Annotated in this window: 96 protein-coding genes; 36 read left to right on the top strand and 60 right to left on the bottom strand. The window is 56.8% G+C overall.

The features are described from left to right. From VFX97_07070 to hslV, 4 genes are all read right to left on the bottom strand, one after another. The coding region (locus tag VFX97_07070; GenBank protein ID HEX5702943.1) for a transposase at positions 1-348 on the bottom strand (348 nt) is incomplete at its 3' end. Positions 349-658: 310 nt separating this feature from the next. Beyond that, complete coding sequence (locus tag VFX97_07065; protein HEX5702942.1) at positions 659-1,780, bottom strand: hypothetical protein; 1,122 nt, start codon at positions 1,778-1,780, stop codon at positions 659-661. Between the two features lie 18 nt (positions 1,781-1,798). Continuing rightward, positions 1,799-3,235: an ATP-dependent protease ATPase subunit HslU gene (hslU, locus tag VFX97_07060; protein HEX5702941.1), complete on the bottom strand. Its 1,437-nt coding sequence runs from the start codon at positions 3,233-3,235 to the stop codon at positions 1,799-1,801. Between the two features lie 46 nt (positions 3,236-3,281). Continuing rightward, positions 3,282-3,845, bottom strand: a complete 564-nt coding sequence (hslV, locus tag VFX97_07055) for an ATP-dependent protease subunit HslV (GenBank protein ID HEX5702940.1) — start codon at positions 3,843-3,845, stop codon at positions 3,282-3,284. 109 nt (positions 3,846-3,954) lie between these two features. Between hslV and VFX97_07050 the strand changes: the two genes are divergently transcribed. From VFX97_07050 to VFX97_07020, 7 genes are all read left to right on the top strand, one after another. After that, a complete protein-coding gene (locus VFX97_07050) occupies positions 3,955-4,725 on the top strand; it encodes a gamma-glutamyl-gamma-aminobutyrate hydrolase family protein (protein ID HEX5702939.1) in 771 nt (256 codons plus the stop codon). Continuing rightward, positions 4,722-5,486 (top strand): 3-oxoacyl-ACP reductase family protein, encoded by a 765-nt coding sequence (locus VFX97_07045; protein ID HEX5702938.1) that lies wholly within the window; start codon positions 4,722-4,724, stop codon positions 5,484-5,486. Before VFX97_07050 ends, VFX97_07045 begins: the two co-directional genes overlap by 4 nt. Before the next feature lie 15 nt (positions 5,487-5,501). Continuing rightward, a complete protein-coding gene (locus tag VFX97_07040) occupies positions 5,502-6,686 on the top strand; it encodes a DUF1343 domain-containing protein (protein HEX5702937.1) in 1,185 nt (394 codons plus the stop codon). Positions 6,687-6,808: 122 nt separating this feature from the next. Beyond that, complete coding sequence (locus tag VFX97_07035) at positions 6,809-7,219, top strand: DUF6677 family protein (GenBank protein ID HEX5702936.1); 411 nt, start codon at positions 6,809-6,811, stop codon at positions 7,217-7,219. Further along, entirely contained in the window at positions 7,216-7,389 is a 174-nt protein-coding gene (locus tag VFX97_07030) for a hypothetical protein (protein HEX5702935.1), read from the top strand. The genes VFX97_07035 and VFX97_07030 overlap by 4 nt, the downstream gene beginning before the upstream one ends. 21 nt (positions 7,390-7,410) lie before the next feature. After that, positions 7,411-8,157 carry a DNA repair protein RecO gene (recO, locus tag VFX97_07025; protein ID HEX5702934.1) on the top strand — a complete coding sequence of 249 codons (747 nt, stop codon included), beginning with the start codon at positions 7,411-7,413 and terminating at the stop codon, positions 8,155-8,157. Between the two features lie 166 nt (positions 8,158-8,323). Then, on the top strand, positions 8,324-10,618 hold the full coding sequence (locus VFX97_07020; GenBank protein HEX5702933.1) for an LptF/LptG family permease: 2,295 nt from the start codon (positions 8,324-8,326) through the stop codon (positions 10,616-10,618). A 27-nt stretch (positions 10,619-10,645) separates the two neighbouring features. On the opposite strand, the gene VFX97_07015 is transcribed toward VFX97_07020, so the two are convergent. The 3 genes from VFX97_07015 to metK form a co-directional block, all read right to left on the bottom strand. Beyond that, on the bottom strand, positions 10,646-11,521 hold the full coding sequence (locus VFX97_07015; GenBank protein ID HEX5702932.1) for a hypothetical protein: 876 nt from the start codon (positions 11,519-11,521) through the stop codon (positions 10,646-10,648). A 542-nt stretch (positions 11,522-12,063) separates the two neighbouring features. Continuing rightward, entirely contained in the window at positions 12,064-13,344 is a 1,281-nt protein-coding gene (ahcY, locus tag VFX97_07010) for an adenosylhomocysteinase (GenBank protein ID HEX5702931.1), read from the bottom strand. Positions 13,345-13,496: 152 nt separating this feature from the next. Beyond that, the gene (metK, locus tag VFX97_07005; GenBank protein ID HEX5702930.1) at positions 13,497-14,669 is read right to left on the bottom strand and encodes a methionine adenosyltransferase; all 1,173 of its coding nucleotides are present in this window, start codon (positions 14,667-14,669) and stop codon (positions 13,497-13,499) included. Between the two features lie 620 nt (positions 14,670-15,289). On the opposite strand from metK, the gene VFX97_07000 reads away from it, so the two are divergent. Together VFX97_07000 and VFX97_06995 are read left to right on the top strand one after the other, a co-directional pair. Next, complete coding sequence (locus VFX97_07000; GenBank protein HEX5702929.1) at positions 15,290-15,658, top strand: YciI family protein; 369 nt, start codon at positions 15,290-15,292, stop codon at positions 15,656-15,658. A gap of 53 nt (positions 15,659-15,711) precedes the next feature. Beyond that, entirely contained in the window at positions 15,712-16,314 is a 603-nt protein-coding gene (locus VFX97_06995) for a dihydrofolate reductase family protein (protein HEX5702928.1), read from the top strand. A 75-nt stretch (positions 16,315-16,389) separates the two neighbouring features. On the opposite strand, the gene VFX97_06990 is transcribed toward VFX97_06995, so the two are convergent. Next, a complete protein-coding gene (locus VFX97_06990; GenBank protein ID HEX5702927.1) occupies positions 16,390-17,697 on the bottom strand; it encodes a hypothetical protein in 1,308 nt (435 codons plus the stop codon). A 500-nt stretch (positions 17,698-18,197) separates the two neighbouring features. Between VFX97_06990 and VFX97_06985 the strand changes: the two genes are divergently transcribed. Beyond that, the gene (locus VFX97_06985) at positions 18,198-18,740 is read left to right on the top strand and encodes a hypothetical protein (protein HEX5702926.1); all 543 of its coding nucleotides are present in this window, start codon (positions 18,198-18,200) and stop codon (positions 18,738-18,740) included. 78 nt (positions 18,741-18,818) lie between these two features. Here the strand turns inward: VFX97_06985 and VFX97_06980 are convergent, their stop codons facing one another. Genes VFX97_06980 through miaB form a run of 4 tightly spaced genes read right to left on the bottom strand, consistent with a single transcriptional unit; the run spans position 18,819 to position 22,297 of the window. Continuing rightward, positions 18,819-19,646, bottom strand: coding sequence for a ParB/RepB/Spo0J family partition protein (locus VFX97_06980; GenBank protein HEX5702925.1), 828 nt, complete (start codon positions 19,644-19,646; stop codon positions 18,819-18,821). Then, entirely contained in the window at positions 19,639-20,394 is a 756-nt protein-coding gene (locus VFX97_06975; GenBank protein HEX5702924.1) for a ParA family protein, read from the bottom strand. The genes VFX97_06980 and VFX97_06975 overlap by 8 nt, the downstream gene beginning before the upstream one ends. Before the next feature lie 37 nt (positions 20,395-20,431). Continuing rightward, the gene (locus VFX97_06970; GenBank protein ID HEX5702923.1) at positions 20,432-20,923 is read right to left on the bottom strand and encodes a bifunctional nuclease family protein; all 492 of its coding nucleotides are present in this window, start codon (positions 20,921-20,923) and stop codon (positions 20,432-20,434) included. A 33-nt stretch (positions 20,924-20,956) separates the two neighbouring features. After that, positions 20,957-22,297 (bottom strand): tRNA (N6-isopentenyl adenosine(37)-C2)-methylthiotransferase MiaB, encoded by a 1,341-nt coding sequence (gene miaB, locus VFX97_06965; GenBank protein ID HEX5702922.1) that lies wholly within the window; start codon positions 22,295-22,297, stop codon positions 20,957-20,959. A 289-nt stretch (positions 22,298-22,586) separates the two neighbouring features. On the opposite strand from miaB, the gene VFX97_06960 reads away from it, so the two are divergent. Next, positions 22,587-23,021, top strand: a complete 435-nt coding sequence (locus VFX97_06960; protein HEX5702921.1) for a single-stranded DNA-binding protein — start codon at positions 22,587-22,589, stop codon at positions 23,019-23,021. Positions 23,022-23,373: 352 nt separating this feature from the next. Here VFX97_06960 and VFX97_06955 read toward each other — a convergent pair whose 3' ends face one another. The 4 genes from VFX97_06955 to guaA form a co-directional block, all read right to left on the bottom strand. Continuing rightward, positions 23,374-24,213 carry an acetyl-CoA carboxylase carboxyltransferase subunit alpha gene (locus VFX97_06955; protein ID HEX5702920.1) on the bottom strand — a complete coding sequence of 280 codons (840 nt, stop codon included), beginning with the start codon at positions 24,211-24,213 and terminating at the stop codon, positions 23,374-23,376. 3 nt (positions 24,214-24,216) lie between these two features. After that, positions 24,217-27,765: a DNA polymerase III subunit alpha gene (dnaE, locus tag VFX97_06950; GenBank protein HEX5702919.1), complete on the bottom strand. Its 3,549-nt coding sequence runs from the start codon at positions 27,763-27,765 to the stop codon at positions 24,217-24,219. Positions 27,766-27,902: 137 nt separating this feature from the next. Beyond that, positions 27,903-29,582 (bottom strand): AAA family ATPase, encoded by a 1,680-nt coding sequence (locus VFX97_06945; GenBank protein ID HEX5702918.1) that lies wholly within the window; start codon positions 29,580-29,582, stop codon positions 27,903-27,905. 187 nt (positions 29,583-29,769) lie between these two features. Further along, positions 29,770-31,323: a glutamine-hydrolyzing GMP synthase gene (gene guaA / locus VFX97_06940; protein ID HEX5702917.1), complete on the bottom strand. Its 1,554-nt coding sequence runs from the start codon at positions 31,321-31,323 to the stop codon at positions 29,770-29,772. A 292-nt stretch (positions 31,324-31,615) separates the two neighbouring features. Here guaA and VFX97_06935 point away from each other — a divergent pair, with 292 nt between their 5' ends. After that, positions 31,616-32,719: a PQQ-binding-like beta-propeller repeat protein gene (locus VFX97_06935; protein HEX5702916.1), complete on the top strand. Its 1,104-nt coding sequence runs from the start codon at positions 31,616-31,618 to the stop codon at positions 32,717-32,719. Between the two features lie 117 nt (positions 32,720-32,836). Here VFX97_06935 and VFX97_06930 read toward each other — a convergent pair whose 3' ends face one another. From VFX97_06930 to tsaB, 5 genes are all read right to left on the bottom strand, one after another. Beyond that, the gene (locus VFX97_06930) at positions 32,837-33,742 is read right to left on the bottom strand and encodes a phosphatidylcholine/phosphatidylserine synthase (GenBank protein HEX5702915.1); all 906 of its coding nucleotides are present in this window, start codon (positions 33,740-33,742) and stop codon (positions 32,837-32,839) included. After that, positions 33,739-34,353 (bottom strand): phosphatidylserine decarboxylase, encoded by a 615-nt coding sequence (locus VFX97_06925; GenBank protein HEX5702914.1) that lies wholly within the window; start codon positions 34,351-34,353, stop codon positions 33,739-33,741. Before VFX97_06925 ends, VFX97_06930 begins: the two co-directional genes overlap by 4 nt. Positions 34,354-34,595: 242 nt before the next feature. Continuing rightward, positions 34,596-34,838 carry a YdcH family protein gene (locus tag VFX97_06920; protein ID HEX5702913.1) on the bottom strand — a complete coding sequence of 81 codons (243 nt, stop codon included), beginning with the start codon at positions 34,836-34,838 and terminating at the stop codon, positions 34,596-34,598. Positions 34,839-34,943: 105 nt separating this feature from the next. Next, complete coding sequence (gene rimI / locus VFX97_06915) at positions 34,944-35,450, bottom strand: ribosomal protein S18-alanine N-acetyltransferase (GenBank protein HEX5702912.1); 507 nt, start codon at positions 35,448-35,450, stop codon at positions 34,944-34,946. Next, on the bottom strand, positions 35,443-36,102 hold the full coding sequence (tsaB, locus tag VFX97_06910; GenBank protein HEX5702911.1) for a tRNA (adenosine(37)-N6)-threonylcarbamoyltransferase complex dimerization subunit type 1 TsaB: 660 nt from the start codon (positions 36,100-36,102) through the stop codon (positions 35,443-35,445). The genes rimI and tsaB overlap by 8 nt, the downstream gene beginning before the upstream one ends. On the opposite strand from tsaB, the gene VFX97_06905 reads away from it, so the two are divergent. Beyond that, complete coding sequence (locus VFX97_06905; GenBank protein HEX5702910.1) at positions 36,064-36,201, top strand: hypothetical protein; 138 nt, start codon at positions 36,064-36,066, stop codon at positions 36,199-36,201. The genes tsaB and VFX97_06905 overlap by 39 nt on opposite strands. A gap of 80 nt (positions 36,202-36,281) precedes the next feature. After that, a complete protein-coding gene (locus tag VFX97_06900) occupies positions 36,282-37,313 on the top strand; it encodes an ATP-dependent 6-phosphofructokinase (GenBank protein ID HEX5702909.1) in 1,032 nt (343 codons plus the stop codon). 131 nt (positions 37,314-37,444) lie between these two features. Here the strand turns inward: VFX97_06900 and VFX97_06895 are convergent, their stop codons facing one another. Continuing rightward, entirely contained in the window at positions 37,445-49,570 is a 12,126-nt protein-coding gene (locus tag VFX97_06895) for a Calx-beta domain-containing protein (GenBank protein HEX5702908.1), read from the bottom strand. A 426-nt stretch (positions 49,571-49,996) separates the two neighbouring features. Here VFX97_06895 and VFX97_06890 point away from each other — a divergent pair, with 426 nt between their 5' ends. The 3 genes from VFX97_06890 to VFX97_06880 all read left to right on the top strand — a co-directional run bounded on the left by VFX97_06890 (position 49,997) and on the right by VFX97_06880 (position 54,417). Beyond that, complete coding sequence (locus VFX97_06890; GenBank protein ID HEX5702907.1) at positions 49,997-50,542, top strand: transposase; 546 nt, start codon at positions 49,997-49,999, stop codon at positions 50,540-50,542. A gap of 368 nt (positions 50,543-50,910) precedes the next feature. After that, positions 50,911-53,844: a DNA mismatch repair protein MutS gene (gene mutS, locus VFX97_06885; GenBank protein HEX5702906.1), complete on the top strand. Its 2,934-nt coding sequence runs from the start codon at positions 50,911-50,913 to the stop codon at positions 53,842-53,844. 51 nt (positions 53,845-53,895) lie between these two features. Beyond that, positions 53,896-54,417, top strand: coding sequence for a transposase (locus VFX97_06880; protein HEX5702905.1), 522 nt, complete (start codon positions 53,896-53,898; stop codon positions 54,415-54,417). Between the two features lie 46 nt (positions 54,418-54,463). Here the strand turns inward: VFX97_06880 and VFX97_06875 are convergent, their stop codons facing one another. The 9 genes from VFX97_06875 to VFX97_06835 all read right to left on the bottom strand — a co-directional run bounded on the left by VFX97_06875 (position 54,464) and on the right by VFX97_06835 (position 62,453). After that, positions 54,464-55,042 (bottom strand): hypothetical protein, encoded by a 579-nt coding sequence (locus VFX97_06875; protein HEX5702904.1) that lies wholly within the window; start codon positions 55,040-55,042, stop codon positions 54,464-54,466. A gap of 180 nt (positions 55,043-55,222) precedes the next feature. Next, a complete protein-coding gene (locus tag VFX97_06870; protein HEX5702903.1) occupies positions 55,223-56,242 on the bottom strand; it encodes a polyprenyl synthetase family protein in 1,020 nt (339 codons plus the stop codon). A 31-nt stretch (positions 56,243-56,273) separates the two neighbouring features. Next, positions 56,274-56,771: a YajQ family cyclic di-GMP-binding protein gene (locus tag VFX97_06865; GenBank protein ID HEX5702902.1), complete on the bottom strand. Its 498-nt coding sequence runs from the start codon at positions 56,769-56,771 to the stop codon at positions 56,274-56,276. A 184-nt stretch (positions 56,772-56,955) separates the two neighbouring features. Next, complete coding sequence (locus VFX97_06860) at positions 56,956-57,744, bottom strand: TatD family hydrolase (GenBank protein HEX5702901.1); 789 nt, start codon at positions 57,742-57,744, stop codon at positions 56,956-56,958. Position 57,745: 1 nt separating this feature from the next. After that, on the bottom strand, positions 57,746-58,399 hold the full coding sequence (locus tag VFX97_06855) for a hypothetical protein (protein ID HEX5702900.1): 654 nt from the start codon (positions 58,397-58,399) through the stop codon (positions 57,746-57,748). Next, entirely contained in the window at positions 58,396-60,576 is a 2,181-nt protein-coding gene (metG, locus tag VFX97_06850) for a methionine--tRNA ligase (GenBank protein ID HEX5702899.1), read from the bottom strand. The genes VFX97_06855 and metG overlap by 4 nt, the downstream gene beginning before the upstream one ends. A 54-nt stretch (positions 60,577-60,630) precedes the next feature. Continuing rightward, positions 60,631-60,975, bottom strand: coding sequence for a four helix bundle protein (locus tag VFX97_06845; GenBank protein ID HEX5702898.1), 345 nt, complete (start codon positions 60,973-60,975; stop codon positions 60,631-60,633). Between the two features lie 105 nt (positions 60,976-61,080). Next, positions 61,081-61,707 (bottom strand): GTP cyclohydrolase I FolE, encoded by a 627-nt coding sequence (gene folE / locus VFX97_06840; GenBank protein ID HEX5702897.1) that lies wholly within the window; start codon positions 61,705-61,707, stop codon positions 61,081-61,083. A gap of 2 nt (positions 61,708-61,709) precedes the next feature. Next, positions 61,710-62,453, bottom strand: a complete 744-nt coding sequence (locus tag VFX97_06835; GenBank protein ID HEX5702896.1) for an NAD-dependent deacylase — start codon at positions 62,451-62,453, stop codon at positions 61,710-61,712. A 251-nt stretch (positions 62,454-62,704) separates the two neighbouring features. On the opposite strand from VFX97_06835, the gene argS reads away from it, so the two are divergent. Together argS and aroF are read left to right on the top strand one after the other, a co-directional pair. Further along, positions 62,705-64,849: an arginine--tRNA ligase gene (gene argS / locus VFX97_06830; GenBank protein HEX5702895.1), complete on the top strand. Its 2,145-nt coding sequence runs from the start codon at positions 62,705-62,707 to the stop codon at positions 64,847-64,849. Between the two features lie 135 nt (positions 64,850-64,984). Further along, positions 64,985-66,004, top strand: a complete 1,020-nt coding sequence (gene aroF, locus VFX97_06825) for a 3-deoxy-7-phosphoheptulonate synthase (protein ID HEX5702894.1) — start codon at positions 64,985-64,987, stop codon at positions 66,002-66,004. Positions 66,005-66,134: 130 nt separating this feature from the next. Here aroF and VFX97_06820 read toward each other — a convergent pair whose 3' ends face one another. After that, positions 66,135-66,500, bottom strand: a complete 366-nt coding sequence (locus tag VFX97_06820) for a hypothetical protein (protein ID HEX5702893.1) — start codon at positions 66,498-66,500, stop codon at positions 66,135-66,137. Between the two features lie 200 nt (positions 66,501-66,700). Between VFX97_06820 and VFX97_06815 the strand changes: the two genes are divergently transcribed. From VFX97_06815 to VFX97_06775, 9 genes are all read left to right on the top strand, one after another. Beyond that, on the top strand, positions 66,701-67,675 hold the full coding sequence (locus VFX97_06815; protein HEX5702892.1) for an endonuclease/exonuclease/phosphatase family protein: 975 nt from the start codon (positions 66,701-66,703) through the stop codon (positions 67,673-67,675). A 13-nt stretch (positions 67,676-67,688) separates the two neighbouring features. Then, positions 67,689-68,495, top strand: a complete 807-nt coding sequence (locus VFX97_06810; GenBank protein ID HEX5702891.1) for an RNA methyltransferase — start codon at positions 67,689-67,691, stop codon at positions 68,493-68,495. A 62-nt stretch (positions 68,496-68,557) separates the two neighbouring features. Then, on the top strand, positions 68,558-69,391 hold the full coding sequence (locus VFX97_06805; protein HEX5702890.1) for an FHA domain-containing protein: 834 nt from the start codon (positions 68,558-68,560) through the stop codon (positions 69,389-69,391). A 3-nt stretch (positions 69,392-69,394) separates the two neighbouring features. Beyond that, positions 69,395-71,281, top strand: a complete 1,887-nt coding sequence (locus VFX97_06800) for a penicillin-binding transpeptidase domain-containing protein (GenBank protein HEX5702889.1) — start codon at positions 69,395-69,397, stop codon at positions 71,279-71,281. A 110-nt stretch (positions 71,282-71,391) separates the two neighbouring features. After that, positions 71,392-73,074, top strand: a complete 1,683-nt coding sequence (locus VFX97_06795; protein ID HEX5702888.1) for an FtsW/RodA/SpoVE family cell cycle protein — start codon at positions 71,392-71,394, stop codon at positions 73,072-73,074. Continuing rightward, positions 73,071-74,564, top strand: coding sequence for a PP2C family serine/threonine-protein phosphatase (locus VFX97_06790; GenBank protein ID HEX5702887.1), 1,494 nt, complete (start codon positions 73,071-73,073; stop codon positions 74,562-74,564). Before VFX97_06795 ends, VFX97_06790 begins: the two co-directional genes overlap by 4 nt. A gap of 13 nt (positions 74,565-74,577) precedes the next feature. Further along, the gene (locus VFX97_06785; protein ID HEX5702886.1) at positions 74,578-76,131 is read left to right on the top strand and encodes a serine/threonine protein kinase; all 1,554 of its coding nucleotides are present in this window, start codon (positions 74,578-74,580) and stop codon (positions 76,129-76,131) included. Between the two features lie 77 nt (positions 76,132-76,208). Continuing rightward, the gene (locus VFX97_06780) at positions 76,209-77,090 is read left to right on the top strand and encodes an FHA domain-containing protein (GenBank protein HEX5702885.1); all 882 of its coding nucleotides are present in this window, start codon (positions 76,209-76,211) and stop codon (positions 77,088-77,090) included. Positions 77,091-77,092: 2 nt separating this feature from the next. Then, complete coding sequence (locus tag VFX97_06775) at positions 77,093-78,088, top strand: aldo/keto reductase (protein HEX5702884.1); 996 nt, start codon at positions 77,093-77,095, stop codon at positions 78,086-78,088. On the opposite strand, the gene VFX97_06770 is transcribed toward VFX97_06775, so the two are convergent. The 12 genes from VFX97_06770 to VFX97_06715 all read right to left on the bottom strand — a co-directional run bounded on the left by VFX97_06770 (position 78,085) and on the right by VFX97_06715 (position 92,164). Further along, a complete protein-coding gene (locus tag VFX97_06770) occupies positions 78,085-78,321 on the bottom strand; it encodes a hypothetical protein (protein HEX5702883.1) in 237 nt (78 codons plus the stop codon). The genes VFX97_06775 and VFX97_06770 overlap by 4 nt on opposite strands. Before the next feature lie 16 nt (positions 78,322-78,337). Further along, on the bottom strand, positions 78,338-79,597 hold the full coding sequence (locus tag VFX97_06765) for an HD domain-containing phosphohydrolase (protein HEX5702882.1): 1,260 nt from the start codon (positions 79,595-79,597) through the stop codon (positions 78,338-78,340). A 35-nt stretch (positions 79,598-79,632) separates the two neighbouring features. Continuing rightward, on the bottom strand, positions 79,633-80,016 hold the full coding sequence (locus tag VFX97_06760; protein ID HEX5702881.1) for an STAS domain-containing protein: 384 nt from the start codon (positions 80,014-80,016) through the stop codon (positions 79,633-79,635). A gap of 131 nt (positions 80,017-80,147) precedes the next feature. Further along, positions 80,148-82,355, bottom strand: coding sequence for an ATP-binding protein (locus tag VFX97_06755; GenBank protein HEX5702880.1), 2,208 nt, complete (start codon positions 82,353-82,355; stop codon positions 80,148-80,150). An 87-nt stretch (positions 82,356-82,442) separates the two neighbouring features. Beyond that, on the bottom strand, positions 82,443-84,104 hold the full coding sequence (locus tag VFX97_06750) for a diguanylate cyclase (GenBank protein HEX5702879.1): 1,662 nt from the start codon (positions 84,102-84,104) through the stop codon (positions 82,443-82,445). 151 nt (positions 84,105-84,255) lie between these two features. After that, positions 84,256-85,305, bottom strand: coding sequence for an oligopeptide/dipeptide ABC transporter ATP-binding protein (locus VFX97_06745; GenBank protein ID HEX5702878.1), 1,050 nt, complete (start codon positions 85,303-85,305; stop codon positions 84,256-84,258). Further along, complete coding sequence (locus VFX97_06740) at positions 85,305-86,312, bottom strand: ABC transporter ATP-binding protein (GenBank protein ID HEX5702877.1); 1,008 nt, start codon at positions 86,310-86,312, stop codon at positions 85,305-85,307. The genes VFX97_06745 and VFX97_06740 overlap by 1 nt, the downstream gene beginning before the upstream one ends. Positions 86,313-86,397: 85 nt before the next feature. Then, complete coding sequence (locus tag VFX97_06735) at positions 86,398-87,459, bottom strand: ABC transporter permease (GenBank protein HEX5702876.1); 1,062 nt, start codon at positions 87,457-87,459, stop codon at positions 86,398-86,400. A 48-nt stretch (positions 87,460-87,507) separates the two neighbouring features. Next, positions 87,508-88,428, bottom strand: coding sequence for an ABC transporter permease (locus tag VFX97_06730; protein ID HEX5702875.1), 921 nt, complete (start codon positions 88,426-88,428; stop codon positions 87,508-87,510). Between the two features lie 101 nt (positions 88,429-88,529). Continuing rightward, on the bottom strand, positions 88,530-90,491 hold the full coding sequence (locus VFX97_06725) for a peptide ABC transporter substrate-binding protein (GenBank protein HEX5702874.1): 1,962 nt from the start codon (positions 90,489-90,491) through the stop codon (positions 88,530-88,532). A gap of 95 nt (positions 90,492-90,586) precedes the next feature. Beyond that, a complete protein-coding gene (gene coaE, locus VFX97_06720) occupies positions 90,587-91,198 on the bottom strand; it encodes a dephospho-CoA kinase (protein ID HEX5702873.1) in 612 nt (203 codons plus the stop codon). 9 nt (positions 91,199-91,207) lie between these two features. Continuing rightward, on the bottom strand, positions 91,208-92,164 hold the full coding sequence (locus VFX97_06715) for a bifunctional 5,10-methylenetetrahydrofolate dehydrogenase/5,10-methenyltetrahydrofolate cyclohydrolase (protein HEX5702872.1): 957 nt from the start codon (positions 92,162-92,164) through the stop codon (positions 91,208-91,210). A 97-nt stretch (positions 92,165-92,261) separates the two neighbouring features. Here VFX97_06715 and VFX97_06710 point away from each other — a divergent pair, with 97 nt between their 5' ends. After that, positions 92,262-93,152, top strand: coding sequence for an SCO family protein (locus tag VFX97_06710; protein ID HEX5702871.1), 891 nt, complete (start codon positions 92,262-92,264; stop codon positions 93,150-93,152). An 87-nt stretch (positions 93,153-93,239) separates the two neighbouring features. Then, a complete protein-coding gene (locus tag VFX97_06705) occupies positions 93,240-93,548 on the top strand; it encodes a hypothetical protein (GenBank protein ID HEX5702870.1) in 309 nt (102 codons plus the stop codon). Positions 93,549-93,617: 69 nt separating this feature from the next. On the opposite strand, the gene VFX97_06700 is transcribed toward VFX97_06705, so the two are convergent. The 3 genes from VFX97_06700 to VFX97_06690 all read right to left on the bottom strand — a co-directional run bounded on the left by VFX97_06700 (position 93,618) and on the right by VFX97_06690 (position 96,074). Then, complete coding sequence (locus VFX97_06700; GenBank protein HEX5702869.1) at positions 93,618-94,121, bottom strand: hypothetical protein; 504 nt, start codon at positions 94,119-94,121, stop codon at positions 93,618-93,620. A 30-nt stretch (positions 94,122-94,151) separates the two neighbouring features. After that, the gene (locus tag VFX97_06695) at positions 94,152-94,583 is read right to left on the bottom strand and encodes a phage holin family protein (protein HEX5702868.1); all 432 of its coding nucleotides are present in this window, start codon (positions 94,581-94,583) and stop codon (positions 94,152-94,154) included. A gap of 294 nt (positions 94,584-94,877) precedes the next feature. Beyond that, on the bottom strand, positions 94,878-96,074 hold the full coding sequence (locus VFX97_06690; GenBank protein ID HEX5702867.1) for a kelch repeat-containing protein: 1,197 nt from the start codon (positions 96,072-96,074) through the stop codon (positions 94,878-94,880). 228 nt (positions 96,075-96,302) lie between these two features. Between VFX97_06690 and VFX97_06685 the strand changes: the two genes are divergently transcribed. Further along, the gene (locus VFX97_06685) at positions 96,303-96,893 is read left to right on the top strand and encodes a sigma-70 family RNA polymerase sigma factor (GenBank protein HEX5702866.1); all 591 of its coding nucleotides are present in this window, start codon (positions 96,303-96,305) and stop codon (positions 96,891-96,893) included. 72 nt (positions 96,894-96,965) lie between these two features. Beyond that, positions 96,966-99,812, top strand: coding sequence for a protein kinase (locus VFX97_06680; GenBank protein ID HEX5702865.1), 2,847 nt, complete (start codon positions 96,966-96,968; stop codon positions 99,810-99,812). A 475-nt stretch (positions 99,813-100,287) separates the two neighbouring features. Here the strand turns inward: VFX97_06680 and VFX97_06675 are convergent, their stop codons facing one another. The 13 genes from VFX97_06675 to VFX97_06615 all read right to left on the bottom strand — a co-directional run bounded on the left by VFX97_06675 (position 100,288) and on the right by VFX97_06615 (position 110,420). Continuing rightward, positions 100,288-101,256 carry an electron transfer flavoprotein subunit alpha/FixB family protein gene (locus tag VFX97_06675; GenBank protein ID HEX5702864.1) on the bottom strand — a complete coding sequence of 323 codons (969 nt, stop codon included), beginning with the start codon at positions 101,254-101,256 and terminating at the stop codon, positions 100,288-100,290. A gap of 86 nt (positions 101,257-101,342) precedes the next feature. Further along, complete coding sequence (locus tag VFX97_06670) at positions 101,343-102,116, bottom strand: electron transfer flavoprotein subunit beta/FixA family protein (GenBank protein HEX5702863.1); 774 nt, start codon at positions 102,114-102,116, stop codon at positions 101,343-101,345. Positions 102,117-102,309: 193 nt separating this feature from the next. Then, on the bottom strand, positions 102,310-103,551 hold the full coding sequence (gene fabF / locus VFX97_06665; protein ID HEX5702862.1) for a beta-ketoacyl-ACP synthase II: 1,242 nt from the start codon (positions 103,549-103,551) through the stop codon (positions 102,310-102,312). Positions 103,552-103,640: 89 nt separating this feature from the next. Further along, positions 103,641-103,886 carry an acyl carrier protein gene (locus VFX97_06660; protein ID HEX5702861.1) on the bottom strand — a complete coding sequence of 82 codons (246 nt, stop codon included), beginning with the start codon at positions 103,884-103,886 and terminating at the stop codon, positions 103,641-103,643. 39 nt (positions 103,887-103,925) lie between these two features. Beyond that, entirely contained in the window at positions 103,926-104,855 is a 930-nt protein-coding gene (fabD, locus tag VFX97_06655; protein ID HEX5702860.1) for an ACP S-malonyltransferase, read from the bottom strand. Between the two features lie 102 nt (positions 104,856-104,957). Beyond that, on the bottom strand, positions 104,958-105,944 hold the full coding sequence (locus VFX97_06650; GenBank protein HEX5702859.1) for a beta-ketoacyl-ACP synthase III: 987 nt from the start codon (positions 105,942-105,944) through the stop codon (positions 104,958-104,960). A 102-nt stretch (positions 105,945-106,046) separates the two neighbouring features. Next, positions 106,047-106,232, bottom strand: a complete 186-nt coding sequence (gene rpmF / locus VFX97_06645) for a 50S ribosomal protein L32 (protein HEX5702858.1) — start codon at positions 106,230-106,232, stop codon at positions 106,047-106,049. Positions 106,233-106,394: 162 nt separating this feature from the next. Next, positions 106,395-106,907 carry a DUF177 domain-containing protein gene (locus tag VFX97_06640; GenBank protein HEX5702857.1) on the bottom strand — a complete coding sequence of 171 codons (513 nt, stop codon included), beginning with the start codon at positions 106,905-106,907 and terminating at the stop codon, positions 106,395-106,397. Between the two features lie 92 nt (positions 106,908-106,999). Then, entirely contained in the window at positions 107,000-107,446 is a 447-nt protein-coding gene (locus VFX97_06635) for a zinc ribbon domain-containing protein (GenBank protein ID HEX5702856.1), read from the bottom strand. Positions 107,447-107,452: 6 nt separating this feature from the next. Then, on the bottom strand, positions 107,453-107,917 hold the full coding sequence (locus VFX97_06630; protein ID HEX5702855.1) for a hypothetical protein: 465 nt from the start codon (positions 107,915-107,917) through the stop codon (positions 107,453-107,455). Continuing rightward, positions 107,907-108,752, bottom strand: coding sequence for a 3-hydroxybutyryl-CoA dehydrogenase (locus VFX97_06625; protein ID HEX5702854.1), 846 nt, complete (start codon positions 108,750-108,752; stop codon positions 107,907-107,909). The genes VFX97_06630 and VFX97_06625 overlap by 11 nt, the downstream gene beginning before the upstream one ends. A gap of 28 nt (positions 108,753-108,780) precedes the next feature. Beyond that, on the bottom strand, positions 108,781-109,233 hold the full coding sequence (locus tag VFX97_06620) for a hypothetical protein (protein HEX5702853.1): 453 nt from the start codon (positions 109,231-109,233) through the stop codon (positions 108,781-108,783). Further along, positions 109,233-110,420, bottom strand: a complete 1,188-nt coding sequence (locus VFX97_06615) for an acetyl-CoA C-acetyltransferase (GenBank protein ID HEX5702852.1) — start codon at positions 110,418-110,420, stop codon at positions 109,233-109,235. The genes VFX97_06620 and VFX97_06615 overlap by 1 nt, the downstream gene beginning before the upstream one ends. A 195-nt stretch (positions 110,421-110,615) precedes the next feature. Here VFX97_06615 and VFX97_06610 point away from each other — a divergent pair, with 195 nt between their 5' ends. The 4 genes from VFX97_06610 to mutM all read left to right on the top strand — a co-directional run bounded on the left by VFX97_06610 (position 110,616) and on the right by mutM (position 114,440). After that, positions 110,616-111,656 carry an NDP-sugar synthase gene (locus tag VFX97_06610; GenBank protein HEX5702851.1) on the top strand — a complete coding sequence of 347 codons (1,041 nt, stop codon included), beginning with the start codon at positions 110,616-110,618 and terminating at the stop codon, positions 111,654-111,656. 118 nt (positions 111,657-111,774) lie between these two features. Beyond that, positions 111,775-113,136, top strand: a complete 1,362-nt coding sequence (locus VFX97_06605; GenBank protein ID HEX5702850.1) for a phosphomannomutase/phosphoglucomutase — start codon at positions 111,775-111,777, stop codon at positions 113,134-113,136. 182 nt (positions 113,137-113,318) lie between these two features. Continuing rightward, positions 113,319-113,471, top strand: a complete 153-nt coding sequence (locus VFX97_06600; protein HEX5702849.1) for a DUF3309 family protein — start codon at positions 113,319-113,321, stop codon at positions 113,469-113,471. Positions 113,472-113,507: 36 nt separating this feature from the next. Further along, entirely contained in the window at positions 113,508-114,440 is a 933-nt protein-coding gene (gene mutM / locus VFX97_06595; GenBank protein ID HEX5702848.1) for a bifunctional DNA-formamidopyrimidine glycosylase/DNA-(apurinic or apyrimidinic site) lyase, read from the top strand. Positions 114,441-114,722 lie beyond the last annotated feature (282 nt).

Below are 114,722 nucleotides of genomic sequence, written 5' to 3'. Positions count from 1 at the left end.
CTGCGTGGCAATGTAGCGACGAACTGAGTTGGTCGCCGTGGGGCTTACGGTGAACGCCGCATAACCCTCTTGCCAGGTGAATCTGCGATCAAAATTCTCTTTAGCCCACGTGGACGATTCCTTCTTCAAGTCGCGAAGTACTCCGCAATGCAATGCACTGGCCTGAGACTGCCAGGATATGAACATGCTCCTCAACTCCGCCGACAATCTCGGCCACACCGTGCATGCCTTTGATGATTCCGCCGAGGTAAGCATGAAGTCGTGGCTCCATTCCGACTTGAGGAAGGGTCGTCGTTCTTTGGTCGAGAAGACGAGGTGATAGTGCAAGCTGAAGAAGGTTGAACCCATAATCTGAAGTCTAGATTACAAGGTCAATGTAAAAGATCTTTACAGCGAGAGATCTGGCACCCCTCCGGGGTGCGACCAAATTAATCTCGCGTTTCCGGTGGTCTCCGCGGACTCCGACCACCGGCTGCTTTCTTTGCAACCCTTCGGGTTGCCGAAGTGAGTCAACTATCTAATTGCCCTCGCAAAGCCTCGCCCTTGGGCTTAAATTCATCCGCTGCTTCGCAGCTTCGTTAGGGATTGTCAGCCAGCTCTGAGGTGATCAGCGATGAATCAATAGCATTTAGCGTCCTAAGACTTTTGGGCAAGGCAGCTAGGGAACGGTTTCGGAGGCGACTTCCGACGGCTGGCTCCTGTTTCCGGCAGTGTCTACGGCTACGACGTAATAATGGTAAGTCTTACCCGGATCGACATTCTCGTCTCTCAGGGTTGTGCGGGAAACTAAAGCGGGCGTAATCAAAGTCCAGGGCCTGGGCGCGTTAAGATCGGTTGACCGGTAGACGAGATAACCCGCGATGTCGCTTTCCGGATTCGCGGCAAAGAATATCGACAGAAGTCCGGGTGCCGGCCCGATGCTCACGCCTGTGGGCGCAGAAGGTTCAAACGTATCGACTGGGGTGATATCTACGCTGTTGGAGTTCAAGCTTTCAACCGGTTGCGCCAGCGTGCCGAGGGAAACCGAACGCACCACGTAGGTGTATTTCTCACCAAACTTGAAGTTGCGGTCCTGGTATTCAGGCGTGGTAATCAGCGCCTGATTGATCGGAATCTGGCCGGGTTCGTTCTGTGACGCGGTGACGCGATACACGTTGTAACCCAGAAGGTTCACCGGCGTGGAGCCGTCGATGTTCTGCCTGGGTGGCTCCCATTTCAGCGTGACCGCGTTCTGAGAAACCTCAACCTTCACGTCGCCCGGCGTTTCCGCGATCTTCGCGGCCGGCTCGATCAGCAGAAAATTTGAAAACGCGGCGCGCTGGCCGGCGGCGTTCACATAACGAACGGCGTAGCGCAAACGCGAAGGTTCACCGGCCAGTTCCAGGCTGTCGATGTAAGTCAGGTTGTCGGTTGCCTTTTGGATGTCAGCGTAAGGAACCGACCCCATCAACGTCGCCCGCGCGCCGAAATCTTCCTCGGTCATCGGTCGGGGCGCATCCAGCTTTTCCGCGACGCGATACACGTCTATGCGTCGAATACTCTGCACACTCCCGCTGCCGGCGTTCCGGCGTGGAGCCGGCCAACTCAGGATCACCTGATTGCCGCGTTGCACCCCTGACAGGGCTTCGGTGCGTTGCGGAATGCGCTCAATCGGAGGTCGCGGTGGCAGGCGCTTGCCACAGGTCGGCGCCATCGACACGGCGACCAATGCCACCAGCAACATTAAGTGACGGGTGGGCGACTTGCGCGAAACTACTGAAGGTTTGGCGGATTGAGGCACGTTCGGCAGAAGTGTCGTCTAGAGAATGTAGCGGCTGAGGTCCTGATCCTTCACCGTGTCGGCGAGCATCAGTTCCACGTAAGCAGCATCGATCGTTTTATTCTTCGGCTCAAGGTCAGGACCTTCGAAACTGATCTCATCGAGCAGCCGCTCCATAATGGTATGCAGCCGTCGCGCGCCGATGTCTTCCGTATTGCTGTTGACGCGGGCAGAGAAGTTCGCCACCGCATCGATCGCATCCTGAGTAAACTCAAGTTTGACGCCCTCGGTTTCCATCAGCGCCAAATACTGTTTGACCAGAGAGTTCTTCGGCTCAACCAGGATTCGTTTGAAGTCCTCAATTGTCAGGGATTCCAATTCCACGCGGATAGGGAAGCGGCCCTGAAGTTCCGGTATCAGGTCTGACGGCTTGGAAACGTGAAACGCGCCGGCGGCGACGAACAGAATGTGGTCCGTGCGGACCATGCCGTAGCGCGTATTTACGGTGGTGCCCTCGACGATCGGCAGGATATCGCGCTGCACGCCTTCGCGTGAGACGTCCGGCCCGTGACCGGATTCGCGACCGGCGATCTTATCGATCTCATCGAGGAAGATAATCCCTGAGGATTCGACGCGCTCGAGCGCGGCCCGCGCGACCGTGTCCATGTCGATGAGGCGTTCTTCCTCTTCCTGCATCAGGTACTCCATCGCCTCGTCCACGCGCATCTTGCGGTGTTTGGTGCGTCCCTGAAACATGTTGCCCAACATGTCTTTCATGTTGATGCCCATCTCTTCGACGCCCATCGGCCCCGCGAATTCAATCGTCGGAAAGCTCTTTTCGCGTACTTCGATTTCGACCAGCCGGTTATCGAGCTTGCCTGAGCGCAGTTGGGTCCGGAGCTTCTCACGTGTGCGCGCAAAGTTTTCGTCTTTAGGCTCATTGTCCGGAACGAGGACCGGGGCCGTGATTTCTCCTGAGTCAAAGTCGAAGAGGGGAGCGCCCGATCCGGATTTGGGCGGCGGCAGAAGGATATCGAGAATCCGCTCCTCCACATTCAGCTCGGCCTTGTCAGCAATCTCTTCGACTTTTTCCTGACGCGTCATCTCGACCGCGATTTCGGTGAGGTCGCGAATCATGCTTTCAACGTCGCGGCCGACGTAGCCGACTTCCGTGAACTTTGAAGCCTCGACCTTCAGGAAGGGTGAGTTCGACATCCGCGCCAGCCGGCGGGCGATCTCAGTCTTGCCGACACCGGTCGAGCCGATCATGATGATGTTCTTGGGAATGACATCAGCCGCGAGATCCGGCGCGAGCTTCTTGCGACGGACGCGATTGCGAAGGGCGATCGCCACCGCGCGCTTGGCCGCGTTTTGTCCGACGACATGCTTATCGAGTTCCGCGACGATCTGCCGCGGCGTAAGGTCGTCCAGCCGGACGTCCTGTTCTTCCTGCTCACCTGCGAGATAGATAACCATTTCTTAAATCGATACTAACTAAACTTTTCCGTAACTGTCGGCGCGCCTACGCTTGAGCCGCGCTTAACTCTTCCACGATGATGTTTGAGTTGCTGTAGATGCAGATCTCGCCGGCGACGCGCATCGCTTCCACCGCGATCTCTCGCGCAGAGAGTTGGGTGTTCGCCATCAGGGCGCGCGCTGCCGCCAACGCGTAGGACCCGCCTGAGCCAATTGCCAGCACCCCATCGTCTGGCGAAATCACATCGCCGTTGCCGGAGAGAAGAAACGAAGTCTTGTCATCGGCCACGACCAGCAACGCTTCCAGGTGCCGGAGGATCTTGTCCGTGCGCCACTCCTTGCTCAGCTCGATCGCGGCGCGTTCAAGGTTGCCATGGTATTGTTCGAGCTTGCCTTCAAACCGCGTCAGTAGCGAGAACGCATCACCCGTTGCCCCCGCAAAGCCCGCGAGAATCTTATCGTTGTAAAGGCGACGGACTTTTTTCGCGCTGGATTTCATCACCGTTTCGCCCATGGTGACCTGGCCGTCGCCTGCGAGGGCCACCTGGCCATCACGACGCACCAGCAAAACAGTCGTGCTGCGGATTTTCGGGGATTGTTCTTTCGCCATGAAGTGAAACAGCACTATAGGAATGACGGCGAAGTTTAGTCAAGCTAGGCATCTGCGCTATTATGGCCTTTGCGAAGTATTCCGATCGATTGATAGCAGCACCGCGAGAATGACGACACGAACACGGCCGCGCATCGGCATCACGATGCGCCTCGAGCTGGAAACTGACAGGTTCTATCTTTCCCGTCATTACAGCGAAGCAGTTGAAGCCGCCGGCGGTTTGCCGGTGCATATTCCTCTGATTCCTGACGCCGGGTTTCTACGCGAAACCGTTGCGGGACTCGATGGAATTCTGCTGCCCGGTAGTGACTCGGATGTTGATCCCTTGCGGTACGGGCGCGACCCGCATCCGAAGCTTGGCGCGGTTCATCCCCTTAAAGATGAGACGGACTTGCTTGTACTGAATGAAATTGAAGAGCGGGCTCTTCCTTTGTTCGCAATCTGTTTTGGGATGCAGGTGCTGAACGTGTCGCGGGGCGGCACTTTGATTCAGGACATCGGCAGTCAATGGCCTAACCCGATCAAGCACGAACAGGGCGCGCCCCGGGATAGGCATTCGCACAGTGTGCGTTTGCTCCAGGAGAGCTTGCTTCAACAATTGGCAGCTAGCGAGCGCGCGCCTGTGAACAGCCATCATCATCAGGCGCTGGACACACTGGGAAGGGAACTGGTCGCGACGGCATGGGCTCCTGACGGCTTGGTGGAGGCGATAGAAGATCCGCGCAGTGATCGTTTCGTGTTGGGCGTGCAGTGGCATCCCGAACTGGGCTGGGCACGCGATGAATTTGCCCGTGCGATTTTCGATCGATTTGTGGAAGAGGCCGCCACTTTTGCCGCTCGTCGAACAGGTGATCGCGAATCGGCAGGAGTCACCGCGTGATTTCCCTGAACCTTGAAAATAAGGTCGCAGTCGTTACCGGTGGCTCGCGCGGCATAGGGCGCGCGGCCGTTGATTGCCTCGCGAAGCTCGGCGCAAACGTCGTAGTAAATTATTTGAAGGACAAGAAAGCCGCAGACGCGGCCGTCGGATTCGCGGAAGAACAAGGCGGGCAGGCGCTCGCGGTCCAGGCGGATATGTCTTACAAGGGCGATGCACAGCGGCTGATCGATGCGACCACCCACAAGTTTGGGCGCCTGGACTTCCTGGTTTGCAACGCCGGCATCTGGGAAGGCAGCGCCATCGATCAGATGACCGAAGAAGTTTGGGATCGGACAATCGATTTAAATCTAAAGGGGACCTGGGCTGCATGCCGGGCGGCGGTACCGCCAATGAAGCAGAACGGATTCGGCCGCATCGTTATTGTGAGCTCAACCGCCGGTCAGCGGGGCGAGGCAAATGTCTCAAACTATGCGGCGTCGAAAGGTGGTCAGATCTCGTTCACGAAATCGCTGGCAGCCGAGCTTGGGCCATTCGGCATCAATGTAAACTGCGTAGCGCCGGGTTGGGTCGATACTGATATGTGCGCCGATGCCTTTGCGCGACCCGGTTTTCGGACAGCGCTTGAGGAAACGATTCCGGTCGGTCACGTGGCCAGTCCGGAAGACATCGCCTGGCCCATAGCCTTCCTTTGCACGGACTGGGCGCGACACATCAACGGCGAAATTTTGAACGTCAACGGCGGCTCTGTTCTCTGCGGATAGGTTGGTGAAGCTTAAATGTCGAACTGCCGACATCAAATCAAACTTGGTCTTGAGCGACTGCTCGATGAACGTGTCGCGTCGCTGGCGGGTGTGCGCGTCGGGTTAGTTTGCAACCAGGCGTCAGTCGATCATGGCTTTCGACATGCTGCCGATCTCTTTCACGAGCATTCGCAGATCAACCTGACTGCGCTGTTCGGTCCGCAGCATGGCATTCGCGGCGACGTGCAGGACAACATGATCGAGACAGGGCATGCCGTCGATCGTCGCACGCAGGTTCCGATCTATTCGCTCTACAGCGAAACACGCGAGCCGACTGACGAGATGCTGCGCAACGTCGATGTGATCGTTGTCGATCTTCAGGGCGTCGGCTGTCGCATCTACACCTTCGCGTACACGATGGCGAATTGCATGCGAGCCGCGAAACGCCTCGGCAAGAAAGTAATTGTCTGTGATCGCCCGAACCCGATTGGCGGAGAGATGGTGGCGGGCAATGTAACCGAACGAGGACACGAATCCTTCGTTGGACAGTTCTCGCTGCCTACCCGTCACGGCATGACCATGGGCGAACTGGCACGTCTGTTCAACGGGCATTTCGGCATCGGCTGCGAATTGGAAGTCATTGAGTTGGGTGGTTGGTCGCGCGACCTCTGGTATGAAGACACGGATGGCCCCTGGGTTCTCCCGTCGCCGAACATTCCCACCCCGGACAGTTGCAAGGTCTTCCCGGGGACAGTTCATCTGGAAGGCACGCAGATGTCGGAAGGGCGGGGAACTACGCGACCCTTCGAACTGATTGGCGCTCCATATATCGACGCTGACGAGTACGCAGATGCGCTGGCGGGGTTTAACCTGCCGGGCGTCGCTTTCCGGTCATGCGGTTTCATGCCGACCTTTCAGAAGCACGGCGGCAAAGCGTGTGGTGGTGTGCAGATTCAAGTTACGGACCGCGCGATCTTTGAGCCCGTTTCTGCGGGCGTGGCGATTGTGAAGACTGCCCACGATCTGTACCGCAACGACTTTCGTTGGAAGGATCCGCCGTACGAGTACGAGTTCGAACGCAACCCGTTTGACGTGATCTCGGGGACGACCGAGATGCGGGCGCAGATCGAGCGCGGCGATTCGCTCGACGCGATCATCCAATCCTGGCAGCCGGCTTTAGAGGATTTTAAAGCCGTCCGGAAGGCCCACTTACTTTATTGATTTTCTGAGCCGTGGAAGGGCCGACAGCTAAGGAACGGCCTAAAATAAGGGCAATCGACACTTTTGGAGTTAATAAATCACTTCAGGTAAAGACCGAGGAGACGAAAGCTTTGGTAGCTAGAATGGAAAGAGAACGCGACGCATCGACGCCCGGATTCGCGTGGCTGGTTGGGCTCGCCGCGTGGGCGATTCCGGGCGCGGGTCATCTGATGCAGAAGCGTTGGCGCAGAGGCGCTTTGGCGGGCGGCGCGGTGTGGATGATGTTCTTAACCGGACTCTGGCTCGGCGGCCATCTCTACGGCGTCACCGGTCAGGAACAGGGCTTCAGTGTTTTCTTTCAGTTGCTGCCAATGATCGCAAACATCGGTGTGGGTTTGCTTTATATCTTCTGCTGGATTGCGGGAGTTGGGTTTACAGAACACGCGCAACTCGTCACATATGAATACGGAAACACTTTTCTGCTCGTGGCCGGCTTGTTGAATTATCTCGTCATGCTTGACGCATTTGATATCGCCGCGGGGAGAAAGCGATGAGACACGTTCTATGGATGGTTGTCTTCGCGGCCCTGACGGCGGTCGTGTTCGGTATTGCGGCAAAAGGCTCGGAGCGTCAGCGGCTCATCTATGGAGTTAAGGTCTTTGGCGAATTCGTCGCGATCGCCTTTCTCCTCGGCTGGATTCTGTATTTCATTCCTTCTCCATAACCTCTCGGAGCGTGGTTGGTTGTGAACCTGGTCACCACCGATGCCATTGTCCTGCGTAGCTACAACCTCGCTGAGGCTGATCGCATAGTAGTTTGCCTGACGCGCGACGCGGGGCTTGTGCGCGCCGTCGCCAAAGGCGCGCGCCGGATGAAGAGTCGCTTTGGCGCTGCGCTTGAGCCGTTCACGGTCATCCGCCTGGATTTCTACGAAAAGGAAAACCGGGATCTGGTCACGATGTCGCGCGCGGAGATCGTGAAGTCCAACTTTGAACTTGCAGCACAACTTGAAGTCGCGGAAGTTCTCGGCTACATGGCGGAACTAATCGGGGAATTCGCGCCTCCGCATGAAGCCAACGACAAGCTCTTCCGTATGCTTAACGCGTGTGTTGAGGCCCTGGCCGCTGCGCCTGACGCGGCCACCCTCGTGCTGCGTTATTTCGAAATCTGGCTGCTTCGTTTGGCGGGTTCGTTTCCCGACGTGAGTGAGTGTGTAGTTTGCGGCACGGCGCCGACTACGGCGCAATCGCTATACGTGGATTTTGAAAGCGCGGTGCGGTGCGCTTCGTGCAGCCGTGGAATCGGGACGAGGTTGATGCCGGCGATTCAACAAGTTCTGATTAGCAGCCAAAGACTGGGCCCGTCGGAATTCGCAAACACGTATCAGGCGACGTTCTCACAAACCGATGCCGAGCTTGCTGAGTTCACTCACCGCCTGATTGTTCGAGCGCTTGATCGACGTCCACGCACGATGGTCGCTCCCGCGCGATGACGTGTTATCCACGGATTACACAGATAAAGAAGCAAGAGACAGCAGGAGGCAGAGGGCGGGCGGCAGACGACAGGAGCACGAAGGCTCAAATCAAAGTTCAAAGACCAAAGACCAAAGACCAAAGACCAAAGACCAAAGACCAAGAATGTAATCTGTGGTTTAACTCATGGCATCCCGCCGAATAATTGAACGTTACATTCTCCGCACCATACTTCCGTACGCGGCGGCGGCGTTCGTCCTGCTCACCGGCATTCTGTTTGTCCAACAGAGCGGCCGGTACTTTGAAACCATCTTCCGCACCACCGTCCCAGCGCAATTTCTTTACGGTCTCTCGCTCGCGCTGCTTCCCACGGTGCTGGTCTTCACTATCCCGATGGCGATCCTGTCCGGAACGATTATCGGTCTTGGCCGCATGGGTAGTGACAGCGAGTTGATCGCGATGCGTGCGGCGGGGGTGAGCCGCTGGCAGATTGTTCTGCCGGCGTTGGTAGTCGGGCTGATTGCCACCGTGGCCGCTCTGCAACTCAATCTTAGTGAAGCCCCACACGCCCAACAGGACTTGCGCGCTCTGGGGGCGCGCGCCGCGCTTTACAAACTCGACTCGCCGGTTGAGCCGCAAACTTTCACGACGGACATTCCGGGATACGTCATCTACGTCCGCGAAGGCGACAAATCGCGCGGCCAGTGGGGCGGTGTCTTTATTCAAACAAAAGAGGCCGACGGCTCAACGCGGCTGATAACCGCGCGCTCAGGCCGCATCGATTCATCCACCGAGAAATCCGAGCTGGTGCTCGAGGACGCTGTGCAAACAAAGTTGCCCGCGAGCGAAGCGGCCGACCAGCAATATGTGGTTGAACGGCTGGACCAGCTACGCATTCTCTTCAACACCGGGCGCAACGAATTGATTGCGCGGCTCCAAAAGTCCGAGAACAAGCCTGACGAAATGGGATTTCGCGCCTTGCGCCGCTTTATTAATGAAAGCAGCGGGCCGCAGCATCGCGAAGGGGTCTTTCTGCTTCACAAGCGGATCGCGCTCGGCGTGTCGCCGCTGGTCTTCGCATTTTTTGGCGCAGTTCTGGCAATCCGCTTCCGTCGCGGCAGTCGCGGTTTCGGCGCGCTCATGTCGCTCGTCGTCATGGTGACGTATTACCTCTTGGTCGTTGCCGGCGAGCAGTTAACGCGCGGCGGAACCGTCCCGCCGGTTGTAGGCGGATGGCTCGCGACGTCTCTGGTGCTGATCTTCGCGGTGATACTGCTGCTGGTGAACCGGACCTTTAGCTTTTCACTTCGTCGGGCCGGGACGGCCACGAGAGATTCAGCGGCACGTGCTGAAAGGAAGACTCAGAAAGAGCCGGTTCGTCGCCGGTGGACCGTTCGCTTTCCCACCCTGCTCGACACCAGTGTCGTACGCACGATGACGTTGAGTTTTTTGTTTGCCTTCGTGGCGCTCGTCATTGTCTTCAACATTTTTACCGGCTTCGAGCTTTGGCGGTTCCTGGTGACTCGGGGCGGCGGGGTGAAACTTCTTGGTGAGTATCTATTCTTCCTTCTGCCTCTGGTAAGTGTGGAGCTATTTCCCGGAAGCGTGCTGGTCGCGGCCTTGCTGACTTACGCGTTGATCGCGCGGAGAAGGGAAGCCGTCGCCTGGTGGGCCAGTGGACAAAGCGTCTATCGCCTGATGTTGCCCGGTTTTGTTTTCGCCATGGTCATTGCGGGGGGACTGTGGTTGATTCAGGAACGGATCATGCCGGCGGCAAACGTTAAGCAGGACGATCTGCGCGCCCGGATCCGCGGCAACGTGGCGCAGTCCACGCCCGGCGAGCGGCGTTGGCTGGTGAGTAACGACGGCCTGCGGATCTATTCATACGAGTTCGACGATCGCGCTGAAGCGTTGATTAAACCCTCCATTTACGAATTCGACACGTCGCGGCCAAGCGAATTGAAGCGTGTGCTGAATGGTGACTCTGCCCGTTGGGTGGGGCTGAACCGCATCGAGATTACTGGCGCGAAATGGTTTGATTTAGGTCGTTCCCAGGTCTCGACACAGTCAGCCCAGGCGATGACGGTTGACGGCGTGGAAACGCCACGCGTCTTTCGGCCGACCGTTGATCGACCCTCGCAGTTGGACGCGAGCCGTCTGCGCGAATACATCAAGACTTTGAAAGCGCGCGGCACCGACACCGCAGTGCTCGCAGTGGGGTTGCAGCGTAAGTACGCCGCCCCCTTTAGCGTGATCATCATGGCTTTGATTGGAATGCCTCTGGCGATTTCGCTCGGCCGCAAAAGCACCGTGCTGGCGCTTTGCTCGGCGGTCGTCGTGAGTCTTCTGTTCTGGCTTATCTCAAGCGGCTTTACGCAGCTCGGTGAGCACGCGCTGCTGCCTCCGCAGGTCGCCGTCTGGGCGCCGATTGCGATTTTTGCGGGAGGGGCGTTTTATTTTATTTCGCGCGTGCGGACTTAGAAGTCCTGAACAGCGGTACGGAGGTTGTTAGCGGCCGCGTAAATAATCGATTAGTTGCGGGAAAAACGTCGTGATCAAGGGCGCGCTCGTAAGAGCGACCAAGCTCCTCATTCGACCAAAACTCATCGGCCAAACTGGATAAGTCTCTTTCAGTAGTTCGTATGACTTCTTGAGCTCCGCCAGTCTGTCGGTGCTCAACTTAATCGACACCGAGTCCGCGGGTGTCGCCAGATGCCCGTCTCGAATGGATCGCCGGAACTCTTCAGCTAAAATCATCAGCTTGCGATCTCGGAACTTAACCATCGCTTTGTGAGGAACCCAGAGCCAGGCCCATAGAAACAAGGGCAACACTGTGCCCGTCATTAACAGCAGGATGACCTCAGTCCGTCCCATGTGCAGATATCCATAACGCGCGTATGATAAGAATCTTCCCGCTGAGGCGAGTAAAGCAAACGCCACCGTCGCCATTACAAATCTCGAGAGCAGTCGTCCGATCGCACCGAATCCCCCTGCGCCATCCGGGTGCAGCGGATTAACTTGAATGTTGAACAAGCTAAACAAGCGCGTCGTTAAGAAGAGAATCACACAAAACTTGATCAGGGCCACGATGAAGGCATAGTAGGGGATTCCATAAACGATGAGGGCCGCTGCTTCTAACCAAAACGGTCGCTTACTCGAATAAGCAGAATGGCGATAGTAACTAAAAATGCGCCACGCCCAGAACGCAATAATGAACACCAGACCACAAACGGCCCAAACTTTGCGGTCAACTTTGCGTACGACCTTAGCCAGGAAATCCTCATACCTTAAAATCTTGTCTCGACTCTCGCCAATCACGTCTTCGTGTTTAAGAGAATTGAATAATCCTGCGATCCAGCCCGGCAGTCGAAGATAGACGAACAATCCAAGTGAGGTGGTTAGAATCTTTCTCAGCGCGGTTAAGAGTTCAAGCGAGGCTGATGTTGAGGACGCAGTACTCGGAGATTTGAAGAGTAGGGCGCTTTCGCAAAAGTAAACGATGCTAAGGAGCAACACGATAAGGATGATTGACCATTTACAACCGATCTTATCGTGAAGCAGTCTGAATACTGGATCCTGGGTTACAAGCCGCTCGCTCGACACCGGCGAAACAAGATTCTGGTCTGCCGATCGAGCTTCTGGAGCGTCTGATTGGTCACTTGCGCGAGTCATGATTGGGCGACCCGGGATTGCTTCTAATACTTACCTAAGAGAGACAATCCAATAAAACTGCTACGCAACGGTTGGTTAGAGACCCCCCTCAATTTACCGTGAGGTGCACGTAACCGAACCACAGTTCGAGGCACGCTTGTCAGGTTACTGACGGAGCAACGACCAACCACCCACGCCGTATCGACATGAACGATTTCGATTTGCAGACGTATGAAGGTCCAATTCGCGCGACGATTCAGGAGTCGCTCGCGGCTCTAAGTTCCTGTTTCCCAGCTCGACATGTATTCGAGTTGTTCGGCGGTAAGCGTATCGATGGAAATTCCGAGCGCGCGCAGCTTTAGGCTCGCGATTTCCTGATCGACTTCCGGCGGCAGAAGGTGCACGCCCGGATCGAGCTTGCCTTTGTTCTTCACCAGGTACTCAACCGAAAGCGCCTGATTTGCAAAGCTCATGTCCATCACGCTGGCCGGGTGGCCTTCAGCGGCGGCGAGGTTAATTAAACGGCCTTCGCCAAGGACCATGACGCGCCGGCCATCCTTCCTTCGGTATTCCTGAACGAAGGGGCGAACATGCGTTGGTTCGCCTTCGGACTGCTCGCGCAGCGCCACCAGATTCAGTTCGAGATCGAAGTGGCCACTGTTACAGACGATCGCGCCGTCTTTCATCGAAGCAAAATGTTCGCCGTCAATTACGTGGCGATTCCCGGTGACCGTAACAAAGATGTCGCCGACGCTGGCCGCGGCTGAGATCGGCATCACGCGGAAACCATCCATCACTGCTTCGACGGCCTTGATGGGATCGATTTCAGTAACCACGACATTCGAGCCCATGCCGCGGGCGCGCAACGCGACACCTTTTCCGCACCAGCCATAACCAACCACCACCAGCGTGCGGCCGGCCAGCAAAATGTTTGTCGCGCGAATGATGCCGTCGAGCGTCGATTGGCCCGTGCCGTAACGATTGTCGAAGAAGTGCTTGGTCTGTGCGTTATTGACGGCAATCGAAGGAAAGGTCAGCACGCCGGCTTTTGCCATTGCTTCGAGGCGAACGATTCCGGTGGTCGTCTCTTCGGTGGTGCCGACGATCTTGTTCTTAAGCTCAGGCTTTTCCTTGATCATCGTGGCCACTACGTCTGAGCCGTCGTCGATGATGATGTCGGGTTCAAACTCGAGCGCTGTTTGCACGTGACGGCGATAGGTATCGGTGGACTCGCCCTTCATCGCGTAAACCGGAATGCCATAGTCGGCTACCAGCGACGCGGCGACGTCGTCCTGAGTCGAAAGGGGGTTCGACGCGATCAGCATTGATTCGGCGCCGCCGGCTTGCAACGCGCGCGCAAGGTTCGCCGTCTCGGTCGTGATGTGCGCACAAGCAACCAAGCGGACGCCCTTCAAAGGCTGCTCGGCGGCAAAGCGTTCGCGAATCAAGCGCAGTACGGGCATCTCGCGTTCCGCCCAGTCGATGCGGCGTTTGCCGTCGGCCGCGAGCGAAAGATCTTTAACGTCATGTTCCATTGCGGGCATAGCAGTACTCATTATTTGTTCCTTAAGTTCTTTCTGTAGCCAGCCGTTCGCGGCTGGGATCCAATGTTTCAAAAGCCTCCTTCAAAGGAGGCTTTTGGATGAATCTCCCGTTTTGTTACCCCGGCGTAAATTCCTGGGCTACGGAAAATCAAACTACGTAAATCCTAGACCCGAGCGGCAGAGCTTAGAGCATCACCGGCCGTGCGCAGGGCTTCCGCCTTGTCTGTCTCTTCCCACGTGAAGCCATCACCCGAACGCCCGAAGTGGCCATACGCGGCCGTCTGGCGATAAACGGGCCGGCGCAGCTTAAGCTCACTAATAATTTCCTTCGGAGTAAGAGGGAAGTGCTCGCGCACGAGTTTAGCTAGAGCGACTTCGCTAATTCGACCCGTGCCTTGCGTGTCGACGTAAACCGAGACAGGCTCAGCCACGCCGATCGCGTAAGCGAGTTGCACTTGGCATTTATCAGCCAGGCCAGCAGAGACAATATTCTTGGCGATATAGCGAGCCATGTACGCGGCTGAGCGATCGACCTTTGTCGGATCCTTGCCTGAGAAGGCGCCGCCACCATGCGGCGCATAGCCGCCGTAGGTATCGACAATAATCTTGCGACCAGTAAGACCGGAATCGCCATGCGGACCGCCGATGACGAACTTGCCGGTGGGATTAATGTGATATTTCGTGCCGTCATCCATCAAATCGCTCGGCACAGTGTGTCTGATAACGTGTTCGCCAATCTCAGCGCGCAGCTGATCGTTCTCAACCTCAGCCAGGTGCTGCGACGAAATAACGACAGCGTCCACCCGGAACGGGCGTCCGTCGCGGTACTCAACCGTGACCTGAGACTTTCCGTCCGGAAGAAGATAAGGAAGCTGGCCGGACTTGCGCGCGTCGGTCAGCCGTTCAGCCAAGCGGTGTGCCAATTGAATCGGCAGCGGCATCAGCTCAGGCGTCTCATTGCAGGCATACCCGAACATTAAGCCCTGGTCGCCGGCGCCGCCGGTATCCACGCCCATGGCGATGTCGGGCGACTGCTGATGAATCGCGCAAAGGACGCTGCAGGTTTCGTTGTCGAAGCCGTACTTGGAGCTCGTGTAGCCGATCTCGCCGATGACACGGCGGGCGATACCTTGGTAGTCGATTTGGGCTTTAGTGGTGATCTCGCCGGCAATGATGACCAGGCCGGTCGTCAAAAGCGTCTCACACGCAACCCGGGAAGCCGAATCGTCCGTTAAAGCGGCGTCAAGAATGGCGTCAGATATCTGGTCCGCGATCTTGTCGGGGTGGCCCTCAGTGACCGACTCAGAAGTAAACAAAGTTCCGTTATGATTTTCCAAACAAATGCCTCCAGAAACTCTTCTTATTGCACTCAGGCGTGAATAATAGGAATCAAAAGAACGGGAACGATAACAGCCATTTTAAAGGGGTGTCAAGGTGGGGTCGCCCGGATTTAGCCTGTTTTCGCGCTTCGGGGCTCGCTTGACCGGCCCCAATGCCAGAACCCTTTGCTTGTTACAAGATATAATCAGCCGCGGCGAAATGGGAGGTGAATTATGTTAACCAAACTTTTGTCCAGGCCCGACGCATTCCACGTTTCCGCGATTCGCTTTTGGGCGATTCGCTTCGGTCAGCAGTTAGCCGACTGAGGGACCCCAGACGGGCAGGAATTTTGGGGCTTGCGTTCTCGAATGAGAAGGACGTAAGAAGTAGATAGGCCATAGGCTGATTTCCCGCAAAGCTTGGAAGCCCCGTCCACTAATGGGCGGGGCTTCTGCTTACCCGGTCGTCCTCATGCCCGAGCCTTCCCCCCGAACCGATCCACGAGCATAAGACATTTTCTTGAATAGCTGTCGATTTGCCGTCTCACCCAACGACTATAGGACAAAGGACGATGAGCTACGGTTCCTGAGTGGAAACGAGTCATCGCAAAAACCACAGAAACCAAGGAGAAAAACGCATGGCACAGTATCTGGTTTGTAACTACATCCCCGACAACTTCGACCCGTCCACCGTAACTGAAGCGATGATCGAAGAGATCCACGCGCTTAACCGTGAATTGATTGCAGCCGGCGCCAGAAAGTTCGCCTGCGGCATTTCCCCGGCCGCCAACGCGAAGACGGTGCGGAAGCACCGCGACGGCAGGGTGATCGTCACCGACGGACCATACATCGAGACCAAGGAGCACATGGGCGGTTTTTGGATTCTGGAAGCCGCCGATTTGGACGAGGCACTTGCATGGGCGAAAAAGGCTGCCATAGCCTGCGATGTGCCCGGCGAGGTACGCGAACTTCTATTCTTCCCGGACCCGAATGCAGCGGCGGAATAGTCCAGCCAGCCGCAAAGAGAAAAAAATCAGAAGCACTCGAAGGGAACTCAGTCATGAGAAAAATTACCGTACTTGAACACATTACCCTTGATGGTGTTATACAAGCCCCAGGGGGGCCCGAGGAAGATCGGAGCGATGGCTTCGCGTATGGCGGATGGTCAGCGCCCCTTGACGACGACGCGATCGGGGCGGCCGTGAAAAAGATGTTGGACTTGCCGATCGACCTGTTACTGGGGCGCAAGACTTTTGAAATTTGGGCGGCGTTTTGGCCGCAACATGGCGACATTTGGCCCGGCGTCAACACGGCCACTAAATATGTCGCCTCGAACACCATGACTTCTTCCGAATGGCAACCCTCGGTGTTTTTAAACGGCGATGTTGCAAAAAAAATCGCGGAACTTAAGCAAGGAGAAGGACCCGATCTGCACATTTGGGGAAGCGGTAATCTGCTGCAGACGCTTATGAAGCATGATCTGATCGATAATTTCTGGTTGATGATCTATCCGATAACTTTGGGCGAGGGGAAACGTTTGTTTGCTGGGGGCGCGATCCCGGCGGCGTTCAAGGTGACAGAAAGCATTGTAGGCTCGACCGGCGTCATCCTCGTGAATTACGAACGTGCCGGTGCAGTCCAAACCGGAACATTCGCGCAATAACAACTTGAGATCGTGTCGATTTTTCGGAAGTTCTGGCGGAAATCGTTCGAACTCAAAGATTTCTTGACCTCAGTTTCAAAACCGGAACCCCACCCCAGCGCTGAACTGAAATTGATGCTTTCTCCTCGCCGGCATTTCGAATATCGGCGTACGCAGAGTCAGAAACGGCACCTGCGTGCTGCCGTAGAAAATTATGGTGTCGCCACCATCAAACCGCGTCACGATCCGCGGAGTTGGGTAAAACTCCAGCACTCCGCCAACGTCCAGTGAGAAAAACGTCCGTCGCTGGATTTGAGGCGTCGGATTATGCGGAGACGGCACGAAGTTCCACTTTGTCGTCTCGCTAAAGCTAACTGCGCCCGGCCGCACTTTGCCAAACACTCCAAACTTCTCAAACCGTTTGCCGATTTTTGGCCCGGCCTGAGCCTGTATCATGCGGCCTCCGGCACGGCCGTTGGCAAAGTTGGAAAAGGGAAAGGGAGACAAGTCTTTCGGAAAAAAGTCTGTTTGCACTTCTGCCGCGATGTTTCGTGTGAAGTTGTAAGTCAACCGGCCACCAAAACCTGACTGGGCATCCCTTCCATCGAATCCCAAGGCCGGGAGTTGGGTGTCGGCCCACACTCTCAGAAGTAGCGACGTAAATTGAACACCTGCTTCAAACTTTTGCTCGACGTCAGATCTACCCAAATTAGCATCGGCGCTGGGCGGCTCCGGGTCGCGGAAACGAAAGGCGACGCCCGCGCTGAACTGAAAGTTATGCGTTGTTCGTGCCATTGGCGGCGGCGGTATGTCAGTGAAGGAAACTGATCGCACGTCCCCCACATGAACCACAGTATTGCCCGCATCAAACCGCACCAGCATTCGACGAGACGGATAAAACTCAAGCACGCCGCCAACATCCAACGTAAAAAAGTTCTTTCGCCGAGCCTCGAAAACAGGATAAGTAAATGGCGGAAAAGGGAACCCGGTTTCGATCGTCTGAGTGCCGGTTTGGACGAGTATCTCGGGAACACTCAACAGACCGGGCCTGGCTTTTGCAAAAACTCCGAACCGTTCGAAGCGCTTGCCTGCCTTTACACCAAACTGGCCCTGGACGTTATAAGCAGCGCTGTCAAAGCCGAAGGCGAACCCACCGCGAGCGAGCAAATTGCCCTCTGCCTCGAGCGCCACATGTTTAGTCAGGTTATAACTGAATCTCGCACCGAGACCTGATTCCGATTTTATAGAGTGGGGGAAGAAAAATGGCTGAATTTCCTGACCTGTGATAGAGGTGAAGTGAACACCTACTTCGACCTTCGGGGGCTCGTTCGACTGTTGTTGAGCGTAAACACCCGGCTCAGAGAGAAACAGCAGAGCGCCGATGAGGAGCGCAGTGTGTCGCATGAGATTTTTCCTCAGTTGAAGAGGTCCTAGGCACGAGCCCACATGATACCGCACTAAACACCCACGTTCAGAAACCTGTGGATCCGGCTGCGCTCACAACTGCGGTGCAAATCGTAACCATTGAAGCAATTGAGAACGAAAAGACTTTTAAGGGCAGAAAACCTAGTTTTGGGGCAACTAACCGCCTATGACGCAAAGGTCGGGCCACCGGACAACATAATATGTATTATCGGACGCGACCAGTATCGATTGAGTTGCGAGGCCCGGCCCACAAGTCTGGGTCTTTAGGGTGCGCCTTCCCTGATGTGGAGCCTCGGGTTCGTGGTTTGAGATGGAGGCATTCTTGGTTGGCCACAACGCGAACCGCAGTCAGGACTTCACGATGGCGTTTCAACGGAGCTCAGCGACGCTCGTGGTAAGTGGTGACGATCGCCCTGTGGTTGACTGAGACTAATCGCATTGCCTACAGTGCTCTGCTGCAGGTTTCATAGTTCATAAAGATGCCGATAAAAATCGAAAATCAATACGAGGGCAGCCTGCCCCGGAATACGCTGGCAAATGTCGAGAGTGCGCTGGCAAGCGTCCCGCGCGAGCATTTAAGGGGCGTCGAGCGGCTGCGATTAGTCAGTACAGTGACCGAACCACGCGCATTAATGGCGGCCAAGGGCCAGGAACTACCCGGCCTCTATCATCCGAAACAAGGCGTAAAGGGCGCCTGGTTCGAGATCGCGATCAGTCCCCTGACCTCGGCCAACAAACCATTCCACAAGCGGATCATTCCCCGGCTTTCGTTCAAAGGAAACTTAGCGGCAGTTATTTTTTCGCTAGTCGCTCAGCACTATCACCTGACGCTGCGTCACTCAGTTAAGCGTGGCCAGGTGGAACCAGCGGTGCGGGCCTATACAGAAAAGCATTTAAAAGCGTGGAATGAGTCGCAACACAAGTTTCGCGCCAAGATATTCAAACCTCTGCAACCGACACTCGAGCGGTGGAGCAAGTCTCTCGCAAAGAAAGCGGCCGCCGAAAAGAAGAAGAAGGGTTAGGTGGCACAGACTTTAGTCTGTGACCTTCCTGATGAAAGCCGATTCGGGGAGAGCAAGAGACAGACTGAGGTCTGTGCACTACGAAACGGCATCGTCGATGCCTTGCGCCGCGTCATTAAGCGCTTCAAAAAGCTCTTCCGTGGAAACATCTGACTTCTTAAACTTTACCTCGACGCGAAATTCTCTTCCCGGCGCTTCAAACCGGTAAACAAAAGGTTCGGAACTGCCGGTGGGATCGATGTAGGCGCGTCGCGCTTTGCGCGCGCCATCACGAGTCAGACCCTGCTCGGCGATCTGCTGCGCAATCACGCGCATTGAATCATCGTCGGGCTGTCGCACGATCTGAAGCAGGAGGGACTTTGAAGTGATCTCGGCATCCCGGCACATACCCCTGACGTCAGCAGGCATAGTGGCAATCGACAAAGCTTCGGTCACGGTGCTCCGGCTCTTACCAACTTTGCGGGCCACGTCCTCGTGCGTGTAACCGAATCGTTCGCACAGCGCGCGCAGGCCGTCGGCTTCTTCCCATGGGGTCAGATCCTTGCGCTGCATGTTTTCGATTAGCGCGATTTCAGCTACCGCGCTTTCGTCAACATCCATCTCGATGCACGGAACCTCAGTCAGTCCTGCGGCCGTCGCGGCCCGCCAACGCCTTTCGCCGGCGATGATCATCCAGCGACCGAACGTCGGTTTGACCAACAACGGCTCAAGCACGCCCTTTTCTTTAATCGACGCGGTGAGTTCCGTCAGGTCGCCAATCTCCGTGCGTGGTTGGTCCGGATTGGGATCGAGTTTGTCGATCGGAATTACGCGGCCCACATGGCTGACGCGTTCCTGCGTCAACTCTTCCACATAGTGCGCGTCGTGGCGCATGCTTAAACCGGCGGGTAAACCTCTTCTAGACACGGGTCAGTACCTCTTTACAAAGTTTTTCGTACTCTTGGGCGCCCGAAGACTGCGGCGCGAATGTGAAGATTGATTCTTTGTAGGCCGGCGACTCCTCGAGCCGCACGCTCTTCGTGATCACAGTATTGAAAAGCTTCGGCCCAAAGACGCGACGAATTTGCTCGAAGACCTCTTTCCCAAGCGTAGTCCTCTTGTCGTGAAGCGTCACGAGCACGCCCAGCATTTCGAGATTGGGATTTGGCCTGGCCTTTACCTTCTCGATCGTTTCCAGCAGGTCATCCGTGCCTTCCAAAGCGAAATAGGATGACTGAATCGGAATAAGCACGTGACTCGAAGCGACCAGCGCGTTCACCGTGATCAAACCGAGTGTCGGCGGCGTGTCGATCACGATTACCTTATAGACTTTCTTCAGCGGCTCAATCCGGTCTTTCAGACGAAAAGGTGCGTCGAAATCGCCGACCAGCTTCGACTCCAGCTTCGCCAGACTGATTCGCGCCGGAATAATGTCGAGGTCTTTTTCCTTCGATTTGTAAATCGGAAGCTCTTCAGTTCCCTGCCCGTCCATCATCAGATCGTAGGCCGACTTCTCGACCGTCAAAGGATCGAGAAATGAAATTGAACTATTGCCCTGGGGATCGAGATCGAGGAGAAGCGTCTTTGAGCCGCGTCTGGCGAACGCAGCGGCGAGATTGATGGCGGTGGTCGTTTTGCCGACGCCACCTTTCTGGTTCGCGATTGCGATTATCACTCTCTGTCGTTATACCTCATCCGCAATTCGGCCTATCTTACATCGGGAGGTCGCCCGCGTCACCAATTACTTCGGGCCATTCTTCCTCAGCGGGAGCTGATTCTTCGATCGTCTCGTCGTCGGTGGCAATCGAGTTTCGCGACGCCTGAATTACTTCGAGGTCCACGAAGATTGGACAGTCAGCGCGCAACGCCAAGGCAATCGCATCTGAAGGCCGCGAATCCAGGCGCATCGGTTCGCCATTGCCGGAACTCAATTCGATGACGGCGTAGAAGGTGTTGTCGCGCAATGACGTGACGACGACGCGTTCAACTTTCATTCCCAGCTCAATGATCAGGTTGCGCAGCAGATCGTGAGTCATCGGCCGGGGCGGGGCGATTTTCTCAATCTCGAGGGCAATGGCATTTGCCTCGTAAGCGCCGACCCAGATGGGAAGCATCGTCTCGCTGTTTACATCTTTGAGAATAATAATCGGAGTGCCGCTATTCGGATCCATCATCAACGCCCGAATTTTGACCTCGATTTCCATAGCGAATCTCCCGCTTGCTCTTCCTTGCTAAAGTTACGCCGCTGCTAATGCTTCCCCATACAGGCTGTTCTTGTAGACGTTGGTAATTCTAACCTTTGCCACTTCGCCAAGTTGCATCGATTGCCGGGGGAAGTTTACGACCTTGTGACAGGTTGTGTGACCCGAAAAGTCTGCTTTAGATTTCGAACTCACGGCTTCAGCCAGCACGTTTACTTCACGACCAAGGTAACTTTCGTAAATCGTTTTCTGCTGTCGTCTTTGCAGAGCTTCAAGTTCCATGAAGCGCGCCGACTTCTCGTTCCTGGTGACGTCATCATCAAGCTTTGCGGCGGGCGTGTCCGGTCGCTCTGAATACTTGAAGATGTAAAGCGCGTCGTAACCCACGCTTTCCACCAGACCCATCGTATCGCGAAAGTCCTGCTCAGTCTCGCCGGGGAACCCGACGATGATATCACTGGTAATCGCGATCTTCCGTCGCGCCTGCTTGATGACTTCAATCCGTCGCAGATAATCAGCCGCCGTATGACCGCGTCGCATTGCGCGCAGTATGCGATCGCTTCCCGATTGAACCGGCAGGTGCACCCAGTTGCAAAGATTTTCGTGATCTTCGATCGCGGCGACGATGTCGGGATGAAAATCGCGCGGAAACGACGTCGTAAACTTAATCCGCTCGATCCCCGTCGCGGCGACGGCCCGCAGCAGACGCGAAAACAACGTCGCACCTTTGAAGTTTTCCAGCCCCGCTTCCGTCTTCGGCCGGTAGCTGTTGACGTTCTGGCCAATCAGGTGAATCTCGCGATAGCCGTAATCGCGAAGTTGCCTTATCTCGCTGACGATGTCCGTCGCAGAGCGGCTCTTTTCGCGGCCGCGCGAAAAAGGAACGATGCAGTAAGTGCAGAACTTGTTGCAGCCTTCAATGATCGGAACAAACGCGACATAGGGCGAGGTCCGCGCGCTCGCCGGCAAGTCCCACGCTTCGGTCTCCCCGCGCTCGTCCAGATCGATGATGCGGCGCTCTCCGTCGAGCGCGCGATCAATCAGGGCCGGCAGGCGATCCGTTGCACGCGTGCCCACAACCAGATTCACCGAAGGCGAGTTGTCGAAAAGCGTCCGGCCTTCGAGCTGCGCCACACAACCCATGACGCCAATGACCGGTTCGCTGCCAAGTCGCATGCGCCGGACTTCACCAATGCGCGTAAACACTTTGTGCGCGGCACGCTCACGAACGGAACACGTATTAAAAATCACAACATCCGCTTGCGCCGGCCCGTTCGTCAGTTCGTAGCCGGCATCGCGCAGACGCACGACTGCCCGCTCGCTATCAGCGACATTCATCTGACATCCAAACGTTTCGACGTAAACGCTCGCGCTCATGAGTTCAGGAGATTACGGCCTGAGTCTAGCAGATTTAGCTAACTTCTTTCTATCAATGACGCGCGGTTGTGTGATGTCATTCTTGCGTTTGCGATTCTTTGCCACTTTGCTTCTTTGCATGAAATCGTACTCCACGAAAACAGCAGGTTCACGCAAATACCCAAGCCGCAAACACACGCGAAGTAAAAACCTTGTCCTGCTTGACCAGTCGCGAACGTCTTAGTAGGATCGCCGCTCGCTTTTATACTCCTGACTCCCTTCTAGGGCGGCAGACTAACGGAGAACGAAAATGTCTTTCAATAAGATCACTCTGGTCGGCAATCTCGGTCGTGATCCCGAGTTGCGCTACACGCCGCAAGGAACTCCCGTTTGCAGTTTCAGTCTCGCCACGAACGAGCGACGCAAGGATCGGACTACCGGTGAAAATAACGACATCACCACCTGGTTTCGCGTGACGCTTTGGGGCCGCCAGGCGGAGACCGCTTCTCAGTACTTACAACGCGGGCGCCCGGTTTATATCGAGGGTCGATTGCGCGTCGAGGAGTGGACGGATCGTGACGGGAAGCCTCGTCACACGTTAGAAGTTCACGCCACGGATATGCAGTTCATCGGTGGTGGCGGTGCGCGTGATGAAGGTGCTCCGCAAGCGGCGCGAGCGGCCGCTGCGCCTCAGGACGCACCGATGCAAGCGCCCGACATGAACGATGACGACGTGCCTTTCTAGCTTTATTTGAATTTTTTTTTGAAAGTTTAGAGGCGGGCTACTGCCACCGCCTGTGGAGGCGATCACGATGGCGACTATTGTTGCCCACCGTTATCGGTGATATAAGCCCTCTGTGCTAGCCCATATTCTTTGGCTAATCCTTCAAGTAGATAAGGATAGTGCCGCCTACAAAGCAGGACAGAACTCGGTTTACATCATAGTTGCGATTATCCTGACTTGCGTCCTGGTTTACGTCGTCATAAACAGACGCAAGAAGTGACCAATCGTTACCTGACGCTACCAGTCGGATGACATGGAGTTAGTCGTGGGATTCAACCGTAGATTAAATTTCGAAGCAGGACACACTAGCGAATTAGCCAGCCACTTCAGCAATGCCCCACTTACCCAACTCTCTGAGCTTGGCGTAACGTCGTGTTAGCCGGTCTTTCGGGTTTGTGCTTACGGATTCAGCCAGTCGTGAACAGAGGACGGCATCCAGTAGCTTCGCCGTTTCGTCGTGAGATTTGTGCGCGCCTTCCTTTGGTTCGGCAATCACTTCATCAACCAGCCCCGCCTTCTTCAGATCCTGGGCCGTCAGTTTCAGTTCCTCCGCAGCCCTGGCCGCTTGCGATGAATCCTTCCACAGAATCGCGGCGCACCCTTCCGGAGAAATTACTGAATAGATCGCGTTTTCGAGCATCAGCACTTGATCGCCAACGCCGATCGCCAGCGCCCCTCCGGATCCGCCTTCACCGATCACGGTCACAATGATCGGCACGTTCATCTTGGCCATCTCGCGAAGGTTGTAAGCGATCGCCTCAGCCTGTCCACGCTCTTCCGCGTCGATGCCGGGGTAGGCACCCGGTGTGTCGATGAAACAAAAGATTGGTCGATCGAATTTTTCCGCGAGCTTCATCGCGCGCAAAGCTTTTCGATAGCCCTCGGGCTTTGGCATCCCGAAATTACGCACTTGCCGCTGCTTGGTGTCGCGCCCCTTCTGGTGCCCGATTGCCGCGATCGGCATTCCGTGAAAGCGCGCAAACCCACAGACGATCGCCGGGTCGTCTGCGTAACGACGGTCGCCATGGATTTCCACGAAGTCTTCGAAGAGCCGCTCAATGAAATCGAGGGTGTAAGGCCGATCCGGATGGCGCGCAAGCTGCACCCGCTCGAAAGCGGTGGCTGGATTCGGTTGAGTGTCCTGGTCCGCCATTGTTTAGTTCGATGCGGCCGCTGCGGCGCGCACCGGCGAAGTGTGGCCTTCCCAGTGTACTTCGCACCCAAGCGCGCGCAAGGCATCTTCGAGTTGTGTGCTGCCCTGGACTCTGAGTGATGGATGCGCGCGCATGCGCACGCGCGAGCCGTTGGATAGCACTTCGAGAAAAACATCGCATTCACCGCGCGCGTTCTCTAAAACTGCTTTCACCGATTCACACATCTTCGCTAGTTCGTCCTGGACCGGCAGCCGAATTATAACCTCAGTCGCCTTCTGCTGAATTGCCTGATCGAGTTCATCCACCTTATCGAGGATTAGTGTCGTTGAGTCGTCATTGTTCTCAACGCGGCCCGTTACCAGGACGACAGCTTCGGCGCGCAGCTTGTTGCCATGCTTGCGGAATGGTTCCGGCCAGGCAACGCATTTTACCGTGCCGGCATGATCTTCCAGCTGAAACAGCGCGAATCGATCGCCCTTCTTGGTCGTGCGCAACTGCAGGTCTTTAATCAGTCCCGCGACGCGCGCCCGCATGCCGCTCTCGTTCGCGGCCAATTCATTTGAAGCCGAGGCGCCGAGCTTCGAAATCGTCTCGCTGTAATCATCCAGCGGATGCGCCGTAATGTAAAAGCCCAGGGCCTTCTTTTCTGCCGTGAGCATCTCCACCAGCGTCCACGGTTGCACATCCGCGCGAACCGTCATCGCTGCCGGCGGAGGCGGAGGTGCAGCGCCAAAAAGATCGTCCTGCCCCATCGCTTTCGCTTTCTTCACCCGCGCGGCGCCGGCGAGCGCGCTGTCAATTTGGCCGCACAAAGCGGCGCGCCAGAGATTTGTCGGCGTCTCTCCTTTCACGGAATCAAAGGCGCCACTGCAAACCAATCCTTCCAGCACGCGCTTGTTGATTCCCCCTTCTTCAAGGCGTTCGGCGAAATCGGTCATCGATTGGAAAGGCCCGCTCTGGCGCGCCCGGATAATCGCGCTGACACTTGCGAACCCAATTCCCTTAATCGCGGCCAGTCCATATCGAATGGCGCCTTTGAGAGGTGTGAAGCCGACGTCACTTTCGTTAACGTCCGGCGGGAGCAGCTCAATTCCCTGCCCTCGCATTTCTTTCGTGTACTTGAAAACCTTGGCCGTGTCTTCAATTTCGTTCGAGAGCACGGCGGCATAAAAGTGTTCCGGATAGTGGGCCTTAAGATACGCCGTCTGGAAAGCGAGATACGCATAGGCAAGACTGTGCGCTTTCACGAATCCGTAGTCCGCAAACTGCCGCATCAGCGAGAAGATCTGCTGCGCCTTGTCCTGCTTGATGCCGCGCGCGACCGCCCCCAGGACAAATTTCTGTTCCTGTTCGGCCATCTCCTCGCGGTTCTTCTTTCCCATTGATTTGCGCAGGCTGTCGGCCTCAGCCATTGTGTACCCGGCCAGCTTCTGGGCCAGGAGCATCGCTTGCTCCTGATAAATGATTACGCCCTGCGTGGACTCGAGAATCTCCTTCATCTCAGGCACGATGTAGCGGACGCTCTTCTTCCCGTGATACCGCTGAATGAAGTCGTCCACCATGCCGCCGTCGATTGGCCCGGGGCGATAGAGCGCGTTAAGGGCGGAGAGATCCTCGATGCTCTTGGGCTTAAGCTTCCGGCAAAGCTCGGCCATCCCACCGGATTCAAACTGAAAAATCGCATCCGTGCGGCCTTCGCCAAACAGTTGCATAGTCTTCGGATCGTTAAGCGAAACCTTTTCCCAAAGGATTTCCTCTGTAAGCGATTGCTTTATGCTCTTTAAGCAGTCGCTTATGATGGTAAGCGTATTAAGCGCGAGGAAGTCCATCTTAAGAACGCCCACCTTCTCCAGGTCGGTCATTTCGTACTGCGTGGTGACCTCGTCCTTGGCTGAGACGGCGATGGGAATGAGTTCTTCGAGTGGCTCAGGAGTAATGACTACGCCCGCCGCATGTACCGAAACGTGCCGGGCGCAGCCTTCAAGCCGGCGCGCCAGGTCGATTAGGTCACTCACCTGCGGATTTGTTTCCATCGATTTCCGCAGTTCGGGCACCTGTTCAATGGCTTGGGTGATGCTCACGTTCCGGCCGCGCACGGGCGGCGGTATCATTTTGGAGATGCGATCGACCTCGGCGTAAGGCATGTCGAGCGCGCGGCCGACGTCTTTGATAGCAGCGCGCGAGGCCAGCGTTCCGAAGGTCACGATCTGACAGACGGAGTCGCGGCCATAGAGCTCGGCGACGTGATTAATGACTTTTCCACGCCCGCGCACGCAAAAATCAATATCAATATCGGGCATCGACACGCGTTCAGGGTTAAGGAATCGCTCGAAGAAGAGGTTATACCTTAAAGGATCTACATCAGTGATCCCGAGACAATATGCGACCAGCGACCCGGCTGAGGACCCACGGCCAGGCCCGACCGGGATGCCATTCTCCTTCGCGTACTTCACAAAGTCCCAGACGATCAGGAAGTAACCCGCATAGCCCATGCGCTTAATGACCTGCATCTCGTGCCACAAGCGCTTCTCGTAATCTTCCATGGGGCAGGTCAGCGTTCCATTCGCGAGTTCGCCGTCCCACACACGCTCTTTCCGGGTCTGATAACCGTCGCGCACGACCTTCTCGAAGTACTCGTCCGATGACAGGCCAGATTCGCTGGCGGGTATCGGGTAGTTCGGCAGGTAGTTGATGCCCTTGGGCATCTCGAGGTCGCACATGTCGGCAATCTCGACCGTGCGAGTCAAAACCTCGGGAAGCTCGGCTCCGAAGATCTGCCACATCTCATCAGGCGAGCGAACATAGAAGTTCGGCGTCTTGTACTTCAGACGGTTCTCATCGTTAACGGTCTTGCCTGAGCCAATGCACAGCAAGAGGTCATGCGCGCGCGCATCGTCCGGCATCAGGTAATGCGCATCGTTCGTCGCGACCAGAGGTATTCCCGTTTTCTTTGAGAGTTCGACCAGAGGCTTTCGTATGCGGGCCTGCGCCTCGAGACCGTGCTCCTGAATCTCGAGGAAGTAGTTCCCTTTCCCCATGATGTCCTCAAACTCGAGCGCCTGAGTCGCAGCATCTTCGAAACGATCCTGAGCTAAGAGAGCCGAAGGCACGCCGGACATGCATGAGGAAAGCGCGATCAAACCCTTGCTGTGTTTCGCGAGCAGCTCTTTGTCGATTCGCGGCTTGTAATAGAAGCCTTCGGTAAAGGCTTTGGACGTCAGGCGGGAAAGGTTTTTGTAGCCTTCGAGGTCTTTCGCCAGCAGAATCAAGTGATGATTTCTTTTTTCTCCCGCGGCGGTGGCACCCGCTCGATCTTTCCGGTTACCGATGGCGAGATAGGTCTCGCATCCGATAATCGGCTTAATCCCCTTCGCCTTCATCGTGTTGTAGAACGTGATTGCGCCGTACATGTTGCCGTGATCGGTCATCGCGCACGCGTTCATGCCCAGCGTTTCCAGGCGTTCGGAAAGGGGTTTGATTTGGATTGCGCCGTCGAGCAGGCTGTAGTCGGTGTGAAGATGAAGGTGAACGAACGGTTTTCCCTGCGTCATCATTAGTCCTGGAAGCCTTCAATTAGTACTGGAAAGCCGGCAGTGCGGGAACTGCTTCTCTGGCGGGACACACTATATCACGTGCTGTCCGGCAAGCAACTGAACTAGATATGGGATGAGTGATTTATTGAAGGCTGCTAGGAGAGCTTTAGACCCTCGAAAACGGTTTCAAAGTTTTTCTTAGTTTCCTTCGAAAGCCTTCCAACTATCTCTACCTTTCTTGCGTGGTAGAAAAGCGTTGCGATCACTTTTTGGAAGGAACTGTTATTTGGTATGTCCAACTCATTCTTGATCATTCTTATGTCGTTACCTGTGAAAAGATTCTGCAGTATCCGGTTCTTGCTCCTCTCTAACGGTAACAGAAAGAAATGCCGACGGGCCATCTCCTCCCCGAACATTTCCTCTGCCCTGGCTCTGCTTCTCCGCCCGCTATCATCATTGTCCCAAAGTACACAATAACTAACGTGCCAAGCGATCATTAATGAGATGTAATACCTTACCGAGTCCGCGCCAACGGAGGGAAGAATGTTGACATTGCGACCTTGCTTCAACATTTCCAACGCGTAATAGTCGTAGATACCCTCCGTAAGAATTACGCGATCTTGCGTCAAATCAAGTAGGAATGGTTTGATGTGTAGAGCGTCAATTATGGGTTGGAACGCAGATCTGCGCTCGAGGATATTACCAGAGTGTTCGTGGATGGAAATGAGTTGAATATTTCCATTGCCATCTTTGTCAGCGACCTTAATGGTGCTTAGTGGGATGACTTCCGGATCGAGCAGATAATGAGAGTGCGTGCAATAAAGAACCTTGTTCCTATTGGAGAGTTGCTTCAGTTTTGAGCAGAGTTTGCTTTGAGCAGACGCGTGGAGGAACGAGCCCGGCTCATCCAACAGATAGACTGTGTTGTCTCCCTCGTCGACTACCTTGGGATTAAATTCAAGTTTCATAACAAAATTGAAAAACCAGAAAAAGCCCTTACTCCGATCTCGCACAAAAAAGTAATGCTCGTCGCCGTTTACATCCCTCTCTACAATATCTAGCTTTAAAAAATCTCCTCCTCCAGTTTCAAATTCCAATGAAATTTGTAATGCATCTGTGTCGTCGAGTCGGAAGTTCTGCCACTCCCGCGTTAACGTCTCGTTAAGCTTACGATTAACTTTGGCTAAGACACTCTTCCTTCGACGTTCCTCCATACCTTTCAAGGAAAAAACTGAAAAAGCCGGGTCCGTTTGTTTGAACAACTGTTCCAGAATAGAAAGCCACCCGGCGGTCGAACCATCCGCTTGCTTTACAATCTTTATTCGTTCATCAATCGAATCACGGAAGTCATCAAAGTATAGAATCCAAGGCAGTCCTCTTAGGATCTGTTGCGCTGCCAAATCATTGAATTCAATATCAGTAAATACCGCACTTTCAATGCTGTATTTTTTCGTTCTTAAATTGCGGGTAATTCTAAGTGGATTTGGGAGTTGACGCCGTCTGCGCTTATAAAGACGTGCTTTCCTAACATTTTCAGGGGGTTCTTTAATATCATCCAACCTCTCAACAAACTCTTCTTCGGAAAGCTCTATTTCTGCAGTTATTCTCGGAGGTGGAGACGATGTTCTGTATAGATTGGTCGTATCTTTTAAGTGACGACCGTTATCATTGAGCGAATCGTTGAAAAAATCGAACGCAAAAATCGCATGGAGGATTGTAGTTTTGCCGCACTCGTTCACGCCGATTATCGGCGTGAGTGACTGTTTGTGAAGGTCGATAACTAAAGGACCTGTAATGGCCCTATAGTTTTGTATTGTGAACTTGCGAAATCGCATGTGGGCGCGAAATCTTTTGCGAAGAGGTTAAAAATGCGTCTCGGAGTAGAAAGTCAACATTCACATCGAGAGCAGCATTGTAAAAGCGGGCGAAGCATATGCGAGTGCCATACTTACAGTCAACTGTTTCATACAGTTGGTGGCGGCTCGGCAAGTTAGACACCCCGGGGCATGAAAAGCTGAGTAACTATTCCCACTCAATCGTACTCGGTGGCTTTGAGCTGATATCGTAGACGACGCGGTTGACGCCCTTCACCTCTGAAACAATGCGGGCGGAGACGCGTGCCAGGAGGTCGTGAGGCAGGCGGGCCCAGTCGGCGGTCATGCCATCGACGCTGGTCACGGCGCGGATGGCGATCACTTGTTCATAGGTTCGTTCGTCGCCCATCACGCCGACGCTCGAGACGGGGAGCAAAACTGCGAACGCCTGCCAGACGGCGGCGTACATTTCGCCGCGGCGCAGCTCTTCAATGAAGATTCGATCGGCGGCGCGCACCAGCCGCAGACGATCTTCGGTGATTTCGCCAAGGATTCTCACCGCTAAACCGGGGCCGGGAAAAGGATGCCGTTGCAGCAGCGCCGCGGGAACGCCGAGTTGAGCTCCGATCAATCGAACCTCGTCTTTGAAGAGCTCGCGCAGCGGCTCAATGAGTTTCAGATTCATTTTCTCCGGCAGGCCGCCGACGTTGTGGTGACTTTTAATAGTGGCTGAAGGGCCGCGGACGGAGACCGATTCGATCACGTCCGGGTAGAGAGTTCCCTGCACCAGAAAGCCTACGCCGCCAAGTTTCGTCGCTTCGCGTTCGAACACTTCGATGAAAGCCGCTCCAATGCGCTTTCGTTTCGTCTCAGGATCCGTAACGCCGGCGAGCGCCGAAAGGAACTGGCGGCTGGCATCGACGCCGACAATATTCAATTTTGTTTCCTGGCGCAGGAGAGCGAGCGTGGTCTCGAACTCGCCTTCTCGCAGCAAACCGTTGTCGATGAAGAAGCAGGTTTGCCGGTCACCCACGGCGCGATGCACGAGGGCAGCGGCGACCGAAGAATCCACTCCTCCCGACAAACCGCAAATTGCGCGGCCGTCTTCGCCCAAGGTTTCGCGAATGCGCTCAATCTGCTCTTCGATCGCGGCGGCGGGCGTCCAGTCACCTTTGCACCCACAAATCTCAAACAGAAAATTCCGAAGAATTTGCGCGCCGAGGGGCGTATGCGCGACTTCCGGGTGAAACTGGACCCCGTAAACACCGATCGCCGGATTCTCGAAAGCGTTGATCGCGTCTTCCGTGGTGGCGGTGACGGCAAAACCTTCGGGCACCGCCGTCACGTGATCGCCGTGACTCATCCAGACGTCCATTTCGCGCGGCAAACCGGTGAACAGACGGCTGGAAGGATCGACTACCTGCAGACGGGCGTAGCCATACTCGCGGTTGCTCGAAGGCTGTACCGAGCCTCCCAGTTTGTGCGCGATCAACTGCAGGCCGTAACAGATTCCCAGGATGGGCGCGTGACCGTTGTTCAGCAGGTCGTGGTTGAGCCGGGGCGCCGTTTCGTCGTAAACCGACGACGGGCCGCCGGAAAAAATAAGCCCTTTCGGATGGCGCTCGTGAATCTCTTCGGGGGGCGCGTTGAAGGGAAGGATCTCGCAGTAAACCCCGGCTTCACGCACACGCCGCGCAATCAACTGAGTGTACTGAGCGCCGAAGTCAAGTATGATTACGGTTTCGTGAGTAGACGTCCGCAAAAAAAGAAAACCCCCGCGATGACTTGCACGTCCAATGTAGCCGAAGTTATACGAAACGCGAATTATAGTGTGCAGCCTGGCATTCGACAACGCTCTCTGTGTCTCCGTGGATCCTCGGTGCCTCTGTGGTGAATTTATTTCGACGACAGATCACCACAGAGACACAGAGAATTTCACCGAGACACAGAGAGACGAGCTCTGACGTGAGCGAACAGTGCGGAAAAGGCGACTAAAGCAAAAACGCAAACACGCACAGTCTTATAGGAACGCAAAGAACAATCTCCCCATAACAATGCAGCCCAAACTTCCTCAGCTTAAATCCGCAATTGCCTGCTTGCTGTTGCTTCTATCGTTGGCCGTGCCGGCTTTACCGGCGACGCCGGAACTGGTCTTAGCGCAGCCACTCACTTTGCGTTGGGTGTACGGTTCGGATCGAACCACCAATTTCACGCCCGCGACTGACGCCAAAAGCATTTACCTGCCGCTGGTCGACGGCACGTTAGTGGCCCTAAACGCGTCGGACGGAAAACTGCTGTGGAAAACTGAAGCCGGCGGCCACTTCTCTGCCGCTCCGGTCGCCGACGAAACCACGCTTTACGTCGCCACCGAGTACCCGACCGGTGATACTAGCGCTGCGCGCGGCACCTTGCGCGCGCTCAGCAAAGATACGGGTATCACTTTGTGGATGCGCACCCTGCAGGCGCCGCTGCGTGGCCGGCTGGCGGCGGGACCGAGCGCGGTGTTCGCAGGCGCGGCGAATGGCGTGGTGAACGCATTCGACAAGCGTACGGGTGCGACCATTTGGGCCAATAGTTACGGCGACGGATTCGACTCGCAGCCAACCCTCGTGGGCGAACGGCTGTATATCGGCAGCGTTGGTGGCTGGCTGCGCGCGCTGAATCAATCAAACGGCGAGGCTCTCTGGGTGGTGCGAACGCGCGGCGCGATTCGCGGTCCAATCGCGATCCGTGACGGCGTAATCTTCTTTGGATCCGATGACGGTCATGTATACGCAGTGCGCGACGACAGCGGCAAAATGGTCTGGAAGCGGCGCACCGGCGCTTCAGTCCAGGCGGTAGCCGTGGTGGAAGACGGCGTGCTGGCATCCTCGTTCGATAATTTCGCCTACCTGCTTTCGCTCAGCGGCGGCTCAGTCCGTTGGCGACAGTTATTGCCGGGGCGAGTACCGGCACGGCCCATCACCGCTGCGGATGGCGCCCTTTTCACGCCCCTGTCCACCGACAGCGCGATCGTTCTTAGTTTGAAAGACGGAAAGCCGGTAAATCGGTTGCAGATTGGCCAGGAGAACAGCAGCGGCGCGGCGCCAGTGGTGGTCCAGGAAATGGTTTTCCTGACGACGGCTAAAGGCCTGATGGCTTTCTCACCAAGCCGCTAACACCCGCACGAGAGATTTACGAAGCGTGTCAGTACCGGGAGCGATAGCGACCGGATCGTACACTCGACGTCGAATGGTCGATCCGCCTCGCTACCGCTCGGGGTACTGACACAAACGCTATCCTGACGCCGGCGCCTGCGACTTCCCTGAGAAGAGACGGAACAGGGGCGCCAAACCGCTCGAGAGCAGACCGTGCGCCATGTAGCCAACGACCAGAGCCAGCAGCACCCACTGCGAATACAGATAGATCAATCCAAATAAAGCTATCAGGAAGATGACATGCCGCGGGCTCAAGCGGCGGCCGGCGCCCACGGATTTGAAGCTGGTGAAGCGAATCGTGCTGATCATCAACACACTGAGAAAGGCGACCAGCACCAGCATTCCGATGGCGCGGGCTTCGAAGCGTTGGGTGTAACGCAGCGGAGTCGGCGCGAAATGCACGATGGCCGCAATCAGACATCCCGCCACCGGGATCGGCAGACCGACGAAACTCTTTTTATCGACTTTACTGGTCCCTTCGGCCATCGGGCGCGGGCGCATCGCCTGCACATTGAAGCGCGCCAGCCTGAAGCCGCCGCAGATGACATACATGAACGACAGAAACCAGGCGAGCTGCCGGACGTTAGGCCAGTCGCGCAAGGCGTAACCATAACCCCAGGCGTAGGCCAGCATCGCCGGCGCCAACCCGAAAGAGACAACGTCTGCCAGAGAGTCGAGCTGCACACCAATCTCGGTCGTGCTCTTGGTCATGCGCGCGATGCGCCCGTCCAGGGTGTCGCAAAGAAAGGCCAGGCCAATCGCGATCGCGGCATGATCGAACCGCACGGTCGCTTCGGCGACGGCCCCGCGTTCCAGCAGGCTGAAACCACTCATCGAGGCCATCAGCGAGTAAAAGCCCGCCAGAATGTTAAGCGAGGTGAACAGCGAAGGAACGACGTACACGCCTTTGCGCAGTCCTTTGCGCGCCGCGGGAGTCGGCGCGACCCCCAAATGATCCTGTCTCCGGAATCGAGAAACGTTCATTGTCTGATTCTCCCGATTATTGTGACGCCGCCACGCACGCGCGAGCCTTTTTTGACGACGACCTCGACACTGGACGGAAGAAGCACATCAGTGCGCGAGCTAAACTTGATCATGCCAAATCGTTCGCCCAATTCTACTCTGTCCCCTTCCCGCTTCCAACAAACAATTCTGCGGGCAAGGATTCCCGCAATTTGCGAGCATTTTACGCGGATGTTGTCGCCCTCAAGGGTGAGCGTGTTCTGCTCGTTCACGTCCCGGGCGCGTTCATCCGTAGCCATCAGAAACTTGCCCTTCCGGTATTGGACCGCCGTGATTTTCCCCGCAATCGGCGCCCGGTTTACGTGCACATCCAGGGGCGACAGAAAGATGCTGACCAGCGAGTCCGATCCAAGTTCAGGTTCACCGCGTCTCACCAGGGTTACGCGTCCGTCCGCGGGAGCAACGATGATGCCGGGTTCGGAGGGAATCGTGCGCCGCGGATCGCGAAAGAAGTAGGCCATGAAGGCGGCAAGGAGAATGAAGGCCATCGCCACCCACCACAGTCCGAACAGCATCGGAAGAATGGCGAGCGCCAGCGGAACCGCCACCCAGGGAATGCCATCACGAACCATAATAAAGTGGCCCAGACTTTAAATCTGGGCTGTCAATCGTCAGTGGTCAGTCGTCAGTTGGAAAAGAGATACAACTGACAACGGACCACTGGTTACTGACAGCACCGGCTGAGTCTGCGCTACCTATAAGAAACAAAACGGGGCCGAATCCCGACCGGCGTCGGGAATGTGTCGTCCCCGTCTATCGAGTCTGCGGCTGGCTGAGCCCGAAAACGCGCTCAGGCTGTTGTTACCGAAAAGGATTAGTGCTCAGTGCTGGAACGCTTCTCGTGTTCAAGCATCAACGAATACATCTGATCTTTGATGGCCAACTTCTTCTTTTTCAACGTCGTCTCTTCCAACTGTTCGTCATCGCTGGGATAAGCGAGGGCGGACAGCTCGCTCAAGCGTTGTTCGTATCGACCATGTTCCCGCACCAATTCGCGGAACTCAGAGTTGGTCATCATTAACTGCTCTTTCACAGAATCCGCCGTAGTCGTGTCCATTTCAGGAATCTCCTTCTACATTGTTAGTTGGAAAGAATGACCGCGGTGAGAAATTCTCACGGGGCTGTAGCATGGGCGAAATGTTAGCCAATTTAGCAGGCCAAATCAAGGCGTCTGTGTCAAAGAAACTGCCATTAACAGGGCATCTTCCACCGGAGATTTGTAGTAGCTCCGCCGCCGGCCAATTACTTCAAATCCGCAACCACGATAAAGCTGGTGCGCGCGGTCATTTCCCGCCCGAACTTCGAGAACTGCCTGCCGGGCATGCCGTTCGCGGCCCCAGGCGAGGGCCGTTTTCATCAGCATCTGCCCGATGCCACGTCCGCGAAATTCAGGCTTAACCGCCACGTTGTTGATGTGAATTTCATCGGCCAACTCGCGCGCCACGATGAACCCAACAATCGGGCGCTCGGCCTCACTCGTGGAATTGGTGATGCGCGCGACCAGCATGAGCGAGTTAGCGACGGACTGCAATTCCGCGTGATAAGCTTCCCAGCCCCACGGGCTCAGATTGCACATTTCTTCGAGCGCGACGACCTCGAGCAAGTCATGCTCAGTCATACGGTCGAGCGTGACGAATCTCTGATCACTGGAGATGGCGGTCTCAAGCATGAGTCTTTATTTCCGCGTCGGAAGCGCGGACGTAATTCGCGCGCAGTTCCTCAGGGTCGATCACGTTTCCTTTACGCCATTCGCGCGCAGCTAACTTTGCGACATCTTGGGCAAGTTCCGGGGACGGCGGCGCCAGCCTCCACCCATTCGTGTGCGGTGCAGGCGCGCCGACCTGTAGCTCGATTCCCTTCGCGCGGGCTTCGCTGCGGATTAATTCCACCTGCGCATGCGCGCCTTCGCCGGCCCACGTCAACTGCGCATGGTTGCCGTATTTCGCCACGAGGGCAGCGGGGCTGATGTGCGCAGGTTCATTGAGCGCTCCCACTTCGTTATCACGAACGGCGAACATCTGCGCGAAGACTTCGCCGCGTCCCGCGGGCAGCAATGCGACTATGCGATCGGCTGTGCCCGCCGCGTGTGCTACCGCCGCCAGCGTCGAAACGCCGACGCACTTGCGCTCAAGCGACACGGCGAGCGATTTCACGGTGGCCAACCCGATTCGTAATCCGGTGAAACTTCCGGGCCCGATGGCGGCCGCCAAAAGGTCAACCGTGGACAACTCGACACCCGCGTCTTTAAGCACCGCGTCGATGTTCTCAATCAGGTCCTGCGAATGCGAAGACGACGCGTCGCCCGGCCGCGAGGCAAGAATTTCTTCGCCGCGGGCGATGGCGACACCACCGGCGCGCGTGGCTGTTTCGATCGCAAGAATGACCGGTTCAGTGGACAGAGAATTTTACCCCTCGGTTGACATACGTAAAATGCGGGCGCAATGATCTTAAACCAGAAAATTGCAACGCGCGAGATCGTTGCGCGCAGAAAATAATCAAAATGCGAATTGGGGTACTCACAGGCGGGGGAGACTGTCCGGGGCTGAACGCGGCCATTCGCGCGATCGTGCGCTGCGCGACGCGAGACGGCGCCACCGTGCTCGGCATTCGGAATGGCTACCGCGGACTGGTGGAAAACGACATTGAAGAGCTGTCGCGGGACAAGGTGATCGGGATTCTGCCGCGGGGCGGCACAATTCTGGGCACCTCGCGATTCAATCCGCTCAAAGACGAAAGCTCTCTCTCAGCCTTCAAGGAAAATTTTGCGTCGCGGCAAATGGACGGGCTGGTCGTGGTTGGCGGTGAAGGCTCGCTTTCAGCGGCGCGCGATTTGTGGCGGCACCACCAGGTTAAACTCGTCGGAATTCCGAAGACGATTGACAACGACATCAGCGGCACCGATTTCACTTTCGGTTTCGACACGGCCGTGACGATCGTCACTGACGCCATCGATCGTCTCCATTCGACTGCCGAATCTCATCACCGGGTGATGGTGGTTGAGGTTATGGGTCGTCACACCGGGTGGATCGCCGCGTACGGTGGCCTCGCCGGCGGCGCGGACGTCGTGCTGGTTCCCGAGCATCCGTTTCGTATTTCGCGCGTGTGCGAATTGCTGTCGCACCGCAAATCCGAAGGGCGCGCTTTTTCCATCGTGGTGGTCGCGGAAGACGCGCATCCGCATCCGGACGAGGTATTCCTGAGCAAGGAGCAGTACGAGGCGATTTACCGTCACGATCGTCTGGGCGGCATCGGCGAAGCGCTGGCCAACGAGATCGAGCGCTGTATCGGTATTCAGGCGCGCGTGACCAAACTCGGATACGTGCAGCGCGGAGGTTCACCGACACCATTCGATCGGATTCTGGCAACGCGGTTCGGAATTAAGGCCTATGAAATGATTCAGGCTGGTGAATTCGGCCGGATGGCGGCCTTGCGCGGAAATAAGATTGAGTCAGCTTCATTGGATGAAGCCATCGGCGAACTCAAACGGCTGGACGAAGAGATTTATCGCATCGCCGAGATTTTCTTTGGCTAGACTGTGAGGAGCTTTGCAGCCGACTTCTTAGCTCCGAATCAATAAAAATGGCCGCGTGAGGAGCGAATCTTCACGCGGCCTTTTCCTGTCTATTGCTAACTGCTCACTGCCCACTGCGCACCGCTCACTGATTACGGTAGCGCCTCAATTACCAGATAGAACCGGAATGCTCCCGTCTTCTGGATTCCGAGCAGGAAGTTCACGTTGATGCTCTGGCCATCGGGCAGCCCGCCTGACAACGGCAAAGTCACAGTGGTATTCAGGCCGCCGCCATTTGCCGCCGGGTGATTCGGTGGCTGCTCAAGCGTCAGCCCGGTGACGTTGACCGAGCATGGTGCCGTAGTCGGCGTCCCCGTTGACGCGCAGGTATTCGCGTCGTTAACCATGCTGATGACTTGATTCGACGATGATCGGAGACGCAAATCGGCGAATGCACCTGACGGTTGCGTGGTCATGTCGATCACGCGGAACCGAAGCCTGGTAACGGTGCCCCCGGTTTGATTCACGACGCGACGACGAATCGTCATGGTCCCGAAGAGCGATGCGTTGACCGGGTCAGACGTGGTATTCCGATCGCGGTTTGGTGCGACCGCCTCCGAAACAGTCGCGTCGAGTAACACTAGATTTACGACCGGGTCGCGCTTGATTGGCGACGCGAGGTTCTCAGGGCCGGGGCTGCCTAAACGTTGCCCGGCTGACGTAGGCGCTCCGGTCGTGTCGCCAAAGATAAAGTCAGCCGCATTGTCCTGCGTATCGCGCGGCCGTCCCGGCGTCGGGCAACCGGCCTGGAACACGCATATCTGACGGAAGAAGGTGTGTTCCAGATTTTGCGCGACATCTGCCGGCGCGAGTGGCGCGTATCCGGCGGCCTCTTTGTACAGCGGGTTGGTTTCAGTGTTCGGACCGACCGAATCGAGGCGATTCGTCGCATTGAAGTTCGCCGCATTATTTGTGCGGAACACGGCCAGCGCGGTGTTATCCGGAACATCGGTCGTCCAGGTGGCGTCGCCCAGCGCCGCGTCTGTGCCGCCATAATCTTTCAGCGAATAGCCGTTTGTATTTGTGCCAAGGAAATGTCCGCGCGCCGGAATCGTCGTGCCGTTCGGGACAAAGAAGATCGGGACACCGCTCGAGTTTGCCACGGCCCAACCGGTCGAACCATCAGTGGTCGTCACGAACAGATCCTGATCCGTGCTGTTGTAGAGCTCAATAAATTCGTTGTTCGCCTGTTCCGTTGCGTTGGCGCCCGGTCCGCTCAAGCGGAACTCACTAATGATCAGTTGGCCGGCCGTGGCTGATTCGTCGTCATTCAGAATCGTCCCGAGGCCCGTATCATCAGTGATCGTCGCGCCGCCGGTCTGCCCCGACAAGACCACCGTGAAGTTCTCGATAAGTTCCGGCGTAGCGTCTCCATTGACCACGACCGTAATCGTCTTGGTCGGTTCTGTCACACCAAAGCTTAAGGTGCCGTTGTTCGGCGTGTAGTCGTTGTCTTCGCTGACCGGAAGGTCGTCCTGGGCAGTGCCGTCAACAGTGGTGAAATTCACATCAGTGGCGCCGTCACCGGTCTTCGTCACGGTGAAGACAAAGTTGGTTGTGCCGCCGGTTCCTTCAGCCAGCGTGACGTCACTGATGGACAACGAAGGCGGGGTCACGTTGAGAGTGGCCGAAGCGGTGCCACCGACGCCGCCCTCAGTTGAGCTCACGTTCCCCGTGGTGTTGTTCTTCGCGCCCAAAGTATTGACCTCCACGTTCACCGTGAAGGTGCACGTAGCGCCTCCCGTCAAAGTCGCGCCCGAGAGACTGATGCTGCTTGAGCCATCGGCCGCGGTAATCGTGCCGCCACCGCAACTTCCGGTCAGACCGTTGGGCGTCGCGACGATGAGTCCGGCCGGCAGCGGATCGGTAAAGCCGATTCCCGTAAGCGTGCTGCTGTTCGGATTACCGATCGTAAAGCTCAATGTAGTCGAACCGTTGGGCGGCACCGACACTGTGCCAAAGGCCTTGCTGATGGTGGGCGGCGCGACCGGTGCGCACGAGGCAGCACTGGTAAGGAACGGGTCGTAATCCACCGCTAAGGCCCCCGTGCCGGTGATGCTGTCGCCGGTTCCAGTCGGGTTACTGGCGATGGTCGGCCCGGTTGCGCTTCCCCAGTAGTTATTCTCAGCATTGATGCTGCCGGCGGGACTGTTATTGAGCATCCCAACGCCGTTGCCGAAGATGTTGTTATTGTTCGCGATCAGGCCATTTGTAGCATTCGCACTTATTTCCACGCCGGTAGAGTTGCCCGCAATGGTGTTGCAGGTAAACGTCGGCACGGCGGGCGTGTCATGGAAGACGCCGCGGATGCTGTCCGTAGAGCGGTTGCCGGTAAAGCGAATGTTCGGTGACACGGCCGAGGAGTTCGTAATACCGAGACCCTCAACCCGCGTATAACCTGCTGTCTGGAGTGCCGTCCGGTTGCCGTCCACGGTATTGTTCGTGACATCCACTGTCACCGTCTGTTGGATTGATTCAACGCGAATACCTTCATAAGTAGTCGGCGTCGTTACCTGTGACGGCATCGGTGTCTGAACGTATGACTGCACCGTGTTGTTGCGAATGGTGAAGCCCGGCAACCCGTAAACGTAGTGCAAATTGTGACGGATACCGATGCGGAACGTCGTGACGTCGTTGTTTTCGATGACCGACGCCGGATGCGTGGTGACGTTGCCGCTGAAATTCTCAATGACAATTCCTAAGCGCGAGCGGGTAACGACGTTGTTCGTCACGTCGGCCCAGCAATCGTCGGAAATGCGCAACGCCTGTCCAAAGGCACCGAGAACGTTATCGACCTTATTCGCAGTTATGCGGCTATTGGCATTTCTCGGACCGCCAATCCCAAAGGTATTTAGCCAAATCGCGATCTCGCCGATGTTCTGAACGATGTTGTTTTCAATTACCGCATCCATGTCGGCAGAGCCATCGCCGTAGATGCCGAACTCCGCGTCAACGTCAGAGCCGTTGAAGACAACGCCAGAGGCATTTAACGGGTTATCGCCGTCGACGGTGAAGCCTTTGAAGGTAACTCCACTGGCGCTGAAAGTGACCACAATGGGCCCGTTAAAGCCCGGGTTCAGCGGGTCGCTGGCAATTGGACTGATGATGGCTTCAGCGACTCGGACACCGGTGTTCGGGTTGATATTGGCGTTCGGGCCCAGCACGGTCAGACTCTTATTGACGGTGACATGCTCTTCATAAGTTCCCGCGCACACCTGAACCGTCTGACCGGCCAAAGCGGCAGTGATTGCAGATTGAATGGTCGTGTACGCGGCAGTCGGACACTGGACCAAATCGTCGTCAACCAGCAACAGATCGTCATCGGTAATCGTCAGCGTGGCCGTGTCCGGGCCGGCAATCGTCGCCCCCACCGGACTTGAGAGCACGATCGTTAGTGTCTCGTCGCCCTCGTACTTAGTGTCGCCATTTACGGTGATGGTAATGGTGCGGTCGGTCGAGTCTCCGTTCGGCCATTGCAGTGTTCCGGTTGGCGAACTGACTGAATAGTCATTATCAGCGACGGTCGCCGAGCCATCGTTGATGGTGTAATTGACTGAAGCCGGCCGATTAGACCCGCCGACCCGCTGCACCGTGAAAGTTACTGTGTGCGACCCGGTATTAGTTTCCGGATCACTGATTGCCGTTTGGGCGAACTGAAGCTGCCCAGCGTTGAACGTCGTGGGCGTGAAGCACAGCGAGAATTCTGAGGTGTTATTGTTGACGCTCGTGGCCGTCGCCGTAATTTGATCGGTCAGATTAAGCGTCGCCGGACTGAATCTCCACCCGCCGAGGCCGTTCGCATCGGTGGTCGTGGTGGTCGACCCAAGATAAGTCTTCCCTTCCCCATTACCTGACGTGTCGCAAACAGTGTTCGCATACAAATCGATCGTGAAGGTCTGGTTCGGCACCGAGCTTAACGTCCCTGAGATCAGGTGGGGACTACCAACCACCGCTGACCGGATGACCGGGAAGTTCTGCAATGCATTCGGACCGCTATCCGCATCAGGCGCAGCGTCGTTGGCGGTCTCCCCATCGACCGGTCCATGATCGATTCCCAGATGCGAAGCGGTCGTGCCGTTCGAGAAGATCGAATTACCACGGATGACGTTTCCAATGCCTGCATCCGGCAACGACACGCCATCGTTTGCGTTGAAAGCGATAATGTTCGGTTCACCGGAAGCCGTGCCGCCGATTGTGTTGAATACCGCGCTCCCGCCGGTGAGGTGAATGCCGTTCCCGCCATTGCCCAGCGCGCTGACGCCATCAGCCTTGGTGCCGACGTAGTTGCCGTGGACGATACTGCTGTTGAAGTTCGTGAACAGAATTCCGTGGCTATCGTTGCCCGAGAGCAAGTTGGCGAGTTGAGGGGTAGTACCGCCAATGGTCATATTGTTGGCGCCCAGCACGCCACTACCCGTATTCCCCAGGTCGAGAGTGCCGCTGACATCGGTACCGATGAAATTACCGGTGACCGCGCCACTGGATTGCAGGCCGTGGTCGGTGAATCTGTTGATCACAAGACCGCGGACGATTGACGATCCATTTGAGACCACCAGACCAGTCACCGTAGCGCCCGCGCTGGAGCCTTCCACTTCAATTCTGAGCACGGCGTTGGTGCTGGTCGCGGAAGTGTTCACCGCGGCCTCGGTCTGGGTATAACCGTCAACAGTGGCTGCCTGCGTCAGGGCCGGCAAGGCGGAAGCCGGCAGAATCGACCACCAGCCGTGCGGCCAATCCGGATCCTTGTCGACCGGCAAGGCCGCATCGTTTGCCGCCGTGGTCACGAGCACGTGCGTCAGGTCATGGGTTACCTGGTTCGCAACCCCATCATCCTTGTAGTAGAAGTGGCGCGCGTCATTCGCCGGGATCGCAAAGTTAATTGCCGTAGCCGCGGGACTCGCGTTCGCCGCGTTGATTGCTTCGCGCAAAGTGCAACCGTTACCGCTGCCAATGGGCAGGCACGACCCATCGTCGCCGTCCGCGGTCGTGTTCACGACGAACCCTCCCGAGGGAACATCGTCGTTGGTTATCGTGCCGACTGCCTGGCCATCGCTGATTGTGGCGTCTACCGGGCCAGAGAGAGTCACCAGGAATGTCTCATTGGCTTCAAAAACGCTGTCACGGCACACGAGAATCGTGACCGTCTGGGACGTCGAACCGGGACCGCTGGCCGGGAATATCACGGTGCCGCTGTTCGGAATGTAGTCCACGCCGGGAGTGCTGCAATCGGCGCCGGAAGTCGCCGGATTTACGCCACCGGTATCGTCGGCGGTCTGGAAGGTGACGCTCGCTTGTTCGGTAGTCGTCCCCGTCTTGGTGACGGTGAAATTAAACTGCTTCGTCAGCGGCGGAACTGCGGTGGTACCTTCCGTCGCCGTCAGATCATTAATCGAAATAGAGGGCGCCGCATCATCATTCGTGATTGTGCCGGTACCCTGCGGGTCTGAGATGGTCGCGTTCGTCGGCAGACTCAGATTCACCACGAAGGTTTCGGTTTGCTCGAAGTTCGTGTCGCCGTTCGCCTGCACCTGGAACGGCTGCGTGGTCACATTTGGCGCGAACGTCAGGATCGTTGGACCGGCGCCGTTGTAGTCGGCATTGGAAATCAGGGCAGTGCCGTCCGCAGTCTGAGCGGTGACGGTTATCGTTTGATAGGACGCGTTTGACAGGCTCACCGTGAAATTGAAGTCCGTGGTCCCGCTGTCCCCTTCAAAGGCCGTGACGTCGTCGATCAGGATCGTCGGCTGCGTGTCGTCGTTAGTAATCGTGCCGACGCCCTGACCGTCCAGAATTGTCGCGTTCACTGGGCCCGAAAGATTGACGAAGAACTGGTCGTTAAGTTCAAACTTGGTATCGCCGTTTACCTGAATGGTTACCGGTTTACTGGTCTCACCCGGATTGAAGGTTATTCCAGTTGAAGCGACTGCGTTGTAATCCAGGTCGGCAGTCGTAGCTGAATCATCAGCGGTCTGGTAGTTCACCGTGATGGTTTGACTGCTTGATTCAGTAAGCGTGACGTTGAAGGTAAAGGCCGTAGTGCCCCCGTTGGTCTCGACCTGGGTCACATCGTTGATAGAGAGTTGCGGTCCCGGCTCAAAGTCGTAGGTCACGAGCGCGCCGTTATGTTGCAGCCGGAAGTTGTCGACGTTGCCGTCGAAGCCCGGCGCCCACGGCCCACCCGCCTTAAAGAGCACGGCGCTGCCAACCGCGTTGCGCACGCCGGCGTTCGGGAACAGCGACAGCACCTGCGCCCAGGTGCAAGGCGACGCGGGCTGACATGGCTGGGGAACGCCGGCGACGTTGTTGACCGTTACGGTCGTTCGCGTCCCGTACCACATGCCGCCTCGCGCGTCCCAGTTCTGCCAGACGTTCTGCGCCACAGCACCCTGCGCCGGCGACAGGTACGGTTCAAAGACCAGACGCCCGGAGTACGCAGTCGCCGCGTCGTTGAGGTCGTAGTCGATGTCGAACTGCAGCGAATTCGCCACCACGGTGTTCGTGTTGTTGTTCTGATAGCTGTGATAGAGCAGCGCCAGCAGGTCATCCGCGCGCGTTCCGTTGTAATTGAAGACGCCGAGGGCATGACGTCCCTGCGCGTCCACGGTCAGGAACGCACTGCCCGTTCCGAGTGGCGGCGTCGCCGGGCCAATCTCAAAACCTCCCGATCCCGTTCCCGTGCCGGGCAGGTCATCGAAGAAGAACCAGCCGTTCGGGGTCACATACGAGACCACTACAGTGTTCGCAACTCCCTGGAAGCCGTTCGTTCCCCGACCGGGAACTGTCTCGACATCGGTGTCGGTCCCGCTCAACAGGAATGGCGTGTACTGGAAGTTGGCCGACGCCGGACCGGCAATGTCGGGCTGACCTCCCGGAGGCGTGGCCGAGCCGCCATAAAGCACAGGAATCTGCACCGCGTAGCCTGGTTCAGCACTGTTCGCCGTGGTCACGACCGGCGAGGTGGTCCCGAACCAGTTGCCGCGGAAGTTCTTGTAGTTTGTCGTGGCCGGCGGCGGGAGAGATCCACCCGACTGGCGATCAACGATCTGCCCGTACCAGTTGGCGCTGATGCTGTTGTTATTAAAGGCACCATGGAGGGCTTGCTGGACCGGACTGTTCGTGCCGCCACTGGCATCGAGGAACAGGACGCCGACCGTCCAGTTGTTGGTGATGAAGTTCTCGATCACCGTCATCTGGTCAGTCTGGTTACGGAAGATCAGGCCTGTCCGGTTGAAGTCGATGACGTTGTTGCGAATCGTGTGGCCGCCGCTGTTGTTGATGTCGATGCCGGTGCGATTACCGGTAATGACGTTATCGCGAATGAGTGCCCCAGTGACCGATAGGCCCTGAATTGCCACGCCTACCGAATTCAGATTCGGATTGTTCCAGTCGGTGGTGTTGTTGCCCGCCCGCGTAATGGTCATGCCCGCCAGGGTGACGTTACTTGCGGTGATCTGGAATGTCGCGCCGGAACCGCCAATCGGTCCCACCACACTTACCGAGCCAGCACCCGCACCGAGGATGCTCACGCCGGCTTTATAAACGTTAACGTCCTCGTTGTACGTTCCCGCGTAAACGATCACCGTGCCACCGACAGCCACGCCGTCGACGCCACCCTGAATCGTCGCGAACGAATCGCAGCCAAAGTTAGTGGCGAGACCGCCGCCATCAGGATCGGTTCCCAGCGGAGTACCCGTCCAACTGTCGTCCACATAAACCGTCGCCTGGGGCGGACAGGCATCGTCGTTCTGAATAGTTCCAAGTCCGGATGCGTCGCCGATCGTCGCGCCGGACGCGTTCGAAAGCTGCAGAGTAAACGTCTCGTCAGGTTCGACCGCGAGCTCGCCGTTGACGAACACAGTCACCTGCTTGGTCGTCTCGGACGGAAGGAACGTCACATTGGTGACCGGAATCGCGGTGAAGTCCGTCGGCGATACTGCTGTGCCAGGAACGGTTTCGTAATCGACACTGGCGTTGAACGCTGTTGCCCCCGTCTTGGTGATGGTGAAGATAAACGAAGTGCTGCCCGGCCCGCCGTTCCCTTCTGCCATGGTCACGTCGTCGATGGTGAACGACGGCGCGGTGACCGTAATTGGCGCGCAAGTCTGCTGATTATCGACGTCTGCGCACGCGGAGCCATTCGAGCTGTTCGTCGAAGTAAACGTGGATGTCGTCTGACCAGAGCTAAACGAGTTAGTGGTCGGCAACATCGTGCCATTGGTCGCGCTGAAACTTGCGTCGGGCAGTGGCAGTATCGCGGCCCCACCGTGCGCGGGATTGCCGATTCCGCTGTTCCTCGTCATGTCGGCCGTGATGGTCGAAGTGCCGCCCGGAGTTATCGAACTGGGCGAAGCGCTCACCAGGAGAACGACCCAGGGGTCAAAGTCGGCAGTGCCGGTAACGCTGTCGCAGCCGGGATTTCCCGGTCCCGCGTTGCAACCCCACCAATTGTTCTCAGCCGTGACGTTACCGTCGACGTTATTCAGCCCGGTGGTATTGCCGACGATGCGATTGAACCTGATGTTGGCCACGCCCTGGCTCTGCACCAGCAAGCCCGTGCCGTTGTTTGTAATCGTATTGCCTTCAACGATAACCGGCTGATTGCCGCTGAAGTTCTGACCGGCCAGCCACTGGAAGCCAATGTTCGCGCCACTGATTGAGTTGCCCGAGTAGGTGACCGTCGTCGTGGCCGACGAATGCGAAGTTACCCGGAAGGCGCGCTGGAGGTTCGTCGCCGGATTATTTCCACCGGCTTGATTGATGAACTGATTGCCGCTCAGAGTAATGTCGCTGCTATGGGCGTGCGCATTTTCCCAAATACCAAGGACTACCTGCGGGTTAGCGGCATCCTGCGCGTTTAAGACCCGCACAATGTTGTTCGTGATTTGCAGGCCGTCATAGACCGCGCCGCCGCTGGTATTGCTTTGCAGGGCAACGTCGGTGGCGAAGTTCGCGCCCGCGCTGATGCCATCGCCCTGGATCTCGATCGTGTTGCCTGAGATCACCTGGTTCGCGCCGAATGAGAGGTGGATCGCGATGTTCTGATTGACGTCTGCCGGCGCCACCGTCGCGTTCAAGTCGCGCGCCATCCGAATGTAGTTGTTGCTGAGCTGCGTGTTGTTATAGGCATCACTGCCGCCCGGACTCTGGAAGAAGCCAATAGACAGGTCAAAGTCGAGGAAGCGAATGTTCGAGATCGTCCAATTTTGATTATCGCCGAGGAAGAAGGCGAACACGCCTTCCAGATTTACGCCCGCCAGATCGCCCGGTCCCTGGATTTCGCCGTCGCCCAGATTGTCCGCCGTGAAGGTCACGTTGTTCACGTTCGCCTTCGGCGTGATGCCGTAGTCGTCGTTTGAGAAACTACCGCCGGTCTGGCCGTCACTACCGAGCGCCCAACTCGCCGCCGCATTCGTCTCAGTCCAATTGAACGTTCCGAGCAGCTTGATGGTCTGGCCGCTGAAGGCCGCCTGCACTGCGTTGTTGATGCGCGTGTAGTCGTTGTCGGTCGCCGTTGGCGTCGTCGCTGGCGTAACCGTCAGGGTACTGACGCCCACGATCTGAATGTCGAAGGTGTAGGGATTCTCGTCGCTGTCGTCATTCGTGATGGAAACGGTTGCCGTGCGCGTACCGACGGCACTGGCGCCTGCGAAAATGGTGAATGTGGTCGAGCCGCTCGGGGTGACCGGTGAGCTGGGCTGCGAAGTCACCGTGAAGTCACTCGCATTCGGACCCGTAATCTGGACGAACGGAGTTCCGCTCAGCGTCAGATTTGCGGCACCGGTATTCTCGATCGTGAACGTATGACTTGACGGGGTGCTGCCAAAGTCGGTTCCGTCCGCCAGGTCAGGCGTCGTATCGCCGTCCGGAATCGAGATGCCATTGCCCTTCACGTCAATTTCGGGCGTAAGCGATTCGCCTACGGCGAAGTCACTCATGGTCGCCATGCCGGTCGCTTGCGTGCTGGTCGCAGTTTTCGTTCCGACACTCGGCGATGTCCACACGCCAGCGTCTTTCTTGCGCACGATGAAGTTTGCCGGGTTGGCGCCGCCGTCGATCAGACCGGCGGTGAAGTTGAACGTGGCGTCATAAGTGCTGAAGGCAATGGATCCGTCCCTCGTGAGGTTCCAGTACTCATTGACGCTGAGGTTCTTGTTGATTCCCGAAGTGTCGGCTGTCGTATCGGCGTGGTCTCCACTGAAAGTATTCGCGGTAACGTCGCCAGAGACTGAAACCGCCGCAAAACTCAGATTGACAGGGGTGTACGCAGTGGTGGTTCCAATCTCAAACGTCCGCGAGAGATCACTCCCGGTAAAGTTTTTCTTCAGGCCGCCGACGATGTAGCCCGTGGCACCGCCATTTAGAATCGCTGGGGACGAAACAGTAAAGGTCTTGGTGTTGGGGTTCGTTAGGCCCAGCAACACAATGCGCGAAAGGGTCAGCGTCGTAGTGTTGGTTAAGGCAACGTTTCCGTCCAGGTTAAGGGCCCGCGCATTGCTCCCGTCGTTTCCAAATGTGATTGAGCTTGCGGGTCTGCTGATTGTGACCCCGCCAGGCGCGATCAGCGTAATGTCCGGCAAAGAACCGGTGCCGATGCCGGTACTACTGATGCTGCCACCGATCGTCACGGCGGCCGAACCGCTACCCGTATAGGTGAGCGAAGAGTTGGTTGCGCCCGCCGCCCTGACCGTCAGGTCTTCGAATTGGAAGTCGCCCGTACCGGTATCAGAGACCGTGACCGCCGTTAAGCCATTGCCAATCTCAAGGTTCGCATAAATCCGGCCGTTGGCCTGGAAGCCTGAGGTCGTAAACCAACGCGCCATGCTGCCGCTCGCAAAGTTCACAATCTGCGAATCGCTGGCGGCGCCAAAAGGACTGTCGCCGGACTGATGGGTGTAAAACGCTCCGCTTTGGAAAACGATCGAGCCTGCTCCGGCTCCGGCGGCATTAGTACCAAACGGATTCCCTACATAACCGGCTAAGGCGGTACAGTTTGTCGCGGTCGGGAACGTTACTGCGCCTGCGTCGGCGGCGATGAGCCGGCTGCCACCCGTACTTTCGAAACTGAGCAAGTTATCGATGTTGCCGGTCGCTCCGGTTGGGAGCGAGATCGTTAGCTGGCTAGTACCAGACAACTTCACTTGTGACGACCCAGTCACATCAAAGTCGGTTCCGGCGGCGCCGGCGATCGTCAAAGTATTCGCGGCAGCACTGCTCAGCGTAACCGCAGCGCCATTGATAAAGCGGAACTGCGCAATGGTTTGGGTGGGAATGTTGTCGATATTTGTCGTCGGGGTCGACGTACCGTCAACGACGAGCACGTCAGTCACAGCGGGCACCAGACGATCGGGATTCCAATTGAGTGCGTTTTGATAACTATCGTCGGTGCCGGGCAATAACGGAGCCCATGTGTAAGTCGCGGGAAGCGCTGCGGTAGTACCATTTAGTGAAACGTTAACGGCGTTAGTAGTCGTGTCAAACCCGCCGGCTCCGGTGCCAGCGGTTGCCCCATAACCGTAGAGACGGAAAGTGGTAGCTGTCGTGAGGTTGGTCAAACCAGAAATCGTAATCGTGTTTCCGGTGGTTAACGTTGTGCCGGGAAAATTGACGGTTCCAATATCTGTAGCAAACCCATCTACCGAAGACCGCAGGGTCACGTTGTTTGGCCCAGTACTAGAACGCTCCCAATTAAAAACGAATGAGGTTGGGGTAAAGGAAAAGCCTACGTTGGGTGTGACGATGAATTCAATGTAATCATGGCCGGCAATCGACTCGGCTAACGTCGTTGGATTCGTATCCCCACCATCAAACCAGGCATTACCTCCGAAGCGGTTTCCATTTCCAGATCCAGTCACGCCGGCGCCCAAAGTTAGGTTAGCGGCTGAGATGTTTGTGTTATTAAAGACGCTAGGTTCAGTCGTCTCGGTTCCCACATTTCCGAAAGTGTTCCAGTCGAGCAGTTGGCCAAGGAACAGCGGGGCCGGCCTCAACGTCCGCGCACTTCTACCCGCCAGGATCTTGCTATAGATGTCGGGATTGCCGCCAAGCCAACTAAACCGTGATGAGTGATGAGTTCTGAGTGAGTCGTCGGCCGAAGGTGCTGCCTCAGTGCGCGCGATGAAGGGCAAAGCGCCGAGGGCTAAGAGCAGAGAGCAAAGGACAACGAGCCGAACAATTCGCACATTGCGCTTTGCGCGTAGGCCGTGGGGCGTGTGGGACATCCGTGCGGGCGAGCTCCTCTTAAATCCAGAAGGCAGTTAGCAGGGGCAGTAGGTGGGAAAACCTATCTGACGAATGCTACCGCTTGTTCTCCACTAAAGGCTAAGAGCTAAGAGGTAAGAGCTAAGGCCGATAACGCTGACGCTTTGCACTTCGCTTGGCACTTCGCCGCAATGCGCTGACAACTGAGACGAATCTAAAATCCTAAAGTCAACAAGCACCCTTAATGGCGTACTGGTCGACACAAAACACTGTGGGCGTCGCGCAGATTATGCGGATGCAAGCGAAAAGTCAATTAAAAATAAGGGAGCCGGGGGTCAAAAGTCAGGAGTTGGGGGTTATCGGGGGGTAGTGGGCGCAATCATTCTTGGCCTTACCGTCGGCTTGCCAGAAATTTTCTTTTCCAGCTTCCAATATAATTACAGCCCATGCACGTCATATCCCGTGACGCTCCTTGTTATTACCTTACGTCGGTGACCAAAAAGCGCCTTCCGGTTTTTCGTACCGATGAAATTAAGATTGTCACCTGCGCGGCTATCAACGAAGCGCGCGCCTCAGGGGAATTTGCCCTGTACGCCTACGTCATCATGCCTGACCATTTGCATCTCGTTACCGATTCCACCCTTTCTCCGTCCAAGACTCTCCAGTTTATCAATGGTATTACGAGCCGCCGCATCATCAACTATCTGAAAGAGAACAACCACGAACGCTCGTTGCTTAAATTGCGAAACCAAACGCGACGTCATCAATATCGCTTTTCGCTCTGGGATCATCATCCCGACGCGCGATTGTTGCTGACAGAGAAGATGCTCATGGAGCGCGTACATTACACGCATAACAATCCCGTCCGTGCAGGATTGGTGAGCCGACCGGAAGATTATCGATGGTCGAGTGTGAGGTGCTGGACCGGCAATCTCCTTGAGGACGAGCCGTTGTTGATGGACATCAATCAAATAAGATGGAGGAGGAGTTAGCGGAGAGTCTCCTCGTTAGTTTGAATATGAGGGAGTTGCGCCTCCGGCGCCGCACATAGCGGAAAGCCTCCGGCTTTCCGGAGTCTTATACCGTTTTTTCGGCTGAGGCTGAGCCTCAGCCGTAGAAAAATATAAACACGCGCACGGTAAGCCAAAGGCTTACCGCCATGTGCTGCGCCCAAGGCGCAAGAGAGGCTTTCCGCTATGTGCGGCGCCGGAGGCGCAAGAGGGTCGCCCAGTGGTGCGCCGAAGGCGCAAACCCACCCACCCCCGAATGCGCTCTGCTCAACTCATGTTGTATTATCCCGCACTCGCACGCGGCGCTGAACTGCTCACCGCTTTTTCACTGCCCAAAGGCTCACTGAGTTATGACTTCCAACGCTACGCCCATGGTTCGCCAGTATCAGGAGCTGAAGGCACAGCATCCCGGGACGCTTCTCTTTTTCCGGCTCGGCGACTTCTACGAACTGTTCTTTGACGATGCGGTGACGGGCGCCCGCGAGTTGCAGATCACCCTCACCGCGCGTCAGAAAGACAGCAAAGATCCGATTCCCATGTGCGGTGTGCCGCATCACTCGGCGGCGAACTACATCGCGAAGCTCGTGCGCAAAGGCTATCGCGTAGCTATTTGCGAGCAGACCGAAAGTGCTTCCCCCACGAAGAAGCTGGTGAAGCGCGAAGTCGTGCGCATCGTGACCCCCGGCACGCCGATCGATCCGCAACTACTCGAGCCGCGCGAGTCGGTTTACCTCGGGGCCGTCTGCGCGCAAGGCGAGACCGTCGGCGCCGCATTCCTCGATATCTCGACGGGGGAGTTTCGCGCGACACAGGCGACGGGCAAGGACGCCTGGGAGAAGATCGTCGCAGACATCGAGTCGTACGCGCCGCGCGAATTGATCTTTCCCCAATCATTGAGTGCTCTGGTGCGGGCGGGATTTAAGAGTGAACAAAAGACGGCGCCCTTGCCGCTGCAGAAGGAGGTCAGAGATCAGAGGTCAGAGGTCGGCAAGTCAGTACCACCTGCGGTAGCGGGTGGGTCGTTAGCAGATCAATCCGTCGCGGACCCACCCGTTACCACGGGTGGTACTGACTCGGTTACTGCGATTGACGCGCTGTGTTCAACCCCCGGCTATTCTCTTTCAGCCCTTCAGGCTAAAAGTGCCGACACCCGACACCCGACACCTGACACCCTCTCCCTGACACCCTACACCCTTACTCCAATCGACGACTGGCTCTGGCAAACCGACGATAGCGCCGCGCTCCTTATTAAACAGTTCGGCGTGCGCTCGCTCGATGGTTATGGGCTGACACGCAAGCACGAAGCGATTCGCGCCGCCGGTTCGTGCCTGCGCTATGCGCAAGAGACGCAACGCGCCGCGGCGGCGCACATCGCGGACATCGTTTACTTCGAGCCGCAGGATCATCTGGTGCTCGATCAAATTACCGTTCGCAATCTCGAATTGGTGGAAGCGATGGGCGGCGCTTCGCGCTCGCTGCTCGATGTCATCGATGAGACAGTGACGGGCATGGGCGCGCGTCTGCTGCGATCCTGGTTACTGCGTCCTTCGATTCGTCGCGGTGAGATCGAAGCGCGTCACGGCGCTGTCGCGGAACTGCATGCATCGCACATGAAGCGCGATCGTTTGCGCGTGCTGCTGAAAGAAATCTCAGACGTTGAGCGTTTGACGGGTCGCTTGAATCTTGGTTCGGCGACGGCGCGCGATCTGGTGGCGCTGCGCCGCTCGCTCGATCAGGTGCCGCAGATTCGAGAGGCGCTTCGGAATGCTGACTCTTCCCTGCTCCAGGTTCTTAACGAAGCGGCCGATGAGCTGGCGGACGTGCGCGCCCTTATTGCGAATGCGATCGAAGACGATCCACCACCGAAAGTTGTCGACGGCGGCGTGATTCGCACCGGCTACTCGACTGAGCTTGACGAGCTGCGCTCTCTGAGTCGAGACGCAAAACAAATCATAGCCGCGATGGAACAGGAAGAGCGCGCCCGCACCGGCATCGGGACTTTGCGCATTCGCTTTAATAACGTGTTCGGTTACTTCCTCGAAGTGTCGAAGGCGAACGCGGCGCGCGTGCCCGAAGATTACGAACGCCGGCAAACTCTGGCGAATGCCGAACGGTTCACCACACCCGCCTTGAAAGAGTACGAGGCGAAGGTGCTCGGGGCGGAAGAACGCATCCTGCAAATGGAGTCGGAAATCTTTTCGCTCGTCTGCCGTCAGGTGGCGGCTGAGACTTTGCGAATCCAGGCGACGGCGCGCGCGCTCGCCTGTCTGGATGCGGTGTCTTCGCTGGCTGAGGCGGCGGTGCGGCGTCGCTGCGTTAAGCCTTTGATGCACGACGGCGACGAAATCGAAATCATCCACGGGCGCCATCCGGTTATCGAAGTCTTCAATGAAGAGCCGTTCGTACCGAACAGCGTCTATCTGAACAACTCGACCGACAGACTGCTAATCATTACGGGGCCGAACATGGGTGGCAAGAGCACGGTGTTGCGACAGACGGCTATCATTTCCATCCTCGCGCAGATGGGATCGTTCGTTCCGGCTGAGAAAGCGCGGCTGCCTTTGCTCGATCGCGTCTGGACGCGGGTGGGAGCGTCGGATGATCTGGCGCGTGGGCGTTCGACCTTCATGGTCGAGATGACTGAGACGGCGGCGATCCTGCACAACGCGACGCCGCGATCGCTGGTGCTGCTCGATGAGATTGGCCGCGGGACCGCGACCTTCGACGGCTTGTCGATCGCCTGGGCCGTGGCAGAGTACCTGCACGATTCATCTGAGCACGCGGCGAAGACTCTGTTCGCGACGCACTATCACGAGCTGACGGAACTGGCTGAGCGTCTACCCGGCGCGCAGAACTATCAAATCACTGCGACGGAACGTGAAGGTGAAGTTGTGTTCCTGCATCGCCTTGAGCGTGGCAGTGCTTCGAAGTCTTACGGAATCGAAGTGGCGCGACTGGCAGGCATGCCCCCCACTGCCCTGGCCCGCGCCCGCGAAGTCTTGCAGCGACTGGAACGATATGAGTTGGATGTGTTCGCGGAAGAAGAATCAATCATCGAGTCGCAGCGTGTGGCGGCGGCTTCCGCGGGCGCGACTGCGGTTGAAGAGCAGGCGTTGACGAAGGCTGCGACCCGCGCGGGCCGGCGCCGTCTTGCTGCGCAGAGTTCCCTGTTCGATTTAGCGAATCAAAAAGTCGTCGATGAGCTGCGCGCGACCAATGTTGATAAGCTGAGTGATTCGGACGCGAAGACGATGCTGAAAGAGATGAAGAAGAAGCTGGTGTAGATCTACCGCCTGTATTTGGGCAGAAACCCGACCGTAAGGGAGGGTGCTCAGATGTTCGAGTCTGATTTCGATTACAACCAATATCCGCTCGCCTATTTAATCACCGTTCGCACTTTCGGAACCTGGCTTCACGGTGACGAGCCGATATCAGTTGATCGTCATGGCCTGAACGTGTACGGAAGACGCCGCCGACCCCCAAACGAAACTCTCCACGCAATCATGCTTCACAACATGAAACAAGACGCATTCCTCCTCAATGACGAGCAACGGGCGACGGTAAAGAGTGCGATTGAAGGTGTCTGCCAGCATCGAGAGTATCACCTGTCGGCAGTGAATGTACGAACCAATCACTTTCACGTGGTCGTTTCTGCTCAATGCAAGCCCGAGCCAGTCGCTGATGCATTTAAGAGTTATGCGACGCGTCAACTACGCGCAGACGGGTTGATCGGGAAGAAGGTTCGACCATGGGCTCGCGGTAAGAGCCGCCGCTATCTCTGGAAGCCGAGGCATGTGTCACGGGCCATTGATTACGTGCTCTACGGGCAAGGAGATATTCCAGATTTCGAGGATTGATTGCACCCTCCCTCACGGTCGGGTTTCCGCCATGGGCTCGCAGTCCTCAGCTCGCCTTGGCGGCGTCCTTTATCACCAGATCAAAAGTTCCGGGTGCGACTTTGCGGAAGCGGGTGTTGCGGTTCAGCGAGACGGCTATGCTGATGGTGGGATTGTTGCCTGTGAAACTGAATCCGCCTTCCATCAGACGATTGTAGATCTCGTTGACATGCAGCGGGCCGTTGGCCTCGCGTAAAAGCATCGTCGCGGCTTGCGGAATAGTGCGGTCGTAGAATCGATCGTCAATAGCGGTGACGTTCGATTTGATCGGCGGCACATTGTGACGAACGGGGGCCGACGGATGCTCTGCCAGTTCAGCGTGGGCCAGCCGGCGCTGTATCTCAACTTCCAATTCACCAACTGAACGCGTACCGACCTGGGTCGCTGGTCCGGTCATCACATTCGACAGCAGGCGAAATATCGCTGCTTCGGTTTGACCGGCAAGGGTGTCCATCTCGGCCAACTCAGCGCGGATGATTTCCGATTCTGATTCCAGCTCGGCGAGACGCGCCGCCAGACGGGTTCGCGCCCCACGTGATTGCCGCAGGCTTTGCTCAAGTCGGGCGATGAGGGTTTCGTTAGCCATCAGACATTGCCGATTGTAGATTTCCGATTGCCTGTTGGCAATAAAATTAAGCATTCCCGTTTAGAGGCGGGCTACCGCCCGCCAATTTCCGACGCCAATCAAAAAGGCGGCAGTAGCCCGCCTCTAAACGTTCTTTAACGTGAGAAGAGAAAAGCGGCGACAAGGCGCCGCATTCCAAAATTATCGATCGCGTTCAACGATATAAATGGGAATCGCGGCCAGGGCCTGGGCGTGCGGGCGGTCATTCAGACCGTTGAGCGAGTTACGCGCGGCTTCTGCGTATTCAACCGCACGCTCTTTAGCCATTTGCAGCGCGCCGGTTTCCTGCAGAGCTTCAATCAAACGCGCGCGTGAGATGCTTTCGTAACCCTGGTTCGCGATCACCGACTGGATGTCGGTCCGCCATTCCGGATTTCGCTGAAGCAGAAAGATCAGAGGTAGTGAGACCTTGCCTTCTATTAGGTCCGCTCCGGCAGGCTTGCCCAGCGACTCTTCCGTGCCGGTGAAATCCAGCAGGTCATCGACAAGCTGAAACGCAGTGCCCAGGTTCATGCCGAAATCGCGCAGTCTCGCTTGCGTGTGGGGATCCGCGCCGCCGAGCAGCGCGCCGATTTCACAACAGGCGCTGAACAGATACGCCGTCTTGCGCGCGATCACATCGAAGTATTGCTCTTCAGAAATATCCGTCCGGCCAAGCAGGGTCAGTTGCAGCAGCTCGCCTTCGGTCATCTTCCGGGTGACTGCAGTGAGAATGTCGAGGATGGCCAGCGAGCGTTCGGCCAGACTGGTCTCAAACGCGGACATGTAAAGCCAGTCGCCCATCAATACGGCCGTCTGATTTCCAAATTCCGAATTGATCGAGGGACGGTTGCGACGGGTCTCAGCTTTGTCGATCACGTCGTCGTGCACGAGCGTGGCCGTGTGCAGAAATTCCATCACGGTCGCCATGCGAATCGAACTGACGTTTGAGCCATCGCCGCCGACCGCGTAGTTCGAAAGAATTGTCAGCGCCGGCCGCACGCGTTTCCCGCCTGAACGCCGCAGGTACTCGCCGATGTAAGCAATGACCTGGATGTTCGAACGCGCTTGCCGCTCGAACTCTTCCTCAACCAGGTGCAACTCCGGCGCGATCAACTCAAAGATGCGCCGCGCCGTAAGCTGCACATCGTCGAGGAGCGCTGATTGGGTAGTTGCCTGCATTTTCTATTTACGATTCACGATTTACCATTCACTAATTGGATCGGTAATTCGTAAACTGCATATTAATTCCGAAGTCCTTCGCCTTCAGGTTCGCGATCACTGTCTGTAAAGTGTCGCGATCCTTACCCGAGACGCGAACCGTATCACCCTGGATCGAGGCCTGGACTTTGACCTTTGAATCCTTGATGGCCTTCACAATCTCCTTGGCCTTCTCTTGCGGGATGCCTTGCTGAATCTCCACGTGCTGGCGCACCGTGCTGCCGGCCGCCGGCTCAACTTTGCCATAGCTAAAAGCCTTGAGCGGCACGCCGCGTCGCACCAGCTTCTGCTGGAGAATGTCGTTCATGTTGCGCAGTTTGGTTTCATCTTCAGCCGACAGCACCAGCTCTTTCTCTTCGAGCTTCACTTCAGCGTGGCTGCCTTTGAAATCGAAGCGCTGCTGGACTTCCTTGGCCGTCTGATTGATGGCGTTTGTGATCTCCGCGCGGTCAACTTGCGACACGATGTCGAATGAGTTCTGTTGGGCCATGAGTAATCCGTGATTGCTTCGAAGAATAACACCAAACACAGAGCATGTGAAAGTCTTCTCTAAGGGGTAGCATAGACTTCAGTTGTGCCGGTTCGTGATTGGTCAGTAGTCCGTTGTCAGTTGTATCCCTTCCCAACTGACCACCGACAACTGACTCCTGACTACTGACAGCGGAGACGAAAGTCTACGCGCCGCGCACTCCAAACAGGCGCGCGAAATTGTCGGAAGTTACGCGTCCCACCTCTTCCGGGGTGACACCTTTCAACTCCGCTAGAAACTTTGCCGTCTCCACCACGCGCGCCGGTTCGTTGCGTTTGCCGCGAAACGGGACGGGGGTCAGGTACGGACAATCCGTCTCAACGAGCAACCGTTCCAGCGGAAGCTTTTGCGCAATGGCCCGCAGATCGTCGGCCTTCTTAAAAGTGAGATTGCCGGCGAAGGAAACAAAAAATCCAAGTTCAATCGCCTGCTCAGCCATTTCTAAACTGCCGCCGAAGCAATGCAACACACCAGCACGTCCGTAGCCGGAAAGTTCTTCTCGCAAGATCTCAATCGTCTCTTCGTCAGCGGTTCGGGAATGAATCACGACCGGGAGTTTCAGTTCGCGCGCGATGCCGAGTTGACGGCGGAAGACTTCGCGCTGCACTTCCCGCGGCGAGTGATCGTAATGATAGTCGAGACCAATCTCGCCCCAGGCAACCACCCGCGAACTTTGCTTCGCCAGATCAACCAGCCGCTGCTGTGCCGTTTCATCGAACAACTTCGCATCGTGTGGATGCACGCCAATCGCGCAATAGACTTCCGGGTGCTGCTCTGACAACGCGACCGCGCGTTCAAAAGCGCCGCTGTCCGGATCGCCGGTGCCGACATTCAGCATCGTCGTCACACCCGCCTCGCGCGCCCGTGCGATTACTTCATCGCGGTCGGCGTCGTATTCAGGGCCGTCAATATGGCAGTGGGAATCAACGAACATGTTAGCGACACGGTGGAGCGGCGGCAGGCTTTTCAATGACGAAGCTGACAGGCGCGGAAGTTAACGGCTGGGTCCACAAGACGCCTTTCCGCTGCCACTGCTCTCTAAGTTTCACCGCGAGCTGAGGTGTCTGATACCACGTCGATACGATCACGTGAACTGTGTGACGTCCCGGCTTTACCGCGGTACTGCTCCGGTCTTTATCGTGATCTGTAACTCCAAGACCTGTGATCAAATCGCGCTCGAAAAATTTGTTTGGCGCCAGCTTTTCGAAAACCTTGCCCGGTGAGCTTGCGTCGATCAGCTCGAACTCCTCATCGAAGTAATGCATGTTCAGAAGCAGAACTTCGTAGGGGGCTCCGGCGGCCGCGTCGCTGCGCACTTTGATTTGGTAGAACAGATCGTGACCCTGGTAAATGATCAGACGTTCAGCGCCGAGGTTGCTGTAGCGCACCCGCAGCTTCAACTGGAGCGTCACCTTGTCAGGACTGATGGAGCAATATTTCTTCTCAATGACTTCAGCGGTCAGTTGCAGAGGTCTTGGCGATTGAGCCGCGACCGGGCCCAGTAAAAAGATTTGGGAAAGAAGGATAACAGCAACCGACAGTAGGGTTTTCCTAACGGACCTATGAAAGAGTTCGAGCACCGGCTTCATTTTAGTCTCGCGCCGTTGGGGACGTCTTCAGTGAAAGTGGCGAGGACCGGTTTACCTTCGTCGCCGACTGAAGCCGCCAGCAACATTCCCTGTGATTCATAGCCACGCATCTTGCGCGGTTTCAGGTTAGAAACCACGACTATCTTGCGTCCAATTAGTGTTTCAGGCTCGTAATGTTGAGCAATGCCGGCGAGGAGCTGTCTGGGCTTCTCTTCCCCGATGTCTACGGTGATCAGCAAAAGTTTGTCGGCTTTGGGAATGCGCTCGGCAGTCTTCACTTCACCCACGCGCAAATCGACCTTCGCAAAGTCGTTGATGTCGATGTGAGCAACACCGGGAACGGCGTCGGCTTCAGTGGCGTGTTGGCCGGAGCCTGGGGTGCCGTCTGGCGTTGCGCTCGCCGACACCTCGGACCCGCCCGCATCCTGCACCCCGCTCGGGATGCCCTCGCGGGGACCCCGCGCCGCAGGCGGTTCTGACTTCTGATCTCTGACGTCTGATGTCTGGTCTGCTGACTTCTGCTCTTCTTTGATTTCTTCCATCGTCTTTGCCTTGTCGATTCTCGGGAATACTGGTTTCACTTCGCCAATTGCAGTGCCTTCCGACAACTCTCCCCACTTTAGGTTTCGCGGATCGATCTCGCGGACGTCATCGGACAATCCAAGCTGTTGGTAAATCTCGAGCGCGGCATCAGGCATTACGGGATACAAAAGCACCGACAACCAACGGAGGGTTTCGGCCGCGCGATACAGCACGGCGTTCAGAGACTCGCGCTGCTTTTCATCCTTCGCGAGGTCCCAGGGCTTCGCGTCAGAGATCATTTTGTCCGCGCGCGCCACAATGCTCCAGGCTTCTTCAAGCGCGCGGCTGAATGCCAAGTCTTCAAAGTGCCGGACGAACTCATCGCGCGCATGCTCAACGAATGCTGAGATCGCGTCCTCGTCTTCAACGCCGGCGCGTTTTGCGGAGAGGCGCGCTTCGTCAGAAACATTTCCCGAGGGGACGCGGCCTTCGCGATAACGTTGAATCATCGTCAGCGTGCGGCTGGAAAGATTCCCGAGACCGCTGGCGAGATCGCTGTTCGTCCGATCAATCAGACCTTCATAACCGAACCGGCCATCCTGTCCGAACACCATTTCGCGCAGACAGAAGTAACGGATCGCATCAATCGGGAAATGCTTGTTCAGCACGTCCAACTCGACCGTGTTGCCCAACGTCTTCGACATCTTCCGACCAGTAGGATCGAGCCACATGCCGTGCGCGTAGATTCCGCGCGGCTGCGGAATTCCGCCGGCCATTAAAAAAGCGGGCCAATAGACAGCATGAAATCGCAGGATGTCTTTACCGACCAGGTGCTGGGCGGGCCAGAACTTCTCGAAACCGATGGCGCCATTCTGCTGTTCGTTTCCAAACCCAATCGCAGTGATGTAGTTCGACAGCGCGTCGAACCAGACATACATCGTGTGGTTCGGATCGTCGGGCACGGGCACGCCCCAACTGACGGATGATTTCAAACGGCTCACCGAGAGATCCTGAAGACCGCCGGCCACGAAACTCTTTACTTCATTGCGGCGCGCTTCGGGCCTCACGAAATCGGAACGTGAGTCGTATAGGTTGAGCAGCGCCTCGTCATAATCGGACAGACGAAAGAAATAGCTTTCTTCGGAAATGCGATCGAGTTTCGTTTCGTGAACCAAACAAGTAGGCGGCTCGCCCGGTGTCGCTGGCGCCGCGTATTCATCTTCAGTTTTGTACCCGGCACACGGCGCGCAGAACCAACCCTCGTAGTGACCTTTGTAAAGCGCATCGCGACCCTTAGGCGTCTTCGCTTTCGCCACGCGGCGCCAGAGCTCACTCACACCTTCGTAATGAAACGGGTTTGTCGTCCGCATGAAGATGTCGTAACCGCCATGCGCCGTATCGAGCCCGAACGCCGCCGTCATCTTAGTGAAGTAGCTGACGACGTAGTCCGCTTGTTCTTTCGGAGCCCGATTGTTGCGCTGGGCAGCACGCTCGATGTTGATGCCGTGTTCGTCAGTGCCGGTGAGGAAGAAAGTCTCAATCCCCTGCTGCCGTTTCGACCGCGCGATCGTGTCCGCCGCGATCATCGTGTAGAGATGGCCGAGGTGCGGGAAACTGTTAGCGTAGTAGATCGGAGTGGTGACGTAAAAGGTCATCTAGTGAATAGTGAATAGTTAATAGTGAATAGTTAATAGTGAATCGGAAATAGATTAGTCCGTACGCCTACGGAGGTGGTTTGCTAAACCCGTTAGCATGCGGCCGATTTCATCGACCTTGGATGACAATTCGTGAAAAGCTCCGTCGGGCAGGTATTGAAGCCGGTAAGAGATCAGAAGCTCAGTGGAAACTTCGCTTGCTGAGCCCTGTGAGTTAGACAGAAAATAGCCAAACTCTTTAGCTGTTTTCCTTCCGGCACCCTCCGCAATATTAGCGGCGATTGAAACCGCGGCCCGCCGTAATTGTGAAGTCAAACCAAATTTCTCTTCTTTCGGGAATTTCTCTGTCGCTTCGTAAAGGGCTACTACGAAATCAATCGACTTTTTCCAAACATCCAATCTCTCGTGGGGTCTCATGGGTGTTTCTCCTTGGGAGTTGAGTGATAAAGCCGGAATTACGCTGAATCTATTTACGATTTACGATTCACGATTTACAAAGGCCCTTCACGATTTACTATTCACGATAAGAGACATCGCCTCAGCGCGCGTGCGCGGGTCTTTGCGGAAACCGCCAAGCACCGCTGAAGTTACCGTCTGCGCCCCCGGCTTCTTGACGCCGCGCAAAGTCATACAGGTGTGTTCCGCTTCGATCACTACCATCACGCCAAGCGCGCCTAGCTTCTCGTAAAGCGTGTTTGCGATTTCTGAAGTGAGTCGTTCCTGCAACTGCAGGCGCCGCGCAAACGTTTCCGCCAGCCGCGCCAGTTTCGAAACCCCGAGAATGTTTCCGTTCTTCGGAATGTATGCGATGTGACACTTGCCGACGAACGGCGCGAGATGATGTTCACAAAGCGAAGCGATCGAAATGTCTTTCACGATCACCATCTCGTCGTGTTTGTTGCCCGACAGCGGCACGATGTGCTCGCTCGGATCCTCGCGCATGCCCGCCGTCAACTCTTCGTACATTTCGGCGACGCGTTGCGGCGTATCGCGCAGGCCTTCGCGATCCGGATCCTCGCCGATGCCTTCCAGAATCAGCCGCACGCCTTCCGCGATGCGCGCAAGATCGGCGCGGCGTACTTTGGGCGCGCGCTCTCGTTTCGATTTCAGTGCGGTGAGCTTTGCAGCCATAACTATTTAATCAATGGAAGGATCTCACCGGCTTTGCCGGTCAGCACTTCGTTACAGATATATGATAGCGGCGTCGGTTCCGGATTGACTTCAACCACATACGCTCCGGCCGCCCGCGCGACTTCCGGAATTGCTGCCGCCGGATAAACAACGGCCGAAGTGCCAATCACGAAACACAAGTCGCAGGCTGCCGCACGCGTCGCGCTCTCGAACGCACCTGGCGGCAGCATCTCGCCGAAGAGAACAACATCCGGGCGCATCGAGTTGCCGCAATCAAGACACGCAGGGACGCCGTCCTGATGATCCGACTCGCGAAGATTAATCCTCGTCTGGCAGCCCAAACACCGCGCGCGCCAGACACTGCCGTGAAGTTCAATGACGTTTCGCGAGCCGGCCAGCCCATGCAGGCCATCCACATTTTGCGTCACGAGAGTGAATTGTTCGAAGCGATCCTGCCAAGCGGCGATTGCTTCGTGCGCGGCATTCGGCCTTAAAGTGCGCAGGACCCCGCGGCGATAGTTGAACCACTCCCAAACTGCGGGCAAATCTTTCTCAAGCATCGCGCCGGACGAAATCACGTCGAACGGCATGCCTTTCCAAACTGCTGTTTGTCCCCCGCCGCGAAACGTCGGCACCCCCGATTCAGCCGAGACACCTGCGCCTGTCAGCACCAGCACGTTCTTCGCTCGTGCGAACCGTTGGCGCAGTTCATCAGAGATCACTTTGACACTTGCGACCGCCTGCATCAGGAAATCGGATGGTAACAGAGCGCAGCGCACGCCCGCAATTTCGCGAAATCTAGCGGATTCACTACAATAACCACTTTGTTTAGTTCCCTTTCCCTGCGAGAGGAGTCTGGCCGAACAACTTTTCTCTGTGCAAGCTCTGTGGTGCTCTGTGTCTCCGTGGTGAAATAGCTTAATAAACACACCACCGAGGCACCGAGATCGCACGGAGAGTCACAGAGTTTCTTTTTATCAAAGGCTTATCTGTTCTCATGAACCTGCTCGATCTTCAAAACACGATCAAGGACACGATCCGCGAAGGGGCTCGCGCGCAATTCGATGTCGAGCTCGACCAGGTCGCGGGCGAGGTGCCGCCGCGCACGGCACTCGGCGACCTCGCGTTTCCGGTAGCGTTCGAACTGGCAAAGCTAATTAAGCAAAAGACCGGCGAGAAGCGCGCGCCACGCGTCATCGCTGAAGCGTTAAAGTCTGCTCTTGAGCAAGTCGACGAAGTTGCTCGAGTCGAAGTTGCGGGCGCGGGCTATCTCAATGTCTTCTTCGACCGCGCTCGACTGCTAAGCGATTTGGCGAGCGCCGATGCGACGAAGCAAGCCGACGGCGCCGGACTGGTCGGCGACGCGCCACACGATCGGAAGCTGATGGTTGAGCACACCAGCATTAATCCGAACAAGGCGGCGCACATCGGTCATGTTCGCAACTCCGTGATCGGCGATACCTTTGTGAACATCCTCCACGCCGCAGGCAATCGCGTCGAAATCCAGAACTACATCGACAACACGGGCGTCCAGGTTGCCGACGTGGTGATTGGTTTCATGCACATCGAGAACATGTCGCTCGATGACATCAAGACGCTCGACCGCTCGCTGACTGCCGATCAGTCGTTCGACTATTACTGCTGGGATTTGTACACGCGCGTCGGGCTTTTTTACCGCGACGGCAAGGCGGAAGGCGAGCAGAACCCGGAAAAGCTGAAGCTGCGCGCCGAGATCCTTCACGCGATAGAAGAAGGAAACAATCCGACCGCGGAACTGGCGGATTACGTCGCGACGCGAAATGTCGAATGCATTCTCGATACGATGGAGCGGCTGGGGATTCGTTATAACTTGCTGGCGCGCGAGTCCGAAATTCTACATCTGCATTTTTGGGAGCGCGCGTTTCAGCTAATGAAAGATCGCGGCGTGATCCGGTTTGAAAGCGAAGGCAAACATAAAGGCTGCTGGGTGATGCCGTTCGAATCGCACACCGGAACTGACGAGCACGAGTCCGACAAGATTATCGTGCGCTCAAATGGCACGGTGACCTACACCGGCAAAGACATCGCCTACCAACTTTGGAAGCTCGGACAGCTCGGACTGGATTTTAATTACAAGCCGTTTCGCAGTTATCCGGATGACCAGGTTGTTTGGGTGACGACCACTGATTCGAACGCCGAGACTCTGCCTGAAGTGCCGCGTCCGAATTTCGGCGGCGGCTCGGTCGTTTACAACGTGATCGATTCGCGCCAGTCGTATCCGCAGGAAATCGTCAAGCGCGGGGTTGCTTCAATTGTTCCTGAACTGGGTGAGCAAGCCAGCGTTCACTTGTCGTACGAAATGGTGGCGCTGTCGCCCGCCGCGTGCGAGGAACTTGGAATCGCGCTGTCTGAAGAAGATCGGAAACGGCCTTATATCGAGATGAGCGGCCGCAAAGGCCTCGGCGTTAAAGCCGACGATCTAATCAATCGATTACAGTCAGACGCGCTCGCGGAAGTTAAGAGTCGCCACGCTGATTTGGATGAGAAGGACCAGCGTGACACGGCGAATGCGATTGCGATTGGGGCGCTGCGCTACTTCCTTTTGAAGTTCACGCGGAACACCGTCATCGCTTTCGACTTCAAGGAAGCGTTGTCATTCGAAGGCGAGACGGGACCTTACTGCCAATACGCGGCGGTGCGGGCCAACTCAATTTTCAGAAAGCTTGATGCAGCTCCCCTCCCCGCAAGCGGGGAGGGGATAGGGGAGGGGTCGGCGCGCGACGCAACCTCTCCCCCTTATCCCCTCTCCGCGAGCGGAGAAGGGGAAGCGTCCACGGGTCGAACTCAATTGCAACACGACGCAAAGTTAGTTGCGCGCGTGCTTGAAGGCGAGACTGGTGACGAAATCTGGACGCTCTTGATGCTCGCCGCGCGCCTCGAAGATGCGAACGCCACGGCAGCCGCGAGCGCCGAACCGGCTTTCCTGGCCAAGTACACGTTCAATCTGGCGAAGGCCTTCAACCTTTTCTATCACCGGCACCGAATTATCGCGGAAGAAGATTTGGCAAAACGCGCGGTTCTGATCACGGTTGCCGATTACACGAGGCGTCAGTTGACCGCGGCGTTGGCGACGCTGGGTATTACAGTTCCGGAACGCATGTAAACGGTTCAGTCAACTGTGCTTTGCGTCCTATTTAGACAAAATCTTTTATGTAGCCCAGGCGTTTACGCCTGGGACAGGACCGAGACGCCCCCGTCCATTTACGATTTTCCCGATTACCCTTTACGATAGGTCGCGATGCTCATTGTCATGAAAGCCGACGCCACGGATGCGCAAGTTGCGCATGTGTGCGACGTCATCACTGAACTCGGCTTCAAACCGCACTCAATGCCGGGCGCGCATCGCACAGCGATTGGTGTCACCGGCAATCCGGGCGCGATTGACCCGACGCGTTTCGAAAACCTGCCGGGTGTGGCTGAAGCCATTCGCGTCACCAAACCTTACAAACTGATCAGTCTGGACCTGCGCCCCGAAAAGACCATCGTGCGCGTCGGTGACGCAACGATTGGTGGAGACGAACTCGCCATCATTGCCGGCCCGTGCGCCATCGAGAGCCATGCCCAGGCCTTTGCCGTTGCGGAAGCCGTGCGGCGCAGCGGTGCGCGTTTCTTTCGCGGCGGCGCGTTCAAGCCAAGGACTTCTCCGTATGCTTTCCAGGGGTTGGGCGAAGAAGGACTGAGGATTCTCGCCGAGGTTCGCGAAGCTTATGGACTGAAGATCGTAACTGAGGCGCTGGATGAAAGCAGTTTGGATCTCGTCGAGAAATATGGCGACGTCATTCAGATCGGGGCACGGAACATGCAGAACTTCAGTCTGCTCAGGCGGGCCGGCCGTTCGCATCTGCCGGTGCTTTTGAAACGCGGTCTGTCGGCGACACTCGATGAGTGGCTGCTGGCGGCTGAGTACATCATGTCTGAAGGCAACTACAACGTGGTGCTGTGCGAACGCGGCGTCCGGACTTTCGCGCAACACACGCGTAATACCCTCGACCTCGCTTCGATTCCCGCTGTGCGTCGCCTGTCGCACCTGCCGGTGGTAGTCGATCCCTCGCACGGGACCGGGAAGAACTACATGGTGATTCCCTTAGCATGTGCGGGTGTCGCGGTTGGCGCCGATGGTTTGATCGTCGAAGTTCACGACCAGCCTGAAAAGGCCCTGTCAGACGGCGCGCAGGCGCTGACGCCTGATCAATACGAGCAACTAATTCAGGAAGTGCGGCCGATTCATGAGGTCGTCACCCCGCAACCGGTGTCGTAATTCTCTCGTGTTCGCATTTCTTCGTGTATCTCTGTGAGGCCTCAGTGGCTCTGTGGTGAGTTCTTGTCCCGGTATCCCACCACAGAGACACAGAGATCGCACAAGAGAGGCACCGAGAAAGACGTGCTAATTAACCTTCCACGGTTTCCGACAGAATAGCTGCAAGCTTCATGGTGAAAGCTGAACGCGGCATCACTCGATCGTAACCCGCCGCGACGGCCGCTTGTTGTAACTCGGTTTGGATGTGGGAAAAGAATCCGAGCAGTACTACACCGGCCAGCGCCTCATCACTCTTCAACGCGCGCGCCAACTCCAGAACGTCACAGCAACCCGCATTCAGGTCGGCAATGATTAAGGCCGGGGCTTCCTGTCGTGCTTTCGCAACCGCATCGGGGATTGATCTCGAAAACTGTACGCGTGCGCCGACCTGTCCGGCCGTGCCGCGAATCTTCGAAGCGAAGAAGAGATCATCAACGACGGCGATAACTGTATTCATGTAACTTTCGTTACTAACACTTAGCTTTAGTCTGTGTCTCTGTGACATCTCAGTGGCTCTGTGGGGAATTCCTGCACGCAGTGTTCTCACCACAGAGACACAGAGCACGCACAAAGACGCACAGAGAAAAACGGTGACGCATGTAAGTGTCGGACTCAGCGCTTGCTAACTCACGGTCTGCTGCCACATCATGCGCCGCAATGTCTTTCACGCCGCCGGACGCGAACACGCGAATCGAATTTGGAAACCAACACGTTTCGCAAAACGATGTCGCCGAAAAGTCGAGCCTCGTGCTGGCGTCCTACAACATTCGCTATGCAGTCGGGCGTTTTCTGATTCTGTCCGGCCTGCTGCGGAAACTTGGCTATAACTTTCCAAGTCGTCGCGCCGATGCGATTGAGGGCAACCTCGAAACGGCCGCCGCCGCTTTCACTAACAACCGTTTGCTGCCCGCGCCGGACATTCTAGCATTGCAGGAAGCCGACAAGATGACCGGCCGCACAGGCGGTCAACATATCGCGCGACGTCTGGCGGAAGAAATGAGGATGTCTTACGTGCATGCGGGCGTAGGTTTGCCGCTTGGCGTACCGCCGAAGCAACGCGAGTGGTGGCTGAACTTTGAAGAGCAAGTCGCGAACGATGACGAGGGCGACATGGGCGTGGCTTGGTTGAGCCGCCTGCCGCTTACCGACGTCGAACTTATCGACCTGCCGTGGCATGAATGTCCCTGGCATCCGCGCGTCGCCGTCGCTGCGACCATTCACTGGCGCGACGAGAAGGTTCGCTTGTTCAATGCGCACATCGATCCGCATGGGCCGCTCGACAATCAACATCAACAGACTGAATTCGTCCTCGAACGAGCGACGGAGCATGAAGGCCCGACCGTGCTGCTCGGCGACTTCAACACGCTGTCAAAGGAAAAGGCGATCGAGATTCGCAAACTGATGGAGTCGCACGGCTACACGACCCCGTTTCCCACAGACATTCCGACCTGGCGCGGCGCAGGGGTGGTGCGCTTTCATGCCGATTGGATCTTCGGCAAAGGCATCACGTTCAAACGTTGGGGTGTGGCGAAGCCTTTAAACGTTTCCGATCATTGGCCCGTTTGGGCGGAGATCCAGACATCAGATGTCAGATATCAGACGTCAGATGTTAGCCTTGAGACCGATGTCTGACGTCTGACTTCTGATGTCTGCCTTGAAGATTTCCAGCCGCGACAATTCCCTGCTCCGCCGCGCGCGTGCCGTGCGCGATGGCAAGCTCGACGATTTGATCTTCGTCGAAGGACTGCGGCTCTGTGAAGAAGCGCTCAAATCCGATCTACGAATCGAAGCGGTCATTTACTCAGACCATATCCTGCGCAAAGATCGCGCGGCCCACTCGATAGAAAAGTTGAGCGCCGTCGCTGACACTTCGGCCACCGTGAGCGAGAAACTGCTCGAATCGGTCTCTTACACGAAAACGCCACAAGGCGTGGTCGTGCTCGCTGTCCGACCCGCGCATGACGAAGAGACCTTTGCCGCGAAGCAAACGAAGTCGCCGCTCGTCGTCATCCTTCACGAAATCAACAATCCCGTGAACGTTGGCGCGATCGTGCGCACGGCGGAAGCGGCGGGCGCTACCGGGGTCATCGCGACCGCTAACACCGCCGATCCGTTTTCGCCTAAAGCTCTGCGCGGCGCTATGGGCTCGGCGTTTCGCTTGCCCATTTGGAACGGCCCTTCGTTCCCCGCAGCCGTTGCCTGGTGTGGCTCGAGGAAAATCCAAACAATCGCCGCCGACTCGTCCGGTTCAGAGGTGCACCGGGATGTTGATTGGCGCAAATCGAGCGCGATAATAGTTGGCCGGGAATCAACCGGGCTGTCGCCTGAAGAGCTCGCGTCGACGGATGCGTCCGTGCGAATTCCCATGCAGGGAGCCGCGGAAAGCCTGAACGTAGCGGTCGCCACCGGCGTCATTCTGTTCGAAGCGGCAAGACAGCGCGCGGCAAACTAGTGTATTTTTGAGTCGGAACAACCCCTTCGAACAGGTTTGGCGGTCACAACGTATTAACGTTCATGGCAGAAGAGCAGAACCCGAGTCCAAAAAGACGCCGCGACACGATCGTGCCGGAGCGGCTGATGCGCCGCGTCCTTGAGGGCGTTGGCGACGTCGTGGATCGCAAGCTGGGCCGGACGCCTGATGCTGAAGGCGGCCTGAGCACCGATCACCTGATTCGGCGAATGAACGCGCTCATCGATGAACGGGCGCGCGACGACAAACGCCGCGGCCGCATTGCTCCCCATCATTTGAAATTGAAGGTCGAGTGGGGCAAACATTCTGAGACTGCTCCCGAGGTGACGAAGCGGCTCGAACAGGAAGTACTGGCCGCCGCTATCGATCACATCAACGACAGTCGTTATCGCACCCTCGCGCCGGTCAGCATTGAGACTGAAGTTGATATCTTCACGAAAGGAATCGCCGTCGACCCGAACTACGGCGAGTTTGAAGAAGAGCTTCAGCGGGAAGACCTCGAGCGCAAACTTGGCAAAGACGGACTTAAGAACGCACCCCGCCACGGCGAGAAACTGAGCGTCAAGTACAGCGTGCACATTTCCACCCCCGAACTTTCCAAAGACGTGCAGTTGGAGTTTACGCCCGGCGGACGCCGGGTAAATGTCGGCCGGGCCACGGATAGTGATCTGCATCTGAATCACTCGAGCGTTTCGAAGATTCATGCGTCGCTGCGAATGGACAATCTCGGCACTATCGTCGTGGCCGATACCGGCTCAACCAACGGCACGCACATCAACGGCCAACGAATCCCCTACGGTGAAGCACGCCCCATAAATGAAGGCGACCTCCTCGCGTTTGGCGATGTCGAGGTCCGGTTTCGTAGAATCAATTCCTGACACATGGCGCGCGCACTGTTTCTCTTACAATCTGCCACTCCGACGCCTGTAGACTCTCCGGAAAAATTCCCGGCCTGGCTGACACTGATTTTTCTGATCGGCATTGCGTTCGTCGCTTTGCTGCTGCTGATTGGCCTGGTGCGCGGCTGGTTTACCCGCAAGGGCGGAGCCGCACAAATTTTCGCGAACCTCTCGGGTGAGCTTCGGCGGCGTCTCGGCACTTCGGCAACTAATCGCGGATTGAGAGTCTGGCGCTGGCTGTTCGTGCTGATTGCGCTGACCATGTTCGGCTTTCACGTCTACTGGGCAAACTACGCGCGCGATCGGAATCCGAAGTTTCAGGAGATGAGCTACAAGGACCTGCGCAACCGTCGTCTTTCTGAATCGACATTGCGCGGCTGGATTTACGATCGCAAAGGCCGGCCGCTGGCTTACTACAAGAAGGATTCGTCGGGTCAGATCGTTCGCGAATACCCGATGGATGATCCGTTTGCGCACTTGTTTGGCGCGGATCGCGGCGATCCCGGACTGGAGCGCGCCCTCTTCGGAACCGAAAGCGGCGCGGTCCCGGAAGTGATGCAAATCATCAAGGGCGAAACCGTCGAACAGAAGCTGAACAAAGATTACACGCTGACAATCGACAAAGACCTGCAGCAAGCCGTCGTCGATCAACTCAAGGGCAATCCCGGCGCAGTCGTGATTTTCAATCCGCAGACGGGCGAAGTGCTGGCGATGTACAGCAATCCTGCGTACAGCCTGAAGCAGGTGCAGGACGAAGCGACATGGATTCGTCTGGACAAAGATCGCAAACAGAAGCCGCTGCTAAACCGCGCCGCCAACGAATACTACGTGCCCGGTTCGACCTTTAAGACGGTGATGATGTACGCGGCGTTCCGCAACGGGATGCAGAACGTGCGCTTCAATACCAGCGGGATGTTTTCCCCGCCGGGCTGTGACAAAACGATTACCGACGACGGTGGTGGATGCCACGCATGCGGGAACATCGGGATGGATGTGGCCTTTCAGCAGTCGAGCAATATCTATTTTTCATGGCTCGGGACGCAGTTAGGCGGCGAGAAGATTCAAGAGACGGCCAAGCTGCTCGGCATGGGCGCTTACGACAGCCTCAGCGGTGACGGTCAAGGACGGCGTCAACCGGAAATTTGGAATGCGAGTTCGCGCGCGGTTCAGAACGCGATCGCGCCGACCGAGTCCTGGCTGAAGGCCGGAAAGAAATCAACGCGCTGCGAGTTGATGTACGAAGGTTACGGCCAGGGTTACGCTTCACAGATGACGCCATTCCAGATGGCGCTGGTGGTTTCAGCCGGTGCGAACATGGAGGGCAAGCTAATGAAGCCCAAGATCGAATTGGACCGTCCCAACGAAATGTTTAGTCAGGTGCTGACTCCCGCGCAGGCGCAAACGGTCCGCGGCATCATGCACTTGGTTACTGAAGGCGGCACCGCGAACAGCGTCATGGCCCCAGTGAAAGCTGCCGGCATTAAGAGCGGAGGCAAGACCGGTACTGCCCAGAAAGCCGTCCCTGTGATCGATCCCAAGACGGGTGAACCGCAGCGTCGCCTGGTTAGCGAGCGCGACTTCCGCGGCAATATCGTCCGCCAGTATTACGAAATCGTGATGCACGACAAGCTCAGAAGCGATGCGTGGTACCTGAGCTTTGCTCCGCTCGACAGGCCGGTGATTGCGATGGCCGTGCTGTTGGAAGGTCCCGGTCCCGGAATCAGTTTCTACGGCGGCAAGAACGCCGGACCGATTGCGGCGCAGTTGATTCTGAAAGCGAAGTCGTTGGGTTACTTTGGCAGCAATACAAGCGTGCCGTCGGCGAGCCCGACCCCGCGGCCGCGCGTCAGGCCGCGTGCGACTCCGTGAGGATTTTTTGATGATGACTGGAGCGCAAGCGTATCGCTGGCAATACATCGTGAGTTTATCGAGAAGCAAGAGGGGACGCTTACGCTCCAGTCAATAGACGTTAGATCAGAATGAGGAATCGTCTTTCATCACATATTTTCGTCCTGCTCGCGCTGATCGCGGTCGAGGTTGTCGGCTACTTTGCCATCTACCGCTCGGGCTTGATTCGTGGTTACGAAACCTCATGGATCGGCGCGGCGCGCGACCTCCTTTTGTTCTTCCCGCTTATCGTGGCTGCGTTCTGGCTCTCACGCACGTATCGATTCAAAGGAAGCTGGGTCCTCTACACGGCGGCTGTTGTTCTGTTCTCGATGGGCATGCTGGTCCAGTACCGTTTGTACAGTGACCCCGAGTACGGCGCGCGCAACAAAGCCGCCGCCCGCCAGGAAAAAACGCAGGCGCTGCGCATTCGTTACATCAACGAGAATTACGACGCGAACAAACGCGCGCTGATGGGTCTGCCGCCCACGCCACCGGCCAACGAAGAACTCCCGGTTAAGGAAGCAAGCTACAGTTTCTTCAATGCGGTGACATCAAGCTACACCTGGGTCCCGGTGTTCGCGTTGATCGGATTTGCGCTCGCGTTTGCCTTTTGCATGAGTGACCGTCTGCTGTCATGGGTCCAGCGCAACAGCTTCATCATCGTTCTGGTCACTTTGTTACCGTTGGCAATTGCGATCGTTAACTCGAGCGCGGGTAAGTCGCTCGGCAACACGACGCCGTGGGAGCCGGCGAAAGTTCCCTTCCTGCTGGGCTTCGCGGGCCTGCTGACCGCGCGCTACAAAGACCTGGCGCGCACCTACTGGGGCATTCCGCGCGCGCGCGACATCATCCCCCTGCTTGTGATGGCGATGATTCCGTTCATACCGTTTTTCGCCCTCAAAGATTTCGGGCAGATGCTCATCTTCAGCGGCGCGTACGCCACGCTTTATCTCGTCGCCGTCCGTCGCTGGCCGCAGTTGCTGGTCTTTGTCGGATCGATCGTGCTGGTGATATCGATTCTGGTCATTGGCGCGCTGCCGCGCGACATGCAGGAAAAATTTCCGATGTTGCCCACCGTCGCCCGTCCGATTCAGACCGTCCTGCCTTCCCGCATTCAGCAGCGATTCCATCTATGGCTCGATGGTTTCAATCCGCCTTCGCCTGAGACCTCCTGGTGGAAGCCTGAATTCGAAGAAGCCCTCGCTGAAAATCCGCGCATGCGCGAGCTCGCCGCCGAAAGTGAAACGATGCGGCAAAGCGTCAACAACGACGTCTGGTTCGATAAGCTCGCTTTCCAACCGGCGCAGGCAATCTTTGGGATCGCCTCAGGCAAGACGACCGGCCGCGGCTTAGGACTTGGTTTTCCGGAGGTGATTCCGATTGCGGATTCGGACTATGTTTACGCCGCAATTGCTGAGGAATTGGGGCTGATCGGCGGCGCGTTGGTCATCCTGGCGGTGATTATTTTAGTCATTGCAGGTATTCGCACATCGATTGATGCGCGTGATATGTTTACGAAGTTATGCGCTGCCGGGCTTACGGCCTTCATCGGCGTTCAGGCCCTGGTGAATATCGGCGGAATCGTGCGCGCACTGCCGATGACGGGCATCACTCTTCCATTTGTCAGCCACGGCGGCTTTAGTCTGATCACAAGTTTCGCGATGCTCGGAATGTTGATGGCCTTCTCACATCGAAACGCGGTTGATGCCCGCGCGATGGCCCGTGTGAAGCACGAACCGGAGAGCAGCATCAAGCTGGAGGCTGTTGAGTGAGCACCCCTACCCCTGCCAACCAAGTGAAAGTCGCATCAGTGAGCGACCGTGGGCTGAATGACAAGCGTCCACTCAATGAGGATTCATTCCTCAGCGATCAGGAGCGCGGCATCTTTGCCGTCGCTGACGGTGTCGGCGGAGCAGAGGCCGGTGAGGTTGCGTCCCAAACCGCCGTCGATGTTCTTAGCGAAGCCTTTCGCCACCGGATCAACGACGGCGACGACGTTGAGGACCTGATGGAATTGGCGATTCAGCGCGCCAACGCATCGATCCATCAGATGGCGAACGAGCATCCGCGGTTCTCGATGATGGCGACAACGATCGTCGCCCTGCATGTCGATGGCTTGCGCGCGACCTTCGGACACGTGGGTGATTCGCGTCTTTACCGCCTGACATCGAAGGGTGAATTCCGTCGCGAAACTGAGGATCATTCGATCGTCGAAGAAGAAGTTCGCGCCGGCCGCATGACGCCTGAACAGGCGCAGAACCATCCCAGCAAAAACGTGATCAGTCGCGCCCTCGGCGCTGAACCCTCGGTCGAAGTAGACATGCAAACGATCGAGATTGAAGACGGCACTTCGTTCCTGCTCTGCACCGACGGAATTACCCGCCATATCCCAGACAATGAGCTGCGCGACTTAGTTCTGAGCGGCCAACCTATCGAAGCAGTTTGCGAAGAGATGAAGCGCCGCTGTTATGAACGCGGCGCTGAAGACAATCTCACTGCTGTCATCGTTCAGGTCGGGACGCCGAAGCACACCGCCGCCGCAGATGTCGAACGGACGGTTGACGCTAAGCTGCCGCCGGAACTCCACCGCACTACGCCAGACGTTGCTGAGCCGCGCGTGCTCCTGACACCGGCTTCGCGTATTGCTTTCCCGGGCCCCGAAAATCAACCGTTGGCTGCTCCGGCTGTCGTCGCAGCAGAACAGGAAGCTGCGACAGGAGGTCGCGCTGTGCGTCGCTTTTTTGGATTTGTTTTCGTGCTGGCTCTGATCGCCGCAGCGTTTTACGCCGGCACGCGGTACCCGGATATTCGTCGCATATTGAATTTGAATGCCGCCCCGGCAGTTCAGCCCACGCCGTCGCAGTCGCCGTTGCCCGACACCCGCGCATCATTCGACACGAAGCGGGCTGCCGTAGATGCCGACCCGCACAAGTGGCTGGCTGAGAACGTGAATGCCGGTTCGAGACCATTCGAATCGAAGGACCCTGAGTTCCTCTACCTGTACGGCCGCGCGCAGATGCTCACCGGCAACCATCGCGACGCCGGCCAGGCATTAGATCTCGCCATCGCGAACTATCAAACCGCTGCGGCCGCTCCCCTTTCTTTGCAGGCAGAAGTAAAGCTGGCTCAGGCCGCGGCAGCCTTAAAACAAAGTTCCTTTGCAACCGGAGCCCCTACGCAGGACGCCCTGGCGGGTCAGCAAAAAGCAGCAACCATCCTCGACGAACTCCTCGGAGTGAAAGGCCAGACTGCGCCCAAATGACAGCGGACGATGCATGTCAGAGCTGAAACTTCTACAGTGCCGACTCGATGGCCGTTACGACGTCGAAGATTGTCTGGGACGCGGCAGCTACGCAGAGATTTACGTCGCCCGCGATCTCGCCGCTACTGATGAACGCTTCCGCGAAGTCGTAATCAAAGCCCTCAACGTTCTGCTGCAGGGCTATCAGGATCCCGAACTCGAACGCACGCTAATTCAGAATTTTCAGAACGAGGCGATCGCCCTCGATCGCGTGCGCCACCCGAACATCATCAGCCGTCTCGGTCACGGTACGGCGCTCGATCTCAACGGAACTGCTTTTCACTACATTGTGCTCGAGTTTCTCGGTGGCGGTGACCTGTCAGCGTTGGCGCGGCGCGAGCCGCTCACATTGGAAACCGCCCTCTTCTATCTTCAGCAGGTTTGCTCGGGCCTGGCCCACGCACACGTATCGGGTGTCATCCATCGCGACATCAAGCCGCAGAACCTCCTGCTCACCGCCGACCATCAAATCGTCAAGATTGCCGATTTTGGTGTGGCGCGCATGGAGGCCTCGGAAGGCGCAATCACCCGCGTCGGCACAAATATCTACGCCGCGCCGGAACATAGTCCGCTGCTGCAAACCGGGCCTCTCGGCACGGCGTCGCTGTCCAGCGAACGGCTGACGCCGGCGGCGGATATTTATTCGCTGGCCAAGACTGCTTACACGTTGATCTGCGGTTTGCCTCCGCGCAAATTCGCCCACGAACCTGTTACCGAACTGCCCGAACATTTAGCGGGCAAACCCTGGGCGAAAAGCCTGCTCGCGGTATTCGAGCAAGCCACGCAGACGCGGCCTAGCGAGCGCTACCAGACAGTGCAGGAGTTCTGGGACGAGCTAAGCGACGCGATGCTGCCGCCGACGCGCGAGCTGCACGCGGTCGAGCCACGTCGTGGAGTTACGTCAGATCTGAACCTTGCCGCCGTGGCTACGGCCGCCCCGCCCAGGCCGCGGTTCGAAAGTTCGCAGGAGCTGCGCGAAGAACCGGCCGTCAATGGCGCGCGCCCACGGATCGTCGTCGCGATTGCTAATCAGAACGTGCCGGCGGCGGTGGCGCCTGCACCGACGTTCGGCGGTGTCCAAAAGCAACCCGGCCGCGTCAAGGTGGCGGTTCCGGAGTGCGTTCCGAAAACCAGTGCAAAGCCGGCACAAGTCGAACCCAAGCCGAAGCCCTCGACGCGGCTGCGGGCAATTCTAGTTTCCCTCGTCCTGATTATCGCGTTCGCCGGAATGCTGCTCGCGACCCGGAACTACATTCGCAATCGCTGGGCCCAGCAGCAGACACAACAAACGGGCCCCATCGGACGTGAAGCTTTGACCACAACTGATCTAAACTTGCGGGCCGGCCCCAGTTCCGCTAACGAGCGGGTGGGTGTGGCCGCCGCGGGCTCGCGCGTAAAGGTGCTGAGCATCAGCGGCAACAACGCCAACTGGTGTGAGGTTCAAGTGCTTGAGCACAGCCGCCCCAAGTCCGAGCCCAGCTCGCAGGATCGCGGCTGGGTAAACAGGCAGTACCTGAAGTTTGAGTGAACCGTAAATAGTAAATCGTGAATAGGCTCGCCGCCGTTTCGCCTATTTACCATTCACGATTTACTATTCACTAACCCATGAGCCTAATTGAATCAATCCGCCGCTGGATCGACGGCGAGACCACCGACGACATCCTCGAAGAAGTTGACGAGCAGGCGCATCCGCGCCGCGCTTCGGAAGAGTTCCTCGTGAAGATCGCTCGCGAAGTTGAAGCCGTGATGCAGCGCGAAATGTTCACCCCGCCCGGCGGGCCAACTTATATTCCGCGCGAATACATCGTCTACCTCAGCAACGAAGACGACCGCGACTGGCAAGGCGACAAGCGCCGTGGCCTCGAACAGGGGCTGTTCCATGTCCTGTCTGAGCGCGCGCGTGAACTCGCCGGTTCGCACAATCTGCAGACTAAGTCGTTCGCGATCGAGCTGCGCGTCGATGGCACTCTGAACAAGAACGAGTTTCGGGTGCAAGCCGTTTGGGATGAAGCCGAAGCCGGCCACACGATGGTCACCGTTCGGCCCGCGGCACTGAACACAACCATGGGCGGCAGCCCCGCGCCGGCGCCCGAAGGCGATGGTGCAACCGGTGCTGCGGAGGTCGGGGGCGAGACTGAAGGCGGCGAGGTTACCGTCGTCCGCCCGCGCGTTGTCGAGCTTTATTCGATCGAGTTGTGGCGCGAAGGCGTGCGCCAAACGGTCGTCCCGATCACGAAGCCCGAGATTACGATTGGCCGCGGATCAAAATCAGTGACCGTCGATCTGCCTTTGAAAGGCGATCCCGAAATCAGCCGTGTGCACGCGAGTTTGACCCTCGACGATCAAGGCCGTTTCTGGCTGACTCCCAAAGGCCGCAATCCTACGTTGGTCTCCGGCCGCGAACTTCCGCGCGAACAGCGCACCGTCGTCCAGCCCGACGAGAAGATCTCAATCTGCGCGTACACACTGAGAATCCAGCCGAAGTAGAGATGAAGAAACGAAAACTTGGCGACAGCGGCCTCGAAGTGTCTGCGCTGGGACTCGGGTGCATGGGGATGAGCATGTCTTACGGGAAGACGCCCGATCGAAACGAGATGCTCTCTCTCCTTCGCGCGGCTTTTGAGCGCGGCATCACGTTCTTCGACACAGCCGAGGTCTATGGTCCTTTCACAAACGAAGAACTTGTCGGCGAAGCGCTGGCTCCCATTCGTGACGAAGTAGTGATCGCCACGAAGTTTGGATTCAAACTGGATCCCACGGGCGAGAAGCGTTGGGCGGGTGTCGACAGCCGTCCCGAACACATCAAGGAAGTTGCCGAAGCATCACTCAAGCGCCTTAAAACTGATCGTATCGATCTGTTCTATCAACATCGCGTCGACGCGGATGTGCCTATTGAGGAAGTAGCAGGCGCCGTGCGAGACCTGATTCAGGAAGGTAAGGTCAAACACTTCGGTATGTCTGAGCCGGGCGTCCAGACCCTGCGCCGCGCCCACGCAGTGCAGCCCGTCACGGCAGTGCAAAACGAATACTCACTGTGGACGAGGACGCCTGAGCAGGAGGTTTTGCCGGCGCTCGAGGAACTCGGTATCGGATTCGTTCCATACAGTCCGCTGGGGCGAGGCTTTCTTACCGGCAAGATGGACGAGACGACGAAGTTCGAGCCGAACGACTTTCGCGCGGGCCTACCGCGGTTCACGCCGGAAGCGCGCAAAGCGAATCAAACGCTCATCGATCTACTGCGCTCGATCGGGGAACGGAAGAATGCGACGCCCGCGCAGATTGCGCTCGCCTGGCTGTTGGCGCAGAGACCATGGATCGTTCCCATCCCCGGTACTACTAAACTACATCGCCTGGAGGAAAACATCGGCGCGACTGAGATTGAGTTAACCGCAGATGACCTGCGCGAGATTGATGAGGCATCCGCGAAAATTACGGTGCAAGGCGCGCGTTATCCTGAATCGCTTGAGCGGCTGACGGGAATTTAACTCTTCGCCTGGTTCTTCACAGCGCCGCGGATGTTCAGCGCCGCCAACGCGAACTGAAGAGCAATCAGCGCATAAGCCCCGTCGCCGACTCCCCAGATAATCCAAAGGACGTTGCTTAAGAGGAACAACCAGAAGCCCCAGTTCCGCTTGAACTTCCTTTGCGAACCGATCATCCACGCCGCGATCACAGTGATGACCATTGCGGGCCATTGAATCCAATCGATAAAACGCATGAAGATTTCTTGAGAGTTAGTGGCCGGTGGTCGCGGCCATCGCGCCGACGTCGAACTCGATTAGCATTTCATTCAGCAGGGGCGTAACGGCTTCGACATTTTCGTAGTTTCGATTCAGCAGGTTCAGGAGGCGACGTTCTTTCCTGCCTTCAATCTCATTGAGGAAAGCCCGGCAGAAGGCACAGACGACAGCCGGATCGAATTGAGTGCCGGTGTTGGCGCGGAAATCCTGGAGGACGTCTTCGAGCGGAAGCTTCTTTCGATAGGGACGATCGGTCGTCATCGCGTCAAATGAATCGGCGAGCGTGACGATCTTTGCGCCCGCCGGAATTTGATCGCCTTTCAAGCCGTCGGGATAACCGGCGCCGTCGATGCGTTCGTGATGGTAACGAGCCATCAGGGGAATGTCGGCGTAAGGATGGGAAATCGGCGCGAGGATTTCATAACCGGCGGCCGGGTGCTTACTCATCTCGGCTGAATCTTTTGCACTGAACCGTTCCGGCGAGTTAATGACGCTCAGGTCTACGATGAGTTTGCCGATATCGTGAAGATAGCCGGCGATAGTGATGCCTTCGACCTCGTCTTCGCCCCAGCCCATCTCGCGCGCGATCACTTCGCTGTACTTGCCGACGCGCACCGAATGACCTTGCGTGTAGCGGTCCTTCATGTCGATGGCGGCAGCGAAGGCGCGTACCGTCTCTTTGTAGATAGTGCGCAGGCCGTCGTACAGCCGCTGGTTTTCTTCCGCCTTGCGCTTCACCTCCCCCAGCAGGTGATGGCTGTTGATGCCGACCGCGATATGACGCGCAAGCGCGCTCAATGTTTCCAGATCTTCTTCGCTGAACTTTTCCCCACTGGCTTTTTCGCCAAGCAGAACCACGCCAATTAAACGTTCGTGGACCACCAGCGGCAGCAGCAATTGAATTTCCGCGGACGCAAAAAAGTTCTGGTGATCTTCCATGAAGCGCGTCGCTTCAGAAGTCCCATCTGCCAATGTCAGTGAAGCGCCAAGGCTGGCCAGCTCACGCGCATGTTCGCGGGCGATTGGGATTTCCGTGTCCGGTGTTTGCTCCAGGCCGCGCGCGGAGATGACGCGAAGAGTGTCACCCTGGCGATCGTACTGCGCGACGGCGCCGCGGCGAATCGCGACCGATCCGAGCAGCAGATGAAAAGATGACCGCAGCATCTCTTCAAAGTCTGCGGTGTTGGCAATCTCCTGGCCCAGATCAGCCAGGGCCGCGAAGGTGTGGAGGAGTCTTTGGTTGTTAGTTTCCATTGATATTACCCGCCCGCTAACGCAGGCGGTTCTGACTACGTTGCCGTGGCGGACGCGTTATTTTGGGGTTCAATCCACGACAATGCCTCACTCTCGTCCGACGCAATGCGAACATGCTTGGTGAGGCCGAGCATCTTAAACAAACTCGCTGATTGAGTATTCACGTCACAAAAAATTAGCCGAGCATGGCTTTGCTCGGCTGCGTCGATGACGCCCATGAGAATCGAGACTCCGATGCTGTTTACCAGTTCGGTGTCCCGGAAATTAATGACCACTGCCTGTCGGCCTGCTTCGAGCTGGTTCTTGCATTCACGCTCGATGCGTTCGCCGCTCAGCTTGTTCAGGTAATCGCTGGCGTAGATGATCGCTGTGTCCCCGACACAACGCGCCTGCACCGGAGTCGCCCCCGTGGTTTCCATCTTCAGTAAGCCCCCCTCTTACTGGCTAGTGAATGGTGAACCGTAAATCGTGAATAGAAACCGTCACCATTCTTGAATCGTAAGTCGTAAAGAGACTCGCCGGGCAAACGAATCTATTTACGATTCACGATTCACTTTTTACGAAGGTACTTAGTCATCCTCAATTGAGTGCCGTCGTCAACGCGCTCGAACTCAACTTCGTCCATCAGGCTGCGGATGAGTTTCAATCCCCACCCACGACGACTTTTTCCATCTCCGTTCGCAACGCCGTTGTCCGGAACACTTGCCGGAACGACGCCGCGGCTCGCAACTATGACGACTAATTTATCATCTTCCACGCGAAATCGCTGATAAATCTTTCGGTCGGGACTGAGGCTGTGCTCGGTCGCATTGATGCATGCTTCGACCAGCGCGAGCTTGATCTGATTGATCGCTTCCGGTTGAAAGTTGATGCGGCGCGCGATCTCTTCCACCGCGCGCGCGGCAATCAATTCAGTATCGGTGCCCATCGGGATCACCATCTCATATTCATCCGATGTCGTTTCGGATTGAGTTGGTTCCGTTTGCACGCGCGAGGTCAGCAGTTCGATTTGCCGCCGGCTGGAGCTGTACGCGTCGTGCTGCTTGAGGACTTCTGACGCATCTTCAGAAAAACCTTCGGGACTAACCAGCCACAACCGCGTGCGGCCGAGATTCGCTTCACGAGCCAGTTGTTGCAGACGCTCAAGCGCCTCTTTTGTAACGTCGTCGTCAGCCTCGAGCTTCGATTCAACTTCAGCCGTCAACCACACTACTTCGTGCTCATCGGTGTAGTCGGCTCCTTCGAAGCCATGGCCAATCGCGCATCGTCCCTCTTCCGTTCGCACCGCCGTGGCAAGCACTGAGCAGTCCTCGGCAGAGACAATCTGCGGCAAACGTACGATGTCCGGCTCAGCGTCGAGCGCGGCATTCACCGTCTCTGTATCGACGCCCGAGTGCGACGCGGCGAAACGATCGTATTGAAACAGGCTGGCCGGGACCTCCTGACAATTGAAGCGCGCCAGGATGTCTCTCAAACCGAGCGCAGCTTCGCGCCGGTACTTGCGACGCATGGTTTGCGGCGCGCGCTTCAGCGTACTTAGCAACGTGTTGGCCACCACGAGGGCGCGCGGCTCGCCCGCAACCTCGAGCTGATACTGGGCGTGCAAATAGTCCATCCACACCGGCGGTTCGGAATTGAGCTCGATCGTCGCACCGCTCGAGTTTGCCAGTTCGTGAATGTGCAGCGCATCGATGATTCGTTCAAATTCGTGGCCTTCGACCCCGAGTCTCTTCTTCCACGTCCACACGGATGCTTTGCGCGTTTCGCTCAAAGCTGATTCGTACAGCACGCGGACCAACGTCCGGCGCGTTTGCGCTTGCGGAGCTACCTGACTGAGTAAGCCGGCGAAGTGGCGATGAATGCGACCGCCGAGCAGTTCGTCGACATAAAGCCTCTGGCATTCGAGGAAGCTGGTGAGCGACGCGCGCTTTTCACGAGCGGCCTGCGCCAGCGCAGCAAGGAAGAAGGGGCTGCCATGCACTTGTTGGACGATCAGGTCGCGGGCCTGCTCGTTGCTCTCGACGCCAACACTGCGCGTGAGCGCGTCAAGCAACAGGTGCGCGTCATCCTCAGCCAGATAATCCAACCGGATTATTTCGTCCGCATCCAGGTCAGCGCCGGCGGCGTGAATCGCGTTCGGCATTTGCCGTCGTAGTCCCGCCATCGCGACAAACGGAGTACGGCGCAGGAACGCCTGGGTGAGCTCTTTCGCCAGCAGGCCCGCGTCTGCTTCATCCGCCAGCGGCAGACAATCGATCAGCGGAAGCAGCGGCCGCTTGGTTGCCGCCGCCAGCTTCTGCGGCGCCTGCAAACAGAAACGAAGAAATGTCAGCTCGTCGGCCGACGCCTTTTCGCGTGCGAATGATTCGAGCAGCGAGATGATTGCTTCATAGTCGGTGGGCAGGGCAGCTTCAGCTACATCCTCAGCGGTCAGTGCTGTCGTCAGCAACGACGGGTTAACCCGGCGATAGGCCACGTATTGTTGAAGAAAGGTCCGAAAGAAATTCGAGGCGACATCCGCCAGGCTGCCTTCACTTGCCCGAAACGAAAAATGAATGGGCGCCGCCTGAGTGCGTCGAAAGAACAGTTCGTCGTAAGCCTGTCTTAAAAATTCCGAGCCGCCCGCATTAGGGGCCGCCAACAACAGAAGCTTCCGCTCGTTTGGTTGCGACGAGTAGCTGATGAGTCGATGCAGCTCAGCATCGCGGCCGACGAACTCGTCCCGCGTCAACTTCGCCAGAATGCGTTGATGACTCATCCTTGATTACTTCGCCCAGGCTTCAGCCGGTGATTTCACCTAGGCCTCGATTAAAGAAGCCCTGACTAAAGTCTGTCCCACTACTGACTAACTCCCCGCGCCCTGATATGCGTACGCGCGGTTCTTACCGTGACTCTTCGCGTAATACAGCGCGCGGTCGGCTGCCCGGATCATTGCTTCAGCGGAATCGACCGACGAAGACAGCGACGATAGACCTATGCTAATCGTCACCGCGCCCTGTGGCTGTGAAGCGCCGTGCGGAAACTTCGTGGTCATGATTTCCCGCCGCAAGCGATCGGCAATGGCCCCGGCCTCTTTCAAGGTCGTTTGCGGCAGAAGAATCGTAAATTCTTCGCCTCCGTAGCGCGACGCGACGTCAACCTTCCGCAGCGTCGAGCGCAAGCACTGCGCGGTTATTTCCAACGCGCGATCGCCCGCCTGATGACCATTGCGATCGTTATAGTGCTTGAAATCATCAATGTCGATCATCATGAAGCTCATCGGAAAATCGTAACGCTTCGAACGATTCAGTTCCTCAGACAAACGCGCTTCCATGTAACGGCGGTTATGCAGCCCCGTCAGCGGGTCCGTAATCGACATCAACTGAAACTGGTTCGCGCGGTGTTGCCAGGTAGCGCGTTCAAGCGCGAGGGCGATTTGCGGCGCCACCAGATCGATTACCTCCAGGTCTGATTCCTGATAGGCCGCGCCGCTTCGTCTGTCCGTCACATTCAGGACCCCGATTTTTCGCGCCCCAATCGTGATCGGATAGCTGATGAAGGATCCCGTTTTGTACTTCCGTTCCGGCAACGACGGTTTACCCAGGGCATCGATCGTGGTAACCAGCGGTTGTCCTGAACTGATCACTGAACCGGCGATTCCCTCACCCACGCGGATGGCTTCGATATCGCGCTGACCGACAGGTATGCCGCGCGCGGCTTTAATGTTCAACTGGTTCGATTCCTCGTCGAACAGCCAAAGCGAACCGCGTTCAGCGTCCAACAAGTCGGCGGATTGCGCCAGGATCGACTCGTAAATCTGTGACGGTTCAGCGGCATCAATCTGTTCGGCGAATCGTCGAATCGAATCAGCAAAAGGCGCGCGGCGATCCAGACCCACGTATGGAGCACGTTCAACGCGCCGTTCTTCGACTGCCTCTAGCGGCTCGTCGCTCGCGGGCTTCTCTTCCCGCGCCGGCAATTCTACCGGGGCCGGCGCAACCGGTTTCTCGCGAAACTCCTCCGCCGCGCGGCTGAGTCTTAGGGCCGCATGATCGAGGTCACCTTCATCCGCAAAGATCACATTGCGAAACAGTTCGTCCGCGGCCAGCTCGTGCAAGTCGCCTGACCGGACGCGCTCGACAAATTCGCGATAATCCTTGCCGCTGCTGAATGCGCGGCCACCGATCACTGCAAGCTGCCGCGTGTTAATTTCAACCGGCAGAGAGAAGCACTGCAATCCTGCGTGGCATCGATAGTGAACCACGGCGCCTTCATTGGCCGCTCGTTTGTGCGCCAATCCACAAAACGGATCACAGAGGCGCACGTGTTCCGGCGACGACTGCATCGCTTCACAAATCGAGTTGTTGTTCGAAACGGCGAGGGCGGGAGGCTGGTAGCCCTCAACCAGCAACACAGCGATTCCGGAATCTGCGGCGACCGATTGTTGCACTTCGTCCCAACCGCCTGGCGCTCGTTCCGGTAACTCCTGTTCAATGGGCGCCAGTCGCGCGAGTTTCTTTCGGGTCATTAGGGGTTAAATATTGCTTTCCGTCGCCAGTATACGTGGCACAGACTTCAGTCTGTGCATTCTGTCAGGCCATCACAGACCAGAGTCAGTGTCACCCGCTTCAACTGATTTCAACTCACGGTAAGGTAAAACGACGAATTGGCCCCGTTTTTCACGCGGTCGAGACGGCGAGGTGTTGGCCTAAACCCGGCGCAGATCCCGGAGCAACCCGCTCGATATCGGGGTGGTCAGGACTGATGCGAAGGCAGGCGGCCAAGTGATTCGGCTTAATTTGCACTAGCTGTGGTTCGACATCCGCACAGACATCGATGGCGTACGGACAGCGGGTGCGAAAGCGGCAGCCGCTCGGAGGATTGATTGGCGAAGGGACGTCGCCCTCGAGCACGATTCGCTTGCGGGACGATTCGATTTTTGGATCGGGAACGGGGACCGCCGAAATGAGTGCCTTCGTGTAGGGCATCAGCGGCCGCGCGTAGATCTCTTTGGCGGGCGCGAGTTCGACGATTTTCCCGAGATACATCACCGCCACTCGATCCGAAACGTGCTGCACCGCGCGCAGGTCGTGCGAGATGAAAAGGTAAGTAAGATTCTTTTCGCGCCGCAGCCGCTCGAGCAGATTCATGATTTGCGATTGGATTGAAACGTCGAGCGCCGAGATTGGCTCGTCCGCGACTATGAAGCTCGGATCGACAGCGAGCGCGCGCGCGATGCCGATTCGTTGCCTCTGGCCGCCGGAAAACTCGTGCGGATAACGGCGCAGAAAGCGCGGGCTGAGGCCGACCTGCACCATCAATTCCTGGACACGGCGCTTTCTCGCTTCGCCCTCGGCAAGTCCAAACGTGCGAATCGGTTCGCTGATAATCTGATCGACCGTCATGCGCGGATTCAAAGAAGCGTACGGATCCTGAAAAACGATTTGCAGATGGCGTCGCTCGTCGCGCATCGCGCGGTTCGACAGTTGCGCCAGGTCGTTGCCGCGGAACAGGACCTGACCCGATGTCGGTTCGACGAGCCGCAGAATTGCGCGGCCCAGCGTTGTCTTGCCGCAGCCGGACTCGCCGACTAACCCGAGGGTCTCGCCTTCGAAGATGTCGAGCGATACTCCATCGACCGCCTTGACGACCTGGCGCGTGAGACTGAAGAGCGACTTCCGCACCGGAAAGTGCACCTGGAGATCCTGAATTGAGATCAATGGCTGCATCAGCGATTCGATTCGGCGTAGACCTCGTTCGCGAAATGGCAGAGCGAGTGGTGATCACTTGTGAGCTGGACGAACGGCGGAAATTCACGCTCACAGATTTCTTCCGCGCGTTCACAGCGCGGCGCGAAAGGACACCCGGACGGCAAGTGCGCCAGGTCCGGCGGCTGCCCCGGAATTTGATAGAGCTTTCCCTGTTCTGAAGTCGGATCAGGAACGGAACGCAACAGGCCGCGCGTGTAGGGATTGCCCGGACGCTCGAACAGTTCGCCGGTGGGCGCCTGCTCAAAAACCTTTCCCGCGTACATCACTACCACGTGATCGGTCATGCCGGCGATGACGCCCAGGTCATGGGTGATCAAAATTACGCTCGCGCCGGTCTCGCTTTTTAGTTTCCTAATGAGTTCGAGAATTTGCGCCTGGATCGTTACATCGAGGGCGGTGGTCGGCTCGTCAGCGATTAGCAGCTGCGGCTTGCAAGACAGCGCCATTGCGATCATCACGCGCTGGCGCATGCCGCCCGAGAATTCATGCGGATAGCTGTCGATTCTTTCGGCGGCATCGGGAATACCAACGTGCTCGAGCATCTCGATCGCGTGACGCCGCGCCTGTTCTTTGGTGTGCCTGAGGTGAAGCTGCGTTACTTCCATCAACTGTTTTGACACGCGCATGAACGGATTCAAAGACGTCATCGGATCCTGGAAAATCATCGCGATGTGACAACCCCGAAGATCGCGCAACTCACGCGGCGACAATTTCAAGACATCGCGGCCATTGAATTCGACCGCCCCGCCGGCAATTCGCCCGGGCGGATCGGGTATCAGACGCATGATGGAAAGGTTCGCCACGGTCTTGCCGGAACCAGATTCGCCGACGATACCGAGCGTGTCGCCGCGTTTTACTTCAAAGCTAACGCCGTCCACGGCTTTCACGGTGCCGTCTTCGGTGTGAAAGTAGGTGCGAAGGTCTTTTACCTTCAGTAGACTTCCGTTGGTTTTTGGTTCCGCCATTGTCGAGTTTACGACCCACCGACTACCGCAGGTGGTACTGACCTCGCTGCTTACTGCTTACTGCTTACTGCCCACAGCACACTGCTCATTCTTTTCTGGTTTGCGGATCGAGCGCGTCGCGCAAACCATCTCCAAGAAAATTCAAACTGAACAGCATCAACGCCATCGTGGCTCCCGGGAAGATCAACTGCCACGGATAGACCGATAAATGCTGTGCGCCTTCGGCGGCCAGGCTGCCCCACGAAACTCGCGGCGGCCGCACCCCGAGCCCAAGAAATGACAGGAACGCTTCGCTAAGCATTACCGAGGGCACCGTGAGCGTCGCGTACACGATCACCGGCCCAAGCACGTTCGGAATAAGATGGCGAAAGACTATCTTTGGCGTCGAGACTCCGGTCGCGCGCGCCGCCAAAACGAAATCCTGATTCTTTAGCGACAGCACCTGGCCCCGGACAATCCGGGCCATCGTCAACCAGGACACGGCCCCTAGTGCAAAGAACAGTTGCGCTAGCTGACCTGTGGGAGTCTTTGCGGGCAGCAACGCCAGCAAAACGATGACGATGATTACGTAAGGCAGCGAATAGAGGACATCGACAATGCGCATCATCAAATCATCGACCCGGCCACCCAGGTAACCGGCCAATGCGCCATAACTGACCCCAATCACCAGCGAAACCAGTGTCGCAATCAGCGCGACCATGAGGGAAATCTGTCCGCCCGACAAAACTCGCGCGAGAATGTCGCGCCCGGCATTGTCGGTACCCATCGGATGCGCCCACGAAAAACTTCCATCAGGCCCGCGCAACGGCGGCAACGATTTGTTCAGGAGATTGTCTTTAGGAATGTAGTCGTAGGCGTACCCGGTCGTGGCCTTAAGGATCGAAGGACCAACTAGCGACGCCACGGTAACCAGCAGCACTATGACGATGCCAAAGACGGAGAGCTTATTCCGGAGAAGCCGTCGCCACGCGTCCCGCCACAGAGACGAACCCGCGACGAGTTCGCCGGTGACGACGTCATGCACATCCTCAGCGACAGCCATCTCCGGCCCGATCTGCAGTACCGGCGGATCCGGCATGCGTTCCGGAACTTCAAGAGCCTCGTCATCTTTCGGGTGATGCGGCTTGTCTGGGGGAAAGTCGTTCATACTTGCCGTCCAGCTGAGATCTCAGCTCTGAGGTCTCAAGTCTGAAAATCAATACCTGATGCGCGGATCAATCAATGTATATGAAATGTCCACGAGCAGATTGAAAACCAAAACCGTAACCGCGATGAAAGCCACGATGCCGATGATTAAGGGCTCGTCTCGATTCAGGCACGCATTTATGAAGTAGTTGCCGAGGCCCGGCAGCGCAAAGATTTTCTCGACGACAACTGTGCCGGTCACCAGAAACGCCAGCGCCGGTCCGGAAAAAGAAACGACCGGCAGCAATCCCCCGCGCAATGCATGTCGTGTTACCACCTGTCGCTCGCTCAAACCTTTCGCGCGCGCAGTGCGGATATAGTCAGAGCGCAAAACCTCCAGCATTCCCGAACGCGTCAGCCGTGCAATGTAAGCAATGTAAATCGCCGACAGCGTGAGCGCCGGCAGCACGATACTTCGGCTGGGAAACCCGTCCCACAACGCGGCCGGAAACCAAAACAGCGTAAGCGAAAACAGGAGAACCAAAAGCGGCCCAAGTACAAAGTTCGGAATTGAAATGCCCAGCATCGCGATGGCCATGCTCGCGTAGTCAATGAACGAATTCTGTCGCAGCGCCGCGAACGTTCCGAGAGTGATGCCCACCAGGAGAGCCAGGGCATAGGCGCTTATTCCCAACGCTGCCGAAACGGGGAGGGCGCGCCAGAGAATTTGGTTAACAGTTTGGCCTTCATACTTGAGCGACGTGCCGAAATCGAAGCGCGCAATGTTCCAGAGCACGCGCCGGTATTGGACGTGCCAGGGCTTGTCGAGCCCATATTTGTCGCGGAGGTTGTTTTCGATTGCGGGCGCCAGTTTCTTCTCGCCGCTGTAGAAGTTTCCAGGCGCCATACGCACCAGCACCCACGTCAACGTGACGACGATGAAAAGCATCGGGACGATAACGATGATGCGGCGAATGATGAAGCGAAGCATTTTGAAGAGGATCTTGGTACTTTGTGCTTTGTACTTTGACGTCTAACGCAAACTGAGCAACACATCAAAGCACAAAGTACTAAGTACAAAGCACCAAAAACCTAATTAGTCATATTCGGCAATCCGTAATCCCACTTGGCGGAATCGCGCTCAACATACACGTACTTCCACGAATGCAGTGTGGCCGCGTTGGGATACAGACCCTTCACGTAAGGCTTCTTCATCCAACGCGTCGTGGGCACAGTCAGCGGCATCACCGGTTGCGCGTCTAGCATCAGTTGTTCGGCCTGCGCCAGAATCTGATACCGTCGCTGCGGATCGATCGTGCGATTCGCTTCATCCAGCAGCTCGGCGAATTTCGGGTCCCACCATCCGGTCGCATTCGCGCCGGTCGGCGTGTACCAGATACCCAGAAACGTAAACGGGTCCATGTAATCGGCGCCCCAGCCCGTCCGCGACACTCCTTTGTAATCGAGCCCCGCCTGCGCCCGGAAATACGTCTTGTTCTCCATCACCCGAAGTGGAATGGTCGCGCCCAGACTCTGCTTCCAAAGACCCTGAAGGAATTCCGCATAAGGGATGTTGTTGCCGTCCGTGTTGACGATCATTTCGATTTCGCTGGCCTGGAATTTCAGCGGATCGAAATTTCCGGCAGCGTCTTTGTAGCCGGCTTCGGCCAAAAGCTTTTTAGCTTTCTCAGGATCGTATGGATCGCCCTTTGGATGCGGATAGCCGGGGAAGATTCCCGTTGGAATAATCGCCGTCAGCGGTTGCAGTTGGCGCCAACCAGCAAATGCCTTCTTGTCGATTGCCATGTTGAGCGCCTTGCGCACACGCAGGTCCTTGGTCGGGCCGCTCTTCGTATTGAAATTGTAAAAATCAATCGCCGCTTCGGGCGCGTCCATGAAATCCTTCATCGGGTTGATGACGCTTAACCAGGCGGACGGCACCGTGTGATTGTAGAGAGCATCGAGATCGCCCGCTTTGTAGAGGCTCATCATCGTCGTATTGTCGGCGAGCAGGTAGAAAACAATCCGGTCGAGCTTCACTGACTGTGCGTCCCAGTTCATCGGATCGCGAACGACAACGATGCGGTCGTAGTGGTTCCAACTCTCGAGCTTGAACGCCCCGCTCGTCACGATGTGCGCGGGGTCAGTCCACGTGTCGCCAAATTTCTCGATCGTTTTGCGGTGAACTGCGCGGAAGAACTGATGCGGCATCATGCTGATGAAATACGGCGCCGGCTTCATCAGGATCATGCGCAACGTGTAGTCATCGACTGCTTCGATACCCACGTCGTCAGCGGTCACCGGGACAAGCTGTTTGCCTTCGACGGCGGTCTTCAGTTTGGGATTGGATTCCATCGCAGCCTTGCGCGCTTTTTCGGGGCCGGGAAGAACCAGCCTGACCGGTGCGTGCATCGCACGATGAAAAGCTGTATCAGAAGCCGGAGTCCTGTTTTCGGCGTTTGGCGGATATTCGTCGGAAACTGACGTGACGTCTTGTTCGCTTAGCGGCGGCTCGGGCGAGTTTTCTGTAAAGTCTCTTTCAAGCAAAAACGTTTTCGCAGCCGGATCGAAAACGAAGAATCCACTCCCATTGAACGCCTGCGCGTACTTGATCGGAAAAGAAAGCGAAGCAGAGCGGGAACCCGTGCTCGGCTTAAGGCCACGACGAATCGAGTAAACAAAGTCATGCGCCGTGATCGGATCGCCATTCGAGAAGCGGCCATTGCGACGCAGGTGAAATGTGACTTCCGACCAGTCTTTGTTTACGTCCCAGCGTTCAGCCAGTGCCGGAATCGGCGCCGTGGTTTTCGGATCGTACTCAGTCAGCCCTTCGAAAAGAGCGAGGGCGATGCGCGCTTCATTTTGCTGCGAAGGAATCTGCGGATCGAGGGTTTCCGGTTCTGAGCCCGAGACGTAACGCAGTACGTTTTCGCGCGGTGGATCGGTCTTTCCGAAGAAAGTGGAGTTGCTCGCCGACGCAGAGCAGCCAGCGAAAACGACGTTCAGCGTGAGGAGGAAACCAAGGAATCTGTCACGCGATGAAAGGCGAGTCATCGTCGGGCCCAAAGTAACACGCCGATGCGCGGTGGAGCAATGCTTTTTCTGAACAGTGGCACAGACTTCAGCCTGTGATTGCGATTCGCGGGAATTCACAGACTGAAGTCTGTGCCACGAAGTTCTTGCCACACCGCTGTGGTTTGCTGCCGCGCGCTTTCGAACCCTGCGGACGTGTCAATCAGATAATCCGCGTGTTTCTTCTTCTCTTCCTGCGGCATCTGTGCGTTGATGCGTCTCTCGGCTTCTTCGCGCGAAATGTTATCCCGCTTCATCAACCGCTCAAGTTGGACTTGCGGCTGGCAATGGACAACGATGAGTTTATCGAATCGTTTGTACCCGCCGGATTCGATCATTAGGGCTGCATCTACAACGGCGATCGCTTCGGGAGTTTTCTGCTCCCAAAGCCGCATGACGTAATCCTGAAGCGCGATAATGAATGGATGAAGAATCGAGTTAAGCTTCTGACGCTTTTCCTCATCAGCGAAAACTATCGAGCCAAGTGCCGCGCGATTCAGCGAGCCATCGGGTTTCAGAATGTCAGCGCCAAATTCTTCGACAACGGCTGTCAGGCCCGCCGTCCCCGGCTCGACGACTTCCCGCGCCACCGCGTCAGCATCAATCGTCCGCGCGCCCAGGTCGCGCAGTACGCTTAATACGAACGATTTACCCACAGCAATCGATCCGGTGAGTCCGACTTTGAGCATTCTCAGTCCTCAGTCCTGAGCACTCAGTCCTCTTCTCCACTTTGCCGCTTGTAGCGTGTTTCGCATCAACATCGCGACGGTAAGCAGGCCAACACCGCCCGGCACCGGCGTCCGCTGTCCGGCGACAGCATCCGCCTCTGCGGGATGAACATCACCGACAAGTGTGTAGCCACGCGTCTTGATAGCGTCAATTCTCTTCTCTGCTTCGTCGCCGAAGAGTTCATGCGCCTGGCCCGCTTCGCTAATCTTGTTGACGCCCACATCGATCACAATCGCGCCTGCCTTGATGAAATCGCCCCGAATGAATGCAGGCCGTCCAATGGCTGCGATTAGAATGTCTGCCTGGCGCGTAACGAACGGCAAATCTCGCGTTTGAGAATGGCAAACCGTCACGGTTGCGTGACGTTGCAGGAGCAAACTGGCGACGGGGCGGCCCACGATCTGGCTGCGACCCACGACGACGGCGTTGGCGCCGGCGATCTCAATATTGTTTCGGTCGAGCAGTTCGATGATGCCGGCGGGTGTGCAGGGCACAAAACGCGGCCGGCCCATGGCAAGCAGACCGACGTTTGTTGGATGAAAAGCATCGACGTCCTTCAACGGATCGATGGCCTCAATGATTATCGCGTCGTCGATCTGTTTGGGCAGCGGCAGTTGAACCAGTATTCCATCAACTTCGTTGTCCGCATTCAATTCCCGCACGACAGACAACAGCGCTTCGCTCGACGTGGCAGGGTCCAGCGCAACGTGCTTTGACGCGATGCCGACCTCTTCACAGGCGCGCACTTTATTGCGCACATAAACCGCGGACGCCGGGTCGTCGCCAACCAAAACCGCCGCCAGGCACGGCGTGACGCCGCGCGTTCCCTTCAGCTCGCGAACTTCTTCGGCGACTTCGCGCTTTATCGCGTCGGCCGCTGGTCGACCGTCGAGAATTTGCGCGCGCTGCTTGTCTAAGGCCATCATCGCGGTCATCGTAACATAGAACTTATTTCGGTCGACTTACGCCTACGCACAGTTGAGACGTGCGCCGGCAACCGTTAAGCTACGCGTACCTTTCATCATGACAATCGAAAAAAGAGTTCTGCAAACCGGCTTAATCCTGTTCGTGTTTGTCGCCAGCCAGTGTGGCGGTGCGAAATCGGAAAACGAGAAACGTTATCCCCTCACCGGCAAAGTCATCGCCATCAATAAGACTGAAAAGACCGCGACCATCAATCACGATGAGATTCCCGGCTACATGGAAAAAATGACGATGGAGTTCAAGGTGAAGAACGATTCAGACCTCGACCGAATGAACCCGGGCGATCGAGTCACCGGGGACCTGGTCGTGACTGACACGTCGTCGTGGATTGAAATAATGGCGATAACTCAAGGTGGCGCCGAGTTGACGCCAACCAGTGTTGTGCCCGGCGAACCTAAACCGGGTGACGAGATTGCGGATTTCGCGCTCGTGAACCAGGACGGCAAACCCATTCGCCTCTCACAGTACAAAGGGAAGGCGCTTGCGCTGACATTTATCTACACGCGCTGCCCGCAACCGGACCAGTGCACTTTGATGAGCACCCACTTCGCGGCGGTGGAGAAGGAGCTGCAACAGAAGCCGGACGTTTTCGCGAAGACGCACCTGTTGTCGATTACCTTCGATCCTGAGTACGACACGCCGAGAGTGATGCGCAGCTACGGCGCCTCGCACTCAGGCCGCTACTCAGACGAAGTGTTCAAGCACTGGGAGTTCGCCACGGGCACCGCTGAACAGGTCAAAGCCATCGCCGAATATTTTGGCGTGCGCTCGTTCAAAGACCCTGCTACGGGCAAGGACGAGCTTGTCCACTCGTTGCGCACGGCCGTGATCGATCCTCAGGGAAAGCTGGTTAAACTCTATCGCGGCAACGAGTGGAAACCCGCCGACATCGCCGCTGATTTGAAGTCTCTCGTGCAAACCGCCAACTAAGGCTCGCATATTGCTTCATCATCTTGAGACACGATCCTGTGTACAGATTTGTTGCACTATGACTAAATCGGAAGGGAATGCGTAAAGATGGCGACGAAAAAAAAGAAGGCGGGAAAAGCGAGTAAGGGCAAAGCGAAGGGTTCAGCGCACGGTGATCCTCACAAAGCCGCACAGACGGCCGCTCTGAAGAAGACCGTGAAGAAGGTAGCAACACAACCGCGCGCGGCGCTGAAGTCGGTCAAGAAAGTAGCCAAACGTGTCGCTCAAGGTGCGGCGTTAGGTGCTGTGGCAGGTGCGCTTGAAGGCGCAGTCGAAGAAGTGCAAAAGGCTGCAGGCACTGGCGGTTCTGGCAAGGCTGGCGGCACTGGCAAGGGCGGAACCAGAAAGAAGAGATAGTTTTCGGCGCCCCCCGGTAACGCATACCGGCGGCATGCTGCACGCCAGAGGCGTGCAGACCCAATCTCATCACTTACGCGATTTGGCAGGCAAGGCTTTGCGCTTTGGCCTGCCAATCGTTTTCCTGGCCTTCTGGCGTTTCGGCTTGCTCTTGTTTACCTTTCCAATCGACTCGAGTGCGTCACCAAAGTCGAAGCCGAACAACTCCTTGATTCGAGCATTTAGCGCAGGCATCACCAGGCTGTTTCCCACCACTGAAAGTTCTTCAACCATGCTGTTCGCGAAGGCGGCCACTTCAGATTTCTTGCGCGCGCCTTTTGTCTCTCTGTGCGCGTAGCCCATGGTGTAGCCGAGCGCGAACCCGGCGGACAAAGCGCCGAGACTCCAGACCAGCGGCTCCTTCTGAAACTCTTCCCGATAATTCAGGACGCCCGTAACGGTCTGCTTGGCGACCGCGATTTGTTCATTAACTGTCTCTTTGATTTCTCCGACAGTCTCAGAAACGGACTGCCGCGTTTTTTCCATCTGCTTTTGAAGTTGTTGCTTGCTTGGCTGTGAAGCTGATTCCGCCATCTAACCTCCGTTACATTCCGTTTACCAGTCTTAAAGTTCCTTTTGGATCCACTCTTTGTCGCGCCCAAGTTCATCAATCGTTCTTTCCGGGACGATGCCCCGCCCCAGACGGTTCTTCATGATCACAATTACGATCGACCCAATCGCCAGGTAAAGAACGCCGGCAATGACAAAGCCCAACGCGTATTTCCCCGGTTGGCTAATATCCAGATCCGCGAAGAGCGTTGAAATCGCAAAGGCCAATGCCACATTCACTAAAGCGAAGCCGACGGCGGCCACTATCCCGCCGGCGAGAATTGCGACACTCGCACGCACGTATGCGTTGACGTCTTCCTTAATTTCAATCTTCAGTAATGTCAGCTTCGTATCGAAGAGCGTTGTGACGTCACTTGCCAGGCGTTCCAGAAGCGAGGGCAGGTCCTGCTGCTGCTCAAGCGCTGCGGTTGTTTGTCGTTCGGCCATGTTATTCAGTGCAGACAAACAAATGGCAGGCCAAAGACGTGTAGTCGGTTGTGTGCCTTTGCGATCCTTTGCGACTTTGCGGCTTTGCGAGAAATTGCCCTCTCGACAACCGGTTGGTTCACGCAAAGGCGCAAAGACGCAAAGTCACGCAAAGCGGACACTTCCACCGAAGGAGATAGATTGGGGACAGATCAACGTGATGCTCGTACGAGAAGACTACACACCGCGGAGAGGAAAAAGCTGTTGTGGGAGTTAAAGCAGCCTTTCCAACTTACGCGACTCTCCCCCGGTAAATCAGTCGCAGCCCAGCAAAGTTCTAATCTGCGACGCGGCGGCTATCAACTGGTCCGCTTGCGCCACCGTAAGATGCTTACCGGATTGCGCTCTAGCATGGTTAGTAAACGCTTTGAGCTGGTCGCATGCCTCGGCGGTTCCGTTCGGCGAATCGAGCGCCACGATTACCTTTTGCAGTTTGCTCTCAAAACTGTTTGAGACACCGCGCTGGAGCGTGAAGCTTCGCACTAGATTGATGAGATCAGATGTCAGTTCACCAGGCGTGGCTTCTTGTTCACTTGAGAGAGCTTCAACAGTCGAAAGCGTCGTGAAGCCGCCGGTGAAAGTTGCGCCCCCAAACGCGTACAGCACGCCACCCATCACGCCAACCCCGAACGCATACCGATCGGTGGGCATGGCCGGTCCTGGGCTCCACGAGTTCGTCGCCGGGTCATACACATCGACCGTGTCCAGCGTTTCGGATGTCGCACCCCCGATCACATATAGCAGACCGCCCAGTGCACCCACACCCGGGATGAAGCGAGTGCTCGGCATCGAGGGCTTCACACTCCAGGTATCGGTGGCCGGGTCATAAGCCTCAAACGAAACATTGCCGTTCGCGCTACCGGCCGCATACAAAACGCCGCTAATTACTCCGACACCAACATGGGAATGAGCAGTTGGCATCGAGGCTTTGGTTTCCCACGAGTCAGAAATGGGATCGTAAGCTTCGACGGTGGAGAGGTCGCCACCATTAGTGCCGCCGACCGCGTAAATGATTCCATCGATCGAGGCAAGGCCGAAAGCCGTGCGCATGGTGGGCATCGGTGTCACCGGCGTACCCCACGAATCGGTCACCGGGTCGTAAACGTCCACGCGGGTAGTCAGAGCGCCTCCGATCTGACCTCCCATTACATAAATCTTGCCGCCGGATTCGACAGCGTCCGCGTCCGTGCGCTGAACGGGCATCGGCGACTTAGCAGACCAGGAGTTGGTCCCGGGATCGTAGGCAACGACGGTGTCAATGTGCCCACCGTCATAGCCGCCAAAGGCGTAAAGCTTGCCGTCTGCGACACATGACGCAAAAGCGTAACGGGTGCCGGGCATCGACGATTTTGTGGACCAGGTTTGGGCCGACGCTGTGGCGGCCAGAACGTTCATCAGGACAACAACCAAGAGCGTTTTGTGAAAAAAGGAAATTCGTCGGTCGTGTTTCATGATTCTCTCCTTGTTGGAAGGTTGAAAGCCTGGTGAGCCTCGTCACGCAGGCAGATTCCGGCCGGGCTTGGGTCGATTCATGCTCGCGCGTGAACGCCGCGGCTAAAGAAAAATCCCGGTCATTGCCAATAGCGCAGAATTCTGGCGGGTGGTATCATCCGCGCGAAAAATTTCGCGTCGTTGATTCGTACCAGGTGAGGATCACCGAGCTATTCTCCACTCAGTTTCATGGCTGCGAACCCGCGGGAGATCACAGAACTTCTCGTTAGCTGGAGCAATGGAAGTCCGACGGCTTTTGAAGACTTAGTTACGCTCATCTATCCCGAACTGCGCCGTTTAGCACGGCGTCACATGCGTCAGGAAAATCCGGCGCACACACTTCAAACTTCGGCCCTTATCAATGAGGCGTATTTGCGCCTGGTGAATCAGCGCGACGTGGCGTGGCATGACCGCGCACACTTTTTTGCCGTGGCCGCCCAGGTGATGCGCCGCATCCTGATCGATCATGCCCGCCGGCATCAGGCGTCGAAACGAGGCGCGGGCGCTCGACTTGTCACCCTTGACGACATGGAAGCCATGAGCCGGGAAAGAGCCGCGGAATTTGTCGCGCTCGACGAGGCCCTGGTGAAACTCGCAGAGATCGATGAACGCAAAAGCCGCATCGTTGAGTTGCGGTTTTTCGGGGGCCTAACCGTCGAAGAAGTAGCGGACGTGCTGAAGCTGTCGCCCATCACAATCAAACGGGAGTGGCGCTCAGCACGGGCCTGGCTGCAACGCGAACTCAGCGGCAGCGAATCTGTGTTTGATGTTCAGGCTTGATACCTTTCAACTTGATAGTGCGCTTTATTCAAAAGAAGACAAGTAAGACTCTCGGGAACGTCTTTGATCCCAATGACACCGCAACAGTGGCAGGAAATCGACCGGTTATTCCAACACGCGGTAGAGCTGAATCCTAAGGATCGGGACGCCTTTCTTAACGAGGCTTGCAAAGGCAATCGCTCGCTGCGCGAAGAAGTGGACTCGCTCCTGGTTTCGGACGCCGGAGCATCGAATTTTATCGATCAAGAAGTGCTCGCGCAGGCGGCTCCCTTCCTTGCGGTTGAGTTTCCCAGACTCGACGATGGCCAGAAACTCGGCAACTACGAAATCGTGTGCTTAATCGGCCGAGGCGGCATGGGAGAGGTTTACCTCGCCCAGGACGAAGTTCTAAATCGTCGAGTCGCTTTGAAGTTGCTGCCCGCCGATTACACGAATCATCCAGAACGATTAAGGCGCTTTCAACAGGAAGCATTCGCCGTCTCGGCGCTCAATCATCCGAACATTTTGACGATACATGAACTGCGGCAGGTTGAGGACCTACAGTTCATTGCCACTGAGTTTGTAGATGGCGAAACCCTGCGTGAACGAATGAACCGCGAGCGCCTCGCTCCGCTGCAAATCCTGGATATTGCCGTTCAGTTAGCCAGCGCCATGACCGCCGCCCACGAGGCGGGGATGGTTCATCGAGATATCAAGCCTGAGAACATCATGCTGCGCCGAGATGGCTATGTAAAGGTTCTGGATTTCGGATTAGCAAAGCTAAAGGAGTACGTGGAAGCTACGCCGGCAACTGAGGCGCACGCGGATGTAAACACTTCGTCCGCGCTGGTGATGGGCACGGTCAGATACATGTCCCCTGAGCAAGCCCAGGGATTCCCGGTTGACCCTCGCAGCGACATCTTCAGCATGGGCGTCGTTCTGTTTGAAATGGTTGCCGGCCATGCGCCCTTTCATGGCAAGACAGTCATTGAAACTGTGAAGTCCGTCGTAACAGGCGAGCCGCCCTGGTTAGCGCTCGATGGTGCCGCTGAACCCCTGGTAAGGATAATCCGCAAGGCACTTGCCAAGAATCCGGATGCGCGTTATCGCGACGCGCAGGAACTCTTGTCCGAGCTGACTGCTCTGAAGAGCCAGCTCCAACTAGAGTCTGGCGGGTTTCCCGGCGTCGCGTCGCGGCCCCGACGCCTGTTTCATGATGCGCGTGCCGGAACAGCTCGTTGGTGGGCGACAGTCTCAGCGGCTTTGAAGTCTCACAAGCTGGTGGTCGCGTTCGTCTCGCTAGCGCTGGCCATCGGAATTGTCGCGCTGGTTTATACCACCTGGCCCGAAAAAGCGATCTCACCGGGAACTTGGAGTGTAAAGACTCCGCTTGACCGGCCGCGCGCGGGTGCTGCCGTGGCGACACTGAATGGCAATTTGTACGTGGCGAGTGGCAATGACCGATCGGGCGCCATCAACGAACTCGACGAATATGATCCGGCAACCGGAAAGTGGACTTCGCGGGCGCCTATCCCGACTGCTCGCACGGCGGCGGGCGCGGCTGGGATCAACGGCAAGCTTTATGTTTTTGGCGGATGCACACACAACTCGGATTGCCGGATTGGTACGACCAACGTGCTTGAGGTCTACGATCCGACGTCAAACAGTTGGTCCGTCAAGTCGCCGATGCCGACAGCCAGAAGCTTAATGGCTTCGGCAGTGATTGCGGGAAAGCTTTATGTCGCGGGCGGGAGAGGCCCATGCCCACCGTGTTCGGGATACGACAAGCTCGAAATTTACGACCCGATAACTGACAAGTGGGACACTACGAAAGCACCTCTTCCGACTGCTCATACTTCTCCGGGCGGCGCAGGCCTCGATGGAAAGTTTTATGTAGTCGGCGGCGTTCTTACCTCCGGTGAGGAGCTCGTTAACCCGCAACGATTGGCCATGTACGATCCCGCCACCGATAAGTGGTCGCTGAAAGCGGCGTTGGGGATCCCGCGGAGCAGCATAGGGTTGGCGGCCATCCACGGCCAACTCTACGCCATCGGCGGAGTCACGAGAATTGGCTCGTCCACTGTCGTCGAAGCTTACGATCCGGCGTCGGACCAGTGGCTTCCCAAGGCGCCGATACCGGCTCCTCGCTCTCTGCTCCAACCGGTCGCCATAGATGGAATCATTTATCTAGTCGGCGGTGGCGATGCTCAGGGAGAACCGGTGGCCGCTCTTGATGCTTACACCGCTGTTTGTCCCGGTTCGGAGTGTGCGTCCACGCCGCCGGGGCTCGTGGGTTGGTGGCCAGGGGATGGCGACACGAGCGACCTGGCCGGATTCAATTCAGGCTCGCTGTTTGGAAGTGTGAAATTTGAGCAAGGCAAAGTGGATCAGGCTTTCAGCCTGGACGGCTCATCTTTTGTGACTGTCGGAAACCCGGCCGCAGTAAGTCTGGTGAATACGCAAATGACGATGGACGGCTGGATTAAACCAAGAGTGAACGCCATCGGGATTTATTTTGGTAAGACCGAATACGGCAAGAACCCGTACTTGCTGTTGTTCTCTCGGGGTGTGAGCGCGCGGTTCAAATCAGCTGGCCAGGAAGTGCCCGTTCACGCATTTTCCGATTTTCCATCGAACACGAAATTCTATGTTCCGCCGATAGATCAATGGACACATATAGCCCTGACTTACGACGGAGAACAAATCAGAATCTACGTCAATGGAACTTTGATGGGCCAGGCGGCTAAGACGGGAAATATTGACGGTGATAATGTGCCGTTTAATATCGGCGGTCGCGCAGATGATCAGGGGACGGGAAAATTCAACGGTCTGATCGATGAGGTTGAACTCTTCAATCGCGCGCTATCGGCGGGCGAGATTCGCATGATTTTCGAAGCGGGCGGTGATGGCCAGTGCAAGCCACGGGCAAGTTGTCGGTAACAACCGGATTTGTTTACTGCTCGAGATGGCTTTGCCCCAAAAAGTCTTCGGTGACGCTAAATGCGCTTGACGGTTCGCTGATCACGTTAGATCCAGCTGACAATATTCAACGAAGCTGCGAAGCAGTGGATGTATTTAAGCCCAAGGTGAGGCTCTGCCAGCCTTGGGTTACGATGGTTAATAAATCTGTAGGAGCCGTGGAGCGGCGACCTTGAGTTGGGCTATCGGAAGTTCTCTTCAGAATGGACCACTCACCGAGGCACTGACGTTGGTTGTGACGCGAGACTCAGAACTCTGAACTTGGACTGAGATGTCGCCCGCTTCGCGGGCTCCGGTAATCATAACGGCCTCGGTTTCCCAAGGCTCACAAAGCCTCGCTTTGGGCTTAGCTAAGACCGCTGCTACGCAGCTCGACGAGTTTGTTCACTCACCCCGCCTTTTTTGGGCAAAGCCGCTCGAGATACTTCTGAGAGGTTTAGCCCTTCAGCTTCTTGATCTCTTCGGTGAGCACCGGCAAGGCTTCAAAGAGATCGCCGACGATGCCGTAGTCAGCGATGTCGAAGATCGGAGCTTCCGGATCTTTGTTGATGGCGACGATGGTCTGCGAGTTCTTCATGCCGACCAGGTGTTGAATTGCGCCTGAGATGCCAATCGCGACGTAAAGCTTCGGCGCGACCGTCTGGCCGGAAGATCCGATCTGGCGATCGATGGGCAGCCATTCCGCGTCGCAAATCGGCCGCGACGCCGCGAGATCGCCACCGAGCGCTTCGGCTAACTTTTCCGCAAGCGCGAGATTGTCTTTGCTCTTGATTCCGCGACCCACGGCCACAATCACGTCTGCTTTGCTCAGATCGACCGCCTGTTTCGCTTCCTGGAAAGGCGCTTCGGGTTTCATCCGGACTTCGCCGATTTCCACTGACATCGATTCGACCTGAGCGCCACTTCCCTTCACTGCTTGATCGCCGCGAAACGCGCCGGATTGGAACGTGACAAAGTTCGGAGGTTCGCCATCCGAGACAACATCGGCGTCCAACTTGCCGAGAAATATTCGCCGGGTGAAGACGCGCTTGTCGCCTTCGACGTTCATGCGAATACAGTCGCCGATCAGACCCTTCTGAAATCGCGCCGCGACCTTCGGAGCAAAATCGCGCGCCTGATACGTGTGCGACATGATTACGTATTCAGGGTTTGTCGTTCGCACAACGTGCTCGAGCGCGGCCGCGTAGGCATCGGGCGTGTAGTCGGCGAGCTTGTCGTTCTCAACCGAAATCACTTTTTCGACTTCGTAGCCGGCAATCTCGCTCGCCAGCGCAGCTGAGCCCAGCACGACGGCCGAAACTTTCTGGCTCGTGTCGCCGGCGAGTTTTTGCCCCGCCGCAATCGCCTCAAGCGACGTTTTATTCAGCGCGCCCGCTTTGTGTTCGATGACTACGAGAATGCTCATTTTTGTGTGGCACAGACTTCAGTCTGTGGTTTCAACTGACATTAGCGTGGCCCAGGCAGAAATCACAGACTCAAGTCTGTGCCACCTCAGATGACCCGCGCTTCAGTCCGCAGCTTCTCAGCCAATTCAACGGCGCCCTTCTTCGCGTCGCCATTGCCGAGGAATTGTGTCTGCTTCGACTTCTGCGGCAGATAGATCTTCTCAATGCGCTGATGCGAAGGCTTGCCGACGACCTCAGCTGACGGCGTCACTTCCTTAATCTCTTTCTTCTTCGCCGCCATGATGCCCTTCAGCGTGGCGTAGCGAATCTGACTAATGCCGGATTGAATCGTCAGGAGCGCGGGCGTCGGCATTGTGTACCACTGGTACCAACCGCTTTCGAGTTCGCGCTTCACGCGCAGCTGCTCGCCCGTCGCGTCCAACTCGATGACGATGGTCGCGTGCGGCAGGCCCATGACCTCTGCCAGAATCACCCCGGTCTGCGCGTAGCCGTAATCATCGGACTGCAACCCGGTCATGATGAGATCGGCGTTCTCTTCGCGAATCGCCTCCGCCAGGACGGACGCGGCCGCAAACGGTGAAAGATGCCCTACGTTGTCGCCCACGACGTGAATCGCGCGATCGGCGCCGCGGGCCAGCGCGTCTTTGATAACGCTCTTCGCGCGCTGCGGACCCATCGACACGACCACGACTTCGCCGCCGGCCTTCTCCTTGATGCGCAAAGATTCTTCGAGGGCGTAGCCGTCTGATTCGTTCACTTCGAACGACAGGTCCGCCTCCTCGATCCAGGTCGAGTCTTTGTTGATGCGCAGGATCGCGTCTTTATTCGCGACCTGCTTCATGAGGACAAGAATCTTCATTATTTAAAAACCGGTCTTAGGGGCTTTGGTCTTAGGTCTTAGGTCTTAGGTCTTAGGTCTTAGGTCTTAGGTCTTAGGTCTTAGGTCTTGGGTCTGTACTTTGTGCTTTGAACTTTGCACTTTGACGTCCTATTCAACTGTCACTAAAGACCAAAGACCAAAGTCCCAAGACCAAAGAGCAAGACCTTCTTTCCTACTCCTCGTATCTCTTAAACAACAACGCCGCGTTCGTACCGCCAAATCCGAAACTGTTCGACAAGGCGTAGTTCAACTTAACCTCGCGTGCCGTGTTCGGGACGTAATCGAGATCACAATCAGGATCAGGCGTTTGATAGTTGATAGTCGGCAACAGAATGTTGTGGTAAATCGAGAGCACCGAGAACACGCCTTCGACCCCGCCGGCCGCGCCGAGCAAATGACCGGTCATCGATTTGGTCGAGCTGATGGCGAGCTTTGCCGTGTGGTCTCCAAACGTTTTCTTGATCGCCATCGTTTCAAACTTGTCGTTGTAAGGCGTCGAGGTTCCGTGCGCATTGATGTAACCCACCTCTTCCGGTTTAGCACCGGCATCGGAGAGCGTCTTCTGCATTACCCGAACCGCGCCTGAACCACTCTGGTCCGGCATGGTGATATGGAATGCATCGCCCGTCATCCCATAGCCCACCACCTCTGCGTAGATTTTGGCGCCGCGGCGACGCGCGAATTCGAACTCTTCCAGAATCATGATGCCGGCGCCTTCACCGATCACGAATCCATCGCGCTCTAAATCAAACGGCCGTGAAGCGTGCGTCGGATCATCGTTGCGCGTCGAAAGCGCGCGCAAGGCCGCGAATCCAGCGACGCTCATCGGCGTAATCGCGGATTCGGCGCCGCCACAAATCATCGCATCGGCATCGCCGCGTTGAATGATCTTAAAGCTGTCCCCGATCGCGTGCGCCCCGGCGGAACATGCCGTCGCCGTAGCTGAGTTAGGCCCCTTCGCGTTGTGCCGAATCGAAACCTGTCCGGAAGCCAGGTTAACGATCGCCGACGGAATGAAGAAGGGCGAGACGCGGCTCGGACCGCCCTTCAGAAGCTTCTCGTGCTCGCGTTCGATGGCCCAGAAGTCGCCGATGCCGCTACTGATGTAGGTGCCGACGTTCTCGGCGATCTCGTCAGTAATCTGCAGTCCGCTGTCGTTCACCGCTTCCTGGGAAGCCGCGACGGCGTAATGAATGAAGGCGCCCATTTTGCGCGCCTCCTTCTTTTCGATGTAGTTCAGCGGATCGAAGTCTTTGACTTCGCAGGCGAACCGAACGGGAAACTTTTCGGTGTCGAACTTTTTGATATAGTCCGCGCCACTGCGGCCCTCAACCAGCGCGGCCCAGGTGGTCTCGACTGAATTTCCGACCGGCGTAACCAATCCAAGCCCGGTGACAACAACGCGACGATTCAAGATCAAAGCTCCTTTTGTGACCGACAGTGCGCACGCCTCTGGCGTGCTTGCATTGGGTCAGCACGCCGGAGGCGTGCGCACCCCAGCCGTCACTTTGCCTTGTGCTGATCGATGTAGTTGTAGGCGTCACGCACGCTTTGAATCTTTTCGGCATCTTCGTCGGGAATCTCGATGCCGAACTCTTCTTCAAAACGCATCACCAGCTCGACGGTGTCCAGCGAGTCTGCGCCGAGATCGTCAATGAATCGCGCGTTCGGCGTGACTTCGTTTTCGTCCACACCGAGTTCGTCAACGATGATCTGTTTTACTTTAGCTTCAATCTCTGGATCGGGCATTCTTTTGCTCCTCTGAAATTTTTAAAAGCTGTGGGGCCTTTACGCAAGCGCCTCACGTGCGGCGCGCAGGCTATTCTCGTCCTCAACGTTCAAACCGCGGAGTTCGCGGTTAATTTGCCGCAATAGTCCGCTCAAAACTTTTCCAGGTCCGATTTCAATCAAAGTTTGTACACCGTGCGTCGCCAAAAATTCAACTGACTCCAGCCACCGGACCGGTTGCGACACCTGGCGAATCAGCGCGTCGCGGGCCTCTGCGCCTTTGTTTATCGGCCGCGCATCAACGTTCGTGACGACCGGCGTCGCTAAATCTTTAAAGTCGAGTTCGTTCAGATCCAAGGCCAAACGTTCCTGCGCCGGCATCATCATCGCGCAATGAAAAGGAGCGCTCACGTTGAGTTTTACCGCTCGCTTGGCGCCGCGCGCCTTCACGATTTCGATCGCGCGATCGATTGCCGCGGCCCCGCCCGCGATCACGATCTGATTCGGCGAATTAATGTTGGCGGCGCTGCAAACCTCACCTTGCGCGGCTTCCACACAAGCCGCCGCGACCGTCTCAACATCGGCGCCGAGGATCGCGGCCATGGCGCCGGTTCCCACGGGCACGGCTGCCTGCATGTACTGGCCACGTTTGCGGACCGTGCGCACAGCGTCGGTCAAAGACAACGCGCCGGCGGCTACCAGTGCTGAGTACTCGCCGAGGCTATGGCCGGCCACGAAATCTGGCTTCGGAAAGTTTTCACTCTCCATTGCCCTGAGCGCGGCCACGGAAGTTGTCAGGATCGCCGGTTGCGTATTCTCGGTTAGCTGCAGCGGTTCAGCCGGCCCGTTGAAACACAAATCCGACAGCGCGAAACCGAGTGCTTCATCCGCTTCTTCAAAGACCCGTCTGGCCGCTGGGAACTTGTCGGCCAAATCTTTTCCCATGCCCGGACTTTGCGACCCCTGGCCGGGAAACATGTAAGCAATCATGGTGAATCGTAAATCGTGAATCGTAAATCGTGAATCGTAAATAGAGAAACCCGCAGGCCGCGCCGTCTATTCACGATTTACCATTTACGTTTTACCTCTATGCTACCACCTCATTACCACGCCGCCCCACGTGAAGCCGCCCCCAAATGAAGCCAACAACACGATGTCGTCTTTCTTGATGCGACCGGCTTGCACGCACTCGTCTAAGCAAATGGGAATAGAAGCCGACGAAGTGTTGCCGTGTTGCGAGATGTTCGAATACACGAGCGCGGGATCGACCTTGAGCATGTTAGCCACCGCCTCAGTGATTCGCTGATTCGCCTGATGCGGGATGAAAAGACTCACGTCTTCGGTCGTCAATCCGGCTTCGCAAAGTACTTGTTTCGAGATGTCGGACATTGACCGCACGGCGATCTTAAAAACTTCGTTGCCCTTCATCTTGAAGAAGTGGTCGCCACGCGCGATTGTCTCAGCGCTGAAGCCGCCTTTCGTTCCTCCACCCGGCGCGTAGAGTTGTTCCTCGTACCGGCCGTCGGAGCGAATTTTTGACGCCAGAATCCCGCGGTCACCTTCCACGGGACCGAGAATCGCGGCTCCTGCGCCATCGCCGAACAGAACGCAGGTCCCACGGTCGGTGTAATCCACGTAACGCGTCAGAAGTTCGGCGCCGATAACCAGCGCGTACTTAATCTGGCCGCTGCGAATCATCGGTTCCGCGATGGTCAGACCGTAAACAAAGCCTGAGCAGGCGGCCACAATGTCCATCGCCGCGGCTTTGCTCGCCCCAAGTTGTGCCTGAATCAGGCACGCCGTCGAAGGCAGGATCTGATCCGGCGTCACGGTCGCGCACAAAATCAAATCAATGTCAGCGGGATCGATTCCGGCGCGCTCAATTGCTTCCTGTGACGCGCGCGCGGCGAACTGCGACGTGAATTCGCCGGGCGCAGCTTTCCGCCGTTGCTTGATACCGGTGCGAGTGGTAATCCACTCGTCCGTGGTGTCAACAATCTTCTCGAGGTCAGCGTTGGTCAGAATCCCCGACGGATACGAGTGACCGGTGCCGAGAATTCCTGCGCGAACGTTCGACATTAGTTAGTTTGTTAGGACTGCGCGCCTTGAAGACCGTTTAGCGACAGGACTTGTCCCGCCCAGCGCCGCACCAGGGCGGCGTCTAAACAGCAGAGAGTTTAATTAAGCAGCCTGATCTATGTGTATCACTTCGCGGCCTTTGTAGAAGCCGCACTTCGGACACACGCGATGCTGCATCCGCGGCTCCTGGCAGTTTGGACAAACAACCGTTTGCGGAATGCGCAGCGCGTCGTGCGCCCGGCGTTTGCCGCGGCGTGATTTTGAATGGCGACGTTTTGGATTTGGCATAATTACTCCAACCTCTTAAATCTTAAAGCCTCTTGAATCTCGAATTTTGAATCTGAAATTCTTGATTTCAGTACTGTGTACTTTGAGCTTTGTACTTTGGTGTCTAACTCAAGGTCCGAAACCACATCAAAGTACAAAGCACCAAGATCAAAGTACGTCTTTCTAGAATCGCAAATCTTTCAACTTCGCCCAGCGCGAATCGATTTCCTGCGTTCCGCACTCACAGGGCTTCAAATTCCAATCGACACCGCAAACCGGACAAAGCCCCTTGCAATCCTCTCGACAAAACACCCGAACGGGTGTAGCCAGCTCAATCTCCTCACGCACGAGTTCGTCTAAATCGATCGTCTCGCCGTCAAACACCGACAGGTTCAAATCTTCGCTCGCCAACTCGTGCTGCTCTTCATCCCGCCAGCTCACGGCCGTGACAAAACGCTCAAAGAACTCAGCCTTGATCGGGATGAGAACGGGCTTCAAACATCGTGCGCACGGCGTCTCGACCGTTGTCGTCAGCGTGCCGCTAACCTGAACTTCTCCGCCTGTGCGGCGAATGCGCCCTTCAACGCCCACGGGCTCAACCAATCTAAGATCCCCGTCCTCCAGTGCCAGCTCATCCGGAGCGTATCGGTGCGCGAATAAGGGGTCTTTCCCAAGGTTTTCGAGCTCGAGCCGCATCGCGAAAGGGCTCCTGACTCGCACAGGCACGTCAGGGAGCCAAGCGCAAAGTCGTTAATTATAGCGGCGCACTTCGCGCTGTCAAAGCCCGCTCATCGCCGGCCGGCAGCTTTCCGGTTAACTTTCCGTGCTTTTTTTGCCACCGGCTTCGCCGGCTTTTCCTCGTCTTCGTGGAGTTTGTCACATTCCGCGCGCCACTTGGATTCCAGATGGCCGTGATCAACCACGCCGCATTCATTAAGGATCTCGACCAGACTTTTGACCAGAGCGTGGTGCGCGTAAGCCGTTTCGGACTGTCGCAGGAGCAGCTTCAGGCCTTGCTCCAGACGCTCCGCAAGCCGCGCCATCGTGTTCTCCAGAATGGTGAGGCGCTCAAGCAAATGCTCTTCGTGAGGCGTCGTCTCGGGAAAATCAACGCGCATCGACGGCGGCCGCACAATAAGCATTAGCCGAGTGCCGCAGCGCTGACAGAATTCCTGGCCCAGCGGATTAGCCGCCCGGCAGTTCTGACAGAAATGACGTATCGCCTGGCTCTTCATAAGGCGTCAGGAATCAGACCGTACAGTCTCTTGCACGAGTTCGTCCTGTGCACGCGTCGGATCGAGATAAACACGAACAAAGTAAGCCTGCAGCAAGCCAATCACAAAGAACGAGAGACACAAAAGCAAGCGACCGCCAGTCAACGGATTGCCAAAGCTTGTTTTGATCACTTGAACTAAATCAATTCCGGCAAGCTTGCTCGCAAGGTATCCCGAAATGAAGGTGACAACGTAGCTGCCGACGGCACGGAATAGCGCGCCCTCTCCTCTGTGCGGCGAGAGAAAGATGCCGATAAGTTGTCCCAGCACATAGCCCGCTCCACCGATGATCAGAGTGAGCGCCGCCGCCGCTGGCGCTAAAAAGATTCCGAGCACAAGCAAAACTATCAGCGCTGACGACGTACCGATCATGCCCCACTGAAAACTCGGCGTGGCCTTCCTGGTGACGCGTGAAAAGAACTTAGTAATCATAAAAACCGCGGCCGGTTTTCCTTCCCAACCAACCGGCATCAACATAGCGCTTCAGCAGCGGGCACGGGCGATATTTCGGATCGCCCAAGCCTTCATGTAGCACGTTCAAGATCGCAAGGCAAACATCAAGTCCGATGAAGTCCGCCAGCGTCAGCGGCCCCATCGGATGGTTCATGCCAAGCTTCATGATGCCATCGATACTCTCGCGCGTCGCGACACCTTCATGCAACGCAAAGATGGCCTCGTTGATCATCGGCATCAGGATGCGATTTGAAACGAAGCCGGGATAATCCTGACACTCAAGCGGCGTCTTGCCAAGTTTTTCGCTCAGCTCGCGCACGCGCTCGTAAGTTTCATCGGAGGTTGCGGCGCCGCGAATGACTTCAACAAGCTTCATCACCGGCACCGGATTCATAAAGTGCATGCCGATAACTTGATCCGGGCGGTTCGTTGCCGCGCCGAGCTTCGTGATCGAGATGGACGACGTATTTGAAGCCAGAATGCAGTCAGGCTTTGTAATTTGATCCAGCGCGCGAAAGACTTCCGTTTTGACGCCCAGGTCTTCGGTCACAGCTTCGACGACAATGAATGCCTCTGAAAGCGCGTCAAGGTCCGTCGAAGTCTTGATTCGGCCGAAGACCGCGCCCTTCTCGTCTGCGCTGAGCCGCTCTTTGTCGACATCGCGTTGCAGGTTCTTGTCGATAGCTTTCATGCCACGGGCGAGGAACTCCTCACTCACGTCCCGCATGACAACATCGAATCCTGCGCGCGCGGCAACCTGAGCAATGCCATTGCCCATTGTGCCCGCACCGATTACCCCGAAGGTTTTACTCATATTCAATCAGTGGCTTTAGTCTGTGCCACTACTTCAAACGATCCGCCCAGTTCATCAACGGCTGCGCCCCCTGCATCGCGTTCTTCAGCTCATCTTCCGCGGTGGAGGCCGCCTGGCCACCGTACAATTTCACGCCGGCTTCACTTCGAAAGAATTTCATCGTGTAGATTCCGAGCGCCGTGCCGATCGGAATATTTACTAGATTGAGAACTGCAGTTAGAAACGCGATCGGTTTCAGCCAGCCAGCTCGTTTACGAAATCCATAACCGACGATCAGCGGGAGCAAACCAACGGTCAAGAACAGAATCACGAACACGAGCCCGCCTACAAACAGCCAGAATGATGAGATAAGTTCAGCGGCCGGTGTCGTGAGCTTAACCACCAGCACGAGCAGTAACAATCCGATCAACGTGAGCCCGTGAATTCCGCTGTAAACAAAATACAGCGTCGCGAGCGTCTTGTTGTGTTCTTCGGCGGTCATTAACGTTCAACGGCCATCGCCACCGCGTTGCCGCCACCGAGACACAGCGCGGCGATTCCCCGATGTGCATCGCGCCGCTTCAATTCGTAGAGCATGGTTGTGAGGATGCGCGATCCGGATTGTCCGATAGCGTGTCCCAAAGCGACGGCGCCACCATTAACGTTGACCTTGTCTGGATCGAGATCCAGCTCGCGTGTAATCGCGACCGCCTGCACCGCGAATGCTTCATTCAGTTCGATCAAATCGACGTCGTTAAGTGACCAGCCGGTCTTTTTCAGAAGCTTCTTAATTGCTTCGACCGGCGCCATCATCACCAGCTTTGGTTCAGTGCCCGAAGTAGCCTGCGACACAATTCGCCCCAGCGGCTCGACACCCAAAGCCTTCGCGCGCTCGGTCGAAGTCACCACTAACGCTGAGGCTCCATCATTCATTCCCGGCGCGTTGCCGGCGGTTACCGTTCCGTCACTCTTGAAGGCCGGCTTTAGTTTCGCTAACGCTTCGATCGAACTGTCGGCACGCACCGGCTCGTCGGTATCGAAAACGATGGAGGGGCCTTTCCTTTGCGGAATCTCGACGGGAACAATCTCATCCTTGAAGCTCCCCGCAGTAATTGCCGCAGCCGCCTTGCGATGCGAATTCAGCGCGTACTCATCCTGCTCGGCGCGGGGAACGTTGTACCGCTCGGAAACGACTTCACCGGTGCAGCCCATGTGCTGATCGTCAAACGCGCACCAAAGCCCGTCCTGAATCACTGAATCTGCGATCGTCCCGTGGCCGAGACGATATCCTTCGCGCGCTTTTGGCAGCAGGTACGGCGCGTTCGACATTGACTCCATACCGCCCGCGACGACAATCTCGGTGTCGCCGAGTTGCACGCCCTGCGCGGCCATCATCACGGCTTTCAATCCCGAGCCGCAGACCTTGTTGACCGTCACTGCTGAGACGGTGTTGGGCAAACCGCCTTTCAACGCGGCTTGCCGCGCCGGGTTTTGACCCAGGCCGGCCTGAATGACGCAGCCCATGATCACCTCGTCAACGTCCTCAGGGTTCACGCCCGCGCGTTTGACTGCCTCGCGCACGGCGATGGCGCCGAGTTCAGTTGCTTTGAAACTCTTCAGGGCGCCGAGAAACTTTCCCACCGGAGTGCGCACGGCGCTGATAATTACTGCTTCTTTGATTGATGACATAGTCTTGAATGTTATTGGTTTAATTGATTTAGGATGACTGCTAATTCCAAAACGTGTCAAGCGAGAGGATTCGGTATTGACTCCATGACGCTACCTCACGCTACACATGGCGCAATTGAAAACCCTCTCGCGCGAATGCTAGACTCACCGCTTGCAATTCAACCTCGGAATCATTCACGCTTCGATCAATTAATCATGCAGGCACTAATTCTGGCTGGCGGAAAAGGAACGCGGCTGCGGCCCCTGACTGTTTACACGCCGAAACCGATCGTCCCGATTTGTAACCGGCCGTTTCTGCTTTACCAAATCGACACCTTGCGGCGCGCCGGTGTCACGGACATAACCCTTTCCCTCTCTTATCAACCTGAGAAGATTGAGCAGCAGCTCGGCGATGGCTCGAACTTTGGTGTGAAATTGAAGTACACGGTCGAGCCCCAGCCGATGGGTACGGCCGGCGCCTACAAGTTCGCTGAAGATTTGATTCGCGAACCGACCGTGGTATTCAACGGCGACGTGCTCACGGATCTCGATCTAAAAGTGATGATCCGTCAGCATCAACAGCGGGGGGCCACCGCCTCGATCTTTTTGATCCCGGTCGAAGATGCCAGCATGTACGGCGTGGTTGAAACCGACGAAGAGGGTCGCGTTCAGCGCTTTGTGGAAAAGCCCAAGCCCGGCGAGACGGACTGTCGCAACATCAACGCCGGCGCGTACGTCCTCGAGCCGAAGGTGCTGGATTTGATTCCTAAAGGCGAAAATTATTCATTCGAGTACGCGCTGTTTCCGAAGTTGCTTGAGCAGGGCGAAGCTTTCTATGCGCACGTTCCGCCGCGCACGTATTGGCTGGACATTGGTACGCCCGCGCGCTATCTGCAAGCGCATCACGACATGCTGGCAAATCGTGTCACGCGCTTTCACCTGAAGGATCGCCGCGGTAACTTTGATTCGGCGACGCACTCTCAGATTGATGAACTGTCAATCATCGCCGACGACTGCACCATCAAACCGGGAGTCGAGATCATCAACTCGGTGCTTGGCCCGGGCTGCTACATCGAAGAGCGGGCCAGGATTGAGAATTCCGTGCTCTGGAGTCATACGCGCGTCGGCACTGCGGCGGAAGTGAGGGGCGCCCTCATCGGTCGGGGTTGCCACATTGGACGGTCGGCGATTGTCGGTCCGGGGACTGTGCTGGGTGATAAGACTTCTTTGAGCGATTACACAAGAACGTGCGTGTGAAGGCAGGGGTTAGAGTACCAACTTGAGTTGGGCTTTTTCTTCACGCACACCGAGGCAGCCAAACCGCCCGACTAAAGTCGGTACTCTAACGCCGCCACGCGCCCAAGAAGGACAAACTATGAACTTCGACAGCTTTCGTGCTTACGACATTCGCGGCGTTTACCCGACCGATCTCGACGAAGAGGCCTTCTACCGGATCGCGCAGGCTTACACCCATCTCTTTCATCCAAAGACGATGGTCGTCGGCATGGACGCCCGCGAATCAGGGCCATCGCTGAAAGCGGCGCTGACAAAGGGCTTTGTCGATGCCGGCGTTAACGTAGTGGACATCGGCGGCATCACGACCGACATGCTGTACTACGCAGTCGGCTCGTCGGATGAATACTCCGGCGGCATCGTGGTCTCTGCCTCGCACAATCCGAAGGAATACAACGGCGCGAAGATGGTGCGCGAGAAAGCCGCGGCCATCTCTTCTGAAACTGGATTATTCGCCATCCGCGATGCGCTGAAGGAAAACAAAGACAAGGAAGTCTCGTCGGACACCAAAGGGCGGGTCGAAGAAAAAGACGTCACTGAGGGCTATGTTGAGCACGTGCTCACCTTTATCGATAGCGATGCGATCAAACCGCTGGATGTCGTCGCAAACGCGAACTTTGGTTTCGCCGGCAAAATAGTGGACCTGTTGGCAGAGAAGTTGCCGATAAAGCTTACGCGGCTGAACTGGCAACCTGACGGTACTTTTCCAAAAGGCACACCCGATCCGATGCAGCCTGCCAATCGCGCTGAGACTGAACAGTTAATGCGTGATTCAAAGCACGACATCGCTGCCATCTGGGACGCCGACGCCGATCGTTGCATGTTCCTGGATGAGAAAGGCGAGTTCATATCCGGCGCCTACGTGACGGCCTCTTTGGCCGACGTCCTGCTGACAAAGAGCAGCGGCCCGAACAAAATCATTTTCGATCCGCGGGTGATTTGGCCGACGACCAAAGTTTGCGAGCAGCATGGCGCGCAACCGCTCATCTCCAAGAGCGGTCATGCCTTCATCAAGGATCGCATGCGCAATGAGAATGCCATCTTCGCCGGCGAGATGAGCGCGCATTACTACTTTCGCGAGAACTTTTATGCCGACAACGGAGTGATTCCTTTCCTACTGGTTCTTGAGCAGTTATCCCGTACTGGAAAATCTTTTTCCGAAACCATGCGGCCGTATATGGATGGCCATTACATGTCCGGCGAATTGAATTACCGCGTCGGCGACGTGCCGAAGACCATTGCGGCGGTAAAGGAGCGTTTCAACGGCCGCGGCACCGAAGACCTGACTGATGGCTACTCGCTGAATTCCGATGATTGGCGCTTCAACATCCGCTCCTCGAATACCGAGCCTCTGCTCCGCCTTAACATTGAAGCGCGGAAACCCGGCTTAGTTGAAAATCTGCGCGTCGAGATAGAAGAGATCATCGGAACCAGGCCGCACTAGCTGGTACGCACGCCTCCGGCGTGCAAGTTCATCGGCGCTCCGCTCGAAGGACTTTAGCTTTAAGACAGACGGCAGTCCGAGGAGTGCGTACCCACGGCACAGGCCTTGCCGAAACCATTTCGAAAGCTGATCCCCGGCGTGCAAGTAATCAGCGTCTGATTCGACTCGGGAGGTTTCGGTTCATGGGTCTCATCCTTCTAATAATCCTGATCATTTTGCTGTTGGGAGCGGTGCCGGCGTGGCCATATAGCCGCAACTGGGGCTATGGCCCAAGCGGCGGGCTCGGGCTGATCGTGCTCATCGTTATCATTCTCTTGCTGTTGAAGGTGTTCTAACCTGAGACGGTCTGGTCCTCGTTTCACCACAATTTGATGCACATTTCCGCTTTGACTTCGGCGGCAGGGCATCCCACACTCTCGGGCATGCCCGAGCTGCCGGAGGTCGAGCACGTCGTGCGCGCGTTGCGCCGGTCTGTGGTTCGACGGCGCATCCTCGCTACTGAGATCCGCCTGCCCAAGCTCGTTCCCCGTAACGCGCAAGCGGCATTCAATCGCAAACTCAAAGGTTCTCGCATCTGCGGCGTGCGGCGGCGCGGCAAGTTCATCCTGATCGATCTCGACAAACCGAAGATGCTTTCGCACGGTCGCGCCGTCGGCACGCGGCCCGGCTCAGGCAGCGTGTTGATCTTCCACTTGCGCATGACCGGCAAGTTTCGATATCTCACGGTCGACGAGGAACTGCCGCGGTACGCGCACGCAATCTTTTACCTGGATAACGAGCGGCGGCTGGTGTTCTGTGATCAGCGGCAGTTTGGAGTAATGAAGCTGGTGGCGTATTCCCGGCTCGCCCACACCAAAGGAATTCGCGAACTCGCCCCCGAACCTTTCTCAGACGAATTCAGTTTGGATTATTTAAAGCGGGTGCTGGCGCGCTCGCAGCGAAGTCTGAAGACGCTCCTGCTCGATCAAACAAAGGTGCTTGGGCTGGGAAACATTTACGCGTCCGAAGCGCTCTTTCGTGCGCAGATCAATCCTTTCAAGATCGCGACAACGCTGGCTCCTAAACGCGTCGCCAGATTGCATCAGGCTATCCGCGAAGTTCTTACCGACGCGATGAGTGACGGCACGCGACTGCGGGTGAATCTCGAACATCCGGACGGATTCACGTACGGTGAAGCGTTCGAAGATTTCTGGCATGTTTACGATCGCGAAGGTGAGCCCTGCGTCAGGTGCGGCGCGAGGATTCGTCGCGAAACGCAGGGCGGGAGATCAACTTACTGGTGTCCCAGGTGTCAGAGACGATGAATCCGCAGACTACGCAGACACAGATAAAGAATTACGAAGGACTGCAGGTTCGAACCTTGCCTTCGTCACTTAGCGCCTTACAGAATCCCTCATCATCGATACGCCACTGGTTCTAATTCTTATTCACACCCGGTTTCAACCCGGTGACCTGCTTGCAACAAAATTTGGATTGAACCGTTTTAACGGTTTCTCTTAAGCTCTTCTTCTCAAGGAGCTTCTAAACCATGTCAACTCACTCCCACTCCCGGTGTTGGCTGCATTTGATCTGGGAAACACTTCGAC

The organism is Pyrinomonadaceae bacterium, assembly GCA_036277115.1.
Classification (GTDB): Bacteria; Acidobacteriota; Blastocatellia; order Pyrinomonadales; family Pyrinomonadaceae; genus UBA11740.
This window is presented reverse-complemented; position numbering and strand designations above follow the sequence as displayed.

Bases quoted from the DNA above. Each gene is read 5' to 3' on its own strand.
- hslU (HEX5702941.1), bottom strand. From the start codon at position 3,235: ATGGTTATCTATCTCGCAGGTGAGCAGGAAGAACAGGACGTCCGGCTG.
- hslV (HEX5702940.1), bottom strand. From the start codon at position 3,845: ATGGCGAAAGAACAATCCCCGAAAATCCGCAGCACGACTGTTTTGCTG.
- VFX97_07050 (HEX5702939.1), top strand. From the start codon at position 3,955: ATGACGACACGAACACGGCCGCGCATCGGCATCACGATGCGCCTCGAG.
- VFX97_07040 (HEX5702937.1), top strand. From the start codon at position 5,502: ATGTCGAACTGCCGACATCAAATCAAACTTGGTCTTGAGCGACTGCTC.
- VFX97_07035 (HEX5702936.1), top strand. From the start codon at position 6,809: ATGGAAAGAGAACGCGACGCATCGACGCCCGGATTCGCGTGGCTGGTT.
- VFX97_07030 (HEX5702935.1), top strand. From the start codon at position 7,216: ATGAGACACGTTCTATGGATGGTTGTCTTCGCGGCCCTGACGGCGGTC.
- VFX97_07020 (HEX5702933.1), top strand. From the start codon at position 8,324: ATGGCATCCCGCCGAATAATTGAACGTTACATTCTCCGCACCATACTT.
- ahcY (HEX5702931.1), bottom strand. From the start codon at position 13,344: ATGAGTACTGCTATGCCCGCAATGGAACATGACGTTAAAGATCTTTCG.
- VFX97_07000 (HEX5702929.1), top strand. From the start codon at position 15,290: ATGGCACAGTATCTGGTTTGTAACTACATCCCCGACAACTTCGACCCG.
- VFX97_06995 (HEX5702928.1), top strand. From the start codon at position 15,712: ATGAGAAAAATTACCGTACTTGAACACATTACCCTTGATGGTGTTATA.
- VFX97_06990 (HEX5702927.1), bottom strand. From the start codon at position 17,697: ATGCGACACACTGCGCTCCTCATCGGCGCTCTGCTGTTTCTCTCTGAG.
- VFX97_06985 (HEX5702926.1), top strand. From the start codon at position 18,198: ATGCCGATAAAAATCGAAAATCAATACGAGGGCAGCCTGCCCCGGAAT.
- VFX97_06970 (HEX5702923.1), bottom strand. From the start codon at position 20,923: ATGGAAATCGAGGTCAAAATTCGGGCGTTGATGATGGATCCGAATAGC.
- miaB (HEX5702922.1), bottom strand. From the start codon at position 22,297: ATGAGCGCGAGCGTTTACGTCGAAACGTTTGGATGTCAGATGAATGTC.
- VFX97_06960 (HEX5702921.1), top strand. From the start codon at position 22,587: ATGTCTTTCAATAAGATCACTCTGGTCGGCAATCTCGGTCGTGATCCC.
- VFX97_06955 (HEX5702920.1), bottom strand. From the start codon at position 24,213: ATGGCGGACCAGGACACTCAACCGAATCCAGCCACCGCTTTCGAGCGG.
- dnaE (HEX5702919.1), bottom strand. From the start codon at position 27,765: ATGACGCAGGGAAAACCGTTCGTTCACCTTCATCTTCACACCGACTAC.
- VFX97_06945 (HEX5702918.1), bottom strand. From the start codon at position 29,582: ATGCGATTTCGCAAGTTCACAATACAAAACTATAGGGCCATTACAGGT.
- VFX97_06935 (HEX5702916.1), top strand. From the start codon at position 31,616: ATGCAGCCCAAACTTCCTCAGCTTAAATCCGCAATTGCCTGCTTGCTG.
- VFX97_06930 (HEX5702915.1), bottom strand. From the start codon at position 33,742: ATGAACGTTTCTCGATTCCGGAGACAGGATCATTTGGGGGTCGCGCCG.
- VFX97_06925 (HEX5702914.1), bottom strand. From the start codon at position 34,353: ATGGTTCGTGATGGCATTCCCTGGGTGGCGGTTCCGCTGGCGCTCGCC.
- VFX97_06920 (HEX5702913.1), bottom strand. From the start codon at position 34,838: ATGGACACGACTACGGCGGATTCTGTGAAAGAGCAGTTAATGATGACC.
- rimI (HEX5702912.1), bottom strand. From the start codon at position 35,450: ATGCTTGAGACCGCCATCTCCAGTGATCAGAGATTCGTCACGCTCGAC.
- VFX97_06905 (HEX5702910.1), top strand. From the start codon at position 36,064: ATGCGAAGACGACGCGTCGCCCGGCCGCGAGGCAAGAATTTCTTCGCC.
- VFX97_06900 (HEX5702909.1), top strand. From the start codon at position 36,282: ATGCGAATTGGGGTACTCACAGGCGGGGGAGACTGTCCGGGGCTGAAC.
- VFX97_06895 (HEX5702908.1), bottom strand. From the start codon at position 49,570: ATGTCCCACACGCCCCACGGCCTACGCGCAAAGCGCAATGTGCGAATT.
- VFX97_06890 (HEX5702907.1), top strand. From the start codon at position 49,997: ATGCACGTCATATCCCGTGACGCTCCTTGTTATTACCTTACGTCGGTG.
- mutS (HEX5702906.1), top strand. From the start codon at position 50,911: ATGACTTCCAACGCTACGCCCATGGTTCGCCAGTATCAGGAGCTGAAG.
- VFX97_06880 (HEX5702905.1), top strand. From the start codon at position 53,896: ATGTTCGAGTCTGATTTCGATTACAACCAATATCCGCTCGCCTATTTA.
- VFX97_06875 (HEX5702904.1), bottom strand. From the start codon at position 55,042: ATGGCTAACGAAACCCTCATCGCCCGACTTGAGCAAAGCCTGCGGCAA.
- VFX97_06870 (HEX5702903.1), bottom strand. From the start codon at position 56,242: ATGCAGGCAACTACCCAATCAGCGCTCCTCGACGATGTGCAGCTTACG.
- VFX97_06865 (HEX5702902.1), bottom strand. From the start codon at position 56,771: ATGGCCCAACAGAACTCATTCGACATCGTGTCGCAAGTTGACCGCGCG.
- VFX97_06860 (HEX5702901.1), bottom strand. From the start codon at position 57,744: ATGTTCGTTGATTCCCACTGCCATATTGACGGCCCTGAATACGACGCC.
- VFX97_06855 (HEX5702900.1), bottom strand. From the start codon at position 58,399: ATGAAGCCGGTGCTCGAACTCTTTCATAGGTCCGTTAGGAAAACCCTA.
- metG (HEX5702899.1), bottom strand. From the start codon at position 60,576: ATGACCTTTTACGTCACCACTCCGATCTACTACGCTAACAGTTTCCCG.
- folE (HEX5702897.1), bottom strand. From the start codon at position 61,707: ATGGCTGCAAAGCTCACCGCACTGAAATCGAAACGAGAGCGCGCGCCC.
- VFX97_06835 (HEX5702896.1), bottom strand. From the start codon at position 62,453: ATGCAGGCGGTCGCAAGTGTCAAAGTGATCTCTGATGAACTGCGCCAA.
- argS (HEX5702895.1), top strand. From the start codon at position 62,705: ATGAACCTGCTCGATCTTCAAAACACGATCAAGGACACGATCCGCGAA.
- aroF (HEX5702894.1), top strand. From the start codon at position 64,985: ATGCTCATTGTCATGAAAGCCGACGCCACGGATGCGCAAGTTGCGCAT.
- VFX97_06820 (HEX5702893.1), bottom strand. From the start codon at position 66,500: ATGAATACAGTTATCGCCGTCGTTGATGATCTCTTCTTCGCTTCGAAG.
- VFX97_06815 (HEX5702892.1), top strand. From the start codon at position 66,701: ATGTCTTTCACGCCGCCGGACGCGAACACGCGAATCGAATTTGGAAAC.
- VFX97_06810 (HEX5702891.1), top strand. From the start codon at position 67,689: ATGTCTGCCTTGAAGATTTCCAGCCGCGACAATTCCCTGCTCCGCCGC.
- VFX97_06805 (HEX5702890.1), top strand. From the start codon at position 68,558: ATGGCAGAAGAGCAGAACCCGAGTCCAAAAAGACGCCGCGACACGATC.
- VFX97_06800 (HEX5702889.1), top strand. From the start codon at position 69,395: ATGGCGCGCGCACTGTTTCTCTTACAATCTGCCACTCCGACGCCTGTA.
- VFX97_06795 (HEX5702888.1), top strand. From the start codon at position 71,392: ATGAGGAATCGTCTTTCATCACATATTTTCGTCCTGCTCGCGCTGATC.
- VFX97_06785 (HEX5702886.1), top strand. From the start codon at position 74,578: ATGTCAGAGCTGAAACTTCTACAGTGCCGACTCGATGGCCGTTACGAC.
- VFX97_06780 (HEX5702885.1), top strand. From the start codon at position 76,209: ATGAGCCTAATTGAATCAATCCGCCGCTGGATCGACGGCGAGACCACC.
- VFX97_06775 (HEX5702884.1), top strand. From the start codon at position 77,093: ATGAAGAAACGAAAACTTGGCGACAGCGGCCTCGAAGTGTCTGCGCTG.
- VFX97_06770 (HEX5702883.1), bottom strand. From the start codon at position 78,321: ATGCGTTTTATCGATTGGATTCAATGGCCCGCAATGGTCATCACTGTG.
- VFX97_06765 (HEX5702882.1), bottom strand. From the start codon at position 79,597: ATGGAAACTAACAACCAAAGACTCCTCCACACCTTCGCGGCCCTGGCT.
- VFX97_06760 (HEX5702881.1), bottom strand. From the start codon at position 80,016: ATGGAAACCACGGGGGCGACTCCGGTGCAGGCGCGTTGTGTCGGGGAC.
- VFX97_06755 (HEX5702880.1), bottom strand. From the start codon at position 82,355: ATGAGTCATCAACGCATTCTGGCGAAGTTGACGCGGGACGAGTTCGTC.
- VFX97_06750 (HEX5702879.1), bottom strand. From the start codon at position 84,104: ATGACCCGAAAGAAACTCGCGCGACTGGCGCCCATTGAACAGGAGTTA.
- VFX97_06745 (HEX5702878.1), bottom strand. From the start codon at position 85,305: ATGCAGCCATTGATCTCAATTCAGGATCTCCAGGTGCACTTTCCGGTG.
- VFX97_06740 (HEX5702877.1), bottom strand. From the start codon at position 86,312: ATGGCGGAACCAAAAACCAACGGAAGTCTACTGAAGGTAAAAGACCTT.
- VFX97_06735 (HEX5702876.1), bottom strand. From the start codon at position 87,459: ATGAACGACTTTCCCCCAGACAAGCCGCATCACCCGAAAGATGACGAG.
- VFX97_06730 (HEX5702875.1), bottom strand. From the start codon at position 88,428: ATGCTTCGCTTCATCATTCGCCGCATCATCGTTATCGTCCCGATGCTT.
- VFX97_06725 (HEX5702874.1), bottom strand. From the start codon at position 90,491: ATGACTCGCCTTTCATCGCGTGACAGATTCCTTGGTTTCCTCCTCACG.
- coaE (HEX5702873.1), bottom strand. From the start codon at position 91,198: ATGCTCAAAGTCGGACTCACCGGATCGATTGCTGTGGGTAAATCGTTC.
- VFX97_06715 (HEX5702872.1), bottom strand. From the start codon at position 92,164: ATGATGGCCTTAGACAAGCAGCGCGCGCAAATTCTCGACGGTCGACCA.
- VFX97_06710 (HEX5702871.1), top strand. From the start codon at position 92,262: ATGACAATCGAAAAAAGAGTTCTGCAAACCGGCTTAATCCTGTTCGTG.
- VFX97_06705 (HEX5702870.1), top strand. From the start codon at position 93,240: ATGGCGACGAAAAAAAAGAAGGCGGGAAAAGCGAGTAAGGGCAAAGCG.
- VFX97_06700 (HEX5702869.1), bottom strand. From the start codon at position 94,121: ATGGCGGAATCAGCTTCACAGCCAAGCAAGCAACAACTTCAAAAGCAG.
- VFX97_06695 (HEX5702868.1), bottom strand. From the start codon at position 94,583: ATGGCCGAACGACAAACAACCGCAGCGCTTGAGCAGCAGCAGGACCTG.
- VFX97_06690 (HEX5702867.1), bottom strand. From the start codon at position 96,074: ATGAAACACGACCGACGAATTTCCTTTTTTCACAAAACGCTCTTGGTT.
- VFX97_06685 (HEX5702866.1), top strand. From the start codon at position 96,303: ATGGCTGCGAACCCGCGGGAGATCACAGAACTTCTCGTTAGCTGGAGC.
- VFX97_06680 (HEX5702865.1), top strand. From the start codon at position 96,966: ATGACACCGCAACAGTGGCAGGAAATCGACCGGTTATTCCAACACGCG.
- VFX97_06675 (HEX5702864.1), bottom strand. From the start codon at position 101,256: ATGAGCATTCTCGTAGTCATCGAACACAAAGCGGGCGCGCTGAATAAA.
- VFX97_06670 (HEX5702863.1), bottom strand. From the start codon at position 102,116: ATGAAGATTCTTGTCCTCATGAAGCAGGTCGCGAATAAAGACGCGATC.
- VFX97_06660 (HEX5702861.1), bottom strand. From the start codon at position 103,886: ATGCCCGATCCAGAGATTGAAGCTAAAGTAAAACAGATCATCGTTGAC.
- fabD (HEX5702860.1), bottom strand. From the start codon at position 104,855: ATGATTGCTTACATGTTTCCCGGCCAGGGGTCGCAAAGTCCGGGCATG.
- VFX97_06650 (HEX5702859.1), bottom strand. From the start codon at position 105,944: ATGTCGAACGTTCGCGCAGGAATTCTCGGCACCGGTCACTCGTATCCG.
- rpmF (HEX5702858.1), bottom strand. From the start codon at position 106,232: ATGCCAAATCCAAAACGTCGCCATTCAAAATCACGCCGCGGCAAACGC.
- VFX97_06640 (HEX5702857.1), bottom strand. From the start codon at position 106,907: ATGCGGCTCGAGCTCGAAAACCTTGGGAAAGACCCCTTATTCGCGCAC.
- VFX97_06635 (HEX5702856.1), bottom strand. From the start codon at position 107,446: ATGAAGAGCCAGGCGATACGTCATTTCTGTCAGAACTGCCGGGCGGCT.
- VFX97_06630 (HEX5702855.1), bottom strand. From the start codon at position 107,917: ATGATTACTAAGTTCTTTTCACGCGTCACCAGGAAGGCCACGCCGAGT.
- VFX97_06625 (HEX5702854.1), bottom strand. From the start codon at position 108,752: ATGAGTAAAACCTTCGGGGTAATCGGTGCGGGCACAATGGGCAATGGC.
- VFX97_06620 (HEX5702853.1), bottom strand. From the start codon at position 109,233: ATGACCGCCGAAGAACACAACAAGACGCTCGCGACGCTGTATTTTGTT.
- VFX97_06615 (HEX5702852.1), bottom strand. From the start codon at position 110,420: ATGTCATCAATCAAAGAAGCAGTAATTATCAGCGCCGTGCGCACTCCG.
- VFX97_06610 (HEX5702851.1), top strand. From the start codon at position 110,616: ATGCAGGCACTAATTCTGGCTGGCGGAAAAGGAACGCGGCTGCGGCCC.
- VFX97_06605 (HEX5702850.1), top strand. From the start codon at position 111,775: ATGAACTTCGACAGCTTTCGTGCTTACGACATTCGCGGCGTTTACCCG.
- VFX97_06600 (HEX5702849.1), top strand. From the start codon at position 113,319: ATGGGTCTCATCCTTCTAATAATCCTGATCATTTTGCTGTTGGGAGCG.
- mutM (HEX5702848.1), top strand. From the start codon at position 113,508: ATGCACATTTCCGCTTTGACTTCGGCGGCAGGGCATCCCACACTCTCG.